The organism is Petropleomorpha daqingensis (genome assembly GCF_013408985.1).
Lineage (GTDB): Bacteria > Actinomycetota > Actinomycetes > Mycobacteriales > Geodermatophilaceae > Petropleomorpha > Petropleomorpha daqingensis.
Genome location: NZ_JACBZT010000001.1, coordinates 3827154 through 3939458, shown reverse-complemented (window position 1 = coordinate 3939458; position 112305 = coordinate 3827154). Strand labels below are relative to the sequence as shown.

At 73.4% G+C, this 112305-nt stretch carries 109 protein-coding genes (2 of these 109 running past the window's edge); 41 read left to right on the top strand and 68 right to left on the bottom strand.

Annotation, left to right across the window (positions count from 1 at the left end; translation table 11 throughout):
- A protein-coding gene (locus GGQ55_RS19530) for a TIGR03086 family metal-binding protein (RefSeq protein WP_179719584.1) crosses the window boundary here: on the top strand, nucleotides 1-117 show its 3' portion. The gene continues 483 nt to the left of window position 1, outside the view; 117 of the gene's 600 nt are visible here — the last part of the coding sequence; its start codon lies beyond the left edge, outside the window; it ends in the stop codon at nucleotides 115-117.
- Nucleotides 118-127: 10 nt separating this feature from the next.
- On the opposite strand, the gene GGQ55_RS19525 is transcribed toward GGQ55_RS19530, so the two are convergent.
- Nucleotides 128-817 carry a winged helix-turn-helix transcriptional regulator gene (locus GGQ55_RS19525; RefSeq protein WP_179719582.1) on the bottom strand — a complete coding sequence of 230 codons (690 nt, stop codon included), beginning with the start codon at nucleotides 815-817 and terminating at the stop codon, nucleotides 128-130.
- A gap of 152 nt (nucleotides 818-969) precedes the next feature.
- Here GGQ55_RS19525 and GGQ55_RS19520 point away from each other — a divergent pair, with 152 nt between their 5' ends.
- Complete coding sequence (locus GGQ55_RS19520) at nucleotides 970-1998, top strand: class I SAM-dependent methyltransferase (protein ID WP_179719580.1); 1029 nt, start codon at nucleotides 970-972, stop codon at nucleotides 1996-1998.
- A 63-nt stretch (nucleotides 1999-2061) separates the two neighbouring features.
- Here GGQ55_RS19520 and GGQ55_RS19515 read toward each other — a convergent pair whose 3' ends face one another.
- On the bottom strand, nucleotides 2062-2991 hold the full coding sequence (locus GGQ55_RS19515) for an LLM class F420-dependent oxidoreductase (protein WP_179719577.1): 930 nt from the start codon (nucleotides 2989-2991) through the stop codon (nucleotides 2062-2064).
- A gap of 91 nt (nucleotides 2992-3082) precedes the next feature.
- On the opposite strand from GGQ55_RS19515, the gene GGQ55_RS19510 reads away from it, so the two are divergent.
- From GGQ55_RS19510 to GGQ55_RS19500, 3 genes are all read left to right on the top strand, one after another.
- The gene (locus GGQ55_RS19510; RefSeq protein WP_179719575.1) at nucleotides 3083-4093 is read left to right on the top strand and encodes a hypothetical protein; all 1011 of its coding nucleotides are present in this window, start codon (nucleotides 3083-3085) and stop codon (nucleotides 4091-4093) included.
- A 78-nt stretch (nucleotides 4094-4171) separates the two neighbouring features.
- Nucleotides 4172-5146 (top strand): lipoyl synthase, encoded by a 975-nt coding sequence (gene lipA / locus GGQ55_RS19505; protein WP_179719573.1) that lies wholly within the window; start codon nucleotides 4172-4174, stop codon nucleotides 5144-5146.
- A gap of 38 nt (nucleotides 5147-5184) precedes the next feature.
- A complete protein-coding gene (locus GGQ55_RS19500; protein ID WP_179719571.1) occupies nucleotides 5185-6006 on the top strand; it encodes a DUF4191 domain-containing protein in 822 nt (273 codons plus the stop codon).
- Between the two features lie 70 nt (nucleotides 6007-6076).
- Here GGQ55_RS19500 and GGQ55_RS19495 read toward each other — a convergent pair whose 3' ends face one another.
- Entirely contained in the window at nucleotides 6077-6937 is an 861-nt protein-coding gene (locus tag GGQ55_RS19495) for an ABC transporter permease (RefSeq protein WP_179719569.1), read from the bottom strand.
- On the bottom strand, nucleotides 6934-7836 hold the full coding sequence (locus GGQ55_RS19490) for an ABC transporter ATP-binding protein (protein ID WP_179719567.1): 903 nt from the start codon (nucleotides 7834-7836) through the stop codon (nucleotides 6934-6936). The genes GGQ55_RS19495 and GGQ55_RS19490 overlap by 4 nt, the downstream gene beginning before the upstream one ends.
- A 123-nt stretch (nucleotides 7837-7959) precedes the next feature.
- On the opposite strand from GGQ55_RS19490, the gene GGQ55_RS28570 reads away from it, so the two are divergent.
- Both GGQ55_RS28570 and GGQ55_RS19480 read left to right on the top strand, forming a co-directional pair.
- A complete protein-coding gene (locus GGQ55_RS28570) occupies nucleotides 7960-9102 on the top strand; it encodes a sensor histidine kinase (protein ID WP_179719565.1) in 1143 nt (380 codons plus the stop codon).
- Nucleotides 9099-9758 (top strand): response regulator transcription factor, encoded by a 660-nt coding sequence (locus tag GGQ55_RS19480; protein WP_179719563.1) that lies wholly within the window; start codon nucleotides 9099-9101, stop codon nucleotides 9756-9758. Before GGQ55_RS28570 ends, GGQ55_RS19480 begins: the two co-directional genes overlap by 4 nt.
- Here the strand turns inward: GGQ55_RS19480 and GGQ55_RS19475 are convergent.
- Nucleotides 9755-10177: an RDD family protein gene (locus tag GGQ55_RS19475; RefSeq protein WP_179719561.1), complete on the bottom strand. Its 423-nt coding sequence runs from the start codon at nucleotides 10175-10177 to the stop codon at nucleotides 9755-9757. The genes GGQ55_RS19480 and GGQ55_RS19475 overlap by 4 nt on opposite strands.
- A 167-nt stretch (nucleotides 10178-10344) precedes the next feature.
- On the opposite strand from GGQ55_RS19475, the gene glnA reads away from it, so the two are divergent.
- On the top strand, nucleotides 10345-11778 hold the full coding sequence (gene glnA, locus GGQ55_RS19470) for a type I glutamate--ammonia ligase (protein WP_179719559.1): 1434 nt from the start codon (nucleotides 10345-10347) through the stop codon (nucleotides 11776-11778).
- 421 nt (nucleotides 11779-12199) lie between these two features.
- Here the strand turns inward: glnA and GGQ55_RS19465 are convergent, their stop codons facing one another.
- Together GGQ55_RS19465 and GGQ55_RS19460 are read right to left on the bottom strand one after the other, a co-directional pair.
- On the bottom strand, nucleotides 12200-12406 hold the full coding sequence (locus GGQ55_RS19465) for a type II toxin-antitoxin system antitoxin (protein WP_179719557.1): 207 nt from the start codon (nucleotides 12404-12406) through the stop codon (nucleotides 12200-12202).
- Nucleotides 12403-13326, bottom strand: coding sequence for an SPFH domain-containing protein (locus GGQ55_RS19460; protein ID WP_179719555.1), 924 nt, complete (start codon nucleotides 13324-13326; stop codon nucleotides 12403-12405). Before GGQ55_RS19460 ends, GGQ55_RS19465 begins: the two co-directional genes overlap by 4 nt.
- A gap of 76 nt (nucleotides 13327-13402) precedes the next feature.
- Here GGQ55_RS19460 and GGQ55_RS28565 point away from each other — a divergent pair, with 76 nt between their 5' ends.
- On the top strand, nucleotides 13403-14197 hold the full coding sequence (locus GGQ55_RS28565; protein ID WP_218859350.1) for an aminoglycoside adenylyltransferase domain-containing protein: 795 nt from the start codon (nucleotides 13403-13405) through the stop codon (nucleotides 14195-14197).
- Here the strand turns inward: GGQ55_RS28565 and GGQ55_RS19450 are convergent.
- Nucleotides 14178-15179 carry a methyltransferase gene (locus GGQ55_RS19450; RefSeq protein ID WP_179719553.1) on the bottom strand — a complete coding sequence of 334 codons (1002 nt, stop codon included), beginning with the start codon at nucleotides 15177-15179 and terminating at the stop codon, nucleotides 14178-14180. The genes GGQ55_RS28565 and GGQ55_RS19450 overlap by 20 nt on opposite strands.
- 106 nt (nucleotides 15180-15285) lie before the next feature.
- Between GGQ55_RS19450 and GGQ55_RS19445 the strand changes: the two genes are divergently transcribed.
- Complete coding sequence (locus tag GGQ55_RS19445; RefSeq protein ID WP_366489745.1) at nucleotides 15286-16269, top strand: rod shape-determining protein; 984 nt, start codon at nucleotides 15286-15288, stop codon at nucleotides 16267-16269.
- Between the two features lie 4 nt (nucleotides 16270-16273).
- On the opposite strand, the gene GGQ55_RS19440 is transcribed toward GGQ55_RS19445, so the two are convergent.
- The 3 genes from GGQ55_RS19440 to GGQ55_RS19430 all read right to left on the bottom strand — a co-directional run bounded on the left by GGQ55_RS19440 (nucleotide 16274) and on the right by GGQ55_RS19430 (nucleotide 20704).
- A complete protein-coding gene (locus GGQ55_RS19440; protein WP_179719549.1) occupies nucleotides 16274-19171 on the bottom strand; it encodes an FtsW/RodA/SpoVE family cell cycle protein in 2898 nt (965 codons plus the stop codon).
- 3 nt (nucleotides 19172-19174) lie between these two features.
- A complete protein-coding gene (locus GGQ55_RS19435; protein ID WP_179719547.1) occupies nucleotides 19175-20209 on the bottom strand; it encodes a hypothetical protein in 1035 nt (344 codons plus the stop codon).
- 105 nt (nucleotides 20210-20314) lie between these two features.
- Nucleotides 20315-20704, bottom strand: a complete 390-nt coding sequence (locus tag GGQ55_RS19430; RefSeq protein WP_179719545.1) for a hypothetical protein — start codon at nucleotides 20702-20704, stop codon at nucleotides 20315-20317.
- A 377-nt stretch (nucleotides 20705-21081) separates the two neighbouring features.
- Here GGQ55_RS19430 and GGQ55_RS19425 point away from each other — a divergent pair, with 377 nt between their 5' ends.
- Nucleotides 21082-21552 (top strand): hypothetical protein, encoded by a 471-nt coding sequence (locus tag GGQ55_RS19425; RefSeq protein ID WP_179719543.1) that lies wholly within the window; start codon nucleotides 21082-21084, stop codon nucleotides 21550-21552.
- Nucleotides 21553-21847: 295 nt separating this feature from the next.
- Complete coding sequence (locus tag GGQ55_RS19420; RefSeq protein WP_179719541.1) at nucleotides 21848-22999, top strand: hypothetical protein; 1152 nt, start codon at nucleotides 21848-21850, stop codon at nucleotides 22997-22999.
- Here the strand turns inward: GGQ55_RS19420 and GGQ55_RS19415 are convergent.
- The 8 genes from GGQ55_RS19415 to GGQ55_RS19380 form a co-directional block, all read right to left on the bottom strand.
- A complete protein-coding gene (locus GGQ55_RS19415) occupies nucleotides 22996-23202 on the bottom strand; it encodes a hypothetical protein (RefSeq protein WP_179719539.1) in 207 nt (68 codons plus the stop codon). The two genes, GGQ55_RS19420 and GGQ55_RS19415, sit on opposite strands and share 4 nt — an antisense overlap.
- On the bottom strand, nucleotides 23199-23921 hold the full coding sequence (locus GGQ55_RS19410) for a hypothetical protein (RefSeq protein ID WP_179719537.1): 723 nt from the start codon (nucleotides 23919-23921) through the stop codon (nucleotides 23199-23201). The genes GGQ55_RS19415 and GGQ55_RS19410 overlap by 4 nt, the downstream gene beginning before the upstream one ends.
- Nucleotides 23922-23961: 40 nt before the next feature.
- On the bottom strand, nucleotides 23962-24642 hold the full coding sequence (locus GGQ55_RS19405; RefSeq protein WP_179719535.1) for a SemiSWEET transporter: 681 nt from the start codon (nucleotides 24640-24642) through the stop codon (nucleotides 23962-23964).
- A 343-nt stretch (nucleotides 24643-24985) separates the two neighbouring features.
- Nucleotides 24986-25207, bottom strand: coding sequence for a response regulator transcription factor (locus GGQ55_RS19400; RefSeq protein ID WP_179719533.1), 222 nt, complete (start codon nucleotides 25205-25207; stop codon nucleotides 24986-24988).
- Nucleotides 25208-25248: 41 nt separating this feature from the next.
- Entirely contained in the window at nucleotides 25249-26949 is a 1701-nt protein-coding gene (locus GGQ55_RS19395; protein ID WP_179719531.1) for a SulP family inorganic anion transporter, read from the bottom strand.
- 7 nt (nucleotides 26950-26956) lie between these two features.
- Nucleotides 26957-27202 (bottom strand): three-helix bundle dimerization domain-containing protein, encoded by a 246-nt coding sequence (locus GGQ55_RS19390; RefSeq protein WP_179719529.1) that lies wholly within the window; start codon nucleotides 27200-27202, stop codon nucleotides 26957-26959.
- A 62-nt stretch (nucleotides 27203-27264) separates the two neighbouring features.
- Nucleotides 27265-27975, bottom strand: coding sequence for a CPBP family intramembrane glutamic endopeptidase (locus tag GGQ55_RS28560; RefSeq protein WP_179719527.1), 711 nt, complete (start codon nucleotides 27973-27975; stop codon nucleotides 27265-27267).
- An 11-nt stretch (nucleotides 27976-27986) separates the two neighbouring features.
- Nucleotides 27987-29705, bottom strand: coding sequence for an alpha/beta hydrolase (locus GGQ55_RS19380; protein ID WP_179719525.1), 1719 nt, complete (start codon nucleotides 29703-29705; stop codon nucleotides 27987-27989).
- A gap of 106 nt (nucleotides 29706-29811) precedes the next feature.
- Between GGQ55_RS19380 and GGQ55_RS19375 the strand changes: the two genes are divergently transcribed.
- Both GGQ55_RS19375 and GGQ55_RS19370 read left to right on the top strand, forming a co-directional pair.
- Nucleotides 29812-31755, top strand: a complete 1944-nt coding sequence (locus GGQ55_RS19375; protein ID WP_179719523.1) for an alpha/beta-hydrolase family protein — start codon at nucleotides 29812-29814, stop codon at nucleotides 31753-31755.
- Nucleotides 31756-31856: 101 nt separating this feature from the next.
- The gene (locus tag GGQ55_RS19370) at nucleotides 31857-32348 is read left to right on the top strand and encodes a hypothetical protein (protein WP_179719521.1); all 492 of its coding nucleotides are present in this window, start codon (nucleotides 31857-31859) and stop codon (nucleotides 32346-32348) included.
- A 2-nt stretch (nucleotides 32349-32350) separates the two neighbouring features.
- On the opposite strand, the gene GGQ55_RS19365 is transcribed toward GGQ55_RS19370, so the two are convergent.
- The 7 genes from GGQ55_RS19365 to GGQ55_RS19335 form a co-directional block, all read right to left on the bottom strand.
- Nucleotides 32351-32725, bottom strand: coding sequence for a PLDc N-terminal domain-containing protein (locus tag GGQ55_RS19365; protein WP_179719519.1), 375 nt, complete (start codon nucleotides 32723-32725; stop codon nucleotides 32351-32353).
- Between the two features lie 97 nt (nucleotides 32726-32822).
- Nucleotides 32823-33887, bottom strand: a complete 1065-nt coding sequence (locus GGQ55_RS19360) for a YeiH family protein (protein WP_179719517.1) — start codon at nucleotides 33885-33887, stop codon at nucleotides 32823-32825.
- Entirely contained in the window at nucleotides 33884-34471 is a 588-nt protein-coding gene (locus GGQ55_RS19355) for an RBBP9/YdeN family alpha/beta hydrolase (protein WP_179719515.1), read from the bottom strand. The genes GGQ55_RS19360 and GGQ55_RS19355 overlap by 4 nt, the downstream gene beginning before the upstream one ends.
- Complete coding sequence (locus GGQ55_RS19350; protein WP_179719513.1) at nucleotides 34468-35781, bottom strand: MFS transporter; 1314 nt, start codon at nucleotides 35779-35781, stop codon at nucleotides 34468-34470. Before GGQ55_RS19350 ends, GGQ55_RS19355 begins: the two co-directional genes overlap by 4 nt.
- 180 nt (nucleotides 35782-35961) lie before the next feature.
- A complete protein-coding gene (locus GGQ55_RS19345; protein ID WP_179719511.1) occupies nucleotides 35962-37014 on the bottom strand; it encodes a beta-keto acid cleavage family enzyme in 1053 nt (350 codons plus the stop codon).
- A gap of 40 nt (nucleotides 37015-37054) precedes the next feature.
- Complete coding sequence (locus GGQ55_RS19340) at nucleotides 37055-37972, bottom strand: TauD/TfdA dioxygenase family protein (RefSeq protein WP_218859349.1); 918 nt, start codon at nucleotides 37970-37972, stop codon at nucleotides 37055-37057.
- Between the two features lie 29 nt (nucleotides 37973-38001).
- A complete protein-coding gene (locus GGQ55_RS19335) occupies nucleotides 38002-38979 on the bottom strand; it encodes a quinone oxidoreductase family protein (protein WP_179719509.1) in 978 nt (325 codons plus the stop codon).
- Between the two features lie 197 nt (nucleotides 38980-39176).
- Here GGQ55_RS19335 and GGQ55_RS19330 point away from each other — a divergent pair, with 197 nt between their 5' ends.
- Nucleotides 39177-40190 (top strand): AraC family transcriptional regulator, encoded by a 1014-nt coding sequence (locus GGQ55_RS19330; RefSeq protein ID WP_179719507.1) that lies wholly within the window; start codon nucleotides 39177-39179, stop codon nucleotides 40188-40190.
- Between the two features lie 3 nt (nucleotides 40191-40193).
- On the opposite strand, the gene GGQ55_RS19325 is transcribed toward GGQ55_RS19330, so the two are convergent.
- From GGQ55_RS19325 to GGQ55_RS19285, 9 genes are all read right to left on the bottom strand, one after another.
- On the bottom strand, nucleotides 40194-41339 hold the full coding sequence (locus tag GGQ55_RS19325) for a carboxylate-amine ligase (protein ID WP_179719505.1): 1146 nt from the start codon (nucleotides 41337-41339) through the stop codon (nucleotides 40194-40196).
- 28 nt (nucleotides 41340-41367) lie between these two features.
- Nucleotides 41368-42177, bottom strand: a complete 810-nt coding sequence (locus GGQ55_RS19320; protein WP_366489739.1) for a class II glutamine amidotransferase — start codon at nucleotides 42175-42177, stop codon at nucleotides 41368-41370.
- 34 nt (nucleotides 42178-42211) lie between these two features.
- The gene (locus GGQ55_RS19315) at nucleotides 42212-45019 is read right to left on the bottom strand and encodes a cation-translocating P-type ATPase (protein ID WP_179719501.1); all 2808 of its coding nucleotides are present in this window, start codon (nucleotides 45017-45019) and stop codon (nucleotides 42212-42214) included.
- Nucleotides 45016-45948 carry a carbamate kinase gene (gene arcC, locus GGQ55_RS19310; protein ID WP_179719499.1) on the bottom strand — a complete coding sequence of 311 codons (933 nt, stop codon included), beginning with the start codon at nucleotides 45946-45948 and terminating at the stop codon, nucleotides 45016-45018. The genes GGQ55_RS19315 and arcC overlap by 4 nt, the downstream gene beginning before the upstream one ends.
- A gap of 10 nt (nucleotides 45949-45958) precedes the next feature.
- Nucleotides 45959-46963, bottom strand: a complete 1005-nt coding sequence (argF, locus tag GGQ55_RS19305) for an ornithine carbamoyltransferase (RefSeq protein WP_179719497.1) — start codon at nucleotides 46961-46963, stop codon at nucleotides 45959-45961.
- 104 nt (nucleotides 46964-47067) lie between these two features.
- Complete coding sequence (locus GGQ55_RS19300; RefSeq protein ID WP_179719495.1) at nucleotides 47068-49785, bottom strand: cation-translocating P-type ATPase; 2718 nt, start codon at nucleotides 49783-49785, stop codon at nucleotides 47068-47070.
- On the bottom strand, nucleotides 49782-51074 hold the full coding sequence (locus GGQ55_RS19295; RefSeq protein ID WP_218859347.1) for an APC family permease: 1293 nt from the start codon (nucleotides 51072-51074) through the stop codon (nucleotides 49782-49784). Before GGQ55_RS19295 ends, GGQ55_RS19300 begins: the two co-directional genes overlap by 4 nt.
- Nucleotides 51075-51105: 31 nt before the next feature.
- On the bottom strand, nucleotides 51106-52341 hold the full coding sequence (locus GGQ55_RS19290; RefSeq protein WP_179719493.1) for an arginine deiminase: 1236 nt from the start codon (nucleotides 52339-52341) through the stop codon (nucleotides 51106-51108).
- A 31-nt stretch (nucleotides 52342-52372) separates the two neighbouring features.
- Entirely contained in the window at nucleotides 52373-53785 is a 1413-nt protein-coding gene (locus tag GGQ55_RS19285) for an amino acid permease (RefSeq protein ID WP_179719491.1), read from the bottom strand.
- A gap of 111 nt (nucleotides 53786-53896) precedes the next feature.
- Between GGQ55_RS19285 and GGQ55_RS19280 the strand changes: the two genes are divergently transcribed.
- Genes GGQ55_RS19280 through glgX form a run of 3 tightly spaced genes read left to right on the top strand, consistent with a single transcriptional unit; the run spans nucleotide 53897 to nucleotide 59609 of the window.
- Nucleotides 53897-54787, top strand: coding sequence for a DMT family transporter (locus GGQ55_RS19280; protein WP_179719489.1), 891 nt, complete (start codon nucleotides 53897-53899; stop codon nucleotides 54785-54787).
- Nucleotides 54788-54843: 56 nt separating this feature from the next.
- Complete coding sequence (locus GGQ55_RS19275; RefSeq protein WP_218859346.1) at nucleotides 54844-57477, top strand: MGH1-like glycoside hydrolase domain-containing protein; 2634 nt, start codon at nucleotides 54844-54846, stop codon at nucleotides 57475-57477.
- 14 nt (nucleotides 57478-57491) lie between these two features.
- Nucleotides 57492-59609, top strand: a complete 2118-nt coding sequence (glgX, locus tag GGQ55_RS19270; RefSeq protein ID WP_179719487.1) for a glycogen debranching protein GlgX — start codon at nucleotides 57492-57494, stop codon at nucleotides 59607-59609.
- On the opposite strand, the gene GGQ55_RS19265 is transcribed toward glgX, so the two are convergent.
- On the bottom strand, nucleotides 59552-60232 hold the full coding sequence (locus GGQ55_RS19265) for a hypothetical protein (protein WP_179719485.1): 681 nt from the start codon (nucleotides 60230-60232) through the stop codon (nucleotides 59552-59554). The genes glgX and GGQ55_RS19265 overlap by 58 nt on opposite strands.
- Nucleotides 60233-60346: 114 nt before the next feature.
- On the opposite strand from GGQ55_RS19265, the gene gad reads away from it, so the two are divergent.
- Nucleotides 60347-61732 (top strand): glutamate decarboxylase, encoded by a 1386-nt coding sequence (gene gad, locus GGQ55_RS19260; RefSeq protein ID WP_179719483.1) that lies wholly within the window; start codon nucleotides 60347-60349, stop codon nucleotides 61730-61732.
- Between the two features lie 54 nt (nucleotides 61733-61786).
- Here the strand turns inward: gad and GGQ55_RS19255 are convergent, their stop codons facing one another.
- Genes GGQ55_RS19255 through GGQ55_RS19245 form a run of 3 tightly spaced genes read right to left on the bottom strand, consistent with a single transcriptional unit; the run spans nucleotide 61787 to nucleotide 63231 of the window.
- Nucleotides 61787-62293 carry a DUF1269 domain-containing protein gene (locus tag GGQ55_RS19255; RefSeq protein ID WP_179719481.1) on the bottom strand — a complete coding sequence of 169 codons (507 nt, stop codon included), beginning with the start codon at nucleotides 62291-62293 and terminating at the stop codon, nucleotides 61787-61789.
- A gap of 45 nt (nucleotides 62294-62338) precedes the next feature.
- The gene (locus GGQ55_RS19250; protein ID WP_179719479.1) at nucleotides 62339-62623 is read right to left on the bottom strand and encodes an SHOCT domain-containing protein; all 285 of its coding nucleotides are present in this window, start codon (nucleotides 62621-62623) and stop codon (nucleotides 62339-62341) included.
- 32 nt (nucleotides 62624-62655) lie between these two features.
- Nucleotides 62656-63231: an HdeD family acid-resistance protein gene (locus GGQ55_RS19245; RefSeq protein ID WP_179719477.1), complete on the bottom strand. Its 576-nt coding sequence runs from the start codon at nucleotides 63229-63231 to the stop codon at nucleotides 62656-62658.
- A gap of 120 nt (nucleotides 63232-63351) precedes the next feature.
- Here GGQ55_RS19245 and GGQ55_RS19240 point away from each other — a divergent pair, with 120 nt between their 5' ends.
- From GGQ55_RS19240 to GGQ55_RS19215, 6 genes are all read left to right on the top strand, one after another.
- Complete coding sequence (locus tag GGQ55_RS19240) at nucleotides 63352-63807, top strand: hypothetical protein (RefSeq protein WP_179719475.1); 456 nt, start codon at nucleotides 63352-63354, stop codon at nucleotides 63805-63807.
- The gene (locus GGQ55_RS19235; protein ID WP_179719473.1) at nucleotides 63801-65246 is read left to right on the top strand and encodes a DUF2252 domain-containing protein; all 1446 of its coding nucleotides are present in this window, start codon (nucleotides 63801-63803) and stop codon (nucleotides 65244-65246) included. The genes GGQ55_RS19240 and GGQ55_RS19235 overlap by 7 nt, the downstream gene beginning before the upstream one ends.
- Before the next feature lie 12 nt (nucleotides 65247-65258).
- Nucleotides 65259-65825 carry a potassium channel family protein gene (locus GGQ55_RS28555; protein WP_218859345.1) on the top strand — a complete coding sequence of 189 codons (567 nt, stop codon included), beginning with the start codon at nucleotides 65259-65261 and terminating at the stop codon, nucleotides 65823-65825.
- Nucleotides 65826-65859: 34 nt separating this feature from the next.
- A complete protein-coding gene (locus GGQ55_RS19225) occupies nucleotides 65860-67704 on the top strand; it encodes a glycoside hydrolase family 15 protein (RefSeq protein WP_179719471.1) in 1845 nt (614 codons plus the stop codon).
- 91 nt (nucleotides 67705-67795) lie between these two features.
- On the top strand, nucleotides 67796-68161 hold the full coding sequence (locus GGQ55_RS19220; RefSeq protein WP_179719469.1) for a carboxymuconolactone decarboxylase family protein: 366 nt from the start codon (nucleotides 67796-67798) through the stop codon (nucleotides 68159-68161).
- A gap of 44 nt (nucleotides 68162-68205) precedes the next feature.
- Entirely contained in the window at nucleotides 68206-69618 is a 1413-nt protein-coding gene (locus GGQ55_RS19215; protein ID WP_179719467.1) for an MFS transporter, read from the top strand.
- A 59-nt stretch (nucleotides 69619-69677) separates the two neighbouring features.
- Here the strand turns inward: GGQ55_RS19215 and GGQ55_RS19210 are convergent, their stop codons facing one another.
- Both GGQ55_RS19210 and GGQ55_RS19205 read right to left on the bottom strand, forming a co-directional pair.
- A complete protein-coding gene (locus GGQ55_RS19210; protein WP_179719466.1) occupies nucleotides 69678-70052 on the bottom strand; it encodes an SHOCT domain-containing protein in 375 nt (124 codons plus the stop codon).
- Nucleotides 70053-70138: 86 nt separating this feature from the next.
- Nucleotides 70139-70372: a DUF8691 family protein gene (locus GGQ55_RS19205; protein WP_179719464.1), complete on the bottom strand. Its 234-nt coding sequence runs from the start codon at nucleotides 70370-70372 to the stop codon at nucleotides 70139-70141.
- Nucleotides 70373-70663: 291 nt separating this feature from the next.
- Between GGQ55_RS19205 and GGQ55_RS19200 the strand changes: the two genes are divergently transcribed.
- Both GGQ55_RS19200 and GGQ55_RS19195 read left to right on the top strand, forming a co-directional pair.
- Nucleotides 70664-71065 carry an SHOCT domain-containing protein gene (locus GGQ55_RS19200; RefSeq protein ID WP_179719462.1) on the top strand — a complete coding sequence of 134 codons (402 nt, stop codon included), beginning with the start codon at nucleotides 70664-70666 and terminating at the stop codon, nucleotides 71063-71065.
- A gap of 25 nt (nucleotides 71066-71090) precedes the next feature.
- A complete protein-coding gene (locus tag GGQ55_RS19195; RefSeq protein ID WP_179719460.1) occupies nucleotides 71091-71702 on the top strand; it encodes an Rv1733c family protein in 612 nt (203 codons plus the stop codon).
- Between the two features lie 38 nt (nucleotides 71703-71740).
- Here the strand turns inward: GGQ55_RS19195 and GGQ55_RS19190 are convergent, their stop codons facing one another.
- The 4 genes from GGQ55_RS19190 to GGQ55_RS19175 all read right to left on the bottom strand — a co-directional run bounded on the left by GGQ55_RS19190 (nucleotide 71741) and on the right by GGQ55_RS19175 (nucleotide 76098).
- On the bottom strand, nucleotides 71741-72229 hold the full coding sequence (locus GGQ55_RS19190) for a DUF6325 family protein (protein ID WP_218859344.1): 489 nt from the start codon (nucleotides 72227-72229) through the stop codon (nucleotides 71741-71743).
- Nucleotides 72230-72396: 167 nt separating this feature from the next.
- The gene (locus GGQ55_RS19185) at nucleotides 72397-72843 is read right to left on the bottom strand and encodes a DUF7144 family membrane protein (protein WP_179719458.1); all 447 of its coding nucleotides are present in this window, start codon (nucleotides 72841-72843) and stop codon (nucleotides 72397-72399) included.
- 111 nt (nucleotides 72844-72954) lie between these two features.
- Nucleotides 72955-73284, bottom strand: coding sequence for a hypothetical protein (locus tag GGQ55_RS19180; RefSeq protein WP_179719456.1), 330 nt, complete (start codon nucleotides 73282-73284; stop codon nucleotides 72955-72957).
- 114 nt (nucleotides 73285-73398) lie between these two features.
- Nucleotides 73399-76098 (bottom strand): winged helix-turn-helix domain-containing protein, encoded by a 2700-nt coding sequence (locus tag GGQ55_RS19175; protein WP_179719454.1) that lies wholly within the window; start codon nucleotides 76096-76098, stop codon nucleotides 73399-73401.
- 277 nt (nucleotides 76099-76375) lie between these two features.
- Between GGQ55_RS19175 and GGQ55_RS19170 the strand changes: the two genes are divergently transcribed.
- The 6 genes from GGQ55_RS19170 to GGQ55_RS19145 all read left to right on the top strand — a co-directional run bounded on the left by GGQ55_RS19170 (nucleotide 76376) and on the right by GGQ55_RS19145 (nucleotide 81352).
- Nucleotides 76376-77251, top strand: a complete 876-nt coding sequence (locus GGQ55_RS19170) for a hypothetical protein (RefSeq protein WP_179719452.1) — start codon at nucleotides 76376-76378, stop codon at nucleotides 77249-77251.
- Nucleotides 77248-77760 (top strand): RDD family protein, encoded by a 513-nt coding sequence (locus tag GGQ55_RS19165; protein ID WP_366489729.1) that lies wholly within the window; start codon nucleotides 77248-77250, stop codon nucleotides 77758-77760. Before GGQ55_RS19170 ends, GGQ55_RS19165 begins: the two co-directional genes overlap by 4 nt.
- Nucleotides 77761-77762: 2 nt before the next feature.
- A complete protein-coding gene (locus GGQ55_RS19160) occupies nucleotides 77763-78950 on the top strand; it encodes an AI-2E family transporter (protein WP_179719450.1) in 1188 nt (395 codons plus the stop codon).
- A 125-nt stretch (nucleotides 78951-79075) separates the two neighbouring features.
- Complete coding sequence (locus GGQ55_RS19155; RefSeq protein WP_179719448.1) at nucleotides 79076-79666, top strand: hypothetical protein; 591 nt, start codon at nucleotides 79076-79078, stop codon at nucleotides 79664-79666.
- 133 nt (nucleotides 79667-79799) lie between these two features.
- On the top strand, nucleotides 79800-80588 hold the full coding sequence (locus GGQ55_RS19150; RefSeq protein ID WP_366489726.1) for a crotonase/enoyl-CoA hydratase family protein: 789 nt from the start codon (nucleotides 79800-79802) through the stop codon (nucleotides 80586-80588).
- The gene (locus GGQ55_RS19145) at nucleotides 80585-81352 is read left to right on the top strand and encodes an SDR family NAD(P)-dependent oxidoreductase (protein WP_179719446.1); all 768 of its coding nucleotides are present in this window, start codon (nucleotides 80585-80587) and stop codon (nucleotides 81350-81352) included. Before GGQ55_RS19150 ends, GGQ55_RS19145 begins: the two co-directional genes overlap by 4 nt.
- On the opposite strand, the gene GGQ55_RS19140 is transcribed toward GGQ55_RS19145, so the two are convergent.
- Complete coding sequence (locus tag GGQ55_RS19140; RefSeq protein ID WP_179719444.1) at nucleotides 81337-82086, bottom strand: IclR family transcriptional regulator; 750 nt, start codon at nucleotides 82084-82086, stop codon at nucleotides 81337-81339. The two genes, GGQ55_RS19145 and GGQ55_RS19140, sit on opposite strands and share 16 nt — an antisense overlap.
- Before the next feature lie 47 nt (nucleotides 82087-82133).
- Between GGQ55_RS19140 and GGQ55_RS19135 the strand changes: the two genes are divergently transcribed.
- Both GGQ55_RS19135 and GGQ55_RS19130 read left to right on the top strand, forming a co-directional pair.
- Nucleotides 82134-84029, top strand: coding sequence for an FAD-binding monooxygenase (locus tag GGQ55_RS19135; RefSeq protein WP_179719442.1), 1896 nt, complete (start codon nucleotides 82134-82136; stop codon nucleotides 84027-84029).
- Between the two features lie 76 nt (nucleotides 84030-84105).
- Nucleotides 84106-84408 carry a PspC domain-containing protein gene (locus GGQ55_RS19130; RefSeq protein ID WP_179719439.1) on the top strand — a complete coding sequence of 101 codons (303 nt, stop codon included), beginning with the start codon at nucleotides 84106-84108 and terminating at the stop codon, nucleotides 84406-84408.
- Nucleotides 84409-84430: 22 nt separating this feature from the next.
- Here the strand turns inward: GGQ55_RS19130 and GGQ55_RS19125 are convergent, their stop codons facing one another.
- The 3 genes from GGQ55_RS19125 to GGQ55_RS19115 form a co-directional block, all read right to left on the bottom strand.
- Nucleotides 84431-85201: an SCO4651 family lipoprotein gene (locus tag GGQ55_RS19125; RefSeq protein ID WP_179719437.1), complete on the bottom strand. Its 771-nt coding sequence runs from the start codon at nucleotides 85199-85201 to the stop codon at nucleotides 84431-84433.
- Nucleotides 85202-85249: 48 nt separating this feature from the next.
- Complete coding sequence (locus tag GGQ55_RS19120; RefSeq protein WP_179719435.1) at nucleotides 85250-85558, bottom strand: hypothetical protein; 309 nt, start codon at nucleotides 85556-85558, stop codon at nucleotides 85250-85252.
- Between the two features lie 80 nt (nucleotides 85559-85638).
- On the bottom strand, nucleotides 85639-86760 hold the full coding sequence (locus tag GGQ55_RS19115; RefSeq protein ID WP_179719433.1) for a YncE family protein: 1122 nt from the start codon (nucleotides 86758-86760) through the stop codon (nucleotides 85639-85641).
- A 259-nt stretch (nucleotides 86761-87019) separates the two neighbouring features.
- Here GGQ55_RS19115 and GGQ55_RS19110 point away from each other — a divergent pair, with 259 nt between their 5' ends.
- Entirely contained in the window at nucleotides 87020-87571 is a 552-nt protein-coding gene (locus tag GGQ55_RS19110; protein WP_179719431.1) for an ABC transporter substrate-binding protein, read from the top strand.
- 102 nt (nucleotides 87572-87673) lie between these two features.
- Here GGQ55_RS19110 and GGQ55_RS19105 read toward each other — a convergent pair whose 3' ends face one another.
- The 9 genes from GGQ55_RS19105 to GGQ55_RS19065 all read right to left on the bottom strand — a co-directional run bounded on the left by GGQ55_RS19105 (nucleotide 87674) and on the right by GGQ55_RS19065 (nucleotide 93659).
- Nucleotides 87674-87964, bottom strand: coding sequence for a phosphatase RsbU N-terminal domain-containing protein (locus GGQ55_RS19105; protein ID WP_179719429.1), 291 nt, complete (start codon nucleotides 87962-87964; stop codon nucleotides 87674-87676).
- Nucleotides 87961-88344 carry an STAS domain-containing protein gene (locus GGQ55_RS19100; protein ID WP_179719427.1) on the bottom strand — a complete coding sequence of 128 codons (384 nt, stop codon included), beginning with the start codon at nucleotides 88342-88344 and terminating at the stop codon, nucleotides 87961-87963. The genes GGQ55_RS19105 and GGQ55_RS19100 overlap by 4 nt, the downstream gene beginning before the upstream one ends.
- Nucleotides 88341-89210 (bottom strand): STAS domain-containing protein, encoded by an 870-nt coding sequence (locus tag GGQ55_RS19095; RefSeq protein ID WP_179719425.1) that lies wholly within the window; start codon nucleotides 89208-89210, stop codon nucleotides 88341-88343. The genes GGQ55_RS19100 and GGQ55_RS19095 overlap by 4 nt, the downstream gene beginning before the upstream one ends.
- Nucleotides 89211-89229: 19 nt before the next feature.
- Complete coding sequence (locus GGQ55_RS19090; protein WP_179719423.1) at nucleotides 89230-90309, bottom strand: sigma-70 family RNA polymerase sigma factor; 1080 nt, start codon at nucleotides 90307-90309, stop codon at nucleotides 89230-89232.
- Nucleotides 90310-90379: 70 nt separating this feature from the next.
- Entirely contained in the window at nucleotides 90380-90586 is a 207-nt protein-coding gene (locus GGQ55_RS19085; protein WP_179719421.1) for a hypothetical protein, read from the bottom strand.
- A 40-nt stretch (nucleotides 90587-90626) separates the two neighbouring features.
- Complete coding sequence (locus tag GGQ55_RS19080) at nucleotides 90627-91568, bottom strand: RNA polymerase subunit sigma-70 (protein WP_179719419.1); 942 nt, start codon at nucleotides 91566-91568, stop codon at nucleotides 90627-90629.
- Nucleotides 91565-91966, bottom strand: a complete 402-nt coding sequence (locus GGQ55_RS19075) for a VOC family protein (RefSeq protein ID WP_179719417.1) — start codon at nucleotides 91964-91966, stop codon at nucleotides 91565-91567. The genes GGQ55_RS19080 and GGQ55_RS19075 overlap by 4 nt, the downstream gene beginning before the upstream one ends.
- An 86-nt stretch (nucleotides 91967-92052) precedes the next feature.
- On the bottom strand, nucleotides 92053-92682 hold the full coding sequence (locus GGQ55_RS19070; RefSeq protein ID WP_179719415.1) for a class II aldolase/adducin family protein: 630 nt from the start codon (nucleotides 92680-92682) through the stop codon (nucleotides 92053-92055).
- Nucleotides 92679-93659: a s-methyl-5-thioribose-1-phosphate isomerase gene (locus GGQ55_RS19065; protein WP_366489720.1), complete on the bottom strand. Its 981-nt coding sequence runs from the start codon at nucleotides 93657-93659 to the stop codon at nucleotides 92679-92681. Before GGQ55_RS19065 ends, GGQ55_RS19070 begins: the two co-directional genes overlap by 4 nt.
- A gap of 69 nt (nucleotides 93660-93728) precedes the next feature.
- Here GGQ55_RS19065 and GGQ55_RS19060 point away from each other — a divergent pair, with 69 nt between their 5' ends.
- Entirely contained in the window at nucleotides 93729-94061 is a 333-nt protein-coding gene (locus GGQ55_RS19060) for a GYD domain-containing protein (protein WP_179719413.1), read from the top strand.
- A 3-nt stretch (nucleotides 94062-94064) separates the two neighbouring features.
- Here the strand turns inward: GGQ55_RS19060 and pucD are convergent, their stop codons facing one another.
- From pucD to GGQ55_RS19040, 4 genes are all read right to left on the bottom strand, one after another.
- Nucleotides 94065-96380 carry a xanthine dehydrogenase subunit D gene (gene pucD / locus GGQ55_RS19055; RefSeq protein WP_179719411.1) on the bottom strand — a complete coding sequence of 772 codons (2316 nt, stop codon included), beginning with the start codon at nucleotides 96378-96380 and terminating at the stop codon, nucleotides 94065-94067.
- Complete coding sequence (locus tag GGQ55_RS19050; RefSeq protein WP_179719409.1) at nucleotides 96377-96847, bottom strand: (2Fe-2S)-binding protein; 471 nt, start codon at nucleotides 96845-96847, stop codon at nucleotides 96377-96379. The genes pucD and GGQ55_RS19050 overlap by 4 nt, the downstream gene beginning before the upstream one ends.
- A gap of 2 nt (nucleotides 96848-96849) precedes the next feature.
- Nucleotides 96850-97722: an FAD binding domain-containing protein gene (locus tag GGQ55_RS19045; protein WP_179719407.1), complete on the bottom strand. Its 873-nt coding sequence runs from the start codon at nucleotides 97720-97722 to the stop codon at nucleotides 96850-96852.
- A 360-nt stretch (nucleotides 97723-98082) separates the two neighbouring features.
- Entirely contained in the window at nucleotides 98083-99591 is a 1509-nt protein-coding gene (locus GGQ55_RS19040; RefSeq protein WP_179719405.1) for an MFS transporter, read from the bottom strand.
- 152 nt (nucleotides 99592-99743) lie between these two features.
- Here GGQ55_RS19040 and GGQ55_RS19035 point away from each other — a divergent pair, with 152 nt between their 5' ends.
- Together GGQ55_RS19035 and GGQ55_RS27955 are read left to right on the top strand one after the other, a co-directional pair.
- Nucleotides 99744-100757: an iron-containing redox enzyme family protein gene (locus tag GGQ55_RS19035; RefSeq protein WP_179719403.1), complete on the top strand. Its 1014-nt coding sequence runs from the start codon at nucleotides 99744-99746 to the stop codon at nucleotides 100755-100757.
- 65 nt (nucleotides 100758-100822) lie between these two features.
- Complete coding sequence (locus tag GGQ55_RS27955) at nucleotides 100823-102382, top strand: methyl-accepting chemotaxis protein (RefSeq protein WP_179719401.1); 1560 nt, start codon at nucleotides 100823-100825, stop codon at nucleotides 102380-102382.
- Between the two features lie 110 nt (nucleotides 102383-102492).
- On the opposite strand, the gene GGQ55_RS19025 is transcribed toward GGQ55_RS27955, so the two are convergent.
- From GGQ55_RS19025 to GGQ55_RS19000, 6 genes are all read right to left on the bottom strand, one after another.
- On the bottom strand, nucleotides 102493-102786 hold the full coding sequence (locus tag GGQ55_RS19025; RefSeq protein ID WP_366489716.1) for a CDGSH iron-sulfur domain-containing protein: 294 nt from the start codon (nucleotides 102784-102786) through the stop codon (nucleotides 102493-102495).
- A gap of 41 nt (nucleotides 102787-102827) precedes the next feature.
- Nucleotides 102828-103682, bottom strand: a complete 855-nt coding sequence (locus GGQ55_RS19020) for an MIP/aquaporin family protein (protein WP_179719399.1) — start codon at nucleotides 103680-103682, stop codon at nucleotides 102828-102830.
- An 83-nt stretch (nucleotides 103683-103765) separates the two neighbouring features.
- Complete coding sequence (locus GGQ55_RS19015; RefSeq protein ID WP_179719397.1) at nucleotides 103766-104383, bottom strand: FMN-binding negative transcriptional regulator; 618 nt, start codon at nucleotides 104381-104383, stop codon at nucleotides 103766-103768.
- 1 nt (nucleotide 104384) lies between these two features.
- On the bottom strand, nucleotides 104385-107468 hold the full coding sequence (locus tag GGQ55_RS19010) for a bifunctional [glutamine synthetase] adenylyltransferase/[glutamine synthetase]-adenylyl-L-tyrosine phosphorylase (protein ID WP_179719395.1): 3084 nt from the start codon (nucleotides 107466-107468) through the stop codon (nucleotides 104385-104387).
- Nucleotides 107465-108214, bottom strand: a complete 750-nt coding sequence (locus GGQ55_RS19005; RefSeq protein ID WP_366489713.1) for a type 1 glutamine amidotransferase — start codon at nucleotides 108212-108214, stop codon at nucleotides 107465-107467. Before GGQ55_RS19005 ends, GGQ55_RS19010 begins: the two co-directional genes overlap by 4 nt.
- A gap of 88 nt (nucleotides 108215-108302) precedes the next feature.
- Nucleotides 108303-109643, bottom strand: a complete 1341-nt coding sequence (locus GGQ55_RS19000; RefSeq protein WP_179719393.1) for a glutamine synthetase family protein — start codon at nucleotides 109641-109643, stop codon at nucleotides 108303-108305.
- 212 nt (nucleotides 109644-109855) lie between these two features.
- Here GGQ55_RS19000 and GGQ55_RS18995 point away from each other — a divergent pair, with 212 nt between their 5' ends.
- Nucleotides 109856-110668 carry a slipin family protein gene (locus GGQ55_RS18995; protein ID WP_179719391.1) on the top strand — a complete coding sequence of 271 codons (813 nt, stop codon included), beginning with the start codon at nucleotides 109856-109858 and terminating at the stop codon, nucleotides 110666-110668.
- A protein-coding gene (locus tag GGQ55_RS18990; RefSeq protein ID WP_179719389.1) for an NAD+ synthase crosses the window boundary here: on the top strand, nucleotides 110665-112305 show its 5' portion. Its footprint extends 195 nt past the window's final position; the window shows 1641 of its 1836 coding nt (coding positions 1-1641); its start codon is at nucleotides 110665-110667; the stop codon falls past the right edge of the window. Before GGQ55_RS18995 ends, GGQ55_RS18990 begins: the two co-directional genes overlap by 4 nt.

Below are 112305 nucleotides of genomic sequence, written 5' to 3'. Positions count from 1 at the left end.
GCCGAGGGGCGCGACGAGCGGATCCCGTTCGCCCCCGCGGTGCCGGTGCCGGACGACGCCTCGCTGATCGAGCAGCTCGTGGCCTGGCAGGGGCGCGACCCCGGCTGGCGACGCTGAGCGGAGCAGATCACCCCGCGGCCGCGTACGGCCGCGGGGTGCCCGCGAGCGGCGAGAGCTTCAGCCACCGCGGCAGCGCGCGCTGCGCCTGGGCGGTGCCGTCCAGCGTGAGCGTGCCGGAGCGCAGGGCGGCGGCCCAGTCCAGGTCGCCGCGCCAGATCCGGATCAGCGTGCGCAGGCTGCCCTCGACCCCGACCCGCTCCGGGAACCCCGGGTCCTCGTCGCAGATGTCGACGCCGTCGGCGCTGATCACTAGCCACCAGCGGCGGGACGGCGCCGGGACGTCGGGGAAGAGGAACCGGATGACCGTCCGCCCGTCGGGCACGGCCTCGAGGTCGACGTTGCGGTGCATGCCCCACAGCAGCAGGTGCGGGTCGAGGTCCTCGTCACCGAGCTCGGGGATCCAGCGCGTGCCCCACCGGCCGAGCGCCTCGACGATCGGCTCGAGCTCCTTGCCGGCCTCGGTCAGCTGGTAGGTGACCCGGTTGCCGTCGTCCCAGCGCTCCACCACCCCGGCCCTGACGAGCGTCTGCAGCCGCTTGGACAGCAGCGCCGGCGACATCCTCGGCACCCCGCGGCGCAGCGCGTTGAAGTGCCGGCTGCCCATCATCAGCTCGCGGACGACGAGCAGCGTCCACCGCTCGTCGAGCAGCTCCATCGCCTTGGCGACCGGGCAGAACTGGCCGTAGTGCGAGGACATCGCGCCACCTCCGGGCCCGACCGTAGGGCCGCAGAGACGCGCGCCGGTAGTACAGAAGCTGTACCGGTTCGCTACAGAGACAGCACTGATGCGCTCCCCCGCGCGGGCGGCAGCGTCGGGGGCGTCCGATCCCCCTTCACCGGAGAACCCCGATGACCCTCACCGCCCCCTCCCCCACGATCGCCGAGACCGCGCCGGTGCTGCTCTCCCTCGCCGCGGGCTACGCCGGGCACCGCACGGTCTCGATCGGCCTGCGCCGTGGCCTGGTCCGCCGGCTGGCCGACGCACCGGGCAGCACCGCCGAGGACCTGGCCGAGTTCCTCGACCTCGACCCCTTCTACGTCTCCGTCTGGTGCCGCTCCGCGGTCGCCGCCGGCATCGTCGTCCGGGACGGCGCCGGGTTCGCCCTGCTGCCGCACGTGGACACCCTGCTGCTCGACAGTGGCTCCCCGGCCTACGTGGGCGGGGTGTTCCCGGTGCTGGAGGCTCCGGAGGTGTTCGGCCGGTTCGAGGCCGAGCTGGGCAGCGGCGAGCGCATGTGGTGGGACGACACCAGTCCGGAGTGGATCGCCGCCGTGACCGGCACCGGCACGCCGTTCTACACGCGCCTGGTGCCCGGTGGGCTGTCGCAGGTCCCCGGGCTGGTCGATGCGCTCGACGCCGGCTGCCGCGTGGTGGACACCGCGTGCGGCACCGGCGTCGGCGTCGTCCGGCTGGCCGAGCACCACCCCGCATGCCAGGTCGTCGGGGTGGACGGCGACCAGCACTCGATCGACGTCGCCCGCGACCGGATCGCCGCCGCGGGCCTGGCCGACCGGGTGGAGCTCGTGTGCAGCGCGCTGGAAGACCTGACCCTCGAGCAGCCGGCGACCGTCGTCGTCAACAACATCTCGATGCACGAGTGCCGCGACATCGACCGGGTGACCGAGGCGGTCCGCGAGTCGCTGGAGCCCGGCGGCTGGTTCGTGATCTCGGACTTCCCGTTCCCCGACACCGACGAGGGCCTGCGGACGGCGCCCGGCCGGATCATGAGCGGCATCCAGTTCTTCGAGGCGCAGATCGACGACCAGCTGCTGCCCCGGGCCGCCTACGACGACCTGCTCGCCCGGCACGGGTTCACCGACCTCGGCTGGGTGCAGCTCACCCCCATGCACGCCCTCACCTGGGGCCGCCGCCCCTAGGCTCGCGCTTTAACGCGATAAAGCACGCGTGCTTTATCGCGATAAAGCACGCGAGGGCCACCCTCAGGGGAGCTGGGGCGCGACCTCCGCGGCGATCAGGTCGAGGTGGTCGAGGTCGGCCAGGTCGAGCACCTGCAGGTAGACGCGGGTGGCGCCGGCCTCGGCGTAGCGCCCCAGGACGTCGACCACCTGCGCGGGCGTGCCGCCGACGTCGGCCGCTCCCCACTGCCCCGGAGTGCGGCCGATCGCCTCGGCGCGCCGGGCCACCTCGGCGTCGTCCTTGCCGACGGCGACGGTCACCGCCGAGCTGAACACCATCGACGCCGGGTCGCGGCCGGCCGCCTCGCAGGCCTCGCGGACGCCGGCGAACAGCCGGGCGTTGGCCTCCGGCGACTCGAAGGGCACGTTGAACTCCGCGGCGTAGCGGGCGGCCAGCCGCGGCGTCCGCTTCGTCCCCTTGCCGCCGATGATCACCGGGATCCCGCCGTCCTGGACCGGCTTGGGCAGCGCCGGGGACCCCGCGAGCCGGTAGTGGCCGCCCTCGAAGTCGAAGGTCTCCCCCGCCGGCGTGCCCCACAGCCCGGTGAGCACGGCCACTTGCTCCTCGTAGCGGTCGAACCGCTCGCCCAGCTCGGGGAACGGGATGCCGTAGGCGGTGTGCTCGGCCTCGAACCAGCCGGCGCCGATGCCGAACTCGACCCGGCCACCGCTCATCTGGTCGACCTGGGCCACCGAGATGGCCAGCGCGCCGGGCAGCCGGAAGGTCGCCGCCGTCATCAGCGTGCCCAGCCGGATGCGCGAGGTCTCGCGGGCCAGGCCGCCGAGGGTCACCCAGGCGTCGGTCGGTCCGGGCAGCCCGTCGCCGCCCATCGTCAGGTAGTGGTCGGACCGGAAGAAGGCGTCGAAGCCGTTCTCCTCGGTCCGCCGGGCGACGGCGAGCAGGTCGTCGTAGGTGGCGCCCATCTGGGGTTCGGTGAAGATCCGCAGCTGCACGCGTCCGACGCTAGCGGGACCGCCCGGGGTGTGCTCACCGCCCGGACCGGGCAGGATGGCCCGCAGACGATCATCGACGGAGGTGCATGCCGTGTTCCGCAAGAAGACGCGAGGTCAGGTCATCGGCGCCGAGCTGCAGGAAGGCTTCAGCCACCTCGGGACGGCGGTAGCCGAGGCCAGCCGCGCGGTCGCGGAGGAGCTCGGACCCCGCGTGGAGGCCGCGCAGAAGGCTGCGGCGCCCCGCATCGAGGCGGCGCAGAAGGCGGTGTCGCCGAAGGTGGCCGCCGCGGTCGCCGCCGCCGCTCCGGTGGTGGCCAGCGCCCGCGAGACCATGAGCCCGAAGGTGGAGGCGGCGCTCGAGGCGATCGGTCCGCGCGTGGAGGCCGCCCGCGAGGCGGCCGCGCCGCGCGTCGAGGCCGCCCGCCTCGCCGCGGTCAAGGCCGCCGCCGACCTCGGCCCCCGGGTCGAGGCCGCGCGCGAGACGCTGGAGAAGGACGTCGTCCCCAAGCTCGCCGCCACGCAGGCCGCCGCGGTGGCCTACGCGACGCCGCGGGTGCTGGCCGCGCGCGACGCCGTCGTCTCCGCCGCCGAGCAGGCGCAGAAGGAGCTCGAGGCCTACCGCGACGAGCTCGTCGCCAGCACCGCCGACGCCCGGAAGAAGGCCAAGAAGAAGGCCGCCAAGCAGCGCAAGGAGCTGGAGAAGAAGGCGGCGAAGACCGCGACCAAGGTCAAGCGCACGGTCGGCGTCGAGAAGAAGCCGCGCCGCTGGCCGTGGGCGCTCGCCGTCGTCGCCGCCGGCGGCGTCGTCTTCGCCGTGCTCCGCCGGCTGCAGGGCGGCCAGGACTCCTGGACCCCCGCCCCCGCCGGTGACGGCCCCGTGCCCAGCTACCGAGAGGACCCCGTGCCCAGCACTCCGAACTCCGGCAAGACGGTCTCCGACGCCGAGACCGCCCCGGGCGACGCGACGCCGCCCGACTCCGACCTCGGCATCCAGACCGCGCAGCCGGCTCCGGCCGACGCCGAGTCCGCCGGCGACGAGAACACCCCCGGCGGCGACACCGGCGACAGCGGCCAGCCGTCGACCCCGCCGAACCCCGCGTAACTCGATCGATCGATCGACGCCCCCAGGACGACCTCTGTCGTCCCGGGGGCGTCGTGCGTGCGGGGTACCGTGGGGATCATGACGGAGACGGCCGTACCGACCACTGATCCGGGATCTCCGATCGGGCCGAGCGGCCGCAAGCTCCTGCGTCTCGAGGTCCGCAACAGCCAGGTGCCGATCGAGCGCAAGCCGGAGTGGATCAAGACCCGGCTCAAGACCGGCCCGGAGTACACCGAGCTGAAGTCGCTGGTCCGCCGCGAGGGGCTGCACACGGTCTGCGAGGAGGCCGGCTGCCCCAACATCTACGAGTGCTGGGAGGACCGCGAGGCGACCTTCCTCATCGGCGGCGACCAGTGCACCCGGCGCTGCGACTTCTGCCAGATCGACACCGGCAAGCCCGCCGAGTTCGACGCCGACGAGCCGCGCCGGGTCGCCGAGAGCGTGCAGACCATGCAGCTGAGGTACGCGACGGTCACCGGCGTCGCCCGCGACGACCTGCCCGACGGCGGCGCGTGGCTGTACGCGGAGACGGTGCGCCAGATCCACGCCGCCGTCCCCGGCTGCGGCGTCGAGCTGCTCATCCCCGACTTCAACGCCGACCCCGCCCAGCTGGCCGAGGTGTTCTCCTCCCGGCCCGAGGTGCTCGCGCACAACGTCGAGACCGTGCCGCGGATCTTCAAGCGGATCCGCCCCGGCTTCCGGTTCGAGCGGTCCCTGTCGGTGCTGACCGCCGCCCGCGAGGCCGGCCTGGTCACCAAGTCGAACCTGATCCTCGGCATGGGCGAGGAGCCGCACGAGGTCGTCGAGACCATGCAGGCGCTGCACGAGGCCGGCTGCGACCTGCTGACGATCACGCAGTACCTGCGCCCGTCGGTGCGCCACCACCCGGTCGTGCGCTGGGTGAAGCCCGACGAGTTCGTCGGCTTCCGCGAGGAGGCCGAGAAGATCGGCTTCGCCGGCGTGCTGGCCGGCCCGCTGGTGCGCAGCTCCTACCGCGCCGGGCGGCTCTACCAGCAGGCGATCGAGGCGCGCGGGGTCGCGGCACAGGCCTGATCCACGGGACGGCGCCGCGCCGCCCGTATCCTGGGGACATGGCGCGCAGCAAGCCCACAGACACCCCTGCCCCGAGCGGCAAGGCCGGCCGCGGTCCGGCATCGGGCGGACGGGGGCGCGGTGCGAGCGCTGCGCCGGGCCGCAAGGGCAAGGACGCCGGCGAGAAGAAGCCCGGTCGGCTGAAGCGGTTCGGCAGCCAGCTGAGCATGATCAAGCAGGCCTACTCGCTGACCCGCAAGAACGACCCGAAGCTGCCCTGGATCCTGCTCATCGCGTTCGCGGTGCCGTTCATCGTGATCGAGCTGCTCGCGATCCTGGTGCTCGACTCGCCCTGGTTCTTCCTGCCGATCGCGATCCTGCTCGGCGTCCTCGTCGCGCTGATCATCTTCGGCCGCCGCGCGCAGGGCACCGCCTACCGGCAGGTGGAGGGCCAGCCGGGCGCCGCCTCGTGGGTGCTCGAGGGCATGCGCGGCGACTGGCGGGTGACCGCCGGCGTCGCCGGCACCCCGCAGCTCGACGCCGTCCACCGGGTGCTCGGCCGGCCCGGGATCATCCTCGTCGGCGAGGGCTCCCCGAACCGTGTACGCGGCCTGCTCGCCCAGGAGAAGAAGAAGGTCTCCCGCGTCGTCGGCGACACCCCGATCTACGACATCGTCGTCGGTGACGACGAGGGCCAGGTGCCGCTGCGCAAGCTCTCCTCGCACGTGATGAAGCTGCCGCGCAACATCTCCGCCGGCGAGGTCAACGCGCTCGGCAAGCGGATGGCCGCGCTCGGCGGGCCGCGGATGCCGGTCCCCGGCGGCCCGCTGCCCGGCGGCAAGCCGATGACGATCAGCCAGCGCCAGGTCCGCCGCCGCTGACCCAGGCATGGGAAGCCATACGTGCGTTTCCGAGGTCAGAACGCATGTATGGCTTCCCATGCCCATCCCCTCAGGCGACGTCGCGGCGGCGGACGAGAGCCAGCGCGAGGACGACGAAGCCGGCCAGGTAGACGGCCAGCCAGCCGATCGCCGCCGTCCCGGAGAGCGTGTCGAACACGCCCGGCGTGCCCGCACCCGTACCGCTCTCGGCCGTGCTCAGCGCCCCGACCAGCGAGCCCGCCGCGGTGCCGGGCAGGTGATCGGTGACCGCGGCGATCGGGTCGAGCACGCCGCTCACCCCGCGCAGCAGGTTCTCCACGACCAACGCCCACACCAGCCCGAGCCCCACGCCGAGCGCCGGGCTGCGGGTGAGGACGCCGACCAGCACGCCGGCCGCCGCCCACATGCCGAGCACCAGCAGCCCGGTGCCCAGAGCGGACAGCCAGTCGCCGGCCGACGGCAGGTCGATCGCCTGGCCCTCGATCGCCGCGATCCCGCAGGAGACGCCGAGGTCCACGACGGCGGAGACCAGCACCAGGCCGACGACGAAGCTCGCCAGCGCGGCCAGCGTGCCGCCGAACGCCGCCGCGCGCGACGGCCCCTGCGTGAAGACGGTCTTCCAGGTGCCCCAGCCGTAGCCGCTGCCGACCGCGAGCGCGCCCATGATCATCACCAGCGCGCCGCCGAACATCGGCATCCCCTGGGTCAGCGTGACCGGCGCCGCCGAGGGCAGCAGCCCGGCCAGCAGTTCCGCCTGGGACCGCCCGGTCGTCGAGGGGCCGGCGGCGTCGCCGGTCCGGTAGGCGATGTAGTCGAAGACGTACCCGAAGCTCAGGTTGAGGGTTACCCAGACCCCCAGCAGCACCCACAGCGCCGGCCAGCGGCGCAGCCGCAGCAGCTCGGCCCGGGTGCTCGCGACCAGCGCGTTCACCGCGTTCCTCCCGTCATCTCGAAGAAGACCTCCTCCAGCGACCGCTCGACGGTGCGGATCTCGCGCACCTCGACGTCCTCGGCCACCAGCTCGCGGGTCAGCGCCGGTACCACCGGCGCCCCGCCCTCCAGCCGCACCGCGCGGCCGTCGTCCACCAGCGCGACCGCGTCGTCGCCGGCGACCCGCATCGCCACGGCGAGCGCGCGGTCGAGCGGATCGGCCCGCAGCACCACGGCGGCGGCGCCCCTCAGGTCGCGCACCGTGCTCTCCGCCAGCAGCCGGCCGTCGGAGATCACCCCGACCCGGTCGCAGATCTCCTGCACCTCGGCCAGCAGGTGGCTGGAGAGGATCACCGTCTGCCCGCCGGCGGCGACGTCGACCAGCAGCTCGCGCATGTCGGCCATGCCCGCCGGGTCCAGCCCGTTGGTCGGCTCGTCGAGGACCAGCAGCTCCGGCTCGCCGAGCAGGGCGGCGGCCACGCCGAGCCGCTGCTTCATGCCCAGCGAGTAGGACTTGAAGGCGTCGCCACCACGGCCCACGAGGTCGACCCGCGCCAGGACGGCGTCGACCGCGGCCTCCGGCAGCGCGCGGTAGCGGGCCAGCACGCGCAGGTTGTCCCGCCCGGACAGGTACGGGTAGAAGCCGGGCCCCTCGACGAGGGCACCGGTCCCGGCGACGGCGGTCCGCGAACCCGGTGCGGCGCCGAGCACGGTGGCCGTCCCGCCGCTGGGCCGCACGAGGCCGAGCAGCATGCGCAGCGTCGTCGTCTTGCCCGCGCCGTTGGGTCCGAGGAAGCCGTACACCTCCCCGCGGCGCACGGTCAGGCTGACGGAGTCGACGGCGAGCCGGTCTCCGTAGCGCTTGGTCAGGCGGTCGGTTCCGACCACGGTCTCGCTCATGCCGGCCACCCTGGCGCCGGCCCTCCCCCGCCGTCGTCGGCCGTGGAGCGGCACCTCGTGTACGCAGATCTGCGTACACCGGGGACGACGACGGACGACGCACGCCGCGCCTATGGTCGCCGCGTGCACACCTCGGTCCGGTTCGACTGGCGCGACCTCGTGCCGGCCCTGCCGCTGCTGGCGATCGGGCTGGGCGGCACCGGCCGCGCCGCCGCGCAGCAGCCGGACTGGGTGCAGCCGCTGGACGGCTGGGCCTACGCGCTGGTCGCCGTCGCCGCCGCGGCGCTGCTGCTGCGCCGGGCCGCGCCGCGGACGGCGGCCGTCGTCTCCGGCCTGGCCACGACGGTCTACCTCGCGGCCGGGTACGCCTACGGCCCGATCCTGCTGTGCCTGCCCGCTGCCGTCTGGGCGGTGGCCGCGCGGCGGCCGTGGCGCGAGGCGGCCGCGTGGACCGGCGCGCTGGTGCTGGTCACCGGGGTGGCGCCGGCGTTCGGCCGGTCTCCCGGCGAGGGCTGGCTGGCCCCCCTGGTGTGGGCCACCGCGTGGGCCGCGCTGGTCGGCGGTGTCGCGGCGATCTCCGCCGCGCGGCAGGTGCGCCGGCGGTCGGAGGCCGGGGTCCGCGAGGAGCAGGCCCGGCGCGCGGTCTCCGAGGAGCGGCTGCAGATGGCGCAGGACGTGCACGACGGGGTCGGGCACGGGCTCGCGGTCATCGCGATGCACGCCGGCGTCGCGCTGCACGTGCTCGACCGCGACCCCGAGCGCGCCCGCGAGCTGCTCACCACCATCCAGGCCACCAGCCGCGAGGCGCTCGACGGGCTGCGCGCCGACCTGGACCGGTGGCGCGCCCCCGACGACGCCGCGGCCCGCCGTCCGACGCCCGGGCTGGCGGAGCTCCCCCGGCTGCTCGAGCGGATGCGCGCCGGCGGCCTGCGGCTCACCGGGTGGATCGACCCCGGCCCGGACGTGCCCGAGGACGTCGGTGCCGCGGCCTACCGGATCGTGCAGGAGTCGCTGACCAACGTGCTGCGGCACGCGGGCGGCGCCGCGGCGGAGGTGCGGCTGAGCCGCCGCGCCGGACGGCTCGAGGTCGAGGTCCGGGACGACGGCCACGGCGCCGCGGCACCGCCCGGGTCGGGCATCACCGGCATGCGGCACCGGGCCGCCGCGGTCGGGGGCGAGCTCATGGCCGGTCCGGCACCGGAGGGTGGCTTCGTCGTCCGGGCGGCGTTGCCCCTGGCCGTTGCGTCACGGGTGGAAACGCCGTGATCCGGGTGGCCGTCGTCGACGACCAGGCGCTCGTGCGCATGGGCCTGCGGGTGCTGCTGGAGAGCGAGCCGGACACCGAGCTCGTCGGCGAGGCCGCCGACGGCGCGGCCGGCGTCGAGCTGGTCCGCTCGGCCGCACCGGACGTCGTCCTCATGGACGTCCGCATGCCGGGCACCGACGGGCTGACCGCGCTGCGCCGGATCACCGACGACCCGGCGCTGCGCGACGTGCGGGTCGTCGTCCTGACCACCTTCGAACTCGACGAGTACGTGTTCGAGGCGCTGGCCGCCGGCGCCAGCGGGTTCGTGCTCAAGGACGGCGACCCGGCGGACCTGCTCCGCGCGATCCGGGTGGTCGCCGAGGGCGGGTCGCTGCTGTCCCCCAGCGTGACCCGCCGGGTGATCGAGCAGTTCGCCGCCGCACCGGCCCGCCGCGCCGCGCCCCGGCCCGGGCTGGACGAGCTGACCGAGCGCGAGCGGGAGATCGTCGCCTGGGTGGCCACCGGCCGCTCGAACGACGAGATCGCCGACGAGCTCGTGGTCAGCCCGGCGACGGTGCGCACGCACGTCAGCCGGGCGATGCTCAAGCTGCGGGCCCGCGACCGCGCCCAGCTGGTGGTCTTCGCGATCGAGTCGGGGCTGTCGGTGGAGCGTTAGCGCTCGCGGACGACGGCGGTCTGCGTCGCGCGGTCGTGCAGCCCGCGGCCGTCGGCGTCGACCAGCAGCGCGGGGACCAGCAGCATCAGCAGCGCCGTCCGGACGACGGCCCGCCAGGGCGCCAGCCGCCGTCCCTCGACGGGATGGGCCAGCCGCAGGCCGCAGACCCGCATGCCCGGCGTCTGCCCGAACGCGAGCAGGCTGCCGATCGTGATCGCGGCAAAGCTGACCAGGCTCCACAGCCCGGGCAGCTTCGGCGCGGTGAAGAGACCGGCGATGAACGCCGCGGCGATCGCGTCGATGACGTAGGCGGTCACCCGGGTGCTGAAGCTCGCCAGGGACCCCGGTCCCTCGGCCGGCAACCCCAGAGCGGCGCCGCGCACACGCCCCTGCGAGGGCTGTTCTGCATCCCTGACCATGACCGCCAGGGTAGGACCCGCGCGCACCGGCGCCGCGCGCGACGAGCAGACTGGGGGCAGGCGACACGCCGGGCGCGGTGTTACCGGCCCGAAACAACCGGGACACCGGCGGGCAACTCCTCGCTCGTAACGTCGCCGACGGCTGTCCGCCCACATCCGGAGGATCGATGTTCAACAGTCCCGACGAGGTCGCCGCTTACATCCGCGACAACGACGTCGAGTTCGTCGACGTGCGCTTCTGCGACCTTCCCGGCGTCATGCAGCACTTCACCATCCCGGCGTCGACGTTCGGCGAGGACACGTTCTCCGAGGGCCTCGGCTTCGACGGCTCGTCGATCCGCGGCTTCCAGGCGATCAACGAGTCGGACATGCTGCTGCTGCCCGACGCGAACAGCGCCTTCCTCGACCCGTTCCGCCAGCACAAGACCCTCAACGTCAACTTCTTCATCCACGACCCGATCACGCGCGAGGCCTACAGCCGCGACCCGCGCAACGTGGCGAAGAAGGCGGAGGCGTACCTGGCCGCGTCCGGGATCGCCGACACCGCCTACTTCGGCCCCGAGGCCGAGTTCTACGTCTTCGACTCGATCCGGCACAGCACCGGCATCAACGAGGGCTACTACCACATCGACTCGGTCGAGGGTTCCTGGAACTCCGGGTCGCTGACCGGCGAGAACGGCGGCCCGAACCTGGGCTACAAGACCCGCCCCAAGGGCGGCTACTTCCCGGTCGAGCCCTACGACCACTACAGCGACCTGCGCTCGACGATGATGGCCAACCTGGCCAACGCCGGGCTGGAGCTCGAGCGCGGCCACCACGAGGTGGGCACCGCCGGCCAGGCCGAGATCAACTACAAGTTCGACACGCTGCTGCGCGCGGCCGACAGCCTGATGCTGTTCAAGTACGTCATCAAGAACACCGCCTGGGCGGCCGGCAAGACGGCGACCTTCATGCCCAAGCCGCTGTTCGGCGACAACGGCTCGGGCATGCACTGCCACCAGTCGCTCTGGAAGGACGGCGAGCCGCTGTTCCACGCCGAGACCGGCTACGCGGGGCTGTCCGACACCGCCCGCCACTACATCGGCGGTCTGCTGGCCCACGCCCCGTCGCTGCTGGCCTTCACCAACCCGACGGTGAACAGCTACCACCGCCTGGTGCCGGGCTACGAGGCGCCGATCAACCTCGTGTACTCCGCCCGCAACCGCTCGGCCTGCTGCCGCATCCCGATCTCGGGCGACAACCCCAAGGCCAAGCGCATCGAGTTCCGCGTGCCCGACCCGTCGGCCAACCCCTACCTCGCCTTCTCGGCGATGATGATGGCCGGCCTCGACGGCATCAAGAACAAGATCGAGCCGCCGGCGCCGGTCGACAAGGACCTCTACGAGCTGCCGCCCGAGGAGGCCCTGGGCATCGAGAAGGTGCCGGCCTCGCTGGACGCCGTCCTCGACAACCTCGAGACCGACCACGAGTACCTGGTCGACGGCGGGGTGTTCACCCCCGACCTGATCGAGACGTGGATCGAGTACAAGCGGGAGAACGAGATCGACCCGATCCGCCTGCGCCCGCACCCGCACGAGTTCGCGATGTACTACGACATCTGAGTCGAGCACGACGAAGGGCCGGTGACCTGCGGGTCACCGGCCCTTCTCGTTGGCTGGGCCGTCCCCGCTGCGCCCGTCCCGACCTGACGGCCAGGCCGAGGGTCAGGACAAGACATCGCCTCAACTACAGCATCGACAGCATGAACATCCTCTTCATCGGCGCCACGATGCTCCGTCACGAAACCGACTGTGAGAGCAGCTTGAAACCGGTCGGCCCCCTTCACGCAGTCACAACGTCCGCAGCGGGTGAGTGCCCTGGAACCGTGGCCGCGGCGTGCGGCGCCTTGGTCCAGGTCATTGGGAACAACTTGTGGCCCCCCAAGGTCGGCGGCTGGCCCGGTATCTGCAGCGCCTGCGAGTCGATCGCCGGATGAGCCCTTGCCGGGGCGGCCTCACCTGGCCCTCGACCGGATAAGGCTGGTCACCGGCCCTTCTCGTTGGCCGGGCGGCCGCGCTTCGGGATCGGGGCGACGGCCTCGGGCATCCGGCCGGCGTCCTTGAGCGCGCGGCGCAGCACCATCTCGATCTGGGCGTTCACGCTGCGCAGCTCGTCCCCCGCCCAGCGGGCCAGCGCGTCGTGGACCGCCGGGTCGATGCGGAGGACGAGCTGCTTGCGCTCGCTCGTCACGAGTACAGCGTGCCGGTGTTCACGATCGGGGACGGCGGCTGATCGCCGCACAGGACCACCATCAGGTTGCTGACCATCGCGGCCTTGCGCTCCTCGTCGAGGTCGACGATCCCCCGCTCCCCCAGCCGGGCGAGCGCCAGCTCGACCATGCCCACCGCGCCCTCGACGATCCGCGTCCTGGCGGCGACGACGGCGTTGGCCTGCTGGCGGCGCAGCATCGCCTGGGCGATCTCGGCGGCGTAGGCCAGGTGGCTGATCCGGACCTCGACGATCTCGACGCCGGCCAGCGCCACCCGCTGGGCGACCTCGGTGGCCAGCTCGGCCGCGACGATGTCGGTCGAGCCGCGCAGCGAGGTCGCGCCCTCAGCCCCGGCGTCGTCGTAGGGGTGCGTGGTGGCCACGTGCCGCAGTGCCGACTCGGCCTGCACCCGCACGAAGTTCAGGTAGTCGTCGACCGCGTAGACGGCCTTGGCCGTGTCGGCCACCTGCCAGACGACGATCGCGGCGATCTCGACCGGGTTGCCGTCGGCGTCGTTGACCTTCAGGTGGCTGGTCTCGAAGTTGCGGACCCGCACGCTGATCGACCGGCGGATGGAGAGCGGCACCACCAGCGACAGACCGGTGCGCCGCACGGTGCCGACGTACCGGCCGAAGAACTGCACGACCTGGGTCTGCCCGGGCTGGACGACGACCAGCGAGATCAGGACGAGGATCCCGACCACCGCCGGGACGGCGAGCCACCCCGGCTGGCTGCTGCCGGCGAGCAGCACCACCGCGGCGATGCACAGCGCGACCAGCAGCACGCCGATCCACCCGTTGACCGCGCCGGACCGGCGCTCCTGGATCTCGACCCGCGCGCCGCGGTGCCCGACCGGCGACGCGGTCGGGTCCACGGCGGGCTGCTGCAGATCGGTGGTCATGACCCCTCCCGAGGAAAAGTGATATCACTTTGATAGCACCCGGCGGAGGGCGCGGCAAGGGGCCTACCGTCGCCCGGTGACCCCGCCCGACGTGATCACCCCCTACGCCGACCTCGACGAACTCCTCCTCGAGCTGCTCGGCCACTGGCAGCGGATCCTCGGCGCGAACCTCGCCGGTGCCTACGTGCAGGGCTCGTTCGCGCTCGGCAGCGGCGACCGGCACAGCGACTGCGACTGGCTGGTCGCCACGCACGACGCGCTGACCGAGCCGCAGATCGCCCGGCTGCGGGAGCTGCACGACGAGATCCCCACCCGGGACGGGCACTGGTGCCACGACCTCGAGGGCTCCTACGCGCCGCTCGCCGAGCTCGCCTCCGTGGAGTTCCTCGGCCGGCAGTGGCTGTTCAACGACCACGGGCACCGCACGCTCGTGTGGGACGACCACTGCAACCGCGGCTACACCCGCTGGATCCTCCGCGAGCACGGCATCGCGCTGACCGGCCCGGAACCGCGCTCGTTCCTGCCCCCGGTGCCCGCGGACCTGCTGCGCGCCGAGGCCGCCGCCTCGCTGCCGACCCTGCTCGACGACCTCGCGACGTGGGTCGACATCGACGCCCTCGCCTGGGGCCAGCGCTACGCGGTGGTCACGGCCTGCCGCATCCTCTTCACCCTCGACACCGGCGAGGTCGCGAGCAAGCGGGGTGCGCTGGAGTGGGCGCTGCGCACGGTGGAGCCGCGCTGGCGGCGGCTGCTGGGGCAGGTCCGCGACGAGCGGGAGCTCGGCTGGCAGCCGCACCAGGCACCGCGCCCCGGCGAGGCCGAGGCGGCGCGGGCCTTCGTGGCCCACGCCGTCACGAGGGCGAGCGGCTGAACTCGGCGACCGTGCGCGTGCCGGCGGGCGTGCAGGACCCCAGGTGCAGACCGGCCGACGCCGCCAGCGACGCCAGCTGGTCGAGGTCGCGCTCACGGCCGCGGACGTAGGCCAGCATGCGCAGGTCGCCCTCCGTGTCCACGGGGCCGCCGACGTGGTCCACGACCAGCACCCGCCCGGTCTCCCCTGCCGCCTCGGCGCAGCGCCGCAGGATCCGGCCGGCGGGCTCGTCGTCCCAGTCGTGCAGGACGCCGGAGAGCAGGTAGCCGCCGGCGCCTGCGGGCAGCGGGTCGAAGAAGCTGCCGGCGACGGCGTCCGCCCGCTCCCCCAGCCCGGCCGCGGCGATCGCCCGTCCGGCACGGGCCGCCGGACCGGCCAGGTCGACCACCGTCCCGCGCAGCTCCGGGTGCTCGCGCAGGATCGCCAGCAGCAGCGTGCCGTCGCCCCCGCCGACGTCCACGACCGACCGCAACGAGCCCCAGGGGTAGGCGGTCGCGACGACGGGCGCGTCCTCGGCCAGCCGGCCGCCCATCAGCGCGTCGAACGAGGCGAACAGGCCGGCGTCGGCGGACAGGTCGTCCCAGTACGGCCGGCCGAACCGGCGCGGGTAGGCCGGCTCGCCGGTGCGCACGGTGTGCAGCAGCTCGACGAAGCACAGGTCGGCGCGGCCGATCGCGCCCTCCAGGTCGAGCCAGGGCCGGATGCCGGCCGGGTGGTCGTCGCGGAGCTGCTCGCCGACGGCGGTCAGGCCGAAGCCGCCGTCGGTCCGGGTGAGCACGCCGGCCGTGACCAGGTGCCCCATGAGCCGTGCCAGCGCGTCAGGGTCAACATGCACGGCGGCAGCCAGGTCGGCGGCCGTCCGCGTGCCCGCCGCGATGGAGTCGGCCAGACGCAGCGTCGCCGCCACCCGGATCGCCATCGGGGTCACCAGGTCCGCGGCCGCCCACACCGCGCCGCCCCAGCCCGTCGCCTCCTCGGCCATGACCCCTCCTCGCTGGAACTTTCCGGCCGTCCCGCGCCGACGGCCCTGGTCGGTGCAGTATCGCGGGCTCAGACTGATGGGGCAGCCGGCGTCAGGAGGCACACCGGTGAACCTCGGCATCGATCTGGGCACGGCGAACACCGTGGTGTGCGACGGCCGCCACGGCATCCTCTTCGACGAACCGTCGGTGCTGCTCGTGCGCGCCGGCGGCCGCCACGCGAAGATCCTGGCCGTCGGGCAGGAGGCGGCGGACCTGCTCGGGCGCACGTCCAACGGGTTCGTCGCCGTCCGGCCGCTCCAGGACGGCGTGGTGACCGACCTCGAGACGGCGCGGTCCTACCTGCGCACGGTGCTGCACAAGGCGGGCCGGCGCGTCTGGAGCTCGCCCGTCCGGGCGGTGCTCGGGGTGCCGGTCGCCTCCACCGCCCTGGAGAACCGTGCTCTCCTCGAGGCCGCCGAGGAGGCGGGCATCCGCCCGGCGACCGCGCTCGACGGAGCGGTCGCGGGTGCGATCGGGTGCGGGCTCGACCCGATGGACCGGCGGGTGCACCTGGTCGTCGACGTCGGCGGCGGCACCGCCGAGGCGGTGGCCTTCTGCTTCGGCGGGGTGCTCGCCCACCGCACGACCAAGCTCGGCGGCGACGAGATGACCGTGGCCGTCGCCCGCTACCTGCGCGAGCAGCACCAGCTGCACGTCGGCGAGCTCGAGGCGGAGCAGCTCAAGATCCGCAGCGCCGAGGACCAGGGGCCGCTCGTCGCCCAGGGCCGCGACGCCGCGACCGGCCGGGCGCGGCTGGCCACGGTGCAGGCCGCGGAGGTGGCCGAGGCGGTGCGGCCGATCACCGACGAGATCGTGCGCACGCTCGCCGCGTGCCTGGACGACCTGCCCCCGCAGGCGCTGGCGGACGTGCTCGCCGAGGGCGTGCTGGTCTTCGGCGGGTCCTCACGCGTCCAGGGGTTCGCCACCGAGCTGGAGCGCGGCCTGGGCCTGCCGGTCAAGCTCGCCGAGGAGCCCCTGACCTGCGTGGCCGAGGGCGCCGCCCGGGCCCTGCGCAACCGCCGGCTGCTCGCCGCCTACGGCCGGCGCTGACGCGTCACGGCATCGGCACCGGGGCGGTGGCGAGGACGTCGGACCGGTGCGCCGCGTAGTAGCCCAGGGCGTCGACCGCCACGGCCGTCGCGCTGTTGCCGCCGGTCCCGGGCCCCTGCACCCACGCCGTCACCGCGATCTCCGGGGCGTCCATGGGCGCGACGGCGCTGATCCAGTTGTCGTACTGCCCGTCGGGCAGGCCGCCGTCCTGCGCCGTCCCGGTCTTCGCGCCGACCGGCAGGGGCAGGCCGGCGAGCCGGGTGGCGGTGCCGCCCGTCACCGCCGCGCGCATGCCGGCCTGCACCGGCCCCAGCGCACTTGCGAACGGCAGCGGCGTCGCGGCCGGCGCCGGGAGCGCCGTCCAGCCCGAGGTGCCCGTCCCGACCGCGAGGCCGAGGCGGGGGGTGACGAGGCTGCCGGTGGCGACGGCGGAGGTCCACCGGGCGTTCTGCAGCGGGGTCACCTGCAGCTCCCCCTGCCCGATGCCGAGGATGACGGTCGACCCGCCGTACCAGGCGCGCCCCGCGGACCGGACGGAGTCCGGCGTCCCCAGGTACCCGGCCGACTCCCCGGGCAGGTCGATGCCGGTCCGCTGCCCCACCCCGAGCGCCTGGGCCGTGCCGATGATGGCGTCGGGGCCGAGCGCGACGGCGAGCTTGTAGAAGTACACGTCGTTGGAGATGGCGATCGACTGCACCAGGTTCATCGGCCCCATCGGCTTCCAGTTGTGGAAGACGTGGCCGCCGTAGGTGAAGTCCGCCCCCGTGGGCACGATCTGGTTCGGGCTCCACACCGGGGAGGCCTGGTTGGCCGCGGCGACGACGAGCTTGAACGTCGACCCGGGCGGCGCGACGCCCTGGGTCGCGTGCTCCAGCATCGGCGAACCGGGCGCCTGGGAGGCGGCCTGCAGCGCCGCGGTGTCGATGGGCGGTCCGTAGAGGTTGTCGTCGAAGGAGGGGGTGCTGACGAGGGCGAGCACCTGCCCCGTGCGGGGGTCCATCGCCACGCCGGCACCGATCCGCCCCCGCGGGTGCGGCTGTGCCCGCACGGCCGCGGCCACGCTCGCCGCCAGCTGCTGCTGCAGGCCCAGGTCGAGCGAGAGCCGCAGGTCGGCTCCGGGCACCGGGTCCCGCCGCGCCCCGAGCTCGACCGGCACACCCGCCGGGTCGACGTAGAGGCACTGCTGCCCGTCGATCCCGCGCAGCACCGCGTCGTACTCCTGCTCGAGGCCGGCCCGGCCGACGATCTCCCCGGGCGGCAGGCCCGGCCAGCGCTTCTCGTCGTCCGGGGTGGCCACGCCGGCGAAGCCCAGCACCGGACCGAGCAGGGCCCCGGTCGGGTACACCCGGCGCGGTTCCGGGTCGACCCAGACGGCGGCGATGGCCGCCGTCGTGACCGCGTCGCCGACGCTGCCGGGCACGTCGGCCACCGGCAGCGACAGCGTGGTGGGGTCGGCGGCCCGGAGCTGGGTGCGCAGGTCGGCGGGGAGCCGGCCGATGAGCCCGGCGAGCCGGTCCAGGTCGGCCGGCCGGTCCAGCAGGAGCGCCGGGACGACGACCACCCGGTCCACGCCGCTGCCGACGGCGACGGCGTTCACCGCGAGCGGCGCGTCGTGCCGGTCGACGATCGCGCCCCGCGTCGCGGGCAGCCGGACGCACCGGGTCATCTGGTCCTGCCCGGCGACCTCGAGCGCGGCCCCTTCGGTCGTCTGCAGCCGCCAGCCGTAGAGGCCGAACGCGAGGAGCAGCGCCGAGACGCCGAGCGCGGCCAGCCGGACGAGCCGCGGCCTGGGGTTGCGCCACCTCGCCGTCGCCCACAGCCGCCGCCTTGCGCCGTCCCGGCGGACCGCCAGCACGACGCCGATGGCGGCCAGGTGCACCGCGAGCGCCGTCCCGCCGTAGCTCAGCAGGGGGAACGGGACACCGGCCAGCGGGAGCAGCCCGAGGTTGGCCCCGACCGACACGATCGCCTCGAGCCCCAGCAGCACCGCCAGGCCGCCGCCGACGAGCGCGGCGTGCGCGGAACGCGGGACGCGGCTGGCCAGCGCGAGCCGCCACACGAGGACGATCGCGGCGAGCACCACGGCGGCGCCGGCGACCAGCCCCCACTGCCCCACCAGGCTGGCCAGGGCCAGGTCGGTGTCCCGCTCGGGCAGGTACTGCGCGCGGACGCCGCGCAACGGGTCACCGGTCCGCCCGAACAGCCCGCCGGACCCCAGCGCGATCCGCGCCTGCCGCACCGCCCAGCCCGAGCCGGTCGGCGACTGGTGCGCGCCGACCAGGAAGCTGCCCAGCCGGGACAGCTGGTAGGGCCGCAGGAGGCTGATCGCGAGCGGCGCGAGGACCGCCGCCGCGGCGGCCAGCGGGAGCAGGAACCGCGCGGGCACGCGACCGAGGACGAGCATCGCGCCGGTGAGGACGGCGAGCAGCGCCGCGGTGCTGAGGTCCGGCTGGAGCAGCGTGAGCCCGATCGGGACCGCGGCGAGCAGCAGGGCGACCGTGAACCGCTGCCAGGCCGGCCGCTCCGAGCCGAGGACGGCGGCGAGGGCCAGCAGCAGCCCCAGCTTGGCCAGCTCGGAGGGCTGGAAGGTGAACGAGCCGAGCGCGATCCACCGGGTGGCCCCGTTGGCGGACCGGCCGAGACCCAGGACGCCCACCAGCAGGACGATCGACGTGCCGTACGCGAGCCAGCCGAGGACGCCGAGGTAGCGCACGCGGGTCCGCCAGAACACCCCGAGGGCGAGCAGGCCCGCGGCCGCGATCGTGCCCTGCCGCACCGCCAGGCCGGTCTCCCCGACGAGGCGCAGGTTGACCAGGCCGAGTACGACCACCCCCAGGGCGGCGGCGACGGCGAGCAGGTCGAACACCCCGCCGAGGCGGTTCCGGCGCCGCTCCCGGGTCATCGGTCAGCCCGTTCCGGTGCACGAGCCCACGGACACCGGCGGCGACGCCGCGACCGCCGGGGAACCGGTGACGGCGACCACCGCCACGGACGACAGGGCCGGCAGAGCGACGACGCCGACCGCGACGGCCTGCTCGCCGTTCGGGGCCACGGGGACCGTTCCCCCCGGCGCGGTGCTCGTGGCGCCGGTGCACCTGTCGACGAGCAGGTAGGACCAGGTCACGGTCTGCGGGTCGGCGCGGGGCGCCAGCCGCACGAGGAGCCGCAGCGTGCACGCGCCGCCGGGGGCGCACGGCGCGAGCGGGCGCAGGTCGACCCGGGTCACGCTCCCCGCCGCCGCAGGGGCCGGTGCCCGGACGGGCGGACCGTCGGACGTCGCCGCGGACGTCGTCCTCCCCCCGCCGCGACCGGCGTCCAGGAGCATCCCGACGTCGGCGGAGATCTTGCCGCGCAGGACGACGACCTCCACGAGGACGACCGCCGCGAGCACCAGGACCGACAGCAGCCACGCGGCCACCCGCCGTCCCCTGTTCGTCGTCTCCAGCGGAGCGGCCCGTCCGGACCGGGCGGCCGCCGATGGCGCGCGGGCCGGGCCGCCCTCGCCCCGAGCACCCGCCGGGACGGCGGCCACCAGGGCAGCGAGCTCGGCGCGGACGGCGTCGCGGTCGATCGCGGCGGCCGCCTCCGCGAGCCTCCGGGCGACGGCGGCGACGCCCACCCGCGGCAGGTCGAGCGCCGCCCGGTCGAGCTCGTCCAGCAGCGGATCGGTGGCGGGATCGGGCCGTCTGCCCGGGAACCGCGCGGCGGCGGCGATCTCCTCGAGCCGTGCCGCGACCGGTCCGGGATCCGCGGCGGGCCCGGACCGCGAGGCCGCGTCGGCGAGCACGCCCGCGCCGGTCTCGAGGGCCTGCTGCGGGGTGAGCCTGGCGAGGGCCAGCAGCCGGCTCAGCTCCACGCCGGCTGTGGGGCCTGGCGGCGGCTCGACGTCCTCGGGGACGTGGAGGGGCTCGACCGCCCGCGGAGTCGCCAGATCCGTCACCGAGCGCCACCCCCGCCCAACCGCTGCTGACTGGGCCATCCCCCGTGACGATCAGTCGATGCTGACCCGCGAAGGACCGGATGTCACGCGGTTCCCGCGCGCCGCTCAGACGCGGTCGTCGGGCAACCCGGCGGTCACGGTGTCGAGCAGCCGGCGGTGCGCGTCGGACAGCGCGGCCAGCTGCCGGCGCAACCGGAGCACCTCGGCCTCGAGCGCCTCGACGCGGGCCGACGGCGCCGGGCCGGACCGCACGACGGGCTCGGGCGGGACGACCGGAGCCGAGCTCGGGGCCGGGCTCGGCGCCGGGCTCGGCCGGCGGACCGGTTCGACCTCAGGGCGCCGGACGGCGCTCGCCGGGATCCGCCAGACCGTGCGCTGTCCCTGCAGCACCTGGTCGCCGGCGAGGGTGCCCGCCCGCAGCTGCGCGCGGACCGCCGCCGGGGTGATCTGCCGGAGCCGGGCCACCTCGTCGACGGTGAGGTAGTCGTCCGTCATGGTTGCGCAACTCCGTCGTCCTGGGTTGCGCACCAGCATGACGACCGACCGGACGTCGAGCAATCTGACCCGCTGCGCAGTCACGAAAACCCTCCGCCACATGTGCGCAAATGGCTCCCTCTGATTTGCGCAACTAGGGGTCGCACTGCTCGATGTGGTTGCGCAAGTGCGTCAGGAGTGCGCAACTTGCGGATCCGCTCCCCCGAGCGAGCCGTGCGGGAAACAGCCGAACTCCCGGGGTGGACCCCCCGAGTGGGACGGATGTGATTGCCGACGGAGAACTCCCGGGACGCGCCCCGCGAGTCGGCCGGGAGGGGTCCGGACGCCGTGTCAGGATCCGGGAGCTGAATGACCACCGTGCAACTCGAGGAGAACGCGTGCCGACCAGCACCACCGCGCCCGCCCGGGCCCGCCGCACCTCGCGCGAGCCGGGTTTCTACACCCGGGCGCAGGTCGAGGACGACCTCCGGCTGACCGCGACCGAGCTCGACACGTTCGAGCGGGCCGGGGTGCTGGGCGCCGAGCAGCGCCGCCGCCGCGGCGACACCCGGCCGGTCCTCTACTCGACCAGCGACCTGGCCGTCGGCCGGTTCGCGATGGCCGCGCACCGGCTCGGGGTCCGCGGCGAGCAGCTGCGCCGGCTCAGCGACGCCCTGCGGCTCAAGCGCAAGCGGCTGCAGCCCGGGTGGAGCGGCCTGGTCGTCATCGACGGGGACGGCGATGTCGAGCTGCTGAACGACCCGACCGGCCTGGCGGACTACCTGCGCAGCTACCCGCTGCCGGACGCCTCGCTGCTGGTGATCACGCTGACGGTGCCGGCGGTGCAGCCGGCCACCGCGGCCGCCTGAGAAAGCGTCGTGACGATGCGCCCGCACACCGCCGCAGACCTGCCCCCGTGAGGGGCGTCATGGGGTGACATCCCCGGAAACGCAACGTGGCACCAGCCGGCCAGCTGATGCCACGCACACGCCCGACGACCTGCAACAGCCACCGGAGTAGACGCCAGTCAGGCTAGCAGGGTCCGCCGGGTCTTTCTGTTGCCTTCGGGACGCCTGGGTCCGCTGATGCGGTGCCGCGCGTCCTGCGCCTGAGAAAGCTTCCTTCCCCATGCCCTCTTCCCCTCCCCCGCACCTGGGGGACCCGGTGACGACCGCTGCCCGGCCGGCGCTCGTCTTCGAGGTCACCAAGACCATCGCCGCCTACACCACCGACGGGCTCGCCCCCGGCGGCGGCCTGAAGGTGACCGTCATGCCCGAGGCCGCCCTGCAGCTGCAGCGCGCGCTCGGCGTGAAGCTGTTCTCCGCGCTGTTCACGCTGATCTGCATGGCCGGCGACGACGGCTCGCGGCTCGTGGTCGACACCAACGCGGCCCGGCTCGCCGAGCAGCTCGGCTGCAGCCGGCAGAAGGCCGGCGAGATGGTGACGCACCTGGAGCAGGCCGGCTTCCTCGACCGCGAGCAGGCCCGTGGGATCGGCGGCCGCGCCGACCGGTTCGGCCGCGGTCGGTACGTGCTGTGCCCGGAGCTCTACCGGGCGGTCGAGCGGCGGCAGACCCTCACGCACAGTGAGCGCCCGCTGGGCGACGTCCCCACCGTCGTCACGAAAGCTGACACCGGTTCCCAACCGACCGGTGTCGCGAAAGCTGACACCACGTCGACCGGTGTCGGCGGACGTGACACCGGTGGCCGATCCGCAGGTCGCACCGGTGGCAGGTTCTCCGACACCGGTGCGCGCAGTCACCCTCATGAGGATGGGATGAATGACGATCATCCATCTCCCGGAACCACCGACGCGCGGCTGACGCCGCCGTCGGTCGCCGGTCTGCCGGCCGCCGAGGTCGTGCGACTGCTCGAGCAGTGGGGCGTGTTCGACGCCGAGACCGTCGTCCGGACCGCCGACCCGGCTGTCCTCGACGCAGCGCTGCGCGAGATCTCCGCCCGGTTCGGCGAGATCAAGAATCCCGGGGCCTACCTGCGCCGGCTGCTCGCCGGCAGCACGCCCGCACCGCAGCCGGCCCCGCCGGTCGCCGTCGTCCCCCCACCGCTGCCCACCCCGGTCGTCGCGCCGGCTCCCGTCGCCGACCAGCCCGAGGGACGACGGCTGCCCGAGTACAGCGGCGAGCAGCTCGTCGCCGTGTACGCGGGGCTGGCCCCGGAAGCCCGGGCCGAGGTCGACCGCGCACTGGGCCGGATGGCCGACGTCGCCGGGACCGGCTGGTGCCACGTCCCGGGGCTGATCCGGCCGCGTCGGCTGTACCTGGTCGGCGTCCTGGAGCGGCTGGGCCTGCTGACCTAGCGGCGGGCTGCCCGGCGGAGGCTGACCGCGGTGCTGCCGAGGGCGGCGACCGGCAGCAGCCACCAGGCGGGCAGGCCCGCCTCGACCAGCCCCCAGCTGCCGAGCAGCCCGACGAGCACGGCGGCCGCGACCGTCCAGTCGTCGCCGACCACGAAGTCGATCCAGAACTCGGCGAAGGCGCGCAGCCAGCGCAGGACGATCACCGGGACTCCAGGGACGCCGAGCGCCGCCACCCGCGGACGAGGGACAGCAGCCCCACCCCGGCGCCCGCGTACAGGGCGACCAGCCCCAGCAGCGAGACCTCGTCCCCGGGCCAGCCGACGCCGATCCCCTGCCCGGCCCAGAACGTGCCGAACGCCGACAGCAGGGCCCCGACGAACAGCTGCAGCGCCCGCCGCGGGATGCGCGCGATCCACCGGTAGGTCAGCGCGCCGACGGCGGCGAGGACCACGACGGCGGCCGCCGCGCCGACCACCGCGGAGCCGAGGGCGCCGGCCGCGCCGCCGACGGCGACCACGATGATCGCGACCTCGAGCCCCTCGAGCGAGACGCCCTTGAACGACAGCACGAAGCCGGTCCAGTCGAACCGGTCGGGCGGCACGTCGCCCTCGTCGACGTGCTCCTCTCCCTGGCCGATCGCCCACCCGCCGGCGGCGATGCGGAGGACGCCCTTGCGCAGCCACTGCAGCCCGAAGACCAGCAGCAGCGCCCCGACGACCAGCCGGATCGGGGCCAGCGGGACCGTGCGCAGGGCGGTGCCGAGCGCGGCGACCAGGGCCACGAGCACGACCAGCCCGCCGCCGGCGCCGGCCAGCGCGGCCCGCCACGACCGGGTGCTCCCGACCGCGACCACGATGGCGACCATCTCGATGACCTCGATGGCGGCGGCGAAGAACGTGGTGACCAGGACGGGGACGTTCACGGGCCCACGGTAGGCGGGAAACCTGTCCGGCACGGAGCGGTCAGGCGGCGGGGGCCAGCGCCGGGCCGCGGGTGGGCAGCGCCCGGACCGCCGCGGCCGACGGGCTCGAGCGACGGGCGAGCAGCGTGCAGACCAGGACGGCGCAGCCGAAGCCGATGCCGGCCGCGGCGAAGACCGTCGGCTCGTGCCGCAGCAGGGCGTAGCTCAGCCACGAGGCGTTGGCGGCGGCGCCGAGCCGGTACCGGATCGCCGAGAGCCCGGAGAGGTCCTGCGTCCGGTCGCGCAGCATGCTCAACGGCTGCACGCACGCGGTGCCCGCACCGACGACCGAGACCAGCGCACCGAGCGCCGTGCCGACCTCCACCCGGTCCGCCCCGAGGAGGACCACCGACAGGGCGCTGCCCGCGGCGATCGTCACGAGGCCGGCCGCGCCGGCCGCGGACCGCAGCAGGGCGGTCCGGGTGCGCAGGTGGGACTGGGAGAACAGCAGTGCCGCCAGGACGGCGGTGTTGCCCGCACCGACGACGGCGTTGGTGACGATCTGCGCCGGGTCGCGGGTGAGCAGGCCGAAGGTCAGCCAGGAGGCGTTGAGCCCGACGGCGAGCCAGGCGGCCGCCGGCGAGAGGCCGCGGGTGCGGCCGCGGCGGCAGGAGAGCCAGACCTGCGGCCAGACGAGGCAGATGGAGAGGGCAGCCGCGAGGAAGCCGAGAGCGGCGGTCATGGTGGAGCGGGATCCGTTCGGTCGGGGCCAGGGGTGGGCCACCGGCCGGGAACCGGCCGCACGGATCGAACCGTCGTCGAGCGGGGGCGAGCGTTGCAGGGTGACCACAGACGTTCTCGGCACGGATCGCGTGTTGCTGAACGAGATCCGCCGTGATGCCTCTGTGACCTTGTTCATGCACCCCGGGAGGGTGAGCGGCGCTGGCGTCCGAGGCGCTGACGTGCGGCGGGGCCCGCCAGGTGGGCGCGCCACGGACCCGTAGGCCCTCTGTCGCCCACCCGGCGAGGTGGCGACATCATGCCCTATCGGAACGCCGTCGGGCGGATCATCCGCGCCGATCCGGTCAGACGAGGAGCAGAACCCCCAGCTCCCGGGCCGCGCGCACAGCCGCGCCCCGTCCGGAGACCTGCAACTTGGACTCCAGCCGGCGGATCCGCGTCCGCGCCGTGTTCCCGGAGACCGCCAGCGACTCCGCGATCTGCGCCGTCGACCGGCCGTCGGCCAGGCACCGCAGGAGGACGACGTCCCGAGGGTTCAACGCCGGCGGCGAAGCGAGCTGGGTCATGCGGACCTCCCAGGGAGTGACCTGGCACCGCGGCCCCCACCCTAGGGGGCGTCGGCCCAGTTGGCGCCGGTCTCGGCGCGCCATGCGTCGACCGCGGCCTCGACGGTCGGGAAGAAGTGCCGCGGCTCGATCTCGCGGGTGAGGCCGTAGCGCTCGACCTTGCGCCGCACCGGGTCCTTGAGCTCGGCGAGCACCAGGGTCTGGCCGCGCTCGTCGAGCAGCCGGTCGAGGTCGAAGAGCATCTCGGCCGCGGTGGTGTCGACGTCCGTGATCGGCTCGGCGGCGACCACCACCCACCCGGGCGACGGCACCGTCCGGGCCAGCCCGACCACCTCGTCGCGGAAGGTCTTGGCGTTGGCGAACAGCAGCGGTGCGTCGAACCGGTAGATCACCAGACCGGGCAGCCGGCGGGCCGCCGGGTAGGAGCGGACGTCGTGGAAGCCGGGCACGCCCTCGGCCAGCCCGAGCGTCGTCGAGTACGGCCGCCAGGCGTGCCGGAAGACGTTGAGGATCGACAGCGCCACGGCGATCCCGATGCCCGGCAGCACGCCGAGCAGCGCCACCCCGGCGAATGCGACGAGCGACAGGGTGCACTCGACCCGGCGCTGCCGCCACAACCGGACCACGCTGCGCACGTCGGCCAGCGAGAGCGCCGCGGTGATCACCACCGCCGCCAGCGCCGCCTGCGGCAGGTCCCGGAACAGGCCCGGCAGGAACACGATCATCACGATGATCAGGGCCGCGCCGGTGACCCCGGTCAGCTGGGTGCGCGCCCCGGCGCGCTCGGCGACCGCCGTCCGGGAGCCGCTGGTGCTCACCGGGAACCCCTGGAACAGGCCGGCGGCGAGGTTGGCCGTGCCGATCCCGATCATCTCCTGGTTGCCGTGCACCTCCTGGCCGGTGCGCTCGGCGAAGGCCGACGCGGTCGACATGGTGTCGGCGAGCGCGACCAGGGCGATCGCCACCGCCCCGCCGGCGAGCGGGGCGAGGTCGGACCACCCGATGTCGGGCAGCGTCAGCGGCGGGAAGCCCTGGGGCAGCACGCCGACCAGGCTCACGCCCCGCTCCTCCAGGTCGAGCAGGGCGCTGAACGCGATCGCCAGCACGACCATGACCAGCACCGCGGGCACCTTCGGCCACCACCGCTGCAGGGCGAGGACGACGACGATGCCGCCGACCCCCACCGCGAGCGCGGCGGGCACCGTCTCGCCGTCCGCCACCCCGCGCACGAACGCGGCGATCTCCTGCAGCAGCCCGTCGGCGTCCACGGAGAAGCCGAAGAGCTTCGGCAGCTGCCCGACGATGATCGTGAGGGCGAGGCCGTTGAGGTAGCCGATCATCGTCGGCTTGGACAGCAGGTCGGCGACGAAACCGAGCCCGGCCCAGCCCGCGACCACCATGACCACGCCGACGAGCAGCGCCAGGGTGGAGGCGAGCGCGACCGCCCGGTCGGGGTCCGAGCCGGCGACCACCAGCGGCGCGATCGTCGCGAAGATCATCGGGCCGAGCGAGGAGTCCGGGCCGAGCACCAGGATCCGCGACGGCCCGAACACCGCGTAGGCGAGCAGGCAGGTGATCGACGTGTACAGGCCCGTGATCGACGGCAGCCCGGCCAGCTGCGCGTAGGCCATGCCCTGCGGCACGAGCAGCGCGGTCAGCACCGCCCCGGCGACGAGGTCCTTGGGCAGCCACGCCCGGCGGTACCCGCGCAGCGCGTCCACCCCCGGCGGCACCAGGCGCACGGCGCGCTCACCGATCGCGGGGCGTCAGCTCGCGGCAGGTCTGGCGCAGCCGCTTCTCCGCGAGGATCGGGACGAACGTCTGCACCCGGGCGGTGGCGAAGCCGCCCAGCACCTCGACGGCGAGCCGGCGCAGGTGCGCCGGATCCAGGCCGAACTCGGCGTGCAGCCGCGCGACGAGGGAGTCGACGACGGGATCCCCGCCGGCGAGCGGGGCGTCGTCCTCGGGGATGACCACAGCGGCGGTCAGGGACACCGGTCGAGCGTCGCGGCTGCGCCGCGCACCGGGCATCATCCGTGCCGGATGAGGACCCGCGGTCAGGGCGACGGATCGATCTTCCAGGCCACCAGGCCGAACAGGACGCCGAGGGCGTTGAACGCCCAGTGCGCCAGGGCGCTGGCCACGACGCTGCCGCTGCGCCGGCGCAGCTCGCCGAAGACCAGGCCGCCGAGGGTGGTCAGCAGGACGGCGCCCCCGGTGACGAGCACACCGCCGGTGCCGACCGCCTCCCCCACCCCCTTGTTCGAGCTGCCGACGTTCAGGGAGGGCAGCACGTGCCAGAACCCGAACAGCACCGACGTCGTGACCAGCACCTGCCACTGCCGCAGGTGCCGGCTCAGCACGCCCCAGAGGACCGAGCGGAAGGCCAGCTCCTCGAGCAGCACCGTCCCGAACGGGATGGTCACGAACACAGTGCGCAGGCCGTCGCCCAGCGGCACGTCGTACCGCGCGTCCTGGAACAGCGGCCGGAAGACGGGGATGAGCACGCCGACGACGTAGACCGCGCCGATGACACCGACCGCGCCGAGCCCCCAGCGCAGGCCGGACCTCAGCCGGTCGCGGCCCAGGCCCAGCTGCGACCAGGTCAGCCCGTCCAGCCGCGCCCAGGCGAGCAGGGCGCCGCCCTCGATCGCGCGCACCCACCAGGGCGGGTGCAGGACGTGGTCGGTGACGTTGATCCCGGCGAGGACGACGACGACCGCGCCCGACACCCGCCGGTAGCGGCGGCGGACCGCCGAGGTGGTCACCGGCGCTCCGCTCACCCGATCAGTTCCCGCAGTCGCTGGGTGTCGGCGTCGGTCCAGTTCGGGGGCTGCGCGACGTCGGCCCACCCGTTGGCGTAGTCCGCCGAGTACTTGTGGCCGTGCCCGTCGGGCACGTTCACGGCGAACACCATGTCCGCGGTGACCTGCCAGAACGTGACGAACGGGATCCACACCATGCTCTGCGAGACGTCCGGCCCGCGGGTGCCGCGCAGCCAGTCGGGGTGGCTGAAGATCAGCCGCGGCGACCACCACACGATGGGGTCGGAGGCGTTCTGCAGGTAGACGACCCGCGGTGTGCTCCAGGGCCCGGGCGGTTGGCTCAGGTCCTGGGGCTCGTCGGCGAAGCGGGCGGTCTTCCCGTCGTCCACCACCGGCCGCCACTCCGGCGAGCCGGACTCGCGGTCGGCGACCAGCCCGCGCCACAGGTCGTTGAAGTTCGGGGGGCCGGCCCAGAGCACGCCGTCCGTGCGGTTGACGATGTCGGCCAGCCCGCTGAAGGCGGCCTCGCCGCCGAAGGTGCCGAGGCTCTCGCCGAAGACGTAGAGCTTGGGTCGCGAGCCTTGGGGCAGGTTCGCCCAGACGCCGTAGACCGCGTCGAACAGCGCCCGTCCGGCGTCGCGGGCCTTGGCCTGGTCGACGAGGAAGGACAGCCAGCTGGGCAGGTACGAGTACTGCATCGCGACCATCGCGGTGTCGCCGTTGAACTCGTACTCCAGCGCGGTGCTCGCCGCCGGGTCCACCCAGCCGGTGCCCGTCGTCGTCGCCACGACCAGGACCGAGCGGTCGAAGCCGCCCGCCCGCTGCAGGTCGCGCACGGCGAGCGCCGCTCGCTCGCCGGCGTCGTCCGACGACGCGAGCCCGGCGTACGCCCGGACCGGCTCCAGCGCCGGCCGGCCGGAGAAGGCGGTGAGCTCGTCGGGGGTCGGCCCCGTGCCGACGAAGTTGCGGCCCTGCAGGCCCAGGTCGGCCCACGGGATCAGCGAGGCCGGGCTGCCGGACCGCTCCGGGGCGGTGGGCTCGACCGCCCCCTTCTCGGTGCCGTCGTCCTTGACGCTGAACGCCGAGTTGGCCGCGTTGATCAAGCCCTGGAAGAGGACGCCGTTGAGCAGGAAGATCACCAGGGCGCCGGCCACGAGGACCCCGAGGGGCCGGGCCATCCGGCGCGGCAGGAAGCGGCTGAACAAGCGGACCAGCGCGCGACCCAGCCAGCGCACGCCCCGCCCGATCTGCACGAACAGCGCGAAGGTCAGCACCGCGACGACGACGATCCCGATCGCGGTGTAGCCCGCGGGTGCCTTCAGGCCCATGAGCTCGTGGATCTGCTTCTGCCAGCGCGCGCCCAGGACGAGCATGACCACGACCAGGACCGTCCCCAGGACGGCGAGCACCTGCCAGGCGCGCCGGCGGAAGCCGGGCGACATCCGGGTCGCGGTCAGCTCGGCGACGAACCACGCGAGGGCCACGAACACGCCGTAGCCCAGGGCCGCGGTGATGCCGGCGATGAGGCCCTGCAGCAGCCAGCCGCGGGGCAGCAGCGAGGGGGTCAGGGAGCTGCAGCCGAAGAGCAGGGCGCCGAGGGTTCCGTTCCAGGTGTAGCGCGGCAGCCACCGCCACCGTCGCCGCGGAGGCCGGGACCCCACCGCGGCGGGCTCCGAGGGTGCCCGCGGGGTGGGGACCTCCGTGCCGCCGGCCGCAGACGTCGTCGTCGTCATGCCCTGCTCCGCTCGTCGGAGACCAGACGCTAAGGGGCTTGCGCAGGGCCGGGACTCCTACCGGGAGGATGAACCGCAGGACCGGCGCGGGGGCCACCATGCGGGCATGGGCCAGGTGCCGGCACGCAGCCACGCCCCCGGTGTCGGCGTGGTCATGGCCGCGGCGACGGCCCCGGGCACGTTCGCCGGCTCGCTCTCCCGCCGCAGCGCGCTCGACCAGGGACTGGTGACCGGCCTGGCCACCGGGTTGCACTACCTGCTCGCCGCCGGTGGGCAGGACACCCTGGAGGCGACCGCCCGGTTCCTCATCGACGGGAAGACGTCCCCGGCGGTCCGGCGGGCGGGCGCCATCGCGGTCGACGGCGCGGCGGTGCCGCTCGGGCTGCTCGTGCTCCGGGCGCTCCCGCCGCGCGCCGACGACCCGCTGCGCGGTCTCGTGCGCCAGGCGGCCTGGCGGCTCGGCGCGACGGGGTTGTGCGGCGCGCTGCTCGGCGGCGCCGAGCTCGGCGCGCAGGCGCTGGACGACCGGCTGCGGCTGGATGGCCGGCTCGCCCGCCTGCCGCTGGCGATCCCGGTCGGCCTCGCGGTCGCGTTCGTGCTGGACCTGCTGCGCGGGCGGGAGGGCGAGGAGGGGCAGTCCTCGGACGGCGCACCGCCGGCGCTCTCCTCGCTCGGGATCGCCACCGGCGTGGTCGGCGGGCTCTCCGCTGCCGGGTACGGCGAGCACCTGCTCGCCGACCTCGCCGGGCGCCGGCTGTCCGCCGTCCTGCCCGGGCCACCGGAGCTCTGGCGCTTGACCGGGCACGCCGGCTCCCTCGTCGCACTGGCGAGCGGGGCCTCCACGGTCTGGCACCGGGCGATGCGCGGGATCGAGGCCGGGACCTCGGCCGACGTCCCGGTGCTCGAGGACGACGAGGCCGAGCGGTGGGTGCCCTCGACGGTGAGCGGCGGACCCGGCAGCCTCGTCCCGTGGGCGGGCCTGGGCCGCGAGGGGCGCCGGCACGCGCTCGCCACGGTGCGCCCCCAGCCGCTCGCGAACCGGCCGGACGGGACGCCGGACCTGTCGATCGAGACGGTGATGGGCACGCCGGCCCGCGCCGCTCCCGTGCAGGTCTACGTCGGGCTGGACAGCGCGCCGACCCCCCGCGAGCGCGTGGACCTGGCGATGGCCGAGCTGGAGCGCACGGGGGCCCTCGACCGGTCCCTGCTCGTGCTGGTCTCCCCCACCGGCACCGGCTACGTCAACTACGTCGCCATGGCCGCCGTCCAGTACCTGACGCTGGGCGACGTCGCCTCCGTGACGCTGCAGTACTCCCGCCGGCCGTCACCGCTCTCGCTGGGCATGGTCAAGACCGCCCGCGAGCAGAACCGGCTGCTGTGCCTGCGGGTGCTGGAGCGCATCCGGGCGCGCGGTGGCGGGCCGCGCGTCGTGCTGTTCGGCGAGAGCCTCGGTGCGCACACCAGCCAGGACGTCTTCCTCCACTGGGGCACGCTGGGCCTCGAGGCGATGGGCGTCGACCGCGCGCTGTGGCTCGGCACGCCGTACGGCAGCAAGTGGATGCGGCAGGTCACCCGCGGCGACCGGCTCGACGTCGACCGGGACACCGTGGCCGTGGTGAACGACCACGACGCGCTGACCCGGCTCACCGAGGAGCGCGGAACGCCGCCGCGGTTCGTGCTGCTCAGCCACGACAACGACGGCGTCACCCGGTTCGGGCTGGACCTGCTGTGGTTCCCGCCGGACTGGCTCGGCCCCGACCGGCCGACGCCCGAGCCGGTCCCCGACGCCAGCCCGCGCGGCATCCCCCGGGCCATGCGCTGGCGCCCGGTGACGACGTTCTTCCAGAGCCTGGTGGACATGAAGAACGCGCAGACGCCGGGGCCGTACCGGGCCTTCGCGCACGACTACCGCGCCGACCTGCCGCGGTTCCTCAGCGACGTCTACGGGCTGCCCGTCGCGCCGGACCAGCTGCGCCGCATCGAGGAGGCGCTGCAACTGCGCGAGAGCGTGCGCGAGAAGCTCTTCACCGCCGCGGCCCCCGCCGGCTGACCCTCGCGAAGTGGTCGGGACCCTCGCGGTGCGCCGCGAGGGCGGCGACCATTCGGCGAGGGTGAGGCGTCCGGGGGCCGGGCGGTCGCACCCTGCGCACCATGCGGGAGAGCCTCGAAGCACACCTCGGGTCGCGGCAGGTCGGCAAGGTCGTCTACGGCTCGATCATCGGCCTCGCCCTGGTCGTGGCCCTCTCCGGTCACCCGCCGACGTCCGCCGTCATGGCGATCTGGCTCGTGGGGACGGCGGTCGCGGTCGGCCTGGCCGAGGTCTACGCGGAGTACGTGGGCACCGAGACCCGCACCCGGCAGCCGGTCACCCGCACGCAGTGGCGGCACATGGCCGAGGACGCCGTCGCGGTCGGCTTCGGCGTCGCCTTCCCGGCCGTGTTCTTCCTGCTCGGCGCGCTGCACGTGCTCGACCTCGACACCGCGTTCGCGGTCGCGAAGTGGTCGGGGTTGGGGCTGATCGGCTTCTACGGCTTCTGGGCCGCGCGGTTCGCCGGTGCCCCACCGCTCCGGGCGCTGCTCAAGGGCGTGCTCGTGGCGCTGATCGGTGCCGGGCTGATCGTGCTCAAGTCACTCGTGCACTGACCTCACGCCGGCCGGACCGGCCCCGACATGTCCCGGCGCCACGTCGCCTCGTCGTGCAGCCCGTGGTACTGGCCGTCGCCGGTGACCGTCGTCCGGTAGTAGTCGTCGTCCACCGGCACGGACCGTCGGCCCGTGAACCGCAGCTCCCCGGCGTCCGGGGGGCGCGTGCACAGGTAACCGAGCGGGCCCAGGATCGGCAGCACGAAGAAGACGACGACCCACGCGACCTTCAGCCACGTCTTCAGCTCGGCCCGGGCGAACAGGTCGGTCAGGACGACGACGAGCAGCCACACCCAGAGGGCGAACCCGAAGAAGATCAGCATCGTCCAGATGATGTTCTGGAGCGGGAAGTCACTCCCCGAGACCGCTGCGAGCACGGTGCACCTCCGTCGGAAGGTTCGTCGGGAAGAGCCTGGCCCGGACGCCGGCGCGCCCCCTCATCCCGCGAGGGTGACGCGACCGGTGCCCGAGAGGTCAGGAGCCGAGCAGCAGCACGCCGGCCAGCGACAGCCCGGCGATGAACACGGTGGCGAACGTCGCGACCGCGAGCACCCGGCTGCTGCCCCGGAACAGCGACGCCAGCCGGACGCCGGCGCCCATCCCGAACAGCGCGGCCCCGAGCGCGGCCACCTGCACCTGCGAGATCGCGCCGAGCACGCCCTCGGGGACGATCCCGGTGCTGCGCAGCGCCGCGCAGGCGACGAAGCCCAGCACGAACAGCGGCACGATCGGCGGCCGCTTGGCGCCCGCCTCGCCGTCCGCCCCGCCACCCGGCTCGGCGAGCCGGCGCCGCACGCTGACCGCCGCGACGACGGGGGCCAGCAGCACCACCCGGGTCAGCTTGGCGACGACGGCGATGGCGACCACCGCGGCCCCGCCCGCGCCCGCCGCCGCGACGACCTGCCCGACCTCCTGGATGCTGGCGCCGGCCCAGATGCCGAACTGCGCGTCCGACAGGCCCAGCGGGTGCCACAGCAGCGGCAGCGCCACCATCGCGATCGTCCCGAACAGGGTGACCATCGCGATCCCGACCGTGACGTCCTCGTCGTCGGCCCGGGCGGTGTCCTCCATCGCGGCGATGGCCGAGGCCCCGCAGATGGCGAACCCGGTACCGATGATTAGGCTGCGCGCCCGGCCCAGCCGGAGCCGGTTGCCCAGCCACGTCGTGACGACGAGCGTGGCGACCAGCGAACCGGCCACGAGGGCGATCGTGCCGATGCCGAGCGCCGCGATCGAGGCGAACGAGACCGAGAAGCCGAGCAGGACGATCCCGATCCGGAGCAGTCGCTTGGTCAGCTTGCCCAGCGCCTGCCGGGCCGCCGCGGGCAGCAGCCGGGTGTTGCCGGCCACCATCCCGAGGAAGACGGCCCAGGTCAGGACGCCGATCGCGGGCACGAACCGGTGGGCGAGCAGGGCGCCGCCCAGGCCGAGGGCCGCGGCCAGCAGGCCGGGCCACCGGCGGGTGGGGGTGGACGGCGCGTCCGCGGGCGGCGGCGCTGCCGCACCGCGGACGGCCGGGTCCACCGAGGAGGCGGTCATGCCGAGGCGAGGGCCGGCTGCCGGGCCTCGGCCAGCAGCTCGTCCACCAGCGGCAGCGCGCCCGGCCACTCGCCGAACCCCGACGCGGGGTTCAGGTGGCCGACCGGCCCGAGCTCGTGCACCCGGCTGCCCCAGGCACGGGCCAGCGACCGCAGCCGCACCGGGTTGGCCAGCGGGTCGTTCTCGCTGGCCGCGACGATGCTCGGGAACGGCAGCGGCAGCCGCGGGATCGGCAGCCAGCCGTGCGTCCGCAGCTGGCGGATCGACGGGTACTCCGGCGGCAGCTCGGTCGCCAGGGTCGGCGGGGTGGCGAGCACCGCGCCCGCCACCGCCGAGCCGCGGTACCAGATCGCCCAGTGCGCGACGACCAGGCAGCCGGCGCTGTGCGCGACGAGGACCACCGGACCCCGCGCCTGCGCGACGACCTGCTCGAGCAGCGACACGCGCGCGTGCAGGCTGGGCTCCGTGCGGCCGAGCGGGCGGACCGTCCGGACGTCCGGCCGGCTCGCGGCCAGCCGCGTCTGCCAGTGGTCGGCGACCTCCCCGCGCAGGCCCGGGACGAGGACGAGGGTCGGCCGGGTCACCTGGTCACCGCCTGCGCGGTCACCTTCGCCAGGCTCTTCGGGTAGACCTTGCGGCCGATCAGCAGCGCGACCAGGGCGCCGGCAGCGGCCAGCGGCACGATCTGCATGGCACCGGCCAGGCCGAGCCGGTCGGCGAGGATGCCGGTGACCAGCGGGCCGGCCGCCAGGCCGAGCAGGTTGTTCGCCAGCGTCAGCGTGCCCAGGGCGGTGGCGCGGATCGACTCGTGGGTCAGGTTGGAGACCATCGCGCCGGCCGGGCCGGAAGTGCCGGCCGCGAAGAAGACGCCGATCGCCAGCAGCAGCAGCTGCGCGCCACCGGGGGCCAGGGAGAACCCGATCCCCAGGAAGACCAGCGAGGCGCTCGTGTAGACGATCGCCGTCGTCCACTTGCGGATGGGCAGGTGCCGGGCCAGCCGGTCGGTCACCGTGCCGCAGACGATCATGCCGACGCCCATGAGCAGGATGGCGATCGCGGCGACGCCGGCCGCCTTGTCCGCCGGCAGGCCGTAGGTGCGGCCGAGGTAGCTCGGCAGCCAGGCGAACAGCGAGCCGGCGATGAACAGCTGCAGGCCGCTGCCGACGTAGGCGCAGATGACCGCGGGCGTGCTGAACAGCGTGCGCAGCTTCGCCCGCTCGCCGGGGGTCGCGACCTGCGAGCCGTCGGCGGGGTCGACGACGCGGTGGCGGGCCAGCTTCGCGTCGGTGATGAACAGGCGGTACAGCGCGACCAGGACCAGGCCCAGCAGCGCCATGACGGCGAACGACCAGCGCCAGCCCAGGTGGACGGCGAGGGAGCCGCCGAGCGCGACCCCGACGACCGAGCCGAACGAGCCGCCGGCCATGAACGCACCGGTGAACGAGGCCCGGCGGTAGGCGGGGAACACCGCGAGGACGACGGCCAGCCCGACGCTGCCGTAGGCGGCCTCACCGACGCCGATGAACAGGCGGGAGAGCATCAGCTCCCCGTAGTTGGCCGAGAGCGCCGAGCCCAGCGTGGCGAGGCTCCAGATGACCGCCATGAGGACGATCGCCTTGCTGCGGCCCCAGCGGTCGCCAAGCAGGGACAGCGGGACGGCGAGCAGGCCGACGGTCAGCGCGACGACGCTGGTCAGCGCCCCGAGCTGGGTGTCGGTGAGCGCCCACTCCGCCTTGAGGAAGGGGAAGACGGCCGAGAGGACCTGCCGGGACATGTAGTCCGAGAGCAGCAGGGCGAACGTGAGGGTGAAGACGATCCACGGAAAGGCCCGGCGAACCCGGGTCGTGGGGGCCCGGTCAGCGAGAACCGGGCTCTGGGGGGCCACAGTGGCCATGTCGACGCTCCGATGCGACGAGCAGGGTGCCGGGGTCCCGGCAGGGGGTGGGTCGACGTCGGATCCCCGTGGTTCGCGAGTCGACGATGGCGCGTGGGGTGCGGGAAGGGAAGCCCGCACCCCACGCGGACGGCCGAGGAGGACCGTCGGATCAGGCGGTGCTGATCGGGCGGTTCGTGCTCAGGCGTGGTGCAGGAAGCCGACCTGGCCGGGCTTGCGGTTCGGCGGGTAGCCGAGCTTCGCCAGCGCCTCGTCGGTGCTGCCCCAGTGCTCGTCGAGCTTGTAGATCTCGCGGGCCTCCTTGCCCGTCGCGACCTCGCGGCCGAGCTCCGTGGCGATCCGGACCAGCTGCTCGATGGCGGCGACCGAGGTGATCTTCTCGCCGGGCTTGCGCCACAGCGTGTCCTCGTTGCCGCAGCGGGTGTGCAGGCCCAGGGCGAGGGCCATCGCGTTGATCGGCAGCACGTTGCGCTGGATGCTCTCCAGGGTCAGCGACGCGCCGTCGGGCACCCGGCGGATGAACTCCATCATCGTGTACGGGTTCGGGCCGTCGAAGCCGCCGCCGATCGCCACCCAGGTGATGTTGAGCGGGCCGGTGTAGACGCCGCGGCGGACCATCCGCTCCACGGTCTCCAGCTGCGCGGAGTGGGCCAGCTGGAAGTGCGGCTGGATGCCGTTGGCGACCAGGCGGCGCAGGTGCTCCTCGACCCACGCGGGGTTGGCCGGCACCTCCATGTTGCGGTAGGTCTCGTACAGCTCCGGCCGCTGGAACGACGTGCCCTCGATGTCGGAGTCGGTCATCAGCTCGACGATGTTCATCTGCGAGGTGTTGATCGCGATGGTCACCTGGTCGGGCTTGGGGTCGAGCTCGGCGAGCATGTGCCGGGTGTCGTCGGACAGCCACTTGGCCTCGGCGCCGTCGCCCTCCGGGGCGAAGGAGATCGAGCCGCCGACCTGCAGGATCATGTCCGGCACGGCCAGGCGCAGCCGGCCGAGCAGCTCGTTGAACTGCGACATCCGCTTGGAGCCCTTGCCGTCGAGCTCGCGCACGTGGATGTGCAGCACGGTGGCGCCGGCGTTCCAGCAGTCCACGGCCTGCTGCACGTGCTGGTCCATGGTCAGCGGGATGTCCTCGGGGAAGTCGGCGGGCTCCCACTCGGGGCCGTACGGGGCCGCGGTGATGACCAGCTTCTCCTGGTTCTCCGGGAACAGGGAGTCGTCGAGGAAGTACACGGGGAATCGCTCCTTTGCGAGGGGTGGGAGAGAGTGGGGGTCAGAAGGAAGGGGTGCCGACGATTCCCGCGCGCTCCATCTTGCGGACGGCGGGCCAGTAGTCCTGGACGGCGTAGTGCTGGGTCGCGCGGTTGTCCCAGATGGCGAAGCTGTTCTTCGTCCAGCGCCAGCGGACCTGGTACTCCGGGACGGCGGCCTGGCGGATCAGGTAGTTGAGCAGCTCGCTCGCGCCCGGCGCGTAGTCGAACCCGAATCGCACGTTCTCCGGCGTGTGGAAGTTGACGAAGTGCGTCGTGAACGCGTTCACGAACAGGATCTCCTCGCCCGTCTCCGGGTGGGTCCGCACGACCGGGTGCTCGGCGTCGGGGAACGTGGCGTGCAGGGCGCGCCGCTTCTCCTCCGGCATCGAGGCGCCGAAGCTGGCCTCGATGCTGTGCCGCGCCCGCAGGCCGGCGATCTGCTGCTTCACGTGCTCGGGCAGCCGGCGGTAGGCCTCGACCATGTTCACCCAGATCGTGTCGCCGCCGACGGGCGGCGACTCGACGCACCGGAGCACCGAGCCCATGGGCGCGACCTCGCGCCAGGTGGCGTCGCAGTGGAAGGCGTTCTCGTAGTGCTCGGGCGCGCTGTCCAGGTCCTTGTAGATGCGCACCAGACCGGGGTGGTCGGGGTCGCTGCCGGCCACCGGGTGGTCCTCGAGCGGGCCGAAGCGCTCGGCGAGGGCGACGTGCTCGCCGCGGGTGATGTCCTGGTCGCGGACGAACAGGACCTTGTACTGCAGCAGCAGGGCCTTGAGCTCGGCGAAGAGCTCGGCGTCGCGGGACGCCCGGGCCAGGCTGACGTTGCGCAGCTCGGCGCCGATGGTCGCGGTCAGCGGGACGACCTCGATCGAGTGGGCGCCGGTGGTGAAGGAGGGCCAGGCCTCCCGCTCCACGGTGGAGTCGACGACGACGGACACGGTTCTCTCCTTTGAGGGGGTGGGGTCGCTCAGGCGAGGGCGAAGACGGAGGAGCCGACGCTGCGGCCGGACTCCAGGTCCTGGTGGGCGCGGACGGCGTCCTCCAGGGCGTAGCGCTGGTTGATCGGGACGGTGATCCGGCGCGAGGCCACGTGGTCGAACAGCTCGCCGGCCAGCGCGCCCCGCTCCGCCGGGTCGGCGATGTAGTCGGCCAGCGCCGGGCGGGTGACGAACAGCGAGCCCTTGACCGCCAGCTGCATCGCGTCGATCGGCGGGATCGGGCCGGAGGCGGTGCCGAAGCAGACCAGCAGGCCGCGCCGGCGCAGCGAGTCCAGCGACGACGGGACGGTGGTCCGGCCGATGCTGTCGTAGGCGACCGGGACGCCGGCGCCGTCGGTCAGCTCGCGCACCCGGGCGGCGACGTCCTCGCGGGTGTGGACGACGGTCTCCCAGCAACCGTGCGCCCTGGCGATCTCCGCCTTCTCGTCGGTGGAGACGGTGCCGATGACGCGGATGCCCAGCAGGCTCGCCCACTGGCAGAAGATCAGGCCGACGCCGCCGGCGGCCGCGTGCAGGAGGACGGTGTCGCCGGCCTGCAGGTCGGCGATGCGCCGCAGCAGGTAGCCGGTGGTCAGCCCGCGCATGGTCATCGCCGCGGCGGTCTCGAAGCCGATCGCGTCGGGCAGCGGGATCAGGTGCGCGGCGTCCATCACGCGCTCGGTGCTGTAGGCGCCCAGCGGGCTGCCGGTGTAGGTCACCCGGTCGCCCTCGGCGAAGCCGACCACGCCGGGGCCGACCTCCTCGATCACGCCGGCCGCCTCGACACCCATGCCGGTGGGCAGCGCCGCCGGGTAGAGGCCCGAGCGGAAGTAGGTGTCGGCGAAGTTGAGGCCGACGGCCGCGTGGCGGATCCGCACCTGGCCGGGGCCGGGCTCGCCGACGGGGAGGCTCTCCCAGCGCAGCACCTCCGGACCGCCGGTCTCGTAGAAGCGGATGCCCTTCGCCATGCAGATCTCCTTCTTCCGGGTACGCCGAGGACACGCGGCACTCGCGCGTGTGCGTGGGATGTGGGACGGGTTCGGGGGGCTGTTCTCGTCTCCCCCGGACGGCCTCCAGTGTGGGATCGGCCACCCGGCCGGGCTGTACCGATCCGGACAGGGGTCTTAGCCTCTTCGGACAGGTCGAGTCGTGCGGGAGGCCTCCGATGCGCCCCAGTTGCCGCTGCGCCACGCTCGACGGCTACGTCGGCCTGGCCCGGAGGTCAGGGCTCGACCCGGCCCGCCTGCTGGCCGCCGCCGACCTGTCCGTGGCCGACCTCGCCGTCCCGGACAAGTGGGTCCCCGCGGCCTCGGTCGCCCGGGTGCTGGAGCGCTCGGCGGAGGAGTCCGGCCTGCCGGACTTCGGCCTGCGGCTGTCCCGCCTGCGCCGGCTGGCGACGCTCGGGCCGCTGAGCGTGGTGCTGCGCCAGGAGCCCGACCTGCGCAGCGCGCTGGGTCTGCTGACGCGCTACGAGCACAGCTACAACGAGGCCCTGCGCCTGCGGCTCGAGGAGGACGGCGACCTGACCACCCTGCGGATGTGGCTGGAGTTCGGCGAGCCCGTCCCGACGCGGCAGTCGCTGGACCTGGCCATGGCGGCGCTGCTGGCCATCGTCCGGGAACTGCTCGGCCGGCAGTGGGAGCCGCTGTCGGTCTGCTTCGCCTCCGCGGCGCCGGCCGTGCTCACCACGCACTGGGAGGTGTTCGGGCCCCGGCTGCACTTCCGGCACGCCTTCACCGGCCTGGTCTTCTACACCGCCGAGCTCGACACCCCGAACACGACGGCCGACCCGCTGCTGCGGCCCTACACCGACCAGTTCCTCCAGGCGCTCGGCGGCCCGCGGGCGGCGACGGTGACCGACCAGGTGCGGCACCTGGTCGAGCTGCTGCTGCCCCTCGGCCGGTGCTCGACGGTGCACGTCGCGCGCAGCCTCGGGGTCACCCAGCGGACCCTGCACCGGCACCTCGCCGCCGACGGCACGTCGTTCTCCGCGATCGTGCACCGCACGCGGGAGGCCCTCGCCGAGCGCTACCTCTCCGCGGAGCGGTACTCGCTCACCGAGGTCTCCGAGCTGCTCGGGTTCACCGCGCCCAGCGCGTTCTCGCGGTGGTTCCGCCAGCAGTTCGGCCGCAGTCCCACCGAGTGGCGGACGACGGCGCAGCGGCCGGCGCCGGCCTGATGCTCAGCGCCGGGGGTCGCCGCCCGCGGTGAGAGCGGCCAGCGTGCGCACCAGGCGCGGCCGGTCGCCGAGCCGCCACAGCGCCCGCTGCCGCTCGGCCCCGGACGGCCGGCTCCGGGACCCGGCCAGCAGCCGGCCGAGCAGCTCCCGGTCGCCGGACGCCTCGAGCGCCGGGGCGGCCGCGCTCAGCAGCTCGTCGAGCGCCTCGGCGGCCGGCGCGAACGCGTCCCGTCCCGGGACCGGCACGAGCGCCGCCGGACCGCTGCGGGCCGCGGCGGACCCGGCGGCGAGCAGCGCCGGCTCGGGCAGGTCGACCACCGGCCGGCCGGCCAGCTCGTCGGCGATCGCGGTCATCACCGCGGCCCGGCACAGCCCGGTGAGGAGCACCGCGTCCTCGACGGTGAGGCAGACGTCGGAGATGCGGATCTCGAGCGTCGGGTAGCGGGGCGAGAGCCGGGCCCAGAAGTAGACGCCCCGGCCGTCGAGCGCCGCCCGGTTCTCGACCAGGTCGTCGATCCGGCGGTCGTACTCCCCCGCGTCGGCGCACCGCGGGGGCGGGACGAACGACGGCCACCGCCGCTGCACGACGAACCGGTGGCTGGCCCAGCCGGTGTCCTGCCCGCGCCACAGCGGGCTGTTGCCGTGCATGGCCAGCAGCACCGGCAGCCACGGCCGCAGCCGGCCGAGCACGGCCACCCCGAGGTCCCGCGAGGGCACCGCCACGTGGACGTGCGCGGCGCAGGTGATCTCCTCGCCGGTCACGCCCGGGACCGTGGCCACCAGCAGCCGGTACCGCGGGTCGTCGGTGAGCTCGGAGAGTCCCGGGGCGTCGAACGGCGGCGTGCCCGAGGCGACGAGGAAGGCGCCCCGGTCGGCCGCGGCGGCGGCCAGCGTGCGGCGCGCCGCGGCCAGCTCGCGAGCGACCGTGCCCAGCTCCGTGCAGACCCCCGTCGTCGTCTCGACCTGGCAGCGGGCGAACTCCGACTGCGCGCGGACCTCGGGGCGCAGGCCCGCCAGCACGTCGGGCGCGACCAGCGCGGTGCGCCCGTCCGGCCGGAGCAGCAGGAACTCCTCCTCGACCCCCACCGTGGGCACGTCGCCGTCCCGCACCGGGAGATCGCCGACGACGAGCCGGGGCACGGCGGTCACCGGCAACCGGTCCCCGTCGCCGAGCGGATCACCCGACCGGCTCGAGCACCGTCGGCGCGAACGGCAGGAACTCCTCCTGGCCGTGCCGGATGACGATGCAGGTGGACTCGGGCACCTCGTGCCAGGCGCCGCGCAGGCCGCCCAGCGGCTCGGAGACCACCAGCCGCGCGTCGTCGGAGAGCCGGTGCAGCACCGGGTTGTCCGGGTACTGCTCGCGCAGCACGCTGATGTCGGTGCTGCGGAACAGCGACCGCGACCGCCCCTCGGTGGAGTACCGGAACGCCCACAGGGTGTCGCCGTCCGTCGTCGCCACCGTCATCTGCACCGGGAACTGCTGCCCGTGCTGACGGCCGACCTCCTCGATCAGCCCGACGGCCCGGGCCACCGCGGCCGGCGGGTCGGACTCCAGCCCGAACGTGAGCGCCAGGTAGAAGAACAGCTCCGAGTCGGTGGAGCCCTCGATGTGCGGGAACAGCTGAGGCGCCACCGCGAGCAGGAGATCCCGCTTCATCGCGGAGAAACCGGCCAGCCCGCCGTTGTGCATCCACAGCCACGGTCCGTGCCGGAACGGGTGGCAGTTGGTCAGCTGCACCGGTGTGCCGGTCGAGGCCCGCACGTGGGCGAGCACCATCGGCGAGCGGATGTGCCCGGCCACCTCGCGCAGGTTGCGGTCGTTCCAGGCCGGCTCGGTGCTGCGGTACCGCCCCGGGGTCGGCCGGTCGTCGTACCAGCCGACGCCGAAGCCGTCGCCGTTGGTCGGCTCGACCCCCAGCTGGGAGTGCAGGCTCTGCACGATCAGCGAGTTCTCCGTCGTGTAGAGCAGGTCCTCGATCAGCACGGGACTCCCGCTGTACGCCATCCAGCGGCACATGTCAGACCCCCACGGTCGCTCGGGCCGGTGCGACGGCAGTCTCCACCGGAAGTCCCGCCGGTGGGTGCGACCGTGTCCGGCGGATCCCCTTGTCGATCTCGACGACGATCGGCAGCACCAGCGCCAGGCCGATGCAGGCCAGCCACTGCAGTCCGGACAGCGACTGCGTGAGCAGGGCGTGCTGCAGGAAGTCCAGCTGCGTGGAGAGCACGAGCAGCAGCGCCGGGAGGACCGACCACTTCACCGCCGTCAGGATCGGCGGGGTCAGCCCGGACGTCGGATCGCGCCGCATGACCACGCCGCTGAAGATCGTGCCCAGGCCGATGACGACGTAGCACATGGTCATCGACGCGCTCGGCGCATCGGTGTGCAGCTGGTCCGGCCCGGCCACCAGCGGGACGAGCGCCGCCAGGAAGAGCACGCCGCCGTAGAGCACCCACCGGGTCACCGCCGGGCCGTTGGTGATCCCCACCTTCGGGTCCCGCGGCGGCCGGTCCATGATCTGCGGATCCGCCGGGTCGAGCATGATCACCACGACCGGGAAGATCGACACGAAGAAGTTGAGGAACAGCACCATGAGCGGGGTCATGGCGACGCCGCTGTTGATGTCGAACGCCGTCGCCGTCACGAACAGCAGCACCAGGGACAGCAGCTGGGTCATCTGGTAGCGGATGTAGGAGACGACCTTGCCGTAGATGCTGCGGCCGAGCTCCACGGCGTGCACGAGCGTGCCGAAGTTGTCGTCGGTGAGGATCATCCGCGCGGCCTGCTTGGAGACCTCGCTGCCGCTGCCCATCGCGACGCCGATGTCGGCCTGCTTGAGCGCGGCGGCGTCGTTGACCGCATCCCCGGTCATCGCGACGATCAGACCCTCGTTCTGCATGAGCCGGGCCAGCCGGAGCTTGTCCTCCGGCGTCACCCGGCCGAACACGTGCAGCCGGGGGAGCCGCCGGCGCAGCTCCTCGTCGGAGAGGGTCTGCAGCTCCGCGCCGCTGATCGCGCCCTCGCCCAGACCGAGCGACTCCCCGATCGCGTGCGCGGTCACGGCGTGGTCGCCGGTGATCATGCGGACGTCGATGCCGGCCCGGAGCGCCGTCTCGACGGCCGCCTTCGCCGACGGCCGCAGCGGGTCGATGATGCCGACCATCCCGACGAACCCGAGGTCTCGGGTGAGCGCCATCGGGTCGCTGTTCATCGTCGGCAGCTCGTCGTCGGCGACGATTCGGGCCGCGAAGGCGAGCACCCGCAGGCCCTTCTCCCCCATCGCGCGGTTGGCCGCCTCGATCCGCCCGCGCTCCTGCTCGATCGGCAGCCGCTGCGAGCGGAACGGTCCGCCGGCGATGCTGCACCGGTCCAGGACGACGTCCGGTGCGCCCTTCACCAGCTCGACCACGTAGGACGCGCCGTCGATCTCGATCTTGTGGAACGTCGCCATGAACTTGTACTCGGAGTCGAAGGGCACCTCGGCCAGCCGCGGGTAGGCCCGCCGGGTCTGGTCGGCGTCGACACCGAGCTTGGCCGCGAGGACCACCAGCGCCGCCTCCGTCGGGTCGCCGATGACCGCGCCGTCGTCCCCGACCGTGGCGTCGCTGTCGAGCACCAGGGCGTAGGCGAGCCGGGTGAAGTCCGGGAGCTGGGCGCCCGCGACCGAGCGGATCCCGCCGGTCTTCTTGTAGCCCTCGCCCTCGACGGTGAACCAGGCCCCGTCGACGAACATCGTGGAGACCATCATCTGGTTGAGCGTCAGCGTGCCGGTCTTGTCGGTGTTGATCGCGCTGGTGGCGCCCAGGGTCTCGACGTCGGTGAGGTTCTTGACCACGGCCTTGGCGTCGGCCAGCTGCCGGGCGCCGTAGGAGAGCATCGCCTGCACGAAGGTCGGCAGGCCGGTCGGGATGGCCGAGATCGCCATCGCGGTGCCGAGCAGCAGCACGTCCTCGGCCGGCAGGTCGCGGATCAGGCCGACCACGATGATCAGCGCCACCGCCGACCAGGCGATGATGCCGAGCACGCGGGTGAGCCCGTCGAGCTCCTTCTGCAGCGGGGAGCGGGTCCGCTCCACCGAGGTGAGCATGGTGGCGATCCGGCCCATCTCGGTCTGCATGCCGGTGGCGGTGACGACCATCGTCGCCGTCCCACGGGTGACCGAGGTGTTCTGGAACAGCATGTTGACCCGGTCACCGAGCGCGACCTCGGGCCCGGGGAGGGTCTCCGCGCCCTTGCTGATCGGCGCGCTCTCCCCGGTCAGCGCCGCCTCCTGGGTCTCCAGCGTCGCGGCCACGACGACCCGGCCGTCGGCGGGGACGACGTCGCCGGCCTCGAGCCGGACGACGTCACCCGGCACGACCTCCTCGGCCGGGATGAGCTGCACCTGCCCCTCGCGCAGCACCCGGGTCTGCGGCACCTGGAGCTTGGCCAGGGCGTCGACGCTGGCCCGGGCCTTGAGCTCCTGCCGGGCACCGAGCACCACGTTGAGCAGCACGAGGGCGAAGACCAGCACGGCGGTGGAGATCTGCGCGATGAGCAGGCTGGCCACCGCCACCGCGATCAGCATGATGTTCATCGGGTCGCGCAGCTGGCCGAGCGCCACCACCCAGCCCGAGGGCGGCTTCTCGCTGGTCAGCTTGTTCGGCCCGACCTCCTGCAGCCGGCGGGCCGCCTCCCGGTGGCTGAGCCCGTGCTGCAGGTCGATGCCGGCCGCGACGATGACCTCCGCGGCCGAGCGCAGCCAGGGCGGCGTCTCCTCCTCCCCGACCCGCGGGACCGGCACCGTCGGGTGCGCGGCGACGCCGGGGTCGGTCGGGGCGCTCATCGGGTCTCCATCCCCTCGGCCTCGACCGAGATGCGGGTGCCGCCCTCGCCGGCGAGCATCGCCGACAGCTGCTCCAGCGAGCCGATGACCGCCGGCCGCCCGGAGGCGCGGGCGAAGTGCGCGGCGGCCTCCACCTTGGGGCCCATCGAGCCGGCCGGGAACAGCGCCGGGTCCAGCGCGTCGGGGTGCGCCGTGACGACCGCGCGCTGCTGCGGCGTGCCCCAGTCCAGGTACACCGCGTCGACGTCGGTGGCGATCACGAGCAGGTCGGCGCCCAGGTCACCGGCCAGGACGGCGCTGGCGCGGTCCTTGTCGATGACCGCCTCGACGCCGATGAGGGTGTGCGTGCCCGGCTCGTACATCGTGGGGATGCCGCCACCGCCGGCGCAGACCACGACGCAGCGGTGCTGCAGCAGCCACTGGATCGGCTCGATCTCGATGATCCGCTGCGGCACCGGCGAGGGCACCACCCGCCGCTGCTTGTCACCGTCGGCCTTGAAGACCCAGCCGCGCTGCTCGGCGAGCTTGCCCGCCTGCTCGCCGGTGTAGACCGGACCGACGAACTTGGTCGGGTTCTCGAACGCCGGGTCGGCCGGATCGACCTCGGTCATGGTGAGGACGGTCGCCAGCCGCTTCTCCGCCGGGACGAGGTTGCCCAGCTCCTGCTCGATGAGGTAGCCGATCATCCCCTCGGTCTGCGCGCCGAGGACGTCGAAGGGGTAGATCGACACGTCGTCGTAGGCCGAGGCCTGCAACGCGAGCAGCCCCACCTGCGGGCCGTTGCCGTGCGAGATGACCAGTTCGTGGTCGATGGCCACCGGCGCCAGGGACCGGCAGGCGACGGCCACGTTCGCCCGCTGGCCCTCGACGGTCATCGGCTCACCCCGGCGCTGCAACGCGTTGCCCCCGAGGGCGACGACGATCCTCATGGTCGGCTCCTCAATCGCCGATCGTGGCGACCATGACCGCCTTGATCGTGTGCAGCCGGTTCTCCGCCTGGTCGAACGCGATGTTCGCCGGCGAGCGGAAGACCTGGTCGGTCACCTCGAGGCCGTCGGTGATGCCGGTCAGGTCGGCGACCTTGCGGCCGACCGCGGTGTTGGTGTCGTGGAAGGCCGGCAGGCAGTGCATGAACCGCACCCGCGGGTTGCCGGTCCGCTCCAGCGCCCCGGCGTTGACCTGGTAGGGCTTGAGCTCCTCCACGCGGGTCTTCCAGACGTCGTCCGGCTCGCCCATCGACACCCAGACGTCGGTGTGCACGAAGTCCGCGCCGGGCAGCGCCTCGGCCGGGTCCGCCGTCAGCGTGACCCGCCCGCCGGACTCCTCGGCCCGCTCCCGGGCGAGGTCCTGCACGTCCTTGTCCGGCCAGAGCGCCTCGGGAGCGCAGATCCGCACGTCGGCGCCCATGATCGCGCCGGTGACGAGCAGCGAGCGGCCCATGTTGAACCGGCCGTCGCCCATGAAGCAGTAGGTCAGCTCGTGCGGCCGCTTGCCCGAGTGCTCGGTCATGGTGAGGAAGTCGGCGAGCATCTGCGTCGGGTGCCACTCGTCGGTCAGCCCGTTGTAGACGGGGACGGCGGAGTTGGCGGCCAGCTCCTCGACGGTGGCCTGCGCCTTGCCGCGGAACTCGATCGCGTCGAACATCCGCGCGAGCACCTGCGCGGTGTCGGCGGCGGACTCCTTGTGCCCGATCTGCGAGGACTGCGGGTCCAGGTAGGTGACGTGCCCGCCCTGGTCGTAGGCCGCGACCTCGAAGGCGCAGCGGGTGCGCGTCGACGTCTTCTCGAAGATCAGCGCGACGTTGCGCCCGCGCATCCGCTGCCGCTCGGTGCCGGTCGCCTTGGCCCGCTTGAGCTCGTGCGACAGGTCGAGCAGCAACTGCAGCTCGGCGGTGCTGAAGTCGATCTCCTTGAGGAAGTCGCGGGAGTGCAGGTTGAGGGGCATCGGGACTCTCTCCTCAGGCCAGGGCTGCGCCGACCTCGCCATTCCAGCCGGGGCGTCCCGCGGGGGTCCTCCCCCTCAGCGGATGAATCCCCCGCCCTGCCGCGCTACCGGTGGCTCCGGCGACGAGCGATCAGCTTGCCCAGCTCCCACAGGACCAGCAGCGCCAGCGCCGGCACCAGCGCCCAGCCGAACTGCTGCGCGGTCAGCGGGACGGTGCCGAGCAGGCGGTTGAACACGTCCATCTGGGTGGTGAGCACCGCGAGCACGAACTCGCCGAAGATGGCCCAGTTCAGCTGCTTGCTGTCGAAGGTCTGCGTGGTCAGGGCGGTCTCCGTCTCGCTGCGGCACTGGACGGCGGCGACGATCAGGCACAGCGCGAACGACGTGAACGCGATCGACTGACCGACCTGGACGCTGTCGAACGTCCGGGAGCCGAGCTGGATCAGCGACAGCAGCCCGACGGTGATCGCGAGCCCGGTCAGCCCGACGGTGAGAACCACGCTCCGGGTCAGCACCGGCTCGCCCCGGCGGCGCGGCGTCCGGGCCATCAACCCCGGGCTCTCCCGGTCGAAGCCGAGCGCGAAGCCGAACGGCGCGTTGACGAAGAAGTGGATCCACAGCACCTGCGGTGAGGTGAAGGGCTCGCCGGCCGCGATGTTGAACAGCGAGGCGCCCAGGAAGGTCAGGACGAACACGACCAGGAGCACCAGCACGAAGCGGATGTACTTGGAGAGGTTGTCGTAGATCTTCCGGCCCTGCTCCACCGCGAAGACGATCGTGGCGAAGTTGTCGTCGGACAGGATCATCTTGCCGGCGTTCTTGGCCACCTCGGTGCCGCTGCCCATGGCGATGCCGATGTCGGCGGCCTTGATGGCCGGTGCGTCGTTGACGCCGTCGCCGGTCATCGCGACGACGTCGCCCTTCTTCTTCAGCGTGTCCGCGAGCAGCACCTTGTGCTCCGGCGCGACCCGGCCGACCACGCCGATGTCGTCGATGCGCGCCAGCCGCTCGGCCTCGGGCAACGCCGCGAAGTCCGCTCCCAGGATGGCCTCCCCCGGGATCCCGACCTGCTTGGCGATGGCCGCGCCGGTGGTGACGTCGTCCCCGGTGACCATGCGCACCCGGATGTGGGCGGCCTGCGCGCTGGCCACCGCGGCCGCCGACTCCGCGCGCGGCGGGTCGACCATCCCGACCAGGCTGACCATCTGCAGGTCGGTGACGTAGCCGAGGAGGTCGCCCGCCGGGTCGAAGGACGCCGGATCGAGGTCCCGCGTGGCCGCGGCCATGACCCGCTGCCCCTCGCCCTCCATCCGCTCCATCTCGGTCGTGGCCCGGGCGTCCAGGTGCTCGTCCCACGGGACGCTCGCGCTGCCGGACAGGGCGCTGGCCGCCCGCCCCATCACCGCCGGCGCCGCCCCCTTGACGAAGAGCCGCACCACCGGAGCGCCGGAGGCGTCGGTCGTGGAGTTGAACGAGGCCATCAGCTTGTAGCCGGGGTCGAACGGCAGCGTGGCCAGCCGCGGCAGCCGGTCCCGGGTGCCCTCGATGTCCAGGCCGGCCTTGTGGCCGAGCACCAGCAGGGCCCCCTCGGTGGGATCCCCGACGACCTTGCCCTCGACCAGCTTCGCGTCGTTGGCGACCAGGTACGGCAGGATCGCGCCCTCGATGCCGGCCGACGAGCCCGCGGCGTGCTGGACCTGCCCGTCGAGCTCGTACCCGGTGCCCGAGATGGCGTAGCGGTCGGTCGTGCCCACCACCTCGACCGCGGTCATCTGGTTCATCGTCAGGGTGCCGGTCTTGTCCGAGTTGATCGCCGAGGTGAACCCCAGGGTCTCGACCGAGGGCAGGTCCTTGGCGATGGCGTGCTGCTTGGCCAGGTCGACGGCGCCGAGGGACAGGATCGTCTGCGCCACGGTGGGCAGCGCCTCGGGGATCGCCGCGATGGCGAGGGCGACCGCGCTGACGAACAGCGCGTCCCACGCCTCCCCCCGGGCGCGGCCGAGCACGAACATCACGATCATGGTGAGTCCGGCGGCGGCCGCGATCCACAGGGTCAGCCGGTCGAGCTCCCGGTCCAGCGGGGACTGCTCGCGTGCCGTGGCCGCGAGCATCCCGGAGATCTTGCCGACCTCGGTGTCGGCGCCGGTCGCGGTCACGATCACCGTGCCGCTGCCGTGGGTGACCGGGGTGTTCATGAACGCGACGTTCGTCTGGTCACCCGGCCCCAGGTCGTCGCCGGAGAGCGTCTCGGCGCCCTTGGCCGCGGGCACGCTCTCCCCGGTGAGGGCGGACTCGTCGATCTGCAGGGCGCTGGCGGTGATGATCCGGCCGTCGGCGGGCACCTCGTCGCCGGCAGCGATCAGGACGACGTCGCCGACGACCACCTGCTCGGCCGGGATCTGCGACTCCGCGCCGTCCCGCCGGACCCGGGCGGTCGCCTTCATCATGGACTTGAGCGCGTTCATCGCGCTCTCGGCCTTGCCCTCCTGGCGCAGGCCGACCACGGCGTTCAGCACGGTGAGCGCGACGAGGATGACCGCGGTGCTCCACTCCTTGATGACCAGGGAGACGACCGCGGCGGCGACCAGGATGATCTGCATGTAGCTGCGGTACTGCTCGAGGAAGCGCAGCCACCCCGGCTTGGACTTCTCCTCCGGCAGCGCGTTCGGGCCGTTGTCGCGCAGTCGCTGGGCGGCCGTGGTCGCCGGCAGGCCGACCGCGGGGTCCACGCCGAGCGTGGCGGCGACCTCCTCGGGCGGCCGCGCGTACCACGCCGCTCCCCCGGCGACTCGGATCTGCTGCGTGTCCGCCTGCGCGGTCATGTCCCTACCTCGGTCCGGGAGTCGCGCCGGCGCTTCCAGCCGACGTCGAGCACGACGCTGAGCAGCAGGATGACCACGATGGCGACCAGCGTCGCGGGTTCGGACACCAGCGTGGTGACGGCGAAGGCGAGCAGCACCACGAGCGTGCTCGCGATCGCGAGGACCAGGACGGGGAGGCTCGCGCCCGTCTCGCCGCGCACCCGGAAGTGGGCGGCGGTGATCAGGGTGAACACGAGCAGGGCGATCGCGCTGCCGATCGAGGCGATGGCGCTCAGGTCGAACCCGACGGCGAGGACGATCGAGGCCACCGCCGTCACCAGCAGCCCCGACGACGCCCGCCCGCCCAGCCGGCGGCCGAGCACGGGCGGGAACTGACCGGTCGCGACCATCTCCTCGCAGACCCCGGCCGCGGGGTAGAGCCCGGCGTTGGTCGCGCCGGCCGTCGAGAACAGCGCCGTCACCGTCATCAGCCAGTAGCCGGCGTTGCCCAGCACGGGTTTCGCCGCCTCCGCCAGCGCGGTCCCGCCGGAGGAGATGACCTCGTCGACGGTCAGCGTGCCGAAGACGCCGAGCGCCACCGCCACGTAGATCACCGTCGCGATCCCCAGCGCGATGGTGATCGCCCGCGGCAGTTGCTTGGCCGGGTGGGCCAGGTCCTTCGCGGTGAACGTGATCACGCCGAACCCGAGGAAGGCGAAGAAGGTCAGGGCGACGCTGGAGACGATGTGCCGGAACGGCGGGTAGCCCGAGAACGACAGCAGGCCAGGGTCGATGTTCACCAGGGTCACCACGGCGAACAGGACGAGGATCCCGATGACGACGTAGACGATGAGGGTCTGGGTCCGGGCCACCGCCTGCGCGCCGAGGACGTTCAGCGCGGTCATGGCCGCGATCAGCACGACCGCGAAGACCTTGGTCCACGCGGTGCTGCCGTCGGTCAGGGCGCCGCTGGCGTAGCTCCCGAAGGAGACCGCCACCATCGCGGTGATGATGCAGTTCGCGGCGAGCAGCAGCCACGCGACGACGCCGAGCAGGTGGCCGTTGCCGAACCCCCGCAGCACGTACTCGAGGAAGCCGCCGGCCGAGGGGTACCGGGCGCCGAACTTGGCGAACGAGTACCCCTGCAGGACGGCCACCCCGCCGGCGAGGAGGAACGACAGCCAGACCGCCGCGCCCGCCACCTCGCCGGCGGCGCCGAGCAGGGAGAAGATCCCTGCGCCGACCATCGCCCCGACCCCGATGAACGCCGCCTGACGGACCGACAGCGCCTTCGCGGTCCGGTCGTCCACCGCCACGGCTCGACCAGCCCGACCGTTGGGCTCAGGCGACCGCGGCGTCGACGGGATCGCGCTCGATCGGGCAGGACATGCACCGCGGGCCGCCGCGACCGCGACCGAGCTCCTCGCCGGCGATCGTCACGATCTCGATGCCGTTCTTGCGCAGGAACGTGTTCGTGGTCGTGTTGCGCTCGTAGCCGAAGATCACGCCGGGCGCGATCGCGAGGAAGTTGTTGCCGTCGTCCCACTGCTCGCGCTGGGCGCCGAGCAGGTCGATCGGCGTCCGCATGACCCGGATCTTCTCCACGCCCAGCGCGTCGGCGACGACGGGGAACAGCTCGGCGTTCTCGGTGACCTGGTAGTCGCCGCCGGTGCCGATCGGGGTGAGGGTGAACGACCGCAGCGACGGCGGCAGCATCGGGTACACGCTGAACGCGTCGCGGTCGATCATCGTCATGGCCGTGTCGAGGTGCATGAACGCGCGGGTCTTCGGCAGCTCGACGGCGATGACCTTGGTGACCTTGCCGTGCTTGAAGTACTCGCGGGCCAGGAACTCGATGCCCTGGGGGCTGCTGCGCTCCCCCATGCCGACCATGACCGTGCCGTTGCCGATGACGAGGATGTCGCCGCCCTCGCAGTTGGCCGGGTCGTGGTTCTCGCTGTCGTTGCCGTAGTAGAAGTGCGGCGGGTTGTCGCGGAACATCGGGTGGAAGTTCCAGATCACCCGCGAGTTGATCGTCTCCCGCTTGCGGGCCGGCTTGCTCATGGGGTTGACCGACAGCCCGTCGTAGACCCAGGCCGAGTTGTCCCGCTGGAACAGGTGGTTGGGCAGCGGCGGGAGCAGGAAGTCGTCGTCGTCGAGGTACTCCAGCAGCAGGCTGGAGGTCTTGGGCAGGTCCAGGTCGGACTTGAGGACGCCGCCGACGAGCGCCTCGGCCAGCCGGTCGGCCGGCGTCTGCGCGACCAGCTCGTCGAGCGGCGCGTCCAGCGCCGGGCCGAACCGGGTGGCGGTGGTCAGCTCGTCCTGCACGAACTCCCGGGCCCCGGGCTGGTCGAGCGCCTGGGCGAGCAGGTCGTGGAACAGGTAGACCTTCACGCCCTTGGCCTCGAGCTTCATGACGAAGGCGTCGTGCTCCTCGCGGGCGCGCTGGGCCCACATGACGTCGTCGAAGAGCAGGTCGTCGACGTTCTGCGGGGTGAGCCGGGTCAGCTCGAGACCCGGCTTGTGCACGATCACCTGGTGCAGCCGACCGACCTCGGAGTCGACGTGGAACGACATGGGGTGCTCCTTTTCTCGGGCGGTGCGGTGCTCAGGGACGCCAGGCGGGGACGGCGGGCGGCGGGCCCATCGAGGCCCGGTGCCGCAGGTAGATCGGGATGCCGGCCAGGAACGCGATGCCGGCGAAGATGAACGGCAGGTACTGCCGCCAGACGGCCTCCTCGCCGGTGTTGCGCGAGTAGACGACGAACAGGATCGAGAACACGAGGCCGATTCCGGCGATCCCGACGTCCCGGGCGAACCGCGGCGTGTGGAACTCGCGGTGGTCGACCAGCCGCCACTTGATCTGCGCGGCGGCGGAGAAGGCGTACGGGATGGCGGCCGTGATGCCGCTCATGTACACGAGGGTGTTGAAGACCGTGATCCCGGCCGAACCGGCGTAGGAGAAGACCATGAACAGCGAGGCGAGCAGGGTCGAGGAGATGATGCCGAAGGCCGGCACGCCCTTCTTGTTCAGCTTGCCGAACGCCTCGGGGAACATCCCGTCCTTGGCCGCGGCCAGCGGCATCTCGGCGCAGATCATCGTCCAGCCGTTGAGCGCCCCGAAGCCGGAGATCACCACCAGCGCGGCCATCACGTAGCCGGCCCAGGTGCCCCCGAAGATGCTGTTGACCGCCGTGGAGAACGGCGCGGTGGACTCGCTGAGCGCGGAGCTGGCGACGATGCCGAACACCGCGATCAGCGACAGCAGGTAGACGACGGCGGTGCCCAGGGTGCCGAAGATGGTCGCCCGCGGGACGTTCCGCTCGGGGTTGCGGACCTTCGCCGCCGCCACGGCGGCGGTCTCGACGCCGAGGTAGGAGAACAGGCACAGCGCCATCGCGCCGCCGATGGCGGACAGGTTGCTCTCGCCGCTGATGTTCCAGGGCGTGAAGTTGCCGGAGCTGATGAAGAACAGCCCGACGGTCGACATGAACACCAGCGGGATGAACTTGAGGATCGACGTCCAGGTCTGGACGGCGCCCATGTTCTTGACGCCGCTGAGGTTGATCGCCGCGGGCACCCACAGACCGACCAGCGCGATCAGGATCGAGAGCCACTTGTTCTGGCCCTTGTTGACGAACTCCTCCACGTACAGCACCCAGCCGACGACGATCGCGGCGTTGCCCGACCAGGCGGTGATCCAGTACAGCCAGGCGTTGGAGAAGCCGGCCATGTTGCCGAAGCCTGCGCGGGCGTAGGCGTACGGGCCGCCGTCCGCGGGCAGCCGCTTGGACAGCGAGGCGAACATGATCGCCAGGGCGAGGGCGCCGATCGTGGTCAGCGCCATGGCGATCAGGCTGATCGGGCCGTAGCCGGCCAGGGACGACGGCAGGTTGAAGATGCCGACGCCGATGATCGACCCGACGATCAGCGCCGTCGCCGGACCGAGGCCCAGGGTGCCGCGCGGCTCCTGCTCTGCGACGGGGGTGGATCCGGTCGGAGGGGCGGATGCCGTGCTCATGGAGGCCTCCGGGTCGTCGACGGCGAGGCCATTGCATCGGCGGGCGTTCACAGGAAACCTCCCCCGTTCCGGATGAATCGCTCGCCGTCGCGGCACCGCCAGGCTCCCGACGTGCGCGGCAGCGCTCTCCCCGTCGTCCTCGCGGTGCTGTCCGCCCTGTCGGCAGCCGTCTACGTGGTCCTCCAGCGCGACGCGAACCGCGGCACGCCGAGCAGCGTGACGGGGTGGCGGCTGGTCGGGCACCTGCTGCGGCACCCGCTGTGGCTGCTCGGCCAGGCGGCGTGGCTGGTGGCGTTCGGCCTGCAGGCGCTGGCGCTGCACCTCGGCCGGCTCTCCGTCGTCCAGCCGGTCCTGGTCACCGAGCTGGTGTTCACGCTGCTGATCCGCCGGTTCGTCTCCCACTGGCCGGTCCGGGCGGCGGCGTGGGGCTCGGCGGTGCTGCTGTGCGGCTCGCTCGGCGTGTTCCTCGTCGCCGCCGAACCCCGCGGCGGCCATCCCTACGCGACCGCCTCGGCCTGGGTGTGGGCCCTGCTCGCCACGGGCGGGGCCGCCGGGGGCGCCGCCGTGCTGGGTCTGTCGGGGACGCCGGCCCGCCGGGCCGCCTGCTTCGCGACGTCCGGGGCCGTGCTGGGCGCGCTCGAGGCCGCGCTGATCAAGACCGTGACCGGGGAGCTGAGCGCGGGTGGGCTCTCGGCGGTCCTCACGAACTGGCCGGTGTACGCGCTCATCGCCTCCGGCGCGGCGAGCGGGGTGGTGGTCCAGGCCGCCCTGCACGCCGGACCGCTGACCGTGTCCCAGCCGCTGCTCGTCGTCCTCAACCCGATGGTGGCCACCGGCCTGTCGGTGTGGTTGTTCGGTGAGCACTTCTCGGACGACCCGGTGACCGTCGCGCTGGCCGGGATCGCCTTCGCGGGCGTCGCGGTCGGGGTCGGCCTCCTGACCGCGACCGGGCCGCGGTCCTCGGCCGTCGAACCGGAGCCGAGCGAGGACGCGCTGCCCTGAGCCTCATGCGCCGGGGACGAGGCAGGCCCGCGAGGTGCCCCGGCAGAGTCGGCGACGTGGCGGACACCGGCGGATCAGGGGCCGTGCTCGGGGCCGAACGGGAACGACTGCGGCTGGCCGACGCGGGCGCGCAACCGTGGCGGCGGTGGGGTCCGTACGTGGCGGCCCGCGCCTGGGGCACGGTGCGGGAGGACTACAGCCCGGACGGCGAGTCGTGGTGGTCCCTGCCGCACGAGCAGGCCCGCTCCCGGGCCTACCGCTGGTCCGAGGACGGCATGGCCGCGGTCTGCGACGACAAGCAGCGGCTGTGCCTGGGCCTGGCGCTGTGGAACGGCCGCGACCCGATCCTCAAGGAGCGGATGTTCGGGCTGGCCGGCCCGGAGGGCAACCACGGCGAGGACGCCAAGGAGTACTGGTGGTACCTGGACTCCACGCCGACCCACTCGTGGATGCGCTGGCGCTACCACTACCCGCAGGCGGAGTTCCCGTACCAGCGGCTGGTCGAGGAGAACGCCCGCCGCGGCAAGGACGTCGGTGAGTTCGAGCTGCTGCACACCGGCGTCTTCGACTCCGGTTGCTGGCAGGTCACCGTCGACCACGCCAAGGCCGCTCCCGAGGATCTGCTGATGCGGGTGACGGTGCGCAACCTCGGCGAGCGCACCGAGACGCTGCACGTGCTGCCCACGCTGTGGTTCCGCAACACCTGGGACTGGGAGCCGGGCTCGCCGAAGCCCTCGCTCGCCCTGGGCGGCGGACGGATCACCGTCGCGCACGAGGAGCTCGGTGCCCGGGCGCTGACCTGGTCGGGCGACCCGGAGCCGCTGTTCTGCGAGAACGAGACCAACCTGCGCCGGCTCTACGGCGTCGACCGCGGCACGGCCTACCCCAAGGACGGGATCGGCGACGCGGTCGTCCACGGCGCCGCCACGGTGAACCCGGAGCGGCGCGGCACCAAGGCGGCGCTGTGGTACCGGCTGGAGGTCGCGGCCGGCGGGACCGCGGAGATCCGGGTCCGGCTGGCGCCCGAGGCCGGCGACGTCGGCGAGCGGTTCGCCACCGTCCTCGCCGACCGTGCACGGGAGGCCGACGAGTTCTACGCCCCGCTGGTCCCCGAGAACGCCACCGCCGACGAGGCGCGGATCATGCGCCAGGCCTTCGCCGGCCTGCTGTGGAGCAAGCAGTACTACCACTACGACGTCGACCGCTGGCTCGAGGGCGACCCCGGCCAGCCGGCGCCCCCGCAGTCGCGCCGCGCCGGGCGCAACAGCACCTGGAAGCACGTGCACGCCAGCGACGTGATCGTGATGCCGGACGACTGGGAGTACCCGTGGTTCGCCGCGTGGGACCTCGCCTTCCACACGATCCCGCTGGCCCACGTCGACCCGAGCCTGGCCAAGCAGCAGCTGCTCCTGCTGACCCACGAGTGGTACATGGACCCGCGCGGCCGGCTGCCCGCCTACGAGTACGACTTCGGCGACGTCAACCCGCCGGTGCACGCGCTGGCCGCGATGCGGGTGTTCGCCATCGACGGCGGCCAGGACCTCGCCTGGCTCACGGCGATGTTCAACAAGCTGCTGGTCAACTTCACCTGGTGGATGAACCGGGTCGACGTCGACGGCAAGGACCTGTTCGCCGGTGGCTTCCTCGGGCTGGACAACATCGCGCCCTTCGACCGCAATCACCCGCCGGACCTCGGCGGGGGCCGGCTGGTCGAGGTCGACGGCACCGCCTGGGTGGCCCTGTTCGAGCTGGGCCTGCTCGCCATGGCGGTCACGCTGGCCGCCGAGGAACCGGCCTACGAGGACATCGCGGTCAAGTTCTTCGAGCACTTCTGGGTCATCGCGCTGGCCATGGCCGACCAGGGGCTGTGGGACGAGGAGGACGGCCTGTACTACAGCGCCGTCCACACCCCCGACGGCCGGTCGTGGCCGATCCGCGCGCACTCCGTCGACGGGCTGCTCCCGCTGGCCGCCTTCGCCGTCCCCACCGAGAAGCTGCTCGAGCAGCTGCCCGCGCTGCGGGAGCGGATCGAGTGGTTCGCCGAGCGGTACGGCGACCGCTTCGACGCGCTGGCCGAGTTCGACCGCCCGGGCCCGACCGGCCGCCGGCTGATGTCGGTGTTCGGCCGGCGCCGGCTCGAGCGCATGCTCACCCGGCTGCTGGACGAGTCGGAGTTCCTGTCCCCGCACGGCATCCGCGCGGTGTCGCGGTACCACGCCGACCACCCGCTCGACCTCGGGCCCGACGGCCGGCTGGACTACGAGCCCGGTGAGTCGCGCACCGGCATGTTCGGGGGCAACTCCAACTGGCGCGGGCCGGTCTGGTTCCCGATGAACTACCTGATCGTCAACGCCCTGGCCCGCCTCGACCGGTACTTCGGCGACGACCTCACCGTCGAGATGCCCACCGGCTCGGGCCGGCGGATGCGGCTGGTGGACGTCTCGCGGGCGCTGGCCGACCGGCTGGTGGGCATCTGGGTCGAGCGCGACGGACGCCGGCCCGTGTTCGGGGACGACGAGCGGTTGCAGAGCGACCCGGACTGGCGCGACCAGCTGCTGTTCTTCGAGTACTTCCACGGCGACACCGGTGCCGGGCTCGGTGCGAGCCACCAGACCGGCTGGACCGCGCTGGTCGCCGACCTCGTCACCAGCCGCCGGTTCGCCACGTTCGTGGCCGCCGACCGCTCCTAGGAAGGGCTCGCACCATGCGCGTGCACCGCGGTTCCCACTACCCGCTCGGCGCCACCTGGGACGGGCGGGGCGTCAACGTCGCCGTCTTCTCCGAGGTGGCCGAGCAGGTGGAGCTGTGCCTGTTCGACGACCCCGCGGACACCACGGAGACCGAGCGGATCGCGCTGCCCGGCTCGACCGGCGGCATCCGGCACGGCTACTTCCCCGACCTGCGGCCGGGCCAGCTCTACGGCCTGCGGGCGTCGGGCCCGTACCGGCCGCAGGACGGTCCGCGGTGCAACCCGAACAAGCTGCTGTTCGACCCGTACGCCAAGGCGGTGGGGCGCGACATCCGGCACGACGACAGCCAGTTCGGCTACGACCTCGGGGCCACCGACGTCGACCTCACGTTCAACCTCCGCGACTCGGCCGCCACCGCCCCGCTCGCCGCGGTGATCGATCCCGCGTTCACCTGGGGCACCGACTCCCGGCCGGTGCGTGCGCTCGCCGACACCGTCGTCTACGAGCTGCACGTCAAGGGCTTCACCCGGCGGCACCCCGGCGTCCCGGAGCCGCTGCGCGGCACCTACGCCGGCCTGGCCTCGCCGGCGGCGATCGAGCACCTGGTCGGCCTCGGGGTCACCGCGGTCGAGCTGCTGCCGGTGCACTACCGGGTCAGCGAGCGCTTCCTCGTCGAGCAGGGGCTGTCCAACTACTGGGGCTACAACACCCTGGGCTTCTTCGCGCCCGATCCGCGGCTGGCCGCGGCGCGCGATCCGCACGGGGTGGTCCGCGAGTTCAAGACGATGGTCGCGACGCTGCACGACGCCGGGATCGCCGTCCTGCTCGACGTCGTCTACAACCACACGGCCGAGGGCAGCGAGCGGGGGCCGACGCTGGCCTTCCGCGGGCTGGACAACGCCGCCTACTACCACCTGGCCGACCAGCGCCGGTACACCTACGACGTCACCGGCACCGGCAACACGCTCAACGTCGGGCATCCGCGGACCCTGCAGCTGATCACCGACAGCCTGCGGTACTGGGTCCAGGAGATGCACGTCGACGGGTTCCGCTTCGACCTCGCCCCGGCGCTGGCCCGCGAGTTCCGGTCCTACGACCGGCTGTCCTCCTTCTTCGACCTGCTGCTGCAGGACCCCGTGCTGGCCCCGGTGTACCTCGTCGCCGAGCCCTGGGACGTCGGCGACGGCGGGTACGAGGTGGGCAACTTCCCGGTGAACTGGTCGGAGTGGAACGGCCGCTACCGCGACACCGTCCGCCGCTTCTGGGCCGGCGCACCGCAGCAGCTGGGCGACCTCGCCACGCGGGTGGCCGGGTCGGCGGACCTCTACGGCGACGACGGCCGCCGGCCGAGCGCCAGCATCAACTTCGTCACCGTGCACGACGGGTTCACCCTCGCCGACCTGGTGAGCTACGAGCGCAAGCACAACGAGGCCAACCAGCAGGACAACCGGGACGGCACCGACGACAACGCGAGTTGGAACTGCGGCGTCGAGGGCCCGACCACGGACGCCGACATCACCGCCCTGCGCCGCCGGCAGGTGCGCAACCTGCTGCTGACGCTCGTGCTGAGCCAGGGCGTGCCGATGCTGCAGGCCGGCGACGAGTTCGGGCACACCCAGCAGGGCAACAACAACGCCTACTGCCAGGACAACGAGCTGACGTGGCTGGACTGGGAGTGGGACGACGAGCGCCGCGCGCTCGTCGACTTCACCCGGCAGCTGCTGGCGCTGCGCGCCGCCGAGCCGGTCTTCCGCCGCCGGAACTTCTTCCAGGGCCGCCCCATCACCGGCGGCGACGTCAAGGACATCTACTGGATCAGCCCGGCCGGGGTGGAGATGCAGCAGGGCGACTGGGGCACCCAGCTGCACGGCCTCGGCGTGCTGCTGGTCGGCGAGGAGATCAGCGAGCTCGACGAGCAGGGCCGGCCGATCCGCGGGAACAGCTACCTGCTCCTCCTCAACGCCGGACCCGACCCGGTCGACTTCGTCCTGCCCGCCCGGCTCGGCGCCCTCGACGTGGAGGTGGTGCTGGACACGAGCGTGCAGCACCCGGCCGGTGAGCGGGTGAAGGACGCCTACCTCATGACGTCCCGCTCCGCCGCCGTCCTGCTGGTCAGCCGTCCCGCCGCCTGACGACCGGCGAACAGGCCGGCGACCGCGCAGGCGAGGAAGCAGGCCGCCCCGGCGGCGGTGGTCCAGTTCGCCGCGGCCAGGTCGAGGTCGGACCCGTGGGCAGGGACGACGTAGCCGGCCACCGCGGCGACGCCGAAGAAGACGCAGCCCAGGAGGTTCACGGCCGGCTGCCACCACCCGCGCCCGCCGCGCCGCGGCCACCAGCCGCGACGGTCGGAGGCCCGGTAGGCGATCACCCCGCTGACCAGGAAGCAGACCGACCCGAACGCGTCGGGACGCCAGACCAGGTGGTCGTAGTCGGGCGAGGTGATCGCCGTGTGCAGCGCGCGGAACGTGGTGACGTTGAAGAACAGCGTCCCCGCCGACTGGACGACGGCCGTCCACCACGCGGCCCGGCCGGCGCCCGGCAGCCGCCGGTCCGGCGCGGCCAGCCAGGTCTGCAGGCCGCCGCCGACGGTGAAGAACACCGACCCGACGAAGAAGGTGACCGCGTCGGCGGCCGGGCCGACCAGGTCGAGGTACCCGGGGAACGGCCCGACGAGGAAGCACAGCGACCCGATCGCGAAGGCCAGCGCCATCGTCCGCTCGCGGGTGGGCAGGTGCCGTCGTCCGCCTGCCGTCATGGCCCCGGATGAGACCAGCCGCCCGGTCGGCCGACCTCGTCCCTCGCGGATGAGGCAGCCCCGTGCGCGGCCCGACGAGCCTGGCATCTCCGCCGAACGAGAGGACGCCGAGCCATGGCCGTGTGGAAGAGCCGGAGGCCCGATGAGGAGCAGGCCCTGCTGCCGCGGTTCACGCGCAGCGGGATGGTCGAGGTCCCGAGGGACCGCATCCCCGACCACGTCATGCTCCCGCAGACCGCCTACCAGATCGTCTGCGACGAGGTGATGCTCGACGGGAACGCCCGGTTCAACCTGGCCACCTTCGTCACCACCTGGATGGACGAGGAGGCCGACCGGCTCTACACCGCGACCGCCGACAAGAACATGATCGACAAGGACGAGTACCCGCAGACGGCGGAGATCGAGGCGCGGTGCGTGCGCATGCTCGGGGACCTGTGGCACGCCCCGCACGCCGAGCAGAGCGTCGGCACCTCGACGACCGGCAGCTCCGAGGGCTGCATGCTCGCCGGGCTGGCCATGAAGCGCCGCTGGCAGCAGGCGCGCCAGGAGGCCGGCAAGCCCACGGACCGCCCGAACATCGTCATGGGCGGCAACGTGCAGGTCGTGTGGGAGAAGTTCGCCAACTACTGGGAGGTCGACCCGCGCTACGTCCCGCTGGAGGGCAACGTCTTCCACCTCACCGCCGACCGGCTGCTCGAGCACGTCGACGAGAACACCATCGGCGTCGTGGCGGTCCTGGGCTCGACCATGGACGGCAGCTACGAGCCGGTCCAGGAGATCTGCGCCGTCCTGGACGAGTACGAGCGCTCGACCGGCGTCTCGGTGCCGGTGCACGTCGACGCCGCCTCCGGCGGCTTCATCGCGCCGTTCCTGCAGCCCGAGGTGGTCTGGGACTTCCGGCTCCCCCGCGTGGTCTCGATCCAGGCGTCCGGCCACAAGTTCGGCCTCGTGTACCCGGGGGTGGGCTGGGTCCTCTGGCGCGACGCCGAGCACCTGCCCGAGTCCCTCGTCTTCCACGTGAACTACCTGGGCGGCGACATGCCGACCTTCGCCCTCAACTTCTCGCGGCCGGGCGCGCAGGTGGTGCTGCAGTACTACCAGTTCCTCCGGCTCGGCAAGGAGGGCTACGGGCTGGTCCAGCGCACCTGCCAGGACGTCGCCGTGCACATCGCCCGGACGTTGAAGACCATGCCGGAGTTCGACGTGATCTCCGACGGCACGGACCTCCCCGTCGTCACGTTCGCGCTCGCTCCCGAGGTGACGAAGTACGACGTCTTCGACCTGTCCCGGAAGCTGCGCGAGAGCGGCTGGCTGGTGCCGGCGTACACGATGCCGCCCAAGCGCGAGGACCTCGCCGTGCTGCGGGTCGTCGTCCGCAACGGCTTCTCCCACGACATGGCCGAGCTGTTCCTCCGCGACCTGCGCACCGCGCTGCGCTGGCTGGACGACCTTGCCTCGCCGATGCCGCACGAGGTGCAGCCGAGCGGGTTCCACCACTGAGCACGAGCCGGGCCCGGCCGCCGTCGGCGGCCGGGCCCGGATGCCCGTGGTCGATCAGGCGGTCGCGGTGGCCTCCTCGTCGGAGAACACCTCGTGCAGCTTGTCCTCCTGCTCGCGGGACAGGTTGCTCTCGACGAGCACCATGTGCTGGCCCTCGAAGGCCTCCTTCACCCGGTCGACCACGGCGTTCGACGACAGGACGAACAGCGCGGAGGTGCCGGGCTGGATCTCCTCGCGCATCTTCTTGATGAACGAGTCGTCGATCCCGACGTCGGTCATGCTGCCGGTGAGCGCGCCGATGCCGGCGCCGATCGCCAGGCCGAGCAGCGGGATGAAGAAGATCAGGCCGAAGAGCATGCCCCAGAAGGCGCCACCGAGCGCGCCCGCCCCGGCCAGGCTGGCCAGCTGACGGGTCTTGGGCTTCTTGGCCCCGGCGGGGTAGCTGACGATCGCGGCGTCGTGGATCTGGATCAGCTCCTGGCGCTGCAGGTCCTTCAGCGTCGCCTCCGCGACGGCCGCTCCTTCGGCGGTGGGGAACTTCCAGACGGTCATCGTGGCCATCTACATCTCCTCGGGTGGGTGTCGGCCGGGCCGGTCGGTCCGGGGTCAGGAATTGAGGATCCGGCTCTTCTGCAGCTCGAACTCCGCGTCGTCCAGGACGCCGGAGTCGTGCAGCTGCCCGAGCTCGCGCAGCTGGGCGAGCTTGGTGTTGGTGTCGGTCCCGGCCGGTGCCTGGGGCGCCGGCGCGGGGTCGGAGTAGTACTCCTGGGGCGCGCTCTGCGCCTCCTGGTTGGCCCACCGGTTGGCCTGACGCCGCGAGACGCGGTTGGACACGGCGGTCGCCGTCCCGGCGACGACGGCGGTGCGGGCCATCCCGCGGAGCAGTCCCATGTCGACTCCTTCGGTCGGTGTGGAGGGGGTGGTCAGCCCGTGTGCGCGCCGGTGCGCGCTCCGGGTCGCAGGAAGGCCGCGCAGAGGAGCAGCAGCCCGAAGACGGCGATCTGCAGGCCGAGGACGAAGGACAGGACGAACACGGTTGCCTGCGGCCAGGCGATGGCGATGACGCCGATGAGGACGTTCACCGCGCCGGCCAGGGCGAGCCAGCCCCAGCCGGGGATCTCGCGCCGGGCCACGATCGCGACCCCGACCCGGACCGCGCCGTGCACGATGAGCGAGAGCCCGGTGATGAAGGCGACGGTGAACAGCGTGGCCCCGGGCCACGCCGCGGCGAGGATCCCGCCGATCACGAGGATGGCGCCGAGCACGACCGACGCCCACCGGCGACCGGAATCCCAGCCGACCGCGATCTCGAGCAGGCCCCCGATCAGGAGCGAGAGCCCGATGAGCAGGGCCAGCGTCTTCGCGGCGGCGACGGGGTTGAACAGCAGCACGATCCCGATGACCAGGGCGGCCAGGCCGAGCAGGCCGACCGCGACGCGCACGCCGGTGTGCTTGGACGGCGTGGCGTCCGTGTAGGAGCTGGAGACGTTCGCGGCCATGCCGGCTTCCTCCCCGGGGCGGTCCCAACTGGGAGTTCGAGACTCGCGCGCCGCGGCGGGCAGCTACCTCATCCCCCGGGGATGACGCCACTCGTCGTCCGGAACCGGCACGGTCGGTGCATGCGGACAGCAGCGGCGGCGCTCGTGGCCGGGCTCGGCTCCCTGGTCCTGGCGCTGTCCGGCTGCTCGTCGGGCGACACGACGTCGGCGGCCTCGTCGTCGGCGACGTCGACGGCGGCGACGTCCGGCTCGCCGGCGGTCTGCGCCTCGGCCGACTCGCTGCGCTCGTCGCTGTCGTCGCTGGCCGACGTGCAGGTGGTCCAGGAGGGCACCGACTCGCTGCAGGCGGCGTGGACGAAGGTCCAGGACGACTGGGCGCAGTTCGCCGACGACGCGCGCGCCACCTACTCCGACGACGTCGACAGCGTGCAGGCCGACGCCGACGCCGCGCGCGACGCCGTCGAGGCGGCCGCGTCGGGCGCGTCGGCCCAGACGCTGGCCGCCGCCGGGACCGCCATCACGGCGTTCGTGACGAACGCCGGTGCCCTCGTGGACGAGGTGAGGTCGACATGCTGACCGTGCTGCCACCGCAGACCGCCGAGCAGACCGCCGAGAAGACCCGGCGCCCGACCCCGAAGGAACGGCGCGCCACGGGCAAGGCGCTGCGCGCGACCCGGCCGCTGGAGTCGCACGCGCAGGTCACCCGGACACCGGCCTCGCCGGACGCGCTGACCCTGCTGCAGGAGCAGGCCGCCGACCGGCTGCCCGAGCTCGGCCCCATCCGGTACGGGCGGATGCTGGCGTCCCCGTTCGCCTTCTACCGCGGGGCCGCCCGGGTCATGGCCTCCGATCTGGCCACCGCACCCCGGTCCGGGCTCACCGTGCAGATGTGCGGGGACGCGCACGTGTCCAACTTCGGGCTCTACGGCTCGCCGGAGCGGCGGCTGGTGTTCGACGCCAACGACTTCGACGAGACGCTGCCCGGGCCCTTCGAGCACGACGTCAAGCGGCTGGTGGCCAGCATCGTGATCGCCGGGCGCGGCCTCGGCATCGGGCGCAAGGAGCGACGCCTCCACGCCCTCGCCGCCACCGCGCGCTACCGCGAGGCGATGGCCGAGTTCGCGCAGGCCCGGGACATCGAGGTCTGGTACTCGCGGATCGACGCCGTGGAACTGCAGCAGCAACTGGCCACGCAGCTCGACCCCGGTCCCCGCAAGCGACTGGCGAAGGCCTTGGAGAAGGCACGGACGCGCGACACCCTCCAGGCGTTCGGCAAGCTCACCGAGGTGGTCGACGGCCGGCTGCAGATCCGCGCCGAGCCACCGCTGCTCGAGCCGCTGCGGGACCTGATGCCGGCGGACAGCCCGGCGCTGGACGACCTCCAGTCGGCCTTCCGGACCCTGATCCGCCAGTACCGGGGAACGCTGCAGTCCGACCGCCGGACGCTGCTGGAGCGCTACTCGTTCGTCGACATGGCCCGCAAGGTCGTCGGCGTCGGCAGCGTCGGCACCCGCTGCTGGGTCGTGCTGCTCGTCGGCCGCGACGAGGACGACCCGCTGCTGCTGCAGGTCAAGGAGGCCGCACCCTCGGTGCACGCCGACTACGTCGGCAAGAGCAAGTACACCAACCAGGGCCAGCGGGTGGTCGCGGGCCAGCGGCTGATGCAGCAGGCCAGCGACATCTTCCTCGGCTGGCTGCGGACCACCGGCATCGACGGCGTGGAACGCGACTTCTACATCCGGCAGCTGCGGGACTGGAAGGGCTCGCTCGAGATCACCGACCTGCGCCCCGACGGGCTGAAGACCTACGGCGAGGTCTGCGCCTGGTGCCTGGCCCGAGCGCACGCCCGCTCCGGCGACCGGTTCGCGATCTCGGGCTACCTGGGCTCCTCCCCCGCGTTCGACCACGCCCTCGCGGACTTCGGCGAGGCCTATGCCGACATCAACGACAGCGACCACGGAGCACTGGCGGCGGCCGTCGCGGCGGGACGGGTGGCCGCGACGCCGGATGTCTGAGCGGGGCCCGGAGTGAGCGGACACCTCCTGCCCGCCGAGCCGGGCGGTGCCCGGCACCCCCTGCTGCGGGCTCTCCTGCGGACCGGGGCCACGTTCGTGGGGCTGCTGGCCCTCTACTTCGTGATCCCGCTCTCCCGCGGGTTCTCGGCGGGAACGCTGGGTGGGCTCGTGCTCGCCTTCCTGGGCGTGGGACTGCTCGTGGCCTGGCAGGTGCGCTCGATCCTGCAGTCCCGCCATCCGGCGGTCCGGGCCGTCGAGTCCATCGCCCTGTCCCTGCCGTTGTTCCTGCTGCTGTTCGCCGCGACGTACTACGTCCTCGCCGGCAGCGACGCCCACGCCTTCACCCAGCCGCTGAGCAAGGTCGACAGCCTCTACTTCGTGGTGACGGTCTTCGCCACGGTCGGCTTCGGCGACATCACCCCGGCGTCCGAGCTGGCACGGGTGCTGGTCACGGTGCAGATGGTGGGCGACCTGATCCTCATCGGCCTGGTGCTCCGGCTCTTCCTGACCGCCGTCGACCGCGGCCGGCAGCGGACGGCGCAGCGGTCGGGCTCGCCGCCCCTCACCCCCGGAGGATGAGGCGACGCCCGGTCGCGGCGAACACGGTCGGGCGATGACCCAGACCGTCAGGCAAGAAACCGCCATCGCCGAACACGGGCTCATCGGGGACCTGCAGACCGCTGCGCTGGTCACCACGGACGGCTCGATCGACTGGTTCTGCTGTCCCCGTTTCGACTCCCCCAGCGTCTTCGGCGCCCTGCTCGACGACGAGCGCGGAGGCCGCTTCCGGATCCGACCGGCCGATCCCGGCTACACCGCCAAGCAGATGTACCTGCCCGACACCGCCGTCCTCGTGACCCGCTTCTTCACCGAGGACGGGATGGGGCAGGTCGTCGACTTCATGCCGCCGACCGGCGCCACGGCCACCGACAACCACCGCATCGTGCGGATCGTCCAGTGCGTCCGCGGCAGCATGACCTTCGAGATCGACGTCGAACCGCGCTTCGACTACGGCCGGCACCCCCACCACCTCGAGATGAGCGAGAACGGCGCGGTCTTCGCGGCCAACGGCCAGAAGCTGACGCTGCACGTCGTCCGGGAGCCCGACGACGAGCGCCTCCTCCAGGCCTTCGGGGACGGCGACGGGCACGCCACGCTGCCCCTCGTCGCCGGGCAGACCCGCGGTGTGGTGCTCGAGTCGGCTGCCGACGGGCCGCCGCGGGAGATCCGGCCGGCCGACATCAAGGCGCTGTTCGACGAGACGGTCTCCTACTGGCGGAACTGGCTCGCCCAGTCGACGTACCGCGGCCGCTGGCGGGAGGACATCCAGCGCTCGGCGATCACCCTCAAGCTGATGACCTACGCGCCGACCGGCGGGATCGTGGCCGCGCCGACGGCCGCCCTGCCCGAGCAGGTGGGCGGCGAGCGCAACTGGGACTACCGCTACACGTGGGTCCGTGACGCCTCGTTCTCGATCTTCGCGCTGATGCGGCTCGGCTTCCACGACGAGGCCGCGCAGTTCGGGCGCTGGCTCGGTGACCGGATCCGGGAACGGATGGGCAGCGACAGCGGGCCGCTGAACATCATGTACCGGATCGACGGCTCCTCCGACCTCAAGGAGGACAGCCTCGACCACTGGCGCGGCTACCGCGGGTCGGCGCCGGTGCGGATCGGCAACGGCGCGGCCGAGCAGCTGCAGCTGGACATCTACGGCGAGGCGATGGACAGCATCTTCGCCGGCGTCATGGGCGGTCTGCCGCTGGCCAACCAGGGCTGGACGGCGGTCAGCCACGTCCTGGACTGGCTGGCCGACAACTGGGACCAGGACGAGGAGGGCATCTGGGAGACCCGCGGCGGCCGGCAGCCGTTCACCTACGGGCGGGTCATGTGCTGGGTCGCCTTCGACCGGGGCATCCGGCTGGCCACCGAGAAGGCGCTGCCGGCACCGCTGGAGCGCTGGACCGCCGCGCGCGACGCCATCTACCGCCAGGTGATGGAGCAGGGGTTCCACGAGTCCCGGCACGCGTTCGTGCAGCACTACAACACCGACGTCCTGGACGCCTCGCTGCTGCGGATGCCCACCGTCGGGATGATCGACGGCCGCGACCCGCTGTGGCTGTCGACCATGCAGGCCATGGACGGCGAGCTGGTGACCGACAGCCTGGTCTACCGGTACGACCCCGAGGCCTCACCGGACGGGCTGCGCGGGTCGGAGGGGACGTTCTCGCTGTGCAGCTTCGCCTACGTCGACGCGCTCACCCGCTCCGACCGGGTGGACGACGCGCGGCTCGCCTTCGAGAAGATGCTCACCTACGGCAACCACGTCGGGCTGTACTCCGAGGAGATCGCCCTGACCGGTGAGCAGATCGGCAACTTCCCGCAGGCCTTCACGCACCTGCAGCTCATCGACGCCGCGCTCACCCTCGACGCGGCGCTCGACGGGCGTCCGCCGCGATAGGCGGGGCACCTCGTCTCCTGCGGGTGAGGACGGACGGCGTCCGGCTGCGAAGGCTGGACGCCGTCCACCCATGTCCTGCCCAGGAGGAGCCATGACCCAGACCGCCCCGGAGAACGCGCTCGGCCCCATCGCGCAGGGCGACGCCCCGATCATCGAGACCGTCCTCGCGATGAACCTCGACGCGCTCGAGCGCTCCGGCCTCGACCCCGAGACGTACGTGCTCGTGCGCCTCGCCGTCCTGGTCGCGCTGGACGCCCCGCCGGCGTCCTACCTGGCCACCCTCCCCGTCGCCGCCGAATCCGGCGTGACCGTGGAGATGGCCCAGTCGGTGCTCGTCGCGATCGCCCCGCTGGTCGGCAGCCCGCGCATCACCGCGGCCGCCGGGAACATCCTGCGCGCGCTCTTCGGCGCCGAGGCGCTGGCCGAGGCCGCCGTTCCCGAGCAGCGGACCCCCTGATCTGACGCCGCTGCCGGCGCCGCTGGTGCAACGGAGGAGATGCCATGACCAGGACCGGCGCCGGCAGCGGCTCGGCAGTGACGACGGCGGGCGCCGTCGTCCTGCCGCTCGCCCTCGCCCAGTTCATCGCCAGCTACGCCGCGTCGAACATGAACGTCGCGATCACCACGATCGCCGACGACCTGGACACCGACGTGTCGGGGATCCAGACCACCATCACGCTGTTCACGCTGACGATGGCCGCGCTGATGATCCCGGGCAGCAAGCTCACCGACATCTGGGGCCGGAAGTTCTGCTTCATCCTCGGCCTGCTGATCTACGCGACCGGGGCGCTGCTGGCCGCCCTCTCCCAGGGCCTGGCGCTGCTGACGATCGGCTACTCCCTCCTCGAGGGCATCGGCTCGGCGCTGCTCATCCCGCCGATCTACATCCTGATCACGGTCTTCTTCGCCGATCTGAAGGACCGCGCCAAGTGGTTCGGCGTGGTCAGCGGCGCCGCGGGCCTGGGGTCCGCCGCCGGCCCGCTGATCGGCGGCCTGATCACCAGCTACATCAGCTGGCGGGCGTCGTTCGGGCTGCAGGTGCTCGTCGTCCTGGCCATCGCGCTGCTCGCGCGCCGGATCACCGACCCGCCGCTGCCGGCGCAGCGCCCGCGCTTCGACGTGCTGGGCGCCGTCCTCTCGGCGGCCGGCCTGTTCTTCCTGGTCTTCGGGATCCTGCAGACCAACACCTACGGCTGGGGATCGGCCCGGGTCTGGATCCTGGTCGCCGTCGGCGCGCTGATCCTGGCGGTCTTCTTCCTGTACGCGCAGGCCCGCGAGCGCCACGGCCGCGCGCCGCTGGTCTCCCCGTCGCTGTTCAAGAACAAGACGTCGAACCTCGGGCTGGTCACGCAGACCGTGCAGTGGCTCGTGCTCCAGGGCGTCTTCTTCGTGATCTCGGTGTTCCTGCAGCAGGAGCGCGGGTTCTCCGCGATCCAGACCGGGCTCATGCTGGTGCCGGCGACGATCGGCATCCTGGCCTCGTCGGGCATGGCGCAGCGCATGGCCAGCCGCCACTCCCAGCGGCTGCTGGTCCGCGCCGGCTTCACCACGACGCTGGTCGGCATCGCCCTGCTGCTCCTGCTCAGCCGGCAGGACTCCGCCGTCTGGACCTTCTGGCCGGGGCTGTTCCTCATGGGGTTCGGGGTCGGCGCGATGCTCACGGCCTCGGTCAACGTGGTGCAGTCCGCCTGGCCCGAGAGCGTCCAGGGCGACATCTCCGGGGTGTCGCGGAGCGTGTCGAACCTCGGCTCGTCCCTCGGTGTCGCGCTGGCCGGCTCGGTGCTCGTCGCCGCGACGAACAAGGGCAACCCGCCCTACCTCACCGCGATCGTGGTCGTCGGCGCCTTCGCGCTCATCGGCTGGGTCGCCGCGCTGCTGCTGCCCAAGACCCCACCCCAGCAGTCCCCCGCCTGAGGTGGTTTCGCGTGCTTAACCGTGGGTGGTTAAGCGCGCGAAACCACATGGACTCTCGCTCAGCTGTGCAGCGAGGGCACCATGCGCTGGAACTCGTCGGGCGTGATCGCTCCGCTGCTCAGCAGCTCGCGAGCCTTCGCCAGCTGGTCGTCCTGCGTCTGCGAAGCGACCGAGCGGATGTAGGCGTCGCTGGCGGCGCGCTGCTGCTCCATGCGGGCCAGCGCGCGCTCGCCCATCCCGCGGCCCTGCGCGATCAGGTAGACGAACACGCCCAGGAACGGCACCAGCAGCGTGAAGACGACCCAGCCGGTCTTGGCCCACCCGCCGATGTCGTCGCGGGAGAAGAGGTCGCCGTAGACGCGGAACAGCAGCATGAACCAGAGGACCCAGCCGAAGATCAGCAGCGTCGTCCAGAACAGGTCGAGCAGAGGCATGGCTCCTCCAAAGGAGACGGCGGTCGCCGCTGAGCGTCGCCGTCCGGCCGCCGCGCCGCCTCACCCTGCTCGGATGAATCCCCAGGTCAGGGCGCCTCGGCGGCGTCGGCCGGGTCGGGCCCGGCCGTGCGCACCTCCATGAGGTCCAGCCCCAGGCTGCGCAACCGCTGCAGGACGCCGGCCAGGCCGGGCTGGTCCGTCGGTTCGGTCCGCAGGATCGTCAACGGTGGTTCCTCGCCGAAATCCTCCGCGCCGAGCTCCTCCAGGACCTCGGCCGGGACCGGTCCACGGACCCGGAGCTCGTAAACCAGCCGTCCCATCTGCCCGCTCCCCTCTCGGCCCGCACCCGCCGTGGTCCACGGGCGTACCGGAGCCGCTCAGCCAGGTGGACGACCACCACGCCCGGGCCCTTCCGTCGACGGGTCCGATCCGGTGCGTGAAGCCTGGTCCGCCGCAGGACCCCGCTGCCTCCTCCCGCACGGATGAGGCGTGGTCCCGTTCGCCGACGGGCTCCGGCACGGCGCGGACCGCTCATCCGACCAGGGGGATGGGCCAGGGGCCGGCCGGTCCCCATCCTGGGCGCGACGGCATCCCTGTCCTGGAGGTGCACCATGTTCTCGGCCGCCGACAACTACCCGCTGGTCGACCTGTTCTGGACCTTCGTCTGGTTCTTCGCCCTGGTCATCTACTTCTGGCTGATCATCACCGTCTTCGCCGACCTGTTCCGCCGGCACGACGTCTCCGGCTGGGCCAAGGCCGGCTGGGTCGTCTTCGTCCTGGTCCTGCCCCTGATCGGCACGCTCACCTACCTGGTCACGCAGGGGCGCGCGATGGCCGACCGCGACACGCGGCAGGCCCGCGAGGTCAAGCAACAGACCGACGAGTACATCCGCTCGGTCGTCTCCCCCGGCTACCGAGGCGTCGACGAGATCGCGCGGGGCAAGCAGCTGCTCGACGAGGGGGCGATCAGCCAGGAGGAGTTCGAGCAGCTGAAGCGGCGCGTCCTGGTCTGAGCCCGACCCGTCCGGAGGGTGCGCCATGCCCGCCCGCCAGGACGGCGTCGTGCGTCGAGCGCTGCGCCGGTTCACCCTCGGCTCGGGTCCGCTCAAGCGCGGCTCGGACCGGCTGCAGCTGGTGGCCCGCCTCGTCGTCGTCCTGTCCGTGCTCCTGGCTCCCATCGTCGCCGTGGCCACGGCCGGCGCCGTGACCACGCACCTGCAGGCGGTGGCCGACGACCAGGCCGCCGAGCGCTCCCACGTCCGGGCCGTGCTGCTCGAGGACGCCGCCGAGCCCAGCCGCGGACCCGACTACACCGAGGTCTCCACGCTCACCGTGCCGGTGCGCGCCGGGTGGCCGGTGCCCGGCGGCGGCTCCCAGGAGGGGCTGGTGATGGCCCGGGCCGGGACCCCGGCCGGCTCGCCGGTGCCGGTGTGGGTGGACCGGACGGGCGCTCTCGTCCCGCCGCCCCTGGACCCGGCAGGCATCCCGCGCTCGGCGGTGGCCGTGGGCGCGCTGCCGCTGATCGGCCTGCCCGTCGTGACCTGGCTGCTGTACGCGCTGTGCTGCTTCGTGCTCGACACCTACCGGGACCGCCGGTGGGGTCGGGACTGGGCGGCGGTCGAGCCGGTCTGGAACACGCGGCTGAGCTGACCGGGGGTGCCCGGTCAGCTCAGCGGTCGGCTCTCGGGTTACCCGACGGGGTCGGCAGGGGCTGCCGGCGCGTCGGACTCCAGGGCGTCGAGGGCGGCCACGAGCGCCGGGATCGGGATGTGGCCGGAGGCCACCAGCTGGCCGCCGGAGCGGCGCAGGGCCGCGGCGAACGGGGCGGCCCAGACGTTCTCGTACACCAGCACGCCGGCCGCGGTGCCGGGGTCGAGGGCCTCGGCGGCCTCGGCGAGCTCCTCGGCGCCGAGCAGGCCGGAGGCGGCACCCTCGAAGAGCGCCGCCTCGATGACCTTCATCCGCTCCAGGTCGACCTGGGAGAGCGTCGTGACGGTGCCGTCGTCGCTCTTCTGCAGGAAGACGAGGTCGAGGATCCGGATGATGCCGCGGTCGACGAGGTCGATCAGCATCGGCAGGGCCTCCCCCGTCATCCGGCTGGTCGGGAAGGCCAGGACGATGTAGTCGACCGGGCCCATCTCGTCGAGGTCGGGTGCCTGCGCGAGGTCAGCGGTCATGGACTCCCCCCAGGGGCGAGGATCGGGATCGGACACCGCCCACCCTCGCGATTCCCGGCGCGGCACGCGTCACCCGGCGCGGACGATCCGAGCCCCTGATCAGCAGGTCCGTGAAGACGACCCAGCCCGCCCGGCCGTAGGCGGCAGGACGGGCTGGGTGCGAGGGATCAGCGGTAGTACCCCTTGAGCTCACGCCCGTGGACGACGATCGCGTAGATCACGACGACGTCGAGCGTGATCATGATGGCCGACCAGATGGGGTAGGCCGAGATGAACGCGATGTTCACGATCGCGCTCAGGACGGCGACCACGACGCCGACGATCCGCGCGGCGAGGTTGCCGACCAGCAGCCCGAGGCCGGCGAGGGCCCCGACGACGCCGATGATCAGGTGGATCCAGCCCCAGGTGTTGTAGTTCACGTCGACCACGAGGCCGTTCGAGCGCACGAGGTAGAACCCGTCGTCGAACAGGGCGACGAGCCCCTCGATGATCTGGAACGAACCGAGCATGATCAGCATGACGCCACCGAAGACCACCCAACCCGCCCAGGCCGTCGGCGCGTCGCTGTACGAGACGTCGGTCTCCGTCGTCCCGCGGCGCGAGGTGTCCGTCATGTCCTTGTCCTCCTGTCGGTGACAGCTGTCTGTCGACAGTCAGACTGGCGTCGCAGCCCGGGTGCGACCTCCCCCCGACGGGACGATCCCGGACCGGCGGGGACGGCCACGTCAGCCGGTGGCGTCCGCGACCCGGCGCGGGAACGGGACGACGACGCCGGCGGTGTCGACGACCTCCGCGGGCTGCACCGCCGCGACCTGCGAGGACCCGTCGTCCCGACGCCGCGGTTCGGTGCACCGCCGGATCTCGAGCACCTGCACCTCGCGCTCGGTGAGCAGCTGGAGCACCTCGGCGAGATCGCGATCGGCCGGGACGCGGAGCCGGTAGACGGTGCTGCGCGGCACCACGGTGGGTCTCACGGGAACCCGGAAGGCGGCCAGCACCGCCTCGCTGACCCGGGTCCCCACCCGCAGCTCGTAGCGGGTGCCAGCCATCGCCATCGCTACCGACCTCCGTCCCGTGCCCCGGGTGCCCAGGACCTCGACTGCCGTGGGTTTCGACGCTGCCAGGGAGGGAGGGCACGCGCCTCGTCCGCCCCGCGTGAGAGGTGCCGCCTAGAGCAACCCGCGCTCGCGTGCCTTGCGCACCGCCTGGTTGCGCCGGCTCACTGCCAGCTTGCGCAGGATGCTGCGGATGTGGGTCCGGACCGTGTTCACCGAGATGTACATCGTCGCCGCGATCTCCGCGGTCGACAGCATCTCCGCGAGGTACCGGAGCACCTCCATCTCGCGCTCGCTGAGCTCCTGGACGACCTCCGGGCCCTCGGCATGGGCCGCCGCGGCGACGCCGGCCGGGCGCGGCTGGGCCCCGCTCGACGGGTTCAGCCACGTGCTGGGGCCCTGCAGCCGCTGGTGGGTGCGCAGCAGCCGGCGCGCCTGCGGTGGGGTGTCCACGAACGGCCAGCGCATCAGCTCGGGCCGGGCGAGCTCGAGCGCGGCCGCGAGCTCGTCGACCGCGGCGGGCACCCGGCCGGCCTCCAGGAGCTGGCAGGCGCGGATCACGGCCGCGTCGACGGTCTCGGCGGTGGCCCCCGACGGCTCGACCGCGACGGGGACGTCGGGCACCGGCTCGCCGGCCAGCAGCCCCACCGTCGCGCGCAGCCGCTGGCTCCACGCCTCGTCGGAGCCGCGGTCGCGGAGGATCGCCAGCCCGTCGTCGACGTGCCCGCGGGCGACCGCCAGCCGGACCATCTCGCTGACGACCTGCTCGGCGACCCAGCGGGGCAGCCGCCGTCCCTGCAGGTGGGGATGCAGGGCGTGCTCGGCCTGGTCGTACTCGTGCCGCAGCCGGAACTGCTGGGCCTGCAGGACGGCGATCAGCGGGCCGGCCAGGTCCCGGTTCTGCCCGGCCGAGCGCTCCCGCGACCGCGCCCGGCCCAGCCACTCCCGGGCCTCGACCAGCGCGTAGCGGCGCAGGTGGACCCAGGCGAGGGCGGTCGCCGTGGCGGGGTCGCGGGCGGCGTCGTCGGCACCCTCCTCCGTGGCGAACGCCTCGGCCTCGTCGGCGAGCTGGACGGCCCGCGACAGGTGCCCCTCGAGCGCCTCGACGAGGGCGAGGGTGCCCAGCGCCCGCGCGCGCAGCCGGCCGGCGCCGGCGATCAGCGCCGCGGACGCGGCCGACCGCAGGACGGCGGACAGCTGCGCCCTGGGGACGTCGGTCCGCAGCGCGGCGAGCGCGCGCAGGTCGCCGAGCACGGCCGCGCACTCGTGCCGCGCCGTGGCGTCGGCGTCCGGGAGCTCGTCGACCAGGTCGGCGGCGGCGTCGACGCCGGCGATGAACTGCTCCGCCGAGGCGTCGCCCGGCGCACCGGCCGCGAGTGCGGCCAGCGCGGCCGAGACACGCAGCGCGAGCCGGCTCGTGTCGTCGTCCTGGGCCCGCACGGCGGCGGCGAGGTCCGGGGCGGACGGGGCGCGGCCCGCGACCACCGCCACGACGGTCCGCAGGACCGCGGCCTCGGGACCGCGCAGCGTCTGCGGGAGGGCCTGCAGGCTGCGCAGCGCCGGATCCGAGCCGTGCGCCAGCACCCGGGCCACGACGAGGTCGTCGACGAGCAACCGGGTCGCGGAGGTCCAGTCCTCCGCGGCGACGGCGTAGCCGATCGCCTCGTGGACGTGCCCGCTCTCGGCGAACCAGGCCGCGCACGTGCGGTACAGGCCGGCGAGCTCGCCCGGGTTCTCGTAGGCGAGCTGGCCCTGCAGCATCTCGCGGAACAGGGGGTGGATGCGGAAGCCGCCGGGCGCTCCCGGTGACTCCTCCACGAAGGCGTTGGCGTGCGCCAGCCCCGCGAGCACGCGCCGCACGTTGTTGCGCCCGCACAGCCGGTCCACCAGGTCGGGCCAGAGCTCCGGCGTCACACTCGTCCGCAGCAGGACCCGGCGCACCCCGGCCGGCTGACCCTCGAGCACCTCCGCGAACAGGTACTGCGCGACGCTGCCGTCGTCGTGCGCCAGCGAGGTGACCAGCCGCTCGGGCGGGACCCCGTTCTTCAGCGGCGCCGCGGCGAGCCGGAGCCCGACCGCCCACCCCTGCGTCTCGCCGCACAGGTCCACGGCGACGTCCGTGGTCACGGGCACGCCCATGGCGGCCAGCAGCTCGCGGGTCTCCTCCGGCGTGAAGCCGAGCTGGTCGCCGCGGATCTCCCCCAGCGTGCCGTCCACCCGGTACCGGTGCAGCGGCAGCGGCGGGTCGGCGCGGCCGCACAGCACCAACCGCAACCGGCCGGCCGCGTTGCGGATCAGCAGGTCGAGGCCGGCCACGATGGAGCGGTCGGTGAGGTGGTCGGCGTCGTCCACGACCAGGACGACCGGGCGCGGGGACGCAGCGAGATCCGCGGCCAGGCGAGGGATCAGCCAACCGGCCGGGGGCTCGCCCGCGACCAGCCCCGGGTTCTCCGACACCGGGACGCCGAGCCCGGCCAGCGCGCCGAGGACGTAGCTCCAGAAGGTGGCCGGGTCGTCGTCGTACTCGTCGAGGGTCAGCCAGCCGATCGCGGATCCGGCGGTGGCCCTGCCCTGCCGCCACGAGGACGCGAGCACGGTCTTGCCGGACCCGGCGGGGCCGCTGAGCAGGGTCAGCGGATACCGCTGCACCTCCCGGGTCAGCTGCGCGAGCAGGCGCTGGCGGACCACGGTGGCGTGCGCGGGCTCCGGCGGTGCGAGCTTGGTCGCGAGGAGGGTGATGCTCCGGGCTCCCGTCCGCCTGCCGTCGTCCCCGAGCCGGACGGCGGCCCCTCCTGTGCTCGACAGCCTCGTCATCGGCGTGCTCCCAGGTCACGTCTTGGCCTGCACCTGTGCCGGTCGTCCCCCGTCCTGGGGCGTGCCTGGCGACTTCCTGTCCCAGAGAGTTGCGCAAAACAGACCCGCGGGTGAGGGCCGAAGGTCACTGCCGGCACGCCCCGACCCTGCTGGACCGGGCCGGACGGGCGGCTCACCCGTTCCGGATGAGGGACGCCCGCCTCCGCTGCCCGATCCTGGCCCCCAGCCGGCGGACCCGGGAGGTCGGAATGAGTCGGGCAGCGGACAGCGGTTCGCCGTGGCCGTGATCCCGGCGGACGAGCAGCACGTTCCCTCGCACCTGCCGCCGAGGGCCGGCGTCGAGGCGTACGGGAGCGCGGTGGGCGATGCCGTCGACGGCGCCTTCGCCGTCCTGGCGGTCAGCGGCGCGCTGGTCCGGTACGCCGCGGAGGCGGCCGCGACCGGACGCCGCAGGGTGCTCGCCCGGCTGCCGCTCGCCGGTCAGGGCCGCGTGCTGCGCCGGGCGCTCTACGGGCCGACCGCCCGGGCGCTCGCACATCCCGCGACCACCGCCGTCCGGGCGGTCTCTGTGGCGGCCGACCAGCTGGTGCCCGAGGTGGCCCGGGCGGTGCTCGCCCGGCTGGACATCCCGGCCCTCGTCCGCGAGTACGTCGACATCGACCGGCTCGCCGCGATGCTCGACGTGGACGCCGTCGTCGCCCGGGTCGACCTCGACGCGGTGATGGACCGGGTCGACCTCGACGCCGTCGCCGCCAAGCTCGACCTCGACGCGGTGGTGGCCCGGCTCGACCTCGACACGATCGTGGACAAGGTCGACGTCTCCCGGGTGATCGACCGGGTGGACCTCGACTCCGTCGTGGCGCGGGTGGATCTCGACCGCGCCGTGGACCGCGTCGACCTCGACCGCGCGGTCGACCGGGTGGACATCGACAGGGTGCTCTCCCGGACCGATCTCGCCGGGCTGGCCCGCTACGTCATCGCCGAGATCGACCTGCCCGGTCTGCTGCGCGCTTCGACCGGATCGGTGACCACGGAGGTGGTGCGCACCGTGCGCGACCAGGGGGCCGACGCCGACCGGGCCGTGGAGCGGGTCGTCGACCGGTTGCTGCGCCGTCAGGTCCGGCGCACCGGACCACCGGGGAGCGACGAGTGACCACCGCCGACGAACGGCCCGTCCCCAGCGCCGACTACCCTTGGCACGCCGCCACCGGTCCGGTGCCGGTGGAGACGGGCCCACGGTCCTCGGTGCTCGGTTTCCGCGCCGGGCTGGTGACCCGCTCGCTGGCCAACGTCGCCGATCTGGTCGTGGTCGTCCTGGTCGTGATCGGCGGGTACGCCTCCGTCGCGGTCGCCAAGTTCCTGATCGACCCCACGAGGTTCACCTTCCCGGTGGCGTCCTGGCGGACGCTGCTGCTGGCCGGCCTCCTCGTCGAGGCGGTGTACTTCGCGATCACCTGGGCGGTCGTCGGCGGCACGTACGGCGACCGGCTGCTCGGGCTGCGCGTCACCGACCACCAGGGGGCCCGGCTGGGCTGGGCCCGGAGCGCCCTGCGCGCCGTCCTGTGCGTGCTCCTCCCCATCGGGCTGCTCTGGGTGCTGGTCAGCGCCGAGAACCGCTCCGTGCAGGACCTCGTCCTGCGGACCTCGGTCGTCTACGACTGACCATGTCCGAGCCCCGGCCCCCGCGCACCCTGCCGCTGTGGCTGACCGTCGTCCTCGGGGTGGCCGGGGCGTCGATCGCGGTCTGGGGCATCCGGTCGGCCTCGTGGATCCTCGCGCCGGTGCTGCTGGCGTTCGTGCTGACCGTGGTGGCCCATCCGATGATCGGGGCGCTGGAGCGGCGGGGGATGCGGCGCGCGTTCGCGGTGGCGATCACGGTGGTCGTCCTCGACGGCGGCCTGATCCTGTTCGCCGCCGCCATCGCGCTGTCCTTCGGCCGGCTGGCGACGGTGCTGCCGCAGTACTCCGACGAGTGGCAGCACCTGCTCGACAACGCGAAGTCCGCGCTGTCCTCGGCCGGGATCGGCAAGGAGCAGATCAAGGACGCGCTGCAGGGCCTGCAGCTGAGCAAGCTGCTCGCCGCCCTCGGGTCGGTGCTCGAGCACCTGCTGGGCTCGGTCGGGGCCCTGGTCCTGGTGCTGGCGACGGTGCTGTTCATGACGGCGGAGGCGGCGGGGCTGCCGGCCCGGCTGTCCGCCGTTCCCGGGAGCGAGCGGCTGACGGCGGCACTCGGCGGGTTCGCCAGGAACACGCGCCGCTACATCGTCGTGACGACGGTGTTCGGGCTGCTGGTCGCCATCGCCGACACCATCGCGCTGCTCGTCCTGGGGGTGCCCCTGGCGCTGCTGTGGGGCCTGCTGTCGTTCCTGACCAACTACGTGCCCAACATCGGGTTCCTCCTGGGGCTGGCGCCGCCGACGCTGCTGGCGCTCCTGGTCGGCGGCCCCGGGCTCGCCCTGCTCGTCGTGCTGATCTACTCGCTGGCCAACTTCGTCATCCAGTCGGTGATCCAGCCGGTGTTCGTCGGCGACGCCGTCGGCCTGTCGGTCACCCTGTCGTTCCTGTCGGTGTTCGTCTGGACCGTCGTCCTGGGCCCGATGGGCGCCATCCTTGCCGTGCCGCTGACCCTGTTCGTGGTCGCCGTGCTCGTCGGGCAGGACCCGGACCGCGTGTGGGCGCGCACGCTGCTCGCCGGCGCGTCGGGAGCGGCCTCGTCGCCGCGGCGGAAACGGCCCGGTCGCCGATCGCGACGGCGCGCCGAGGCTGCCGAGGCCGAGCCCGAGGAGGCGGCGGCCTCGAGCGAGCCGGCTCATCCGCCGCGGACGACGACTCCCGCCCCCCGGTCTCCCTAGCGTTCGGCCGCGGCCACGAGGAGGTAGGCGCCATGTCCGAGTTCCCACCCCACGCGACGGTGCCCGCTGGGATGCCGGTGCTGAGCAGGGGCAAGCACAGGAACCCCGCACAGGGGGCCTGCTTCATGGAGTACACGGCGCTGCTGGCCGGTGAACCGCACACCGACCAGCCGGCGTGCGTGGACGCGGAGCTGGCCGCGGTGTTGCGGGGTGCCAACGACAAGCTGGGCGACGCCGATCGGGCGCTGCTGGTCCCGCTGCTCGGCAGGAGCATCGGCCTGAGCGTGGGACCGCCGCCGAAGCGGCGCCTGTGGGCCCGGCCGGCCGCCGAGCGGCGGCAGCGCCGGGAGGAGATCGCCCGCTACGAACGGCAGGCCGTGCGGCTGCGCCGCGAGGTGTCCCGCCGGTTCGTGCTGGCGCTGGGGAGGTCGCCCGCGTCGGTCACCGACATCTGGTCCGGGTGCGGTGAAGAGGTCTCCTGGGTGTTCTGGGACCTGATGGACCACCCGGCCCGCACCCGCACGTCATCGGCCTACGTCCGGCGCCTCGTCGACCGGCTGTACCTCCTGCACGAGTGCTACGAGCAGGCGATGGCCCACCTGGCGCTGGAGTCGGCGGCCGCGACGGTGTCGTCAGGCCGGCCGGTCGCCCGGCGGGACCCGCTGGATGACGACCCGGCGACGCGTCACCCAGCGGACGGGCGGCTGCTCGGGTAGCGGTTGCTGCGGCACGACCCCATCAGACCGCGGTCGGACGACGGCTCGTTTGCCGTGACGTGACCGCTCGATGACGCTGCGTCAAACACGTCCCTCGTTGACACGATCGTCACCTCACCCGTAGACAGCGGGGGTGGACGACGACGTCTCGCGCCGTGTGGCGCTCGAGGTGGCCGACGGCATCGCGACCGTGCGGCTGGACCGCCCGGACAAGCTGAACGCGCTCGACCCCGCCATGTTCGAGGCGCTGGTCGAGGCCGGCACGTCGCTGATCGACCGGGACGACGTCGGGGCGGTCGTGCTCACCGGCGCGGGCCGGGCGTTCTGCGCCGGGCTGGACTTCGGCTCGTTCGCCGCGATGGCCGAGGGCGGCGCCGCGCGCGTCGTCGTCCCCCGGGAGCCGCTGGGCGCGGCGCGCGCACTCGGGCAGCAGGCCGTGCACGTGTGGTCGCTGGTCCCCGCGCCGGTGATCGCCGCCGTGCACGGGTTCGCCTTCGGCGGCGGGCTGCAGATCGCGCTCGGCGCCGACATCCGCATCGTCGCCCCGGACGCGCAGCTGTCGGTCATGGAGGTGCAGTGGGGCCTGGTGCCCGACATGTGCGGCACGCAGCTGCTGCCGGAGCTGGTCGGCCGGGACGTCGCCAAGGAGCTGGCGCTCACCGGGCGGAAGGTGTCCGGCACCGACGCGGTCGGTCTCGGCCTGGCCACCCGCGCGGCCGACGACCCGCTGGCCGACGCGCAGGCGCTGGCCGCCGAGATCGCCGGGCACAGCCGCAGCGCCACCCGCGCGGTCAAGCGGCTGGTCGAGCTGGCCGGCCGGGTCCCGCTCGCCGAGGGACTCCAGGCCGAGCAGGAGGAGATCGGCGCGCTCATCGGCTCGCCGGAGCAGGCTGCGGTCGTCCGCCGGCGGCTCGGCGCATGAGCGCGCTGTTCGACCTGACCGGCCGGCGGGCGCTGGTGACCGGCGGCGGCTCCGGCATCGGCCTGGCCATGGCCCGCGCGCTCGCCGAGCACGGTGCTGCGGTCTCCCTGTGGGGCCGCAACCCCGGCAAGGTGCGCACCGCGGCCGACGAGCTCACCGCCGGTGGTGCGGTCGCGCACGCCCAGCAGGTCGACGTCTCCGACGAGGCCGCCGTCGCGGATGGCGTCCGGGAGACCGTCGGGCTCCTGGGCGGCCTGGACGTCGTCGTCGTCAACGCGGGGCTCGGGGTGCCGCTGAAGCCGCTGGTCGACACCACCGCCGAGGACTACCGGACGGTGATGGCCACCAACCTGGACGGCGCCTTCTGGACGCTGCGCGAGACCGCCCGGGTCCTCGTCGAGCGGGGCACCGGCGGCTCGGTGATCGCCGTGGCCAGCCTCGCGGCGCTCAGCGGTGCGGCGCGCAACCACGCCTACGGCGCGAGCAAGGCCGGCCTGACGGCGTTCGTGCGCTCGGCCGCGGTCGAGCTGGCCCGGTACGGCATCCGGGTCAACGGCGTCCTGCCCGGCTGGACGGCCACCGACATGACGACGACCGCGCAGGGCTCCCAGGTCTTCACCGACCGGGTGATCAGCCGCGTCCCGCTGGGCCGGTGGGGCCGGCCGGAGGAGTTCGGCGGCATCGCCGTCTACCTCGCCGCCGACGCCTCCAGCTACCAGACGGGGACGACGGTGCTGGTCGACGGGGGCTACGCCGTCTTCTGACCGGTCAGGTCGCGCGCGATCGCCGCCCCCGCGGCGGTCACCGCCGCACCCCACTCCGGGAGGCGGTCGCGGGAGTAGCGGGCGCGCGGCATGGCCACCGAGATCGCGGCCGGCGGCGCGCCGGGCGGGGTCGGGACGGCGGCGCCGACGGCGGTCAGGCCGGTCTCGGTCTCCTGGTCGTTGACCGCGAACCCCCGGCGCCGGATCCCCCGGAGCTCCCGCTGCAGCCGGTCGGCGCCGGCCGGGTCGAGCCCGCCCAGGACGTCGTCCCGCCGCTCGGGCGGCAGCGCGGCCAGCAGCGCCTTGCCGCCCGATGCGCTCACCGCCGGCAGCGTCCGGCCGGTCCGGTCGCCGACGCGCAGCACGTGGTCGCACTCGACCGTGGCCAGGAACCGGACGTCCGAGCCGGCCAGCACCATGAGGTTCGCCGTCTCCCCCAGCTCGTCGACCAGCCGGCGCAGGTGCGGCAGCGCGGCGTCGCGCAGCGCCGCCACGGCCGCCTGCGGAGCGGGACCGCCGCGCATCAGCGGACCGGGCCCGTACCGGCGATCGGGCAGCTGCTCGGCGAAGTCGCGGTAGACGAGCATGCCGAGCAGCCGGTGCGCGGTCGACCCCGAGACGCCGATCCGCTCGGCCGCGTCGGTCACCCGCATCGGGCCCTCCTGCTGCAGCAGCGTCGCCAGCAGCAGCGCGGAGTCGACCGAGGCGATCGCATAGGTCGGCTTGTTCTTCACAGCAGAAGACCGTATCCCTCGTCGCAGAATCGCGACAGGCTCGGTGCATGCAGTTCTACCTGGACGGCTACCGGCCCGGCGACCCGCTGATCGAGCAGCCGCACCCGTCGGTGGCCGACCGGCCCGACGGCCTTCCGACCGACGTCGACGTCCTGATCGTCGGCTGCGGGCCGGCCGGGCTGGTCCTCGCCGCGCAGCTGGCGAACTTCCCCGAGATCCGGACGGCGATCGTCGACCGGCGCGACGGGCCGCTCCAGGTCGGGCAGGCCGACGGCGTCGCCGTCCGCACGGTGGAGATGTTCGAGGCGTTCGGTCTGGCCGACCGGCTGATCGGCGAGGGCTACTGGGTCAACGAGGTCACCTTCTGGCGCCCGGACCCGGAGGACCGCTCGCGGATCACCCGCACCGGCCGGGTGCGGGACGTCGAGGAGGGCCTCTCGGAGTTCCCGCACGTGATCGTCAACCAGGCGCGGATGCTGGCCTACCTGCGCGAGCACATGGAGCGCTCGCCGTCCCGGCTGCGGCCGCACTACGGCCTGTCCGCCGTCGGCGTCGACGTCGACCCGGACGGCGCCACGGTCACCCTGCAGCGGTCGACCGGGGAGACGGCCGCCGTCCGCGCGCGGTACGTCGTCGGGTGCGACGGCGCCCGCAGCGCCGTCCGGACGGCGATCGGCCGCGAGCTCGCCGGCGACCCGATGAACTCCTCGTGGGGCGTCCTGGACGTCCTCGCCGTCACCGACTTCCCCGACATCCGCCTCAAGTGCGCGATCCACTCGGCCAACCAGGGCAACCTGCTGATCATCCCGCGCGAGGGCGGCTACCTCGTCCGGCTCTACATCGAGCTCGACCAGGTCGCCGACGCCGAGCTGCTCGATCGGCAGAACGTCACGCCGGAGAAGCTGGCCGCGGTGGCCAACCGGATCCTCGCCCCGTACACGATCGACGTGAAGGACGTCGGCTGGTGGTCGGTGTACGACATCGGCCAGCGGCTGTGCGACCGGTTCGACGACGTCCCGGCCGACGAGGCGACCACCCGGCTCCCCCGGGTCTTCATCGCCGGCGACGCCTGCCACACGCACAGCGCCAAGGCCGGCCAGGGCATGAACGTCTCGATGGCCGACGCCTGGAACCTGGGCTGGAAGCTCGGCACGGTGCTGCGCGGCACCGCCCGGCCGGAGCTGCTGCGCACCTACTCGGCGGAGCGGCAGGTGATCGCGCAGGAGCTCATCGACTTCGACCGCGAGTTCGCCGCGATGTTCAGCACCGCCCCGAAGGACGAAGGTGGCGACGGCGTCGACCCGGAGGAGTTCCAGCGGTACTTCGTGCAGCAGGGCCGGTTCACCGCCGGCGTCGCGACGCGCTACGCCCCGTCGATGATCACCGCCGAGGCGCGGTTCCCGTCCCTCGCCGAGGGCTTCCCCGTCGGGATGCGCTTCCACTCCGCCCGGGTGATCAGGCTGGCCGACGCCAGGCCGCTGCAGCTGGGGCACGTCGCCCGGGCCGACGGCGCCTGGCGGGTGTACGTCTTCGCCGACCGCGCCGATCCGGCGTCCCCGGAGTCGCGCGCGCGGCGGCTGTGCGAGTTCCTCGCCTCCGAGAAGTCACCGCTCGCCCGGTTCACCCCGGCCGGCGCGGAGCCCGACTCGGTGATCGACGTCCGGGCCGTCTTCCAGCAGGGCCACCGGGAGCTCGCCGTCGACGCGCTGCCGCCGGTGCTCGCTCCCCGCAAGGGCCGGTTCGGCCTGGTCGACCACGAGAAGGCGTTCTGCCCCGATCCGGCCGACGACGTGTTCGACGCGCGGGGCATCGACCGCGACGCCGGCTGCGTGGTCGTCGTCCGGCCCGACCAGTACGTCGCCGACGTGCTCCCGCTCGACGACCCTCAGGCCCTCGGCGACTTCTTCGCCGCGATCCTCGTGGAGGCCGAGGCGCACGCGTGACGCGGGCCGGAAGTCCCGTTCCCGGACGGGACCTTCCTCCGTGGTGGGCCACGGGGAGCGGCGGCAGCCTCGGTGCATGACCGCTCTCCCGAATTCCGATTTCCCGGACGCGCCGCCCCCGCCGGTGACCGCCGTCCCGCCGCGCCCGCACCTGTACCGGAGCAGGACCAACCGCGTCCTCGGAGGCGTCTGCGGCGGGCTGGCCGAGTACAGCGGCGTCGAGGCGCTGATCTGGCGGGTCGGGTTCATCGCCCTGGCCCTGATCGGCGCCGGCATCCTCGTCTACCCGCTGATGTGGATCCTCGTGCCGGCCGGTCCCGACACCCCGGCCACCGGCCTGCGGAACACGCTGCAGAACGGCCGCGCCCCGGCCGCCTGAGATCCCGGTGCCGGCCGACCCCTCAGTCGTTCGCGACCTGGTCGGCCGGCGGCGCCGTGATCGTCACGTCCTCGTCGAACTTGCTGAGCGTGACCAGCGTGGTGACCTTCTGGTCCTGCACGGTCAGCTCTTCGCTGACCTTGACCGGCCGGCCCTGGTCGTCGACCCACAGGTCGACCGGCAGCGTGACCAGCCCGGCGCTGAGCAGGTCGCTGCGCCCTGGGGTGTCGTTGGGCAGCTTGGTGACGTCGACGCTCAGCGCGTAGTGCGTCGCGTCGGTGCCGTTCACCTGTTCCGGCCCGACCAGCCGCACGGTGGCCGCCTGGGTGAAGGCCGTGTACTGGTCGAGGCTGCTGGAGGAGGTCACCGACTGCAGCGAGGTGGCGAGCTGCTGCACCACGGGGTTGGAGCTCTCGGCCGAGATCAGGAGCCACGGCTTGTCGCTCGGGTTGAGCCCGGAGGGCAGCTGGACGTAGGTCTGCCCGTCGACCATGAGCACCCGGATGTCGCCGACGCCGGGGATCGTCTCGGTGAGGTCGAACGCCTCCGCCTTGCCGTCCTTGAGCGTCTCGTCGCCGCTGCCCTTGATCGCGTTGCCGGCGGCGTCGACCTCGAGCTCCAGGTGCGCCGAGCGGATGCTCTTCGTCCCGTCCTGCAGGAAGGTGGCCAGCCCGGCGGCGTCGGTCGGGGTCGCGGGCGCGCCGGCCTCGTCGATCCACTTGGTCTGGTCGCAGCCGGTCAGCAGCACGGTGGCCGCGACGAGCACGGGGACGACGCTCCGCTTCCAGGTCACGAGCGGACCGTATCCCCCTCGACCGACCGCGTCCGAGTCCGCCGCGCGTCAGACGCCGTCGACGCCGGCGAACGCCTCGCGCACCTCGAGGGAGAGCAGCCACGGGCCGACGACGTCGTCGAGGTCGCGGCCGGTGCTCTGCACCAGGTCGTCGAGCAGCGCTCCGACTAGCCCGCGCGCGGCCTGGTACACGGCCGCGGCGTCGACCACCCCGCGGCCGTCGCCGAGCTGCAGGCCGCCGGCCCGGACGCGGACGACGGGAGCACCGCCCCACTGCCGGTCGGCGGCAGCGCTGCTGAGGATCGAGACCGCCGCCCGGAGCTGGTCGCCGGGCGGGACGTCGGCGTGCGAGGCCATGGCTGCTCTCCTACTGCTCGGAGTGCTGCAGCTTTCGGCACGCGGTGCGACGGCGTGCAGCCGACCGGGACCTTCGTCCCTCAGGAACCGGTCCGGAGCATGCGCACGGTGCCGTCGTCGAAGCCGGTCACCATCGCCTCGGTGCCGTCGGGCAGCACCGCGATGCTGGTCGGGCCGGCACCGGTCGCGACCCGGGCGGTGACCGTCCCGGTGGCGGTGTCGATGACCGAGACCGTCCCGTCGTTCGAGTTGGCGGTGTACAGGTGCCGGCCGTCGGGGGCGTACTCGACGTCCTGCGGCGCGGCGCCGACGCCGGGCACGGTGGCCACGACCGTGCCGGTCGCCAGGTCGATCACCGAGACGTCGCCGCTGATGTAGTTCACGACCGCGGCGCGGGTGCCGTCGGGCGACAGCGTGATCGCGTGCGGCCCGTCGCCCACCCCGATCGTGGCCGTCACGCGGTCCGAGGCCAGGTCGAGGACGCTGACCACGTCGGAGAAGTGGTTGGGAACGTAGGCGGTGCGCCCACCGGGGGCGAAGGCGATCCAGTGCGGGCTTCGCGCCATCGGCACGCGGGCCACGACGGCGCCGGCGTCCGGATCGACGACCTCGAGGTGGTCGTCGTCGTACAGCGGCACGTAGAGCCGGCCGTCCGGGCCCTGCGCGAGGGCGTACGGCCCGCGGCCCACGGGGATCGTCCTCGTCACCGTGTTGCTGGCCGTGTCCACGACCGCGACGAGGTCGGTCGCGAAGTCCTCCGTGTAGGCGCCGACGAAGGCGCGTCGCCCGTCCGGCGCGATCGACACCATCTCGGGTGGCGCCTGCGGGATCGCGATCGTCGCGGTCACCCTCCCGGTGGCCGGATCGAGGCGGATGACGGTGCCGGCCGCCGGGTCGGCGACGTAGGCGAAGCTCCCGTCCGGGGCGAGCTTCACGCAGTGCGGCGTCCCGCCGACGGCGATCACGGCACCCGCGGTGGGGGTGGGCGAACTGGGGCGCGGGGCCGTCGAGGACGCCGAGGAGGCCGTGGTGCGCGTCGGCGTCCCGCTCGGGTTCCCGGCCGCGGACGCCCCGCCGTGGCCACTCCCGGCGTGCAGGACCACCGCGACCACCCCGGCGAGCAGGAGGACGACGGCGGCGCTGATCAGGGCGAGGCGCGCCGTCCTGTTCCGCCGCCTGTGCCGGCCGTGGTGGACGACCATCGCCGTCCCCTCCCCCTCGGAAGAACCTCCCTTGCAGGGTCACCCCGGAGACCGTTGCGCGCACCCCGGGGCGAGACGACTTCGTCTGGTTCAGGTCCGGACGCGCCCGCGACCCCGGGATGACGCGGGACGCGCCGCCGATCTGACGGCATCGACCGGCGCGCTCCCCGTCATGCGAAACCGGTCGGGACCTCTTCACCGGTGCACGCGCCGACGGGACCGCTCCGGCCGCCGGCTCCCTCAGCCCTGGAGACCACGCATGCGCATCCGCCTGATCGCTCCCCTGACCGCCGCGCTCGTCGCCGGCACGATCGGCCTGACCGCGACCTCGGCCGCGGCCGCGCCGGCCCCCACGGCGGCGCCCACTGCCGCCGCCGCGCCCGCCACGCTCACCAGCACGATCAACCAGACGATCCCAGGTGTCGGAACCTTCGTCGGCACCTTCACCCCGACCGGGTTCGCCCGCTCCGGCGGGCAGACGACGGTGACCGGGCTGGTGCAGGGCACGCTGACCTCGCTCACCGGCACGACAACACCGGTCTCGCAGACGGCGAGCGCGCCCGTCACGGCCGCTCAGGCCACCGGCTCCTGCACGATCCTCGACCTGACGCTCGGCCCGCTCCACCTGGACCTGCTCGGGCTGGTCGTGGACCTCAACCAGGTCCACCTGGTGATCACGGCGGTCCAGGGACCGGGGAACCTGCTGGGCAACCTGCTGTGCGCGGTCGCGAACCTGCTCAACGGCGGCACCACGGGCGGCGCTCTGGCGAACCTGCTCAACCAGCTGCTCGGTCTGCTCGGGACCGCGTAGGCCGGGCACCGGACCGGGGAGCGGCCCATGGCCCCGGACCGCTCCCCCACTACGGCCACGTGCCCCCGTTTCCCCCGTGCGGGGGCACGTGGCTCCGTCCGCTCAGCCGTCCTCGCGGAGGGCGCGCTGGACCATGTCGTAGCTGGCCAGCACCTCGAGCAGGAAGTCCGACGCGGCACCCGCCACGGCCGAGACCTCGTCGGCCGGGGTGTCGCGCAGCACCTCGATCAGCACGTCGTGGTGCACCCGCACCAGGGTGAGCAGGCTCAGGTCCGCGGCGAGCGCCGCGCGGCCCAGCTCGTAGCCCGCGTGCCGGGCCACCTCCTCGTGCCGGCCGAGGAAGCGCAGGAACGCCGCCCGGTAGTCGCGCGCCGCGTCGTCCTGGGTGGTCACGGGCGGCGTGCGGTCGAGGTGGCGCGGTCGAGGAGCAGCAGACCCTCCTCGAGGTCCAGGGCCGTGGAGACCGAGCCGGTGTCCATCCCCAGGCGGACCATCGCGAAGGCGACGTCGGGCTGGATGCCGACGATCACCGTCACCGCCCCGCGCAGCCGGGCCATCTCGCCCATGTCGCGCAGCGTGCGGGAGGCGAAGGAGTCGAGCACGTCGAGGGCGGCGACGTCGATGACCACGCCCCGGGCACGGTCCCGGCCGATCCGCTCGACGAGGTCCTGCTGGAAGCGCAGCAGCTGGGAGTCGTCGAGGGCGGTGTGGATCGAGGCGATCAGGTAGGCGCCCTGACGCAGGATGGAGAAGAGCCGGGGGCCGCTGGTCACGGCCCACCCGCCGCGCTGTCGCGGGTCACCTCGTAGCCGAGCAGCCGCTCGGCCTCCTCGAGGCCGCCCTGCAGGTCGCCGATGGTGTTCATCTTGGACAGGTCGACGCCGATGGTGACCAGGGTCTGCGCGATCAGCGGCGACAGTCCGGTGATGATCACGCTGGCGCCCATGAGCCGCGAGGCGTCGACGGTCTGCACCAGGTGGTTGGCCACCGTCTCGTCGACGTCCGGGACGCCGGTGATGTCGATGACGACGACCTTGGCCCGGTGGGTGCGGATCCCGGTCAGCAGCTGCTCGGTCAGCTGCCGCGCCCGCTGCTGGTCGAGCACGCCGATGATCGGCAGGATCAGCAGCCGCTCGCGGACCGGCAGCACGGGGGTGGACAGCTCGCGGATCGAGTCCTGCTGCTGGCGGATGACGCGTTCGCGCTCGTCGACGAAGCTCACCGCGACGGTGTTGGCGATCCGGTTCGCCGCGGGCTCGTAGGCGTCGAGCACCCGGTTGAGGTGCGGGAAGTCGCGCTGGTACTTCTCGAACAGGGAGCGGGCGAGGACGTCGCGGAGCAGCAGGACGATGCCGACGACCTCGTGCGTCTCCACGCCCCTGGGGATGATCCGCTCGGACAGGTCGCGGGCGTAGTGCTGGAGCGCCTCGACGCTGCCGGTCTCGAGCACCTCGACGTAGTTGTCGTAGACCGACGTGGTCTCGGCGGCCATCTCCTGGGCGGTCATCGCCTGCAGGAGGTGCGCCTCGTGGATCCGGCCGGCCCACTCCTGGCGCAGCCGGGTGCGGTGCTCGCGCAGATGGGCCACGAGCTGCGGCAGCAGCCCCTCGTCGTCGACGACAGACGCTCGCTCGGTCACGGTGTGCCCTCCCTGGTCGTCATTCCGCCCCCCGCCACTTGATCATGGTCACGGTCGTGCCGCGTCCCCGCTCGGAGACGACGGCGAACTCGTCCATCAGCCGCCGTGCGCCCGGAAGTCCCAGGCCGAGCCCCTGGTAGGTGCTGTAGCCGTCCTGCAGGGCCTGCTGGACGTCGGCGATGCCGGGACCCGAGTCGCGTGCGGTGATCCGCAGCCCGCGCCGCGGCGCATCCAGCAGCTCGACCAGCACGTCGCCGGAGTCGGCGAACCGGACGATGTTGCGCACGATCTCCGAGACGGCGGTGGCGATCTCGGTCAGCTCCGTCGGCGAGAAGTCGAGCCGCTCGGCCAGCTCCCGGGCCGCCTGCCGGGCGGCGACGACGTCGGCATCGGTGCGGACGGCGACGCGGACCTCCTCCTGCCGGCCCCGGCCGCGGCCCATCAGCGGCTCGCTGAGCCGGGCGCAGAGCTCGCACTCGAGGAGGTGGCGGGCCGCGTCCACCTCCCGCTGCCGGCGCCGGTCCCCGCTCGAGATGGCCAGCAGCACCGGGCGGCAGCGCTCGGTGTCCGGCTCGACCCGCTCGGCGGCCAGCAGGTACTCCACGCGCAGCCGGGCACGGGTCCGGTTGAGCTGGGCGGCGACGGCGCCGGCGGTGGACCCGAGCTCCCGGGCGAGCGAGCGGGTGTCCTGCCCGGACACCTCGTGGGCGAGTAGGGTGTCGCGTTCGCGGTCGGACAGCCGGGTGAGCGCCTCGGCCATGGCCGCGCGGTCCTCCTGGGCGAGGAGGTCCTCGTCGGGGGCCTCGGACGGCCGCAGGTCGACCACCCGGTGCTGGTGGCGGCGCTGGCGGTCCTGCTCGCGCCACATCGAGGCGACCACGTTGCGCGCGGTGACGATCGCGTAGGGCTCGAGCATGCCGGCCTCGATCCGGCCGACCGCGCCGAGCACCCGCGCGAGCGTCTCCTGGACCAGGTCGTCGGCCGTGGCCCGGTCGGCCACCCGCGCTGCCACGATCCGCCGGACGATCGGGATGAGCGCGGCGACGTCGACCGATCCGCGGCGCTCCGGCAGCTGGCCGGCAGGCTCCGGGGCCGGCATGCGGGAGACGCTACAACCGGCGACCGCCGCCCGCCGGACCAGCACGGCTCGGTAATGGACGGCGCGACGGCTACCCGGCCCGCACCCGTTCGGCGACCCGCCGGTGCAGGGCGGCGCGCTCGCGGAGCAGGCCGGCCAGGGCCGTGCTCCGGGACTGGCCGGCCTGCCGCTCCAGCACGTCGGCCGTGCCCACCTGCGCCGCCGCGCGCCGAAGCCGGTCGAGGCGCTCGCGGCGTGCGGCGAGTGAGGGCCGGGGTTCTGCGTGGTTGTCGGTCACACAGTTGACGACGCCGCATCCGCGCCCGGATGACGCGGGCTCAGGTCACGGTCTGGGGCAGGCCCAGCGCCTCGAACAGCGCCGGACCGAACGTGGTGATCTCGGCGATCGCGTCGTCCTCGATGCGCAGCACGTCGAGCTTGAAGGCGCGGAAGACGGAGTCGCCGGGACGGCGCAGGTAGCTCGCCGCGGCCGGCATCCGGTTCGCGCTGGTCGGCAGCAGCCGCCAGTCGCCCTCGCGGTCGGGGCCGAACCCGCGCTCCAGCAGCGGCACGAGGGCGTCCCGCCCGTCGAACAGCCACGGGTAGGGCGGCATGGTGACGCGGATGTCCTCGGCGGCCACGGCCAGCGCCGCCGCCGCGTCGCAGCGCTCGTGCGCGTCGATGAACCGCTCGAGCAGCTCCTTCTCCGCGGCGCTGGGTTGCCCGGCCGACCAGTCGGCGCGGTGCGACGGCAGGTGCTGGGCCATGGTCGCCCGGGCCCGCTGCAGCGCGCTGTTCGCGGCCGCGACGCTGGTGTCCAGCAGCTCGGCGGTCTCCGCGGCGGGCATGCCGAGCACCTCCCGGGCGAGCAGCGCCGCCCGCTGCCGGGCGGGCAGCACCTGCAGGGCGGCCAGGAAGGCGAGCTCGATCGTCTCCCGGGCGACCGCGACCTCGTCGGGTCCGTCGTCCTCGGCCGGGATCTCGTCCAGCAACCGGTCGGGGTAGGGCGTCAGCCAGGCGATGTCGGTCGGCCGCTCCGGTGACCGGCGCTTCCGGGCGCGGATGAGGTCGGTGCAGACGTTGGTCGCGATGCGGTACAGCCACGCGCGCGGGTGCAGCCCGTCGAAGCCGTCCCACGCCCGCCAGGCGCGCAGGTAGGTCTCCTGGACGGCGTCCTCGGCGTCGTCGAACGAGGCCAGCATCCGGTAGCAGTGCACGTGCAGCTCGCGCCGGTGCGGCGACGTCGCGGCGTCGAAGTCGAGCGCCGGCGCTGCGGTCACCGCTTGCCCTGCTGCACCGACCAGGTGTTGCCGTCCGGGTCGTCGAAGAAGACGAAGGTGCCGTAGTCGGCGTCCTGCGGGTCGCGCCCGGGGGTCTGCGCCCCGTCGGCGAAGTGCACCATCCCGCTGTGCTCGATGCCGGCACCGGTCAGCTGGTCGGCGGCCGCGGCGATGTCGGCGACGACGAACTGGCAGCCCTTCATCTGCGACCCGGTCGGCAGGCCCTTGCCGAACACGATCGAGCACGCCGAGCCCGGCGGGGTCACCTGCACGACCCGGAAGTGCTCGTTCGGCGCGAAGTCGGTGTCGAGGGAGAAGCCGAGCTTGCCGGCGTAGAACTCCTTCGCGCGGTCCACGTCGCTCACCGGGATGACGAGAACTTCGAGCTTCCAGTCCATGTCCTGCCTCCTTCTCCGCAGCGGTTGTCGCTCCTCTGCCTACTGGAACGACGCCCGCCACGGGAACTCATCGGTCGCGCGGTGACTCACTCGTGGTGGAGCCGGACTCCCTTGGGGAACGCGGTGGTGGTGTCGCCGAGCAGCAGCATCCGGTAGGTGGCGACGGCGGCCTCCTCCAGGTTCATCGCCCGCCGGAACGCCATGCGGACGTCCTCCCCCAGCGCCGAGCAGCCGTGGTGCGACAGCACGATGCAGTCGTGCTCGCGCGCCTGCTCGGCCGCGGCTTCGGCCAGCTCGTCGGAGCCGTTCGGGAAGTAGGGCACGGTGCCGATCGAGCGCACGTAGACCGCGTGGTCCAACGACAGCAGCCGGATCGGGTGGCCGAGCGCGTCGACCAGGACGGCGTGCTGCGGGTGCAGGTGGACGACGGCGTGCACGTCGGGGCGCACGCGGTAGGTCCGCTGGTGCAGCTTCCACTCGGTCGAGGGCCGCTCGGCGCCCCCGACCACCTCGCCGTCCGGACTCATGACGCTGAAGTCGGCCGGCGTGAGGCGGTCGAGCCAGGTGCCGGTCCCGGTGATCACGAAGTCACCCTCGCCGGGCAGCCGGGCCGACAGGTTGCCGCCGCTGGCCAGCACGAGCCCGCGCTCGACCGCGAGCCGGCCGACCTCGATCAGCTGCTCGACCGCGTCGGCGCGGGTGGTCGCCGGCCTCACGAGAAGTACGAGCCCACGTCGGCCGGCGCGAACCGCCCGCGGTCGGTGACGACGACGCTGACGAACCGCGGCGGGGTGACGTCGAAGGCGGGGTAGACGCCGGTGACCCGGGACGACGCGGTGCGCCGGCCGAGGCAGTGCAGCACCTCGTCGCCGTCCCGGTTCTCGAGCTCGACGTCGTCCGCGGTGGCCGCCTGCCGGTCGGGCGCCTGCACGAGCGCGACGAACGGCACCCCGAACGCCTGTGCCGCGACGGCGAGTTGCAGGGTGCCGATCTTGTTGACGACGGCGCCGTCCATGGTCACGCGGTCGGCCCCGGTGACGAACGTGGTGACCTCGCCGCGGCTCATCAGGTGCGCGGCCATGCCGTCGGTGATCAGCCGGGTCGGCACGCCCATCTCGGCCAGGCTCTCCGCGGTCAGCCGGGCGCCCTGCAGGTAGGGGCGGGTCTCGGTGCAGATCGCCTGGATCCGCTTGCCCGCGCGGAGCACCGCGGCGACCGTCTCGGTCAGGTACGCGTCGGCCCAGCAGTGGGTGAGCACCGTGGCGCCGTCCGGGATCAGCGGCGCCGCGTGCTCCCCCAGCGCCCGGAAGCCGGCCCGGTACCGCTCGGCCAGCTCGGCGGCCGCCCGCTCGACGTCCCCGCCCGCCTCCGCGACCTCCAGCAGCGACGCGACGACGTCCCGGATGCCGTTGTTGGTCGGCCGGGTGGCGACCAGCCTCCGTGCTGCCTCCCGCACCGCGTCGAGTCCCCCGCTGCGCGCCGCGAGCACCATCCCGCCCGCGGCCGCGAACGGCGGGCCGAGGCTCTGCGTGACCATGTCCTCGATCGCCTTCGCGACGTCCTCGACGCTGCGGCAGGTCACCCAGGTGCGCTCGAAGGGGAACACGCGGCGGTCGAGGATCCGGACGGCGTCCGGCTCCACCACCACGCTCTGCCCGACCAGTGTCGGGACGGGCACCTCCGGCGTGCTCACGGCGGCACCTTACGGCGCGATCGGCTGCTGTAATCGGCTGCCTCAGCGACGCGCAGCGAGGTGATCGCCATGCCGAGGTTCGTCATCTTCTTCGCCTACACCGGCGAGACCTGGGGCCGGATGGTCGACCAGCCGGGCGACCGCACCGCCGCGGTGCGCGCATCGGCGGAGGCCGTCGGCGCCCGGCTCGAGGCCCTGTACTGGATGCTCGGCGAGGCCGACGGCATGGTGATCCTGGAGGCGCCGGACGCCCAGACCGCGGCCGCGGTGACGCTCACCTCGGCCAGCACCGGCGCCGTCCGCAGCCTGGGCACCCACCAGCTCTTCGACCAGGACGAGCTGCAGACCGTCCTCGGCAAGGTGCGGGACGGCCGCGCCGTCTTCCGAGCCCCGGGGACCTGACCGTCAGGTACCCGTGATGTGCTCCGGGCGGATCGGCACCCGGCGCAGCTGCCTGCCCGTCGCCGCTCGCACCGCCGCGGCCACCGCCGGACCCGACGAGATCGTCGGCGGCTCCCCCACCCCGCGGACGCCGTAGGGCGCGTGCGGGTCGGCGTACTCGAGCACCTCGATCTGCATCGGCGGGATGTCGAGGATCGTCGGGATCAGGTAGTCGGTGAACGACGGGTTGCGCACGTGCCCGTCGACGACGACGACCTCCTCCATCAGCGCCAGGCCCATGCCCTGCGCGCTGCCGCCCTGGATCTGGCCGACGACGGCGTCGGGGTTGAGCGCCTTGCCGACGTCCTGCGCGGTGTCCAGCGCGACGACCTTGACCAGCCCCAGCTCGGTGTCGACGTCGACCACGGCCCGGTGGGCGGAGAACGCGAACTGCACGTGCGCGTCGCCCTGGCCGGTCTCCGGGTCGATGGCGTGCGTGGGTCGGTGCCGCCACTCCACGGTCTCCTCGACAGCGTCGTCCCCGAGGACGTCGGCGAGCCCGCTGAGCACCTCGCCGGAGGCGCCCACGATCTTCTCGCCGTCCAGCCGCAGCGACGCGGCCGGCCGGCCGAGCGCGACCGCCGCCCGCTGCAGCACCCGGTCGCGCACCGCCTCGCACGCGGCCTTCACCGCACCGCCGGTGACGTACGTCTGCCGGGACGCCGACGTCGACCCCGCCGATCCGACCTGGGTGTCGGCCGGGATGACGACCACCCGGTCGACGCCGAGCTCGGTGCGGGCGATCTGGGCGTGGATCGTGATCAGCCCCTGGCCGACCTCGGCCGCCGCGGTGTGCACCGTGGCCACCGCCTCGCCGGCGGTCATCTGCAGCCGCACGCGCGCGGTCGAGTAGTCGTCGAAGCCCTCGGAGAAGCCGACGTTCTTGTAGGTGACCGAGTAGCCGATCCCCCGTCGCACGCCCTCGCCGTGCGTGGTGTTGCCGACCGCGCCCGGGAGGGTCAGGAGGTCCCGTTCGCCGGAGGGCTCCGGCGGCAGCGGCATATCCCGCACCTTCCAGATCAGCTCGGCCACCGGTGCGGCCGAGTCGATGACCTGCCCGGTGATGTTGAGGTCGCCCTCCTGCATGCCGTTGCGGGCCCGGAGCTCCACCGGGTCCATCTCCAGCACCGACGCCAGCTCGTCCATCAGCGCCTCGTGCGCGAACGCCGCCTGCACGCAGCCGAACCCGCGCATCGCGCCGCACGGGGGGTTGTTCGTGTAGACGCCGACCGCGTCGACCGACACGTTCGGGATGCGGTACGGCCCCATGCCCAGGGTGCCGGCGTTGCCGACCACGGCCGGCGTCGAGGAGGCGTAGGCGCCGCCGTCGAGCAGGATGTCGGCCTTGGCGTAGACCAGCGTGCCGTCGTCCTCGGCGCCGAACTCGTAGTGCAGCCAGGCCGGGTGCCGGTGCACGTGGCCGTAGAAGGACTCCTCCCGGCCGTAGACCATCTTCACGGGCTTGCCGGTGCGCAGCGCCAGCAGGCAGGCGTGGATGTGCACCGACAGGTCCTCGCGGCCGCCGAACGCGCCGCCGACACCGGCCAGCGTCAGCCGCACCTTGTCCGGCGGCATGCCCAGCGCCAGGCACATCTGCCGCTGGTCGACGTGCAGCCACTGGGTGGCCACGAACAGGTCGACGCCGCCGTCCTCGGCCGGCACCGCGAGCCCGGACTCCGGCCCGAGGAACGCCTGGTCCTGCATGCCGACCTCGAAGTCGAGGGAGACCACGACCGGCGCGGTGGCGGCCGGGTCGCCGCGGCGCAGCTTCAGGTGGCGCACCAGGTTGCCGCCCGGGTTGACCAGCGGCGCGTCGTCGTCCAGGGCCCGGCGGGGGTCGGTGACGGCGGGCAGCGGCTCGTAGTCGACCCGGATCCGGCGGGCCGCCCGGCGGGCGGTCTCCGGGTGGTCGGCGGCGACCAGCGCCACCGGTTCGCCCTCGTAGCGCACCACGTCGGCGGCCAGCACCGGTGAGTCGGCGTGCTCCAGCCCGTAGGCGTTCTCGCCCGGGACGTCGTCCGCCGTCAGGACGGCGAACACCCCCGGCACCTGCAGCGCCTCGGTGAGGTCGATGCCCCTGATCCGCGCGTGCGGGTGCGGGCTGCGCAGCGTGATGCCCCAGACCATGTCGTCGTGCCACAGGTCGCTGGCGTAGGCGAACTCGCCGGTGACCTTGAGCGTGCCGTCGGGCCGCAATGGGCTATCCCCCACCCGCCCGTCCCCGATCCGGCCGGTCACGGTGGTCGGCGGCGCGGGGCGCGTCGTCGTCGTCTCGCTCATGGCTGCACCTGCTTGGTCGCGGCCAGCCGGACGGCGTCGAGGATCTTCTCGTAGCCGGTGCAGCGGCAGAGGTTGCCGGCCAGCGCCTCGCGGATCTCGAGGTCGGACGGCGAGGGCACCCGCGCCAGCAGGTCGTGCGCGGCGACGACCAGCCCCGGGGTGCAGAAGCCGCACTGGACGGCGCCGGCCTCGACGAAGGCCTCCTGCACCGGGTGCAACGCCTGCCCGCCCGCCAGCCCCTCGACGGTGACGACGTCGCGGCCGATCGCCTGCCCGGCCGCGACCAGGCACGAGCACACCGGCTCGCCGTCGAGGTAGACGGTGCACGAGCCGCACTCGCCCTGCTCGCAGGCGTTCTTCGACCCGGGCAGGCCCAGCCGCTCGCGCAGCAGGAACAGCAGGCTCTCGCCGGGCCAGACGTCGTCGACCGACTGCTCGGTGCCGTTGACTGTGGTGGTGACGCGCATGGTCAGGCTGCCCTCCGGTACTCGTCCCAGGCCCAGGTCGCGGCGCGGCGGCCCATCACCGACAGCGCGTGCCGGCGGTAGGCGGCGCTGCCGCGGACGTCGTCGATCGGCGCGGACGCCGCGGCGACCCGGTCGCCGAAGGCCCGCGCCAGGGAGTCCGGCAGCTCCCCGCGGGAGTCCCACAGACCGGCGGCGTCGAGCTCGCCGGCGAGGAACGCCTCGGCCTCGGTCGCCCGCCGCGGCGTCGGCGCGGCCGAGCCGATGCCGGTGCCGACCGCGCGCCGGTCGGGGTGCAGCGCCACGGCGAACGCGGTCACCGCGATGACCATGGCGTTGCGCGTGCCGATCTTGGAGAACTGCTGCGGGCCCGAGGCGGCCGGCACGAGGACCGCCGCGATCAGCTCGTCGGGCTCCAGGGCGTTGCGCTTGACGCCGGTGTAGAACTCCGCGGCCGGCACCTGCCGAGTGCCGCGCGCGGCCGAGGCGACCTCGACGACGGCGTCGGCGGCCAGCAGCGGCGGGTGCGAGTCACCCGCGGGCGAGGCGGCGCCCAGGTTGCCGCCGACCGTGCCGCGCATCCGGATCTGCGGCGAGCCGACCGTGCGCGAGGCCATCGCCAGCCCGGGCAGCTCCACCCCCAGCTCGGTGATCACCCTCGCGTAGGTCACGCCGGCGCCCAACCGGACCACACCGTCGTCCGCCGACCACTCCCGCAGCTCCGGCACCCGGCCGAGGTCGAGCAGGGCTCCCGGTCGCCGGCGGTCGAAGTTCAGCTCGACCATCACGTCGGTGCCACCGGCGATGGGCAGCGCGTCCGGGTGCTCGGCCCGCGCCTCCAGGGCCTCGCCCCACGTCGTCGGTTGCAGGAAGTCCACGGCTCTCCTCGCCAGGTCGGGTCCTCGAAGGGAACCGCCCCGGAAAGGAAACGGCAAGGCACCACAGCCCGAACGTGGGTCTCAGAAGGGCAACAGCCGGCCCGCCCAGAGCACCAGGACGAGGACGATCAGCGCGAGCACCCACGCGGTGACCCGCTCGTCGCCCCACTTGTCATCACGCATCGACGACAGGGTGGCGCGACGCCGCAGCACCGCGCCACCCCATTGACTGTGCAGTTGCGGTCGCCGCGCCCGGCGTGGCGCCGCGTGTCGCCGACCGGAAGTGCTCAGTCGGCGGTGGAGCAGAACGCGCCGCGGCCCCCGACCTGCCCGGTCGAGGGCCGCGGCGGTTGCGGTCGGTCAGCTCTGGTAGCGCGGCGAGGCAGCCCCCTCGGCCCGCGTGCTGCCGCGGCGAGCGGCGAACGGCGTGGCGACGTCCTCCAGGGACTTGCCCTCCGCCGAGACGCCGATGAACGCGGCGACCAGACCACCGAGGACCATCACGCCGGCACCGAGCAGGTAGCCGTAGAACAGCGGGATGCGGTCGGTGCCGTCACCGATCAGGTGGCCGTACAGCCACGGGCCCAGAGCACCGAAGCACTGGGCGATGGCGAAGAAGACGGCGATCGCCTTCGCACGCACCTCCTGCGGGAAGATCTCGCTCACGGTCAGGTAGGCGGAGCTGGCGCCGGCCGAGGCGAAGTAGAAGATCACGCACCACGCGATCGTCTGGGTCGTCGCGTTGAGCACGTCGGCCCGGAACAGGAACGCGGTCAGGGCGAGGAGAGCACCGGAGATGATGTACGTCCCGGCGATCATCTTCTTGCGCCCGATGGTGTCGAACAGGTGCCCGAGGGTCAGCGGTCCGGCCAGGTTGCCGACCGCGAAGGCGATGAGGAACAGCGGCGCCTTGTTCGAGTCGACGCCGTAGAAGTTGCCCAGCACCAGCGTGTAGGTGAAGAAGATCGCGTTGTACAGGAACGACTGGGTGATCATCAGCGTCGCGCCGTAGATCGACCGGCTCGGGAACTCCTTGAACAGCACCCGCGCGAGCGCGAAGTAGCCGATCTTCTCCGCAGGCACCAGATCGATCGCCTTGTCGTCCGGCACGCGCTCCAGCTGCCGCCCGCCCTGCTCGACCTCGTGCTCGATGTAGCTGATGCTGCGCTCGGCCTCCTCGGCGTGGCCGTGCATGACCTGCCACCGCGGGCTCTCCGGCAGGTGCCGGCGGACGAAGATGATCACCAGACCCAGCACCGGGCCCAGCAGGAACGCGAGCCGCCAGCCGACGCTCGGGCTCATGACGTTCAGGAAGATGAAGGTGCCGAGCGTCCCGAGGATGGCGCCGGCCCAGTAGGTGCCGTTGACCGCGATGTCGACGCGGCCGCGGTAGCGCGCGGGGATCAGCTCGTCGATGGCCGAGTTGATCGCCGCGTACTCGCCACCGATGCCCATGCCGCTGATGAAGCGGGTGGCGTAGAGGAAGACGATCCAGCCGACCCCGTTGCCGATGGTCAGGGCGGTGAGGCCGCTGCCGACCAGGTAGACGGCCAGCGTGATCACGAACAGCTTCTTGCGGCCCAGCTTGTCGGACAACTGCCCGAAGAACAGGGCCCCGACGACCTCACCGATCAGGTAGATCGTCGCGATGAAGCCCGCCTGGCCGGTGGACAGGTGGAGCGTGTCCGCCTCGGTCAGCTTGTCGACCACCGCACTGGCGACGGTGATCTCCAGGCCGTCCAGGATCCAGGCGACGCCGAGGGCGATCACCATCCGGGTGTGGAACGGGGACCAGGGCAACCGGTCGATCCGCGCCGGGATCAGGCTGCGGATCACGCCAGGTGCCGGTGCCTCACGGGTCGTCGTCATCGAACGCGCCTCCGGGCTTGGGCTCTTCTGTTGTGGCCGGAGCCGTTCCTTCCCTCCCGGGAACCCGATCAATCCCTCGAACGTTCACCCGCTCCGGTGGGACCCAGGCCACGTCCCGCATCGTTTTCCGCGGCCGTGGGCATGCTGAGCGCATGCACCTGCCCGAGCCTCGGGGCCCGCTGAGCGCCGCGCTGTTCGCCGATCTGACGAGCGGTACGTCCCTGTCCCCTGACACGCTCGCCCAGGCCGAGCGCACCGCGGCCGCGTCGTCCGACGTGCTCGCCGACGACGACCTCCAGCTGAGCCTGGCCGTCTGCTACGAGCTGCACTACCGCGGGTTCGACGACGTCGACGAGGGCTGGGAGTGGGAGCCGGACCTGCTGCGGCTGCGGGCGCTGCTCGAGCACCGGCACACCGAGGCGCTGCGCGCGCTGGTCGGCCCGCTCGAGGCCACCGACGAGGCGATCGACCAGCAGCTGGCCGCGCTCATCGCCGCCGACGACTCGCCCTCGCTGTCGTCCTTCATGGCCAAGCAGGGCACGCTCGAGCAGTTCCGGGAGTACCTCGCCGTCCGCTCGGTGTACCACCTCAAGGAGGGCGACCCGCACACCTTCGCCGTCCCCCGGCTGTCCGGCCGGGCGAAGTCGGCCATGGTCGAGATCCAGGCCGACGAGTACGGCGGTGGCTCGGCCGAGCGCATGCACAGCCGGCTGTTCGCCGGGATGATGGCCGACCTCGGTCTGGACGACGGGTACGGCGCGCTGTGGGACGACGCCCCGGCGATCGCGTTCGCCTCGGTCAACACGATGTCGCTGTTCGGCCTGCACCGGCGCTGGCGGGGTGCCGCGCTGGGCCACCTCGCCTGCGTCGAGATGACGTCGTCCGAGCCGAGCCGGCGCTACTCGGCGGGGCTGCGGCGGCTGGGCTTCGACGGGCGCACCACCGTCTTCTACGACGAGCACGTGGAGGCCGACGCCGTCCACGAGCAGATCGCGGCGGTCGACATGTGCGGCTCGCTGGTCGCCGAGACCCCCGCGCTCGCGGCTGACGTGCTGTTCGGCGCCGCCTGCTCCCTGGCCGTGGACGGCGTCGCGGCACGGGTCCTGCTGGAGGCGTGGACGTCCGGCCGCTCGGCCCTGCGCGGTGCGCGACCCGTAGCGGCCTGACCTGCGCAAAGCGGAACGGAACTGTTTCGGCTCAAGATCGGTTGCATGCGACCGAAGTCGTACCCATGCTGCGCCGCTCGGCTCCGACCACTCCCCCACCCCTGCAGCCGGAGCAGATGCCGCGCGACGTCGAGGCCCTCGAGCACGTCATCGGGCTCCTGCTCGACACCCGGGTCTCCGACGCCCGCCAGGCCGTCGAGCTCATCACCCGGGGGCTCGTCGAGTTCGTCGGCATGGCCTACGGCGGTGTCTGGTGGCCGTGCGGGGAGAACCGGTTCCGCCTGGAGTGGGAGACCGGTGAGCTCGCCCCGGCCATGAGCGCGCGCTGGCACGCCGAGACCGAGCTCGACGAGCAGGCCGGCTACGGCGGGCAGGCGCTGCGCGACCGGAAGCCGGTCCTGCTCAGCGGGGAGCCGGTCCGCGGCCGCTGCCTGCGCTGGGAGACCGCGCACGCCGCGGGCGCCCTGCAGGGCTGCTTCCTGCCGATCCTCGAGAACGGCCGCGTCGTCGCGATCATCGAGTACTACAGCCGCGGCGAGCTGCCCTTCTTCGGCGGCCGCAAGACGAAGTGGGACGTGATCGGGCGGATCCTCGGCCACGCCCGCGCGACCGCGCTCGCCCAGGCGCAGCTGCAGGAGAACCTCGACGACCGGGTCGCCGTCACCACCGTCGTCGCCAAGGTCGGCGAGGCGCGCAACGAGGAGGAGGCGCTGCGGGTCGCGCTCGACACCGTCCGGACGGCGTTCGGCTGGGCCTACGGCTCCTTCTGGGCGCTCGACCAGGCCGAGCGGGTGCTGCGGTTCGGCCAGGAGTCCGGCTCGGCCGGCGAGGAGTTCCGGAAGGTGACCCTCGAGGCGAGCTTCGCCGAGGGCGTGGGCCTGTCCGGACGGGCGTGGCGCAGCCGCGACCTGGTGTTCGTCCGCGACCTCGCCGAGGTTCCCGACTGCGTGCGCGCACCCGCCGCGCAGCGGGCCGGCGTCAAGTCCGGCGTCTGCTTCCCGATCACCGCCGGCGGCACGGTCATCGGCACGATGGACTTCTTCGTCACCGAGACGATCGAGCTGTCCGAGTCGCGCGCCTCCGCGCTGCGCAACGTGCAGACCCTGGTCTCGCAGCGGCTCGACGTGCTGCGCCGGACCACGGAGGACGCGGTCAACGCCCAGGCGCTGCTGGAGACGGTCTCGCGGCTGCGCGACGCGGCCGCCGCGGCCGGGCGGGTGGCCGAGCGAGCCGTCGAGCAGGCCTCCACGATGACGACGGAGGTCGAGTCCCTCGGCCAGGCGTCGGGGGCGATCGGCGAGGTCATCCAGGTCATCTCCGCCATCGCCGACCAGACGAACCTGCTCGCGCTCAACGCCACCATCGAGGCGGCCCGCGCCGGCGAGCTGGGCAAGGGCTTCGCCGTCGTGGCCAGCGAGGTCAAGGAGCTGGCGCGGGAGACGAACAAGGCCACCCAGCGCGTCACCGACCAGATCGTGTCGCTGCAGGCCAGCAGCGAGTCGGTGTCGGCGGGCATCCACACGACCAGCGAGATCGTCGGCGAGCTCGACGCCGTCCAGGCCCGGATCGGCGAGGCGCTCGAGGAGCAGGTGACCATGGCCGCCCGCTTCGAGCACCGCGGCTGAGCCGACACAGCGGCGAGCCTCACCCTCGCGGCGTCGTCGCCTCCCGCGCGTTGTGCCGCGGGGTCGGCGACCACACGGCGAGGGCGACGCAGCGGACTGCGGCCGAGCGGCTAGCTCGTCTCCTCGCCGGCCTCGCGCAGGATCCGGGCAGCGGGCCGCGGGCGCGACGGCGCACTCGGCGCGGAGAACCCCGACCGCTTGTGGCTGCCGTCGCAGAAGGGCTTGATGCCGGACTTCCCGCACCGGCACAGCGCGATCGTCGCGCGGCCCGGGTCGATCTCGACGCCGTCCTGGTCGACCAGCCGGAAGTCGCCGCGGACGATCAGCGGACCGTCGCGGTAGGGCGTGATCGTGGCGGCGGCCGGGTGGTCGTCGTCCAGGGGCTCGAGGGCGGGTTCGGACACGGCCCTCCCCTGCCCCGGGACGACGCCGGGCACACCTGGGCTCACCCGGTCGGGGGCCGGCGCTCCTCCACCTCGACCGCGACGACCTCGACCTCGTACCCGTCGTCCGCCCCGTGCCGGGCGGTCGGGACGCCCTCCGTCTCGGCCGGCACCTGCGCACCGGTGGTGTCGACGCCCGCCTCGTCGCGCAGGGCCACCTCGGTGACCACCGGCGGGGTGATCAGCCGGACCAGCCCGACCGCGACCACCGCACCGATCAGCGGCGCGACGATGAACAGCCACACGTGCTTGAGCGAGTCGCCGCCCGCGAACAGCGCAGGGCCCAGCGAGCGGGCGGGGTTGACCGACGTCCCGTCCAGCGGGATGGCGAACAGGTGCACCACGGTGAGGGTCAGGCCGATGGCCAGGCCGGCGAAGCCCGGCGTGGCCGAGCGGCCGGTGACCAGCAGGACCACGGTCACCAGCACCATCGTGATCAGCACCTCGAGCAGGAACGCACCCGGACCGCTGATGTTCGCGCCCCAGTTGTTCGAGCCGAGCGAACCGGTCGTGTCGGTGACGTCCCCGAACCCGCTGGTCATCAGCTTGAGCAGCGCCGCGCCGGCGATGCCGCCGGCGAACTGGGCCACCCAGTAGTAGCCGGCCTCCCGCGAGGTCATGCCGCGCGAGAGCAGGACGCCCAGGGTGACGGCCGGGTTGATGTGGCAGCCGGAGACGGGGCCGATCGCGTAGGCCAGCGCGAGCAGCACCAGGCCGAAGGCGAGCGCGACGCCGACGACACCGGAGACGAGGCCGCGGCCGGTCACCCCGGAGACGGCCGCGCCGACGGCGAGGAAGACGAGGAGCAGGGTCCCGACGAACTCGGCGATCACCGAGCGGACGAGCGTGGGAGACACGGCGGACCTCCAACGGTTCGGGTCGCCGCCCAGGTTGGCCCCCTACGGCGCGACACGCCAGAGCCTTTGCGGTACCGCTCCGTTTAGCGATCCGCGGGGCGGGCCGCCTGCACCGCCGCGGCGACGTCCGGACGCCCGTCGGCGGTGAGGCCCGCGACCACGCCGTCGATGTCGGCGCCGGGCCGGTTCTGCGAGAGCTTCCACTTCGCCTCGACCCGGCGGATCCGCACCTCGACGCCCACGATCGCCCGCAGCTGGCCGGCGACGTACTTCTCCGGCGCGTCGGACACGGTCCACGGCTCCGGCCGTGCGCTCTCGTGGGTAGCGGTGAGCCGGCGGACGTGCGCGGCGAGCCAGTCGACGTCGTCGTGGACGACGAGCTCGCCGTGCACGTGCGCGAGCACGTAGTCCCAGGTCGGGACGACGCGGCCGTGCTCGGCCTTGCTGGCGTACCAGGCCGGCGAGACGTAGGCGTCCGGCCCGCGCACGATGACCAGGACGTCGCCGACGCTGTCCCGCCACTGCGGATTGGTCCGCGCCAGGTGGCCGGCCAGCGTGCCGGCGGCCGGGTCGTGGAGCATCGGCAGCGTCGTCGCGGTCAGCCCGCCGGCGGTGGTGCTGACCAGGTCGACCGCGCCGGGGGCGGCGAGCAGCTGGTCGAGCGCGTCGTCGGGCGCGGCGAAGTGCGCGGGCACGTACACGTCACGCCTGCCCGTAGAAGACCTGGTCGACGACCGTGCGGGCGTGCCGGGTCGTGCGGCGGTAGTCGTCGACGAACTGGCCGGGATCCACGTCCGGACCGTAGCCGCAGGCCCGCGCGACGCCGGCCAGCTCGAGCCCGGCGCGGGGCAGCTGGTCGCTGGGCCGCCCGCGCACCAGGAAGATCGCGTTGCGCGCCCGGCTGGCCAGCTCCCAGGCCGCCTGCAGGGCGCCCGCCTGCTCCCCGGTGAGCTCGCCGTTCTCGGCCAGGACGGCGAGGGCGTCGATCGTGGTGGTCACCCGCAGGTCGGGGTCCTTCGCGCCGTGCTGCAGCTGCAGCACCTGGACGGTCCACTCGACGTCGGCCAGCCCGCCGCGGCCCAGCTTGGTGTGCGTGGCCGGGTCGGCGCCGCGGGGCAGCCGCTCCCGCTCCACGCGCGCCTTGATCCGCCGGATCTCGGCAACCTGCTCGGCCGAGAGCCCGCCGTCGGGGTAGCGCAGCGGGTCGACGAGCGCGACGAACGCGCGGCCGAGGTCCTCGTCGCCGGCCACCGGCACGGCCCGCAGCAGCGCCTGGATCTCCCAGACGTCGACCCAGCGCTCGTAGTACTCGCGGAACGCGTCGAGGCTGCGGACCAGCGCGCCCTTCTTGCCCTCCGGCCGGAGGTCGGCGTCGATCTCGAACGCCGGGTCCGGCGCGGGCTCGCCGAGCAGCCGCCTCAGCGTGGCGGCGATCGCGTTGGCGGCTGTCGCGGCCTTGCCCTCGTCGGCGCCGTCCCGCGGCCGGTGCACGAACAGCACGTCGGCGTCCGAGCCGTAGCCCATCTCCGACCCGCCGAGGCGCCCCATGCCGATGATCGCGAAGTCGACCGGCACGTCGGTGCCGGTCTCGTCCACGTGCGCCCGCAGCGCGACGTCCAGCCCCGCCTGCAGGGTGGCGACGGCGATGTCGGTCAGCGCACGGCCCACCCGGACGACGTCGAGCCGGCCGAGCAGGTCGGCGCAGGCGACGCGGAGCAGCTCCTGGCGGCGCAGCCCGCGGACGACCCGGATGCCCTCCTGCGGATCCGCGGCCCGCCCGGCCGCCGCGCGCATCGCCCCGGCCAGGGCGGCGGCGCTCCGCGGCTCGAGCTCGGCGTCGTCGGCGAGGATCTTCAGCGCCTCCGGCGTCCGGGTGAGCAGCCCGGCGACGTACTGGCTGGAGCCGAGCAGCACGGCCAGCCGCTCGGCGACGGAGCCCTCGTCGCGCAGCAGCCGCAGGAACCACTGGTTGCCGCCGAGCGCCTCGCTGACCCGGCGGTAGGCCAGCAGGCCGGCGTCCGGGTCGGCGCACGAGGCGAAGGTCTGCAGCAGCACCGGCAGCAGGTACTTCTGCATCGACGCCGAGCGGGACACCCCGCCGGTCAGCGCCGCCATGTGCCGCAGCGCGCCCTCCGGATCGGTGAAGCCCAGCGCGCGCAGCCACTCGCCGGCCGCCTTCGACCCCAGCTGCAGCTGCTCGCCGGGCACGCGGGCCACGGCGGACAGCAGCGGGCGGTAGAAGAGCTTCTCGTGCAGCCGCCGGACCTCCCGGTTGTGCAGCGCCAGCTCGGCACGCAGCACGGCGACGGCGTCCCCGCGGTGGTCGGGTTTGTAGCCGAGCGCGCGGGCCAGCCACCGCAGCTGCTGCTCGTCGGTGGGCAGCAGGTGGGTGCGGCGCATCCGGAGCAGCTGCAGCCGGTGCTCGACGGTGCGCAGGAACCGGTAGGAGGCGATGAGGGTGTCGGCGTCGTCCCGGCCGACGTAGCCGCCGGCGCGCAGCGCCATCAGCGCGGGCAGCGTGCCGCCGACCCGCAGGGTCGGGTCGGCCCGGCCGTGCACGAGCTGCAGCAGCTGGACGGCGAACTCGACGTCGCGCAGCCCACCGCGGCCCAGCTTGAGCTCGCGGTCGGCCTGCGCCGGGGGGATGTTCTCCTCGACCCGGCGGCGCATCGCCTGCACCTCGCCGACGAAGCCGGGACGGTCGCCGGCCTTCCACACCAACGGCCACAGCGCCTCGACGTAGGAGCGGCCGAGGTCGGGGTCGCCGGCGACCGGGCGCATCTTCAGCAGCGCCTGGAACTCCCAGGTGCTCGCCCACTGCTCGTAGTAGCTGGTGTGGCCCTTGAGCGTGCGCACCAGGGCGCCGGCCTTGCCCTCGGGCCGCAGCGCCGCGTCGACCTCCCAGGCGGCCTCGCGGCAGATCCGCAGCAGGGCGGTGGCCACGCGGGTGGCGCTCTGGAGGGCGGGGGCCTCCGGGTCGGTCGGGTCGACCGGCTCGGCGACGAAGACGACGTCGACGTCGCTGACGTAGTTGAGCTCGCGGCCACCGCACTTGCCCAGGCCGATGACGGCCAACCGGCACGCGGCGGCGTCGGCGGGCTGCTCGGCGACGGCGATGGCCAGCGCGGCGTTGAGCACGGCGGCGGCGATGTCGGCCAGCTCGCCGGCGACGTCCTCGGCGGAGAGGTTCTCCCCCAGGTCGCGACCGGCCAGGGAGACCAGCGCGCGGCGGTAGGCCAGCCGCAGGTCGGTGACCCGGTCGGGCGCGGCGTCCGGCGCGGCCTTGCCGATGCGCACCCCCCACGGCGGGTCGTCGGGGTCGGCGCCGACCGCGACCAGCATCTGCCGCTCGAGGGCGTGCGCGGTGGGCCGGACGGCGCCGCGGTCGTCGGCGTCCAGGACGGTCCAGTCACCGGGGTGGGCCGCGAGGTGGTCGGCCAGCCCGGCGCTGGCCCCGAGGAGGGAGAGCAGCCGCATCCGCAGCGGGCCGGAGCCGCGCAGGCGGGCCAGCAGCGCGGCGGCCGAGCCGCCACTCGGATCGGCCCGGTCGAGGGCCTCGATCAGCCGGTGCAGCGAGCGGACGGCGAGGTCGGGATCGCCGGCGCGGGCCAGCGCGCTCACGACGGGCCCGGCCTCGGGGTCGGCGGGCTCGTTGCGCTCGAGGTCCCACAGCCCGAGCGACGGGTCCGACAGCAGCCGGGCGGCGCGCTCGCCGTCCTCGAAACCGAAGCGGGCCAGCCGGACGACGGCCCGCCGCGGCACCTCCGGGGCGCCAGGGCTGCTCATGCGGCCCGTTGCGCGGCGGAGCGGACGAGCTCGGCGAAGCGGGCGGCGAAGGGTGCCCAGACCTGCTCGATGTCCGGGTGCGCGGCGGTGGTGCGCTCGGTGATCTCCTCGCGGGTGAACGGGGTGGCGGCGACGCCGACGACGTCCCGCTCGGCCCACTCGGCGACGATCTCCGGCGTCGTCTCGATGTGGAACTGGATGCCGTAGACGTGCCGCCCCACGCGGTAGGCCTGGTGGGCGTACATCGGGCTGCTGGCCAGCAGCGTCGCGCCGGTGGGCAGCTGCGAGATCTCGTCGTGGTGGAACTGGATGACGTCGGGGGTCATCGGCAGGGGCGCGAACAGGGGGTCGTGGTCGGCCACGTCGCGCTTGGCCACGAGCAGCGCGCCGACCTCGGGGCCGTCGACGCCCTCGCGCACCCGGCCGCCGCCGACGTCGGCGAGCAGCTGCGCGCCGAGGCAGACCGCCAGGGTCGGGAAGTCGGCCGCGAGCGCCGTCCGCAGCACGTTCCGGACGCCGACCAGCTCGGGGCTCTCGTCGGCGTCGTCCAGCGCCGACTGCGGGCCGCCCAGGACGACGAGGCCGTCGAAGCCGTCGAGGGTCGCGGGGAGGTCGTCGTCCCCCTCACCGGCGCGCACGTACCGCTCGTCGAGCTCCATGCCGGCCGCGCGCAGCCACTCCCCCAGCTTGGCCGGCGGATCGGTGCGGCTGGGGACGACGACGAGCAGACGGCCGGTGCTGGACACGCGATCGAGCGTAATGGCCCCCGCCGCGGACCCCGGTCCCTCGTGGTTTCGCGCGCTTAACCGCGCGCGGTTAAGCGCGCGAAACCACCTACAGGCCGGGGAGGTAGCGCTGGAGCTCGAAGGGCGTGACGTTCTGCCGGTAGGAGGCGAACTCCTCCTTCTTGTTGCGCAGGAAGAAGTCGAACACGTGCTCGCCGAGGGTCTCGGCGACCAGCTCGCTGCTCTCCATCGCGGTCAGCGCCTCGCCGAGGGACACCGGCAGGTCCTCGTAGCCGGCGGCGCGGCGCTCGGTGTCGGTGAGCGACCAGACGTCGTCCTCGGCCTCGGGCGGCAGCTCGTAGCCCTTCTCGATTCCGCGCAGCCCGGCGGCCAGCAGCACGGCGAAGGTCAGGTACGGGTTGCACGCGGAGTCCGGCGAGCGGACCTCGACCCGCGCCGAGTTCGCCTTCGACGGCTTGTACGACGGGATGCGCACCAGCGCCGAGCGGTTCGCGCGGCCCCAGGTGACCGCGGTCGGCGCCTCGGTGCCGGCCAGCAGCCGCCGGTAGGAGTTCACCGTCTGGTTGGTGATCGCGGTGAACTCGCGGGCGTGGGTGAGCAGGCCGGCGATGAACTGCTTGCCCGTCGTCGACAGCCGGATCGGGTCGGCCGCGTCGTGGAAGGCGTTGCGGTCGCCCTCGAACAGCGACAGGTGGGTGTGCATCGCCGAGCCGGACAGGTCGGTGAACGGCTTGGGCATGAACGTCGCGTGCACGCCCTGGGCCAGCGCGACCTCACGGACGACGTGCCGCAGCGTCATGATGTTGTCGGCCATCGACAGCGCGTCGGCGTAGCGCAGGTCGATCTCCTGCTGCCCCGGCGAGACCTCGTGGTGGCTGAACTCCACCGAGATGCCCATCGCCTCGAGCGCGAACACGGCCTCGCGGCGGAAGTCGTGGGCCACGTTGTGCGTGGACAGGTCGAAGTAGCCGCCGGTGTCGGCCGGCTCGGGCGCGCTGCCGTCGGTCGGCAGGTTCTTGAGCAGGAAGAACTCGACCTCGGGGTGGGTGTAGAAGGTGAAGCCCATGTCGGCGGCCTTGCCGAGCGTGCGGCGCAGCACGTGCCGCGGGTCGGCCCAGGCCGGCGAGCCGTCGGGCAGCGAGATGTCGCAGAACATCCGCGCGGTGTCGCTCGGCCGCCCCTCGCGCGCGGGCATCACCTGGAACGTGCCCGGGTCGGGCTTGGCGAGCATGTCGGACTCGTAGACGCGCGCGAAGCCCTCGATCGCCGAGCCGTCGAAGCCGATGCCCTCGGCGAACGCCGCCTCGATCTCGGCCGGCGCGACGGCCACCGCCTTCAGGTAGCCGGAGACGTCGGTGAACCACAGCCGCACGAAGCGGATGTCGCGTTCCTCGAGGGTCCGCAGGACGAACTCCTGCTGTCGGTCCATGCTCGCCATGATCCCGTTCGCTCGTTTCCTCTGTGTGACGTCGCCGGTTGCCGGTGCCCAGCCTGCCCTCTTCCGGGTGAGGACGCCGCATCCGCCCGCCCACCAGCACGGAGTGTCATCCGCGACCTAGCATGAAGGAGGCCATCGGCAAGGGCGCCGCGGCACGGGCGCGACCCGCACGTCCCCCGCCGGCGCGGGTGGCGGAGGGCGAGATGGACGTCGTTCTCGCAATCGTCGCGATCGTGGTGCTGCTCGCCGTGGTCCTCGCCGGCGCGAGCATCCGGGTGATCGACCAGTTCGAGCAGGGCGTCGTGCTGCGCTTCGGGAAGCTGCACGGCCAGCCCCGCGGTCCGGGACTGACGCTGCTCGCCCCGGCCGCCGACCGGTTGCACAAGGTGAACATGCAGGTCGTCACGATGCCGGTGCCGGCCCAGGAGGGCATCACCCGCGACAACGTCACCGTCAAGGTCGACGCCGTCGTCTACTACAAGGTCTACGACTCGGTGCGGGTCGTGGTCGGGGTGCAGAACTACGAGGCGGCGATCGAGCAGGTGGCGCAGGCCTCGCTGCGCTCGATCATCGGCAAGAGCGACCTCGACGACCTGCTGTCCAACCGGGAGCGGCTCAACCAGGGCCTCGAGCTGATGCTGGACAACCCCGCGGTGGACTGGGGCATCCACATCGACCGGGTGGACATCAAGGACGTCGTCCTGCCCGAGTCGATGAAGCGGTCGATGTCCCGCCAGGCCGAGGCCGAGCGCGAGCGCCGGTCGCGGGTGATCACCGCCGAGGGCGAGCTGCAGGCGTCGGAGAAGCTGGCCGAGGCCGCCCGGGTCATGGCCACCCAGCCGAGCGCGCGGCAGCTGCGCCTGCTGCAGACCATGGTCGAGGTGGCCGCGGAGAAGAACTCGACCGTCGTCCTGCCCTTCCCGGTCGAGCTGCTGCGCTTCCTGGAGCGGTCGACGCCGCCCGACCCGGCCCCGGATGGCCGCGTGCCGGCCCGGACGACGAGACTGGATGCATGAGCGAGCCGGTGCAGCTGCGGGTGGCCCTGGCCCAGGTCGACACCCGCGTCGGTGACCTGTCGGGCAACGCGGACCTCGTGCTCGGGTGGACGCGCCGGGCCCAGGACGCCGGTGCCCACCTCGTCGTCTTCCCGGAGATGACGCTGACCGGCTATCCGCCGGAGGACCTCGTCCTGCGCGAGTCGTTCGCGAAGGCGAGCGAGCGGGCGCTGGTCGACCTCGCGGCCGACCTCGAGCGGCAGGGCCTGGGCGGCACCGCCGTCGTCGTCGGGTACCTGGCGCACACCGAGGGGGTGGGCCCGGCCCCGGTCGACGCACCGCCGACCGACGACGACCGGCCCGCCGACGCCAACCCCCGCCGCGGGGCACCGCGCAACGCCGCCGCTCTGCTCTACGGCGGCGAGGTCGTCGTCCGCTACTACAAGCGGCACCTGCCCAACTACGGCGTCTTCGACGAGGCGCGCTACTTCGTGCCGGGCAACGAGCTGCAGATCGTGCGGCTGCACGGGGCCGACGTCGCGCTGACCATCTGCGAGGACCTCTGGGTCGAGGGCGGCCCGTGCGGCGTGGCCGGGCAGGCCGGCGTCGACCTGGTCGTCTCCCCCAACGCCTCGCCGTACGAGCGGGCCAAGGACGACCTGCGGCTGCCGCTGGTGCGCCGCCGGGCCGCCGAGGCGCACGCGCCGGTCGTCTACTGCAACCAGGTCGGCGGGCAGGACGAGCTGGTCTTCGACGGCGACTCGATGGTGGTCCTCGGCGACGGCGAGCTGCTGGCCCGCGCGCCCCAGTTCGTCGAGCACCTGATGACCGCCGACCTGACGTTCGACCCGGCCGCCGTGCCCGAGCGCCGAGAGGGCCGGATCGGGCCCATGACGGTCACCCGCACCGTGCTCTCCGACGAGCCGGTGGCGCCGTTCGAGGCGCAGCCGAGCTCGATCGCCGAGCCGCTGTCGGACTGCGCGGAGGTCTGGCGGGCGCTCGTGCTGGGCCTCAAGGACTTCATCGACAAGAACGGCATGCCCTCGGTGATCCTCGGCCTGTCCGGCGGCATCGACTCGGCGCTGGTCGCCACGATCGCCGTCGACGGGCTCGGCGCCGACCGCGTCTACGGCGTCGGGCTGCCGTCGAAGTGGTCGAGCGAGCACTCGCTGTCCGACGCCGAGGACCTCGCGAAGCGGCTCGGGCTGCACTACTCGGTCGTGCCGATCGCGCCGATCGTCGAGGGCTTCGAGGGTCAGATCGAGCTCACCGGCGTCGCGGCGGAGAACCTGCAGGCGCGGATCCGCGGGACGCTGCTCATGGGGCTGTCCAACCAGCACGGGCACCTTTTGCTCGCCACCAGCAACAAGAGCGAGGCGGCGGTCGGCTACTCCACCCTCTACGGAGACGCGGCCGGCGGGTTCGCACCGATCAAGGACGTGCCGAAGACGCTGGTGTGGGAGCTGGCCCGGTGGCGCAACGCCGAGGCGCTGAAGAACGGCGAGACCGAGCCGATCCCGCAGAACTCGATCGAGAAGCCGCCGTCGGCCGAGCTCGCGCCCGGGCAGAAGGACTCCGACTCGCTGCCCTCCTACGACGAGCTCGACGCGGTGATCGGCGACTACGTCGACAACGACCTCGGCATGGCCGAGCTGCTC

Coding starts and splice junctions, on each gene's coding strand:
- GGQ55_RS19525 (WP_179719582.1), bottom strand. CDS start 817: ATGTCCTCGCACTACGGCCAGTTCTGCCCGGTCGCCAAGGCGATGGAG.
- GGQ55_RS19330 (WP_179719507.1), top strand. CDS start 39,177: ATGCGCCCCAGTTGCCGCTGCGCCACGCTCGACGGCTACGTCGGCCTG.
- GGQ55_RS19375 (WP_179719523.1), top strand. CDS start 29,812: ATGGGCCAGGTGCCGGCACGCAGCCACGCCCCCGGTGTCGGCGTGGTC.
- GGQ55_RS19490 (WP_179719567.1), bottom strand. CDS start 7,836: ATGAGCGAGACCGTGGTCGGAACCGACCGCCTGACCAAGCGCTACGGA.
- GGQ55_RS19245 (WP_179719477.1), bottom strand. CDS start 63,231: ATGGCCGCGAACGTCTCCAGCTCCTACACGGACGCCACGCCGTCCAAG.
- GGQ55_RS19120 (WP_179719435.1), bottom strand. CDS start 85,558: ATGGCCTCGCACGCCGACGTCCCGCCCGGCGACCAGCTCCGGGCGGCG.
- GGQ55_RS19115 (WP_179719433.1), bottom strand. CDS start 86,760: ATGGTCGTCCACCACGGCCGGCACAGGCGGCGGAACAGGACGGCGCGC.
- GGQ55_RS19215 (WP_179719467.1), top strand. CDS start 68,206: ATGACCAGGACCGGCGCCGGCAGCGGCTCGGCAGTGACGACGGCGGGC.
- GGQ55_RS19050 (WP_179719409.1), bottom strand. CDS start 96,847: ATGCGCGTCACCACCACAGTCAACGGCACCGAGCAGTCGGTCGACGAC.
- GGQ55_RS19155 (WP_179719448.1), top strand. CDS start 79,076: ATGGAGTACACGGCGCTGCTGGCCGGTGAACCGCACACCGACCAGCCG.
- GGQ55_RS19285 (WP_179719491.1), bottom strand. CDS start 53,785: ATGAGCACGGCATCCGCCCCTCCGACCGGATCCACCCCCGTCGCAGAG.
- GGQ55_RS19130 (WP_179719439.1), top strand. CDS start 84,106: ATGACCGCTCTCCCGAATTCCGATTTCCCGGACGCGCCGCCCCCGCCG.
- GGQ55_RS19360 (WP_179719517.1), bottom strand. CDS start 33,887: ATGACCGCCTCCTCGGTGGACCCGGCCGTCCGCGGTGCGGCAGCGCCG.
- GGQ55_RS19265 (WP_179719485.1), bottom strand. CDS start 60,232: ATGACGGCAGGCGGACGACGGCACCTGCCCACCCGCGAGCGGACGATG.
- GGQ55_RS19145 (WP_179719446.1), top strand. CDS start 80,585: ATGAGCGCGCTGTTCGACCTGACCGGCCGGCGGGCGCTGGTGACCGGC.
- GGQ55_RS19350 (WP_179719513.1), bottom strand. CDS start 35,781: ATGGCCACTGTGGCCCCCCAGAGCCCGGTTCTCGCTGACCGGGCCCCC.
- gad (WP_179719483.1), top strand. CDS start 60,347: ATGGCCGTGTGGAAGAGCCGGAGGCCCGATGAGGAGCAGGCCCTGCTG.
- glnA (WP_179719559.1), top strand. CDS start 10,345: ATGTTCAACAGTCCCGACGAGGTCGCCGCTTACATCCGCGACAACGAC.
- GGQ55_RS19010 (WP_179719395.1), bottom strand. CDS start 107,468: ATGAGCAGCCCTGGCGCCCCGGAGGTGCCGCGGCGGGCCGTCGTCCGG.
- GGQ55_RS19135 (WP_179719442.1), top strand. CDS start 82,134: ATGCAGTTCTACCTGGACGGCTACCGGCCCGGCGACCCGCTGATCGAG.
- GGQ55_RS19195 (WP_179719460.1), top strand. CDS start 71,091: ATGCCCGCCCGCCAGGACGGCGTCGTGCGTCGAGCGCTGCGCCGGTTC.
- GGQ55_RS19220 (WP_179719469.1), top strand. CDS start 67,796: ATGACCCAGACCGCCCCGGAGAACGCGCTCGGCCCCATCGCGCAGGGC.
- GGQ55_RS19225 (WP_179719471.1), top strand. CDS start 65,860: ATGACCCAGACCGTCAGGCAAGAAACCGCCATCGCCGAACACGGGCTC.
- GGQ55_RS19210 (WP_179719466.1), bottom strand. CDS start 70,052: ATGCCTCTGCTCGACCTGTTCTGGACGACGCTGCTGATCTTCGGCTGG.
- GGQ55_RS19060 (WP_179719413.1), top strand. CDS start 93,729: ATGCCGAGGTTCGTCATCTTCTTCGCCTACACCGGCGAGACCTGGGGC.
- GGQ55_RS19250 (WP_179719479.1), bottom strand. CDS start 62,623: ATGGGACTGCTCCGCGGGATGGCCCGCACCGCCGTCGTCGCCGGGACG.
- GGQ55_RS19035 (WP_179719403.1), top strand. CDS start 99,744: ATGCACCTGCCCGAGCCTCGGGGCCCGCTGAGCGCCGCGCTGTTCGCC.
- GGQ55_RS19185 (WP_179719458.1), bottom strand. CDS start 72,843: ATGACGGACACCTCGCGCCGCGGGACGACGGAGACCGACGTCTCGTAC.
- GGQ55_RS19075 (WP_179719417.1), bottom strand. CDS start 91,966: ATGGACTGGAAGCTCGAAGTTCTCGTCATCCCGGTGAGCGACGTGGAC.
- GGQ55_RS19430 (WP_179719545.1), bottom strand. CDS start 20,704: ATGACGGACGACTACCTCACCGTCGACGAGGTGGCCCGGCTCCGGCAG.
- GGQ55_RS19180 (WP_179719456.1), bottom strand. CDS start 73,284: ATGGCGATGGCTGGCACCCGCTACGAGCTGCGGGTGGGGACCCGGGTC.
- GGQ55_RS19440 (WP_179719549.1), bottom strand. CDS start 19,171: ATGACCCGGGAGCGGCGCCGGAACCGCCTCGGCGGGGTGTTCGACCTG.
- GGQ55_RS19335 (WP_179719509.1), bottom strand. CDS start 38,979: ATGGCGAAGGGCATCCGCTTCTACGAGACCGGCGGTCCGGAGGTGCTG.
- arcC (WP_179719499.1), bottom strand. CDS start 45,948: ATGAGGATCGTCGTCGCCCTCGGGGGCAACGCGTTGCAGCGCCGGGGT.
- GGQ55_RS19290 (WP_179719493.1), bottom strand. CDS start 52,341: ATGTCGTTCCACGTCGACTCCGAGGTCGGTCGGCTGCACCAGGTGATC.
- GGQ55_RS19380 (WP_179719525.1), bottom strand. CDS start 29,705: ATGACGACGACGACGTCTGCGGCCGGCGGCACGGAGGTCCCCACCCCG.
- GGQ55_RS19255 (WP_179719481.1), bottom strand. CDS start 62,293: ATGGCCACGATGACCGTCTGGAAGTTCCCCACCGCCGAAGGAGCGGCC.
- GGQ55_RS19040 (WP_179719405.1), bottom strand. CDS start 99,591: ATGACGACGACCCGTGAGGCACCGGCACCTGGCGTGATCCGCAGCCTG.
- GGQ55_RS19475 (WP_179719561.1), bottom strand. CDS start 10,177: ATGGTCAGGGATGCAGAACAGCCCTCGCAGGGGCGTGTGCGCGGCGCC.
- GGQ55_RS19190 (WP_218859344.1), bottom strand. CDS start 72,229: ATGACCGCTGACCTCGCGCAGGCACCCGACCTCGACGAGATGGGCCCG.
- glgX (WP_179719487.1), top strand. CDS start 57,492: ATGCGCGTGCACCGCGGTTCCCACTACCCGCTCGGCGCCACCTGGGAC.
- GGQ55_RS19110 (WP_179719431.1), top strand. CDS start 87,020: ATGCGCATCCGCCTGATCGCTCCCCTGACCGCCGCGCTCGTCGCCGGC.
- GGQ55_RS19405 (WP_179719535.1), bottom strand. CDS start 24,642: ATGACCGCCGCTCTCGGCTTCCTCGCGGCTGCCCTCTCCATCTGCCTC.
- argF (WP_179719497.1), bottom strand. CDS start 46,963: ATGCCCCTCAACCTGCACTCCCGCGACTTCCTCAAGGAGATCGACTTC.
- GGQ55_RS19315 (WP_179719501.1), bottom strand. CDS start 45,019: ATGAGCGCCCCGACCGACCCCGGCGTCGCCGCGCACCCGACGGTGCCG.
- GGQ55_RS19450 (WP_179719553.1), bottom strand. CDS start 15,179: ATGGCCGAGGAGGCGACGGGCTGGGGCGGCGCGGTGTGGGCGGCCGCG.
- GGQ55_RS19205 (WP_179719464.1), bottom strand. CDS start 70,372: ATGGGACGGCTGGTTTACGAGCTCCGGGTCCGTGGACCGGTCCCGGCC.
- GGQ55_RS19370 (WP_179719521.1), top strand. CDS start 31,857: ATGCGGGAGAGCCTCGAAGCACACCTCGGGTCGCGGCAGGTCGGCAAG.
- GGQ55_RS19240 (WP_179719475.1), top strand. CDS start 63,352: ATGCGGACAGCAGCGGCGGCGCTCGTGGCCGGGCTCGGCTCCCTGGTC.
- GGQ55_RS18995 (WP_179719391.1), top strand. CDS start 109,856: ATGGACGTCGTTCTCGCAATCGTCGCGATCGTGGTGCTGCTCGCCGTG.
- GGQ55_RS19175 (WP_179719454.1), bottom strand. CDS start 76,098: ATGACGAGGCTGTCGAGCACAGGAGGGGCCGCCGTCCGGCTCGGGGAC.
- GGQ55_RS19200 (WP_179719462.1), top strand. CDS start 70,664: ATGTTCTCGGCCGCCGACAACTACCCGCTGGTCGACCTGTTCTGGACC.
- GGQ55_RS19235 (WP_179719473.1), top strand. CDS start 63,801: ATGCTGACCGTGCTGCCACCGCAGACCGCCGAGCAGACCGCCGAGAAG.
- GGQ55_RS19160 (WP_179719450.1), top strand. CDS start 77,763: ATGTCCGAGCCCCGGCCCCCGCGCACCCTGCCGCTGTGGCTGACCGTC.
- GGQ55_RS19500 (WP_179719571.1), top strand. CDS start 5,185: ATGGCGCGCAGCAAGCCCACAGACACCCCTGCCCCGAGCGGCAAGGCC.
- lipA (WP_179719573.1), top strand. CDS start 4,172: ATGACGGAGACGGCCGTACCGACCACTGATCCGGGATCTCCGATCGGG.
- GGQ55_RS19460 (WP_179719555.1), bottom strand. CDS start 13,326: ATGACCACCGATCTGCAGCAGCCCGCCGTGGACCCGACCGCGTCGCCG.
- GGQ55_RS19300 (WP_179719495.1), bottom strand. CDS start 49,785: ATGACCGCGCAGGCGGACACGCAGCAGATCCGAGTCGCCGGGGGAGCG.
- GGQ55_RS19520 (WP_179719580.1), top strand. CDS start 970: ATGACCCTCACCGCCCCCTCCCCCACGATCGCCGAGACCGCGCCGGTG.
- GGQ55_RS19400 (WP_179719533.1), bottom strand. CDS start 25,207: ATGACCCAGCTCGCTTCGCCGCCGGCGTTGAACCCTCGGGACGTCGTC.
- GGQ55_RS19000 (WP_179719393.1), bottom strand. CDS start 109,643: ATGGACCGACAGCAGGAGTTCGTCCTGCGGACCCTCGAGGAACGCGAC.
- pucD (WP_179719411.1), bottom strand. CDS start 96,380: ATGAGCGAGACGACGACGACGCGCCCCGCGCCGCCGACCACCGTGACC.
- GGQ55_RS19090 (WP_179719423.1), bottom strand. CDS start 90,309: ATGCCGGCCCCGGAGCCTGCCGGCCAGCTGCCGGAGCGCCGCGGATCG.
- GGQ55_RS27955 (WP_179719401.1), top strand. CDS start 100,823: ATGCTGCGCCGCTCGGCTCCGACCACTCCCCCACCCCTGCAGCCGGAG.